This is a genomic window from Mycolicibacterium diernhoferi, assembly GCF_019456655.1.
GTDB lineage: Bacteria > Actinomycetota > Actinomycetes > Mycobacteriales > Mycobacteriaceae > Mycobacterium > Mycobacterium diernhoferi.
The window spans coordinates 5821255-5932533 of the sequence record NZ_CP080332.1; the positions used below are offsets into that span (position 1 = coordinate 5821255).

Below are 111279 nucleotides of genomic sequence, written 5' to 3' on the forward strand. Positions count from 1 at the left end.
GCGCACCGTCGTGCGTGACCGGGAACCCGACTGGGTGAACACCATCTTCCTGTCCACCCGGTTCAAGGCCTGGCGGGTGGGCGGTTACAACGAGTACCTCTACACCTTCTTCAAGTGCCTCACCGACGAACGGATCGCCTACGCCGACGGCTGGTTCGCCGAGGCGCATGACGACAGCGCGTCGACGACGCTGGACGGCTGGGAGATCCAGCGCCGCTGCCCACACCTGAAGGCCGATCTGTCCAAGTTCGGCGTGGTGGAAGGCTCCACGCTGACCTGCAACCTGCACGGCTGGCAGTGGAACCTGGAGAACGGTCGTTGCCTGACCGCCAAGGGGCATCAGCTCAGGAGCACGAGGACGTCATGACCACGGCGGTGACGTACGACGACGGGCTGATCCAGCTGGATCGCCAAGCCCTGACGTTGCGCCGTTACCACTTCCCGTCGGGAACCTCGAAAATCATTCCGCTGCAGACCATCCGGGGCTATCGCGCCGAGACCATGGGGCTGGGGTTCGACCGCTTCCGGATCTGGGGACCCTCGGATGACCCGCGCCGCTGGCTGCCACTCGATGTGTGGCGGCCGATCAAGTCCACACTGGTGGTGCTCGACGTCCCGGGCACCCGGCCCAGCCCGGCCTTCACCCCGCTGCGGGTCAAGGAATTCCTCGGCATCCTGGACACACTGCTCACCGACTAGCGCGGGCGCAGTACCGTCGCCTCCAGCAGCGCCTGCGCGCCGCGGATCGCGGACTTGCTCAGCGCTGTCGCGGTGCGCTGGAACACGTTGGGCGGCTTACACACCCGAACCTGCACCGGGTCGCCGACGCTGAGCACACCCGGGGTCGACACATCGGCGTAGACGCCCAGGAAACGGTCGGTGCGCTCGGCCAGCACCCTGGTCAGACCCTTGTCCAGCTCGATGCCGGGCTGCGGGCGGGTCGGCACGACGCAGCGGATGGTCGGGATGGCGACCTTCAACCGGGCCGAACCGATACTCAATTCATTTCCCACCCAGTCGGTTTCGGGGAATTCCCGGCCACCCTCGGGAACGTCCACCAACACGTTCGGGCGGAACCTGCGCACATCGTAGGGAACCCCGTCGACGGACAGCTGGCGCAGGCTGGCGGTGCTCAGCAGGTGGACCGGGCTGAGGTCGGCGAAAGTGCCCGGCGGCGTGGAGAACCGGGCCAGCGTGATGATGTCCCTGGTCGAGAACACCGACGTGTCGGGCAGGTCTTCGGCCGCACCGAGCCCGAAATCCGAACGAATCTGGGCGGCCCGGTAATTGGAGAGCGCTTCGGAAACCGACATCCTGTGCTGGCTGGTGTCGGCCTGCGGGGGCAGCGCCACCAGCCGCATCTCCCGGCCCACCAGCTCGGACAGGGCCGTGTGCACGGCCGGGTCGTCACTGGTCAGTTCGCGGCCGTCCGGGAAGGTCACCGCCACCGGTGGGACGTTGCCCGGGCCGGCCTGCGCAGCGGGTTCGGTGAGATAACGCGCCGAACACCCCAACAGCACCGGCACCCGACGGGCCGAGGCCGTCACGCCCTTTTCCACGTCCCGGACCGCCCACAGCCGGTCCGCGTGTACCCCGCGGCGATCGATGCGCACCTGATCCACCCGGCCGCCACCCATCGACTTGACCGGGAACCGCCAGAGTTCGCCCACCGTCGGCGTGGTCACCCGAGGCCCTAACCCGAAACCGTCTGCCGCAGTTCCGAAATCGCATCCGATGCGGTGTCGTACACCCGCACGACCGCCTCGTCACCGGGAGACAGGTAGGTGGATTCACCCAGTGCGGTGTAGCGGGTGGCGCCGATACCGATCAGGACCCGTTCCGGATGACCGGCAGCGACCATCAGTGCGCCGACGTCCTCCAGCGGTGTGTCCGGCGATCCCTTCTGGTTGTCCAGCCGCTCGGTGATCCAGTCCAGCAGCACCTCGCCGTAGTAGGAGTAACCGAGCAGCGGGCTGTCCACCCCGTACTCGCGCTGCTGCCCATCGGCACCGTGCAGGTAGCAGACCAGCCGCAGGGTGGCCGTCGGACCGTCCGGCGTCAGATCGCTGGCTTCGAAGAACTGCCGCGCAACACCTTTGGAGGCCGGGCCCCAGTTCTTCTTGTAGCTGATCTTCGGCGCTCCCGGACGCCGGATCGAGCAGTCATTGAACGCGCCGAGCGCGAACGGTTGCAGCGAGACGACCGTGTCGCCCTGCCACTTCACCTCACAGGCCAGCCCGACCTCGGGCTCGATCTGCAGATTCAGCGGAGTGTCGCTGGCCGGCAGCGTGATCGTGTCCTGGGAGAGCGGGAATTCGCCGAGGAAGGTGTCATTGCCCGGGGCATACCAGGGGAAGATGCCCTTGGGGGCCGATCCCTGGGAGGTGACATTCACGAAATCGTCTGCCTCCCCGGCCTGTTCGAGGTGACCTGCGAAGTTGCCCGCCACCCCGAAACCGAACCAGGAGCGGAGTTCGTCGAGCTCGATGTCGATCATGCTGCAACCCTACGTCAGTCGATGAACGCCAGGGCCTCATTGGCCAGCCGCTCGCGCAGCACCGCCGCGGCCGCCCGGTACTCGCGCGCCTCATCCGGGCGGCCCAGCGCGTCGGCGGCCACCGCCAGCGCCTCGTCGACGGGACCGAGCATCAGCCCGTCCACCCCGAGCCCCGCGATCTGACCGGAGTACTTGACGAGTTCGGCGGCCCGTGCCGCGGTCTCCTCGACATCACCCAGCGCCGCCGCGGCGTTCACCCGCAACACCGTGTAGGGCACCCAGAAGTACGACCGCTCGATCGGGCGGCGCTCGCGCCACAGCTGTTCGGCCTCGGCGCCGCGACCGCGGGCGATCAGCGCCAGTACCGCGGCGTCCAGCGCCGCGACGGACACCTCCCGGTAGAAGTACAGCAACTCGTCGGCCAACTGCCCCAGGTCACCCAGGCAGAACTCGCCGGTCACCCGCCCGACCATGGCCAGCTTGGCGCCGTTGGCGGCGCCGTTCTCCACCATCCGTGCGGCCAGATCGGTGTAGGCGTGCACCGCTTCGTCCAACCGGCCTGCCAGCAGATACATCCGGGCCCGGAACAGTCCGAGCATGCCCAGCAGATGTACCAGCTGGCCGGTGCCGGCCCGGGCCACCGCGAGATCGGCGTGCCGCTTGGCCGTGGCCAGATCGCTGCGCTGTCCGGCCGCCAACGACAGCAGCCAGTGCCCGACGGCCTGATAGTCGGCCTGCTCGGTGGACTCCGCGGCGCTCAACAGTTCCGCGGCCAGCGATTCGCGCTCGAAGTCGAGATCGGGGCCCAGCGCGCAGTAGGCCCGGACGTTGAGCGCGGTGCACAGCAACCGGCCGGTGGATTCCGGCCGTTCGGCGTGCGCCTGACGCGCCAGCTCCAGCAGTTCGGTACTGGCCGCCAGCGCGCCCTCCGGATCGGCGCCCTCCAACTCCACGAACAGGGCCTTGAGCAACCGGATCCGGTCGGCCACGGTGATTCCGGTCGCCGCACCGTCGGCCAGTACCCGGCGCAGCAGCGTGATCATCTGGTTGTCGGACTCGTCGTACTCGCGGTCGCGCCACACCAGCGGGGTGTCCCATGCGGTGAGCACCCGCACCGTCAGGTCGTCGCGCGACTTGCCGGTCAACAGCTGCAGGGCGCCCTTGCACTCCAGCCGCGCCGCGACCGCGTCACCCGACTGGGCGAGCGCCGCGATCAGCCCGCAGCGCGCCTCGATCTCGCGGTCCAGCGCGTCCGAGCCGCCCGCCAGTTCCAGCATCTGCAGCACCGCGCGCCACTGCCGGACGGCCTCGGCGTGCGCGCCGACCGCACCCGCCTCCTGTGCCGCGACGGTGGCGAAAAGAGCTGCGCCAGAGGCGGTCTCCTCGGTGGCGGCGGCGACGGCGTGATAGGCCAGGGTGGCTGCGTCGACGGACCTGCCCGGGGCACGCAACAGGTCGAGCACCTCGCCGTGCCACCGCGACCGGCGCAGTTTGGAGATGTCCTCGTACAGCGTGTCGCGGACCAGACCGTGGGCAAACCGCAGCCGGCGCGGTTCGGGTTCGTCGAGCAGGCCCAGCAGGACGGCCGGTTCCAGCGCGTCGAGCAGCTCGTCGGGATCGCTGCGCGCCAGTTCGGCGAGCAGGTCGACGTCGATGTCGTGACCCAGCACGGCCGCCCGGCGCAGGGCGGTGACGGTCTGGTCCGGCAGCCGGGCCAGGCGCCGGCGCATCACGTCGCGCACCCCGACCGGCACCGAGGCACGCACCGCGGCCGGTCCCTCCGCGGCGATGAGGCGGGCCAGCTCCCGGACGAACAGCGGGTTGCCGCCGGTGCGTTCGCGCAGCAGCCGCAGCACCTCGCCACTGGCCGAGGTGAGCCCACAGTCGGCGGCCAGCGCCGCGGTGGCCGCACTGTCCAGGCCGTCGAGTTCCAGGTGCGCCGCGGTGCGCACGGTCAGCGCCGCCCGGGCCACCTCCAGTTCACCGCGGTCCTCGGACGGGCGGTAGGTCCCGATGACCAGGACCCGGCAGTCGCCGATGCGGTCGGCCACCAGGCGCAGCAGCTCCAGGGTGAGGCCGTCGGTGCGGTGCAGATCGTCGAGGACCACGGCCAGCGGCCGGCGGCGGGCCACCGCGGTCAGCACATCGGTCACCGCCTGGCCCAGCCAGAACGTGCCGGGCCCGGCGGCTCCACCCTCGTGCAGCAGCGGGGCCAGCGCCTGGCGGTCGGTCACCTCGGCGGCGTGGTGGTCGGAGGCGATGAGATCACGCAGCACCTCGGTCCAGGCCCAGCCCGCCGGGGCGCCGTCGACCTCCGGGCAGCGGCCCGCCACGATGCGCCAGCCCGAGGCGCGCAGCCGGTCCGCCGCGACGCCGGCCAGGGTGGTCTTACCCGAGCCCGCCTCGCCGCCGATCCACACCACCGTGGCGCCGTCGGGGGTGTCGCTGCGCGCCGCGGCCTCGATGGCCGCGAGTTCCCCGGCACGGCCGTAGGCCGTGTGGTCCGGCCCGGTGCGCACCGCCTCCGGCACTGCCTGCTGCGGAACCGGTTGCGCCCGAGCAGGTTCCAGATGTTCGGCGTGGTGCAGGATATCGCTTTCCAGATCACGCAGGGCCCGTCCGGGTTCCAGCCCCAGCTCACCGATGAGGTGTTCCCTGATGCGCCGCAACACATCCAGCGCATCGGATTGGCGGCCCGACCGGTACAGCGCGGTGGCCAGCAGTGCGGCGGCGGACTCCCGCTCGGGGCACCCGCGCATGTGCCGCTCCAGTGCGGCCACCGCGGAGCCGTACCGGCCCAGTTCCACGAGCGCGGCGGCGCGGTACTCCACCGCCGCGAGCCGCAGTTCGGTCAGCCGGGCCACCTCCGGGGCGGCCCACAGCGCGTCACCGAACTCCGCGAACGGTTCACCCGACCACTCGGCCAGCGCCTCGTCCAGCAGAGCCAGTCGCCGTTTTGGGTCGGGATCATCATAGGCTGCAACAACTTTGGATTCGAAACGCCACGAGTCCACAGCCTCGAGTGGAAGTTTCAGGCAGTACCCGGGGGCCACGCTGACCAGGATGCGCGCCGGTGTGCCGCGGTGGCGCCCCGGCTCCAGTCCGCGGCGCAGATGCGAGACGTAGACCTGCAACGCTGCCAACGCCTTCGGGGGCGGCTCACCCTGCCACAGGTCGTCGATCAACCGGTCCACCGACACCGTGTGGCCGTGCTCCACGACCAGCCGGGCCAGCAGCGCACGCTGCAGCCGGGATCCCAGATCCACCTGCCCGGTGCCGGAGAATGCCTGCACGGCCCCCAGCACCGTCACCCGCACCGCAGCATCCCTCGACATGTGCCCGCCGCGGTGCTGGTTAGTTTCCGGGCTCCAGCACCGAGGCGCCGACGAACGGCACCAGGGCATCGGGTACCCGCACGCTGCCGTCGGGCTGCTGATGGTTCTCCAGGATCGCCACCAGCCAGCGGGTGGTGGCCAAGGTCCCGTTCAGCGTCGCGGCGATCTGTGGCTTGCCGTTCTCATCGCGGTAGCGGGTGGACAGCCGGCGGGCCTGGAACGTCGAGCAGTTCGAGGTCGACGTCAACTCCCGATAGGTGCCCTGGGTGGGCACCCAGGCCTCGCAGTCGAACTTGCGCGCCGCCGAGGAGCCCAGGTCTCCGGCGGCGACGTCGATCACCCGGTAGGGCACCTCGATGGCGGCCAACATCTCGCGCTGCCACCCGAGCAGGCGCTGATGTTCGTCCTCGGCGTCTTCGGGCTTGCAGTAGACGAAGGCCTCGACCTTGTCGAACTGGTGCACCCGGATGATGCCGCGGGTGTCCTTGCCGTAGCTGCCGGCCTCCCGGCGGAAGCAGGAGGACCAGCCCGCGTAGCGCTTCGGTCCCGCCGACAGATCGAGGATCTCGTCGCTGTGATAGCCGGCCAACGGCACCTCCGAGGTGCCGACCAGATAGAGGTCGTCATCATCGAGGTGATAGATCTCGTCGGCGTGCGAGCCCAGGAATCCGGTGCCCGCCATGACTTCCGGACGTACCAGCACCGGCGGGATCATCAGCGTGAAGCCGTTCGCGGTGGCCTTCTGCACCGCCAACTGCAGCAGTCCGAGCTGCAGCAGCGCGCCCTGTCCGGTCAGGAAGTAGAAGCGTGACCCGGAGACCTTGGCGCCGCGTTCCATGTCGATCAGGCCGAGCGCCTCGCCCAGCTCGAGGTGGTCGCGCGGATTCTCCATGGCCCGCGGCTCACCGACGGTGTCCAGCAGGGTGAAGTCCTGTTCACCGCCGGCGGGCACCCCGTCGACGATGACGTTGGAGACCGCCATGTGCGCCGCGGTGAACGCGGCCTCGGCCTCGGCCTGCTCGACTTCGGCCGCCTTGACCTCGTCGGCGAGTTCCTTGGCGCGGGCCAACAGCCCGGGACGCTCGTCCGGGGAGGCCTTGCCGACGAGCTTGCTGGCCGCCTTCTGTTCGGCCCGCAGGGTGTCGGCGGCCGAGATGGCCGCTCGGCGGGCGGCGTCGGCGTCCAGCAGAGCGTCCACCCGGCCCGGGTCCTCGCCGCGGGCGCGCTGGGAGGCGCGCACCAGATCGGGGTCGTCACGCAGCAGCTTCAGGTCGATCACGGCGGTAACCCTACTTGCGTTGCGGTCGACCAGCCTGCGCGGGCCACAACCGCATAACGTTACAAGTGCATCACTTGTCACACATCGTGACACGCCTGTCACAATGGGAGGCGATGTCGGACACACCAGATAGCCACGAACCGTTTCTGCACGAGGCCGGGACCTCGCAGAAACCGGTATCTCGTTGGCGCCGGGCACTGTCCTTGAGCCACCCGCTGAGCCCCACCCGCCGCGCGCTGTTGCTGACCGCGCTGGGCGGGCTGATGATCGCCGGTGTCATCACGGTGCTGCCCGACACCGCCGTCGGCGGTCGGCTGGCCGGGCTGAACTCCGGAACGAGCGCGCTGGGCGTGCGCACCAACAGCACCTTCGACAAGGCCAAGAGCGGCGACTGCCTGAACTGGCCGGATCGCACCCCCGACGCCGCCCAGATCGTCGACTGCACCACCGAGCACCGCTTCGAGGTCGCCGAATCCATCGACATGCGGACGTTCCCGGGGACCGAGTACGGCCCCGACGCCGCCCCGCCGTCGCCGGCGCGGATCCAGCAGATCAGCCAGGAGCAGTGCCAGAGCGCGGTGCAGCGCTACCTGGGCGACCGCTATGACCCCAACGGCCGGTTCAGCGTCAGTCTGCTGTGGTCCGGGGAGAAGACCTGGCGCCAAGCCGGGGAACGCCGGATGCTGTGCGGTCTGCAACTGCCGGGCGCCAACAATCAGCAGCAGGCGTTCCAGGGCAAGGTCGCCGATATCGACCAGTCCAAGGTCTGGCCGGCCGGCACCTGTCTGGGCATCGACCCGGCCACCAACCAGCCCACCGATATCCCGGTGGACTGCGCGGGCCCGCACTCCCTCGAGGTCACCGGCTCGGTCAACCTCGCGGAGAGGTTCCCGCAGGGCCTCCCCTCGGAGGCCGAGCAGGACACCTTCGTGAAGGAGAACTGCTCGCGGGTCACCGACGCCTACCTGGCTCCGCTGGAGCTTCGGACCACCACGCTCACCCTGGTGTACAGCACGATCGCCTTGCCGAGCTGGTCGGCGGGCAGCCACCAGGTGTCCTGCAGCATCGGCGCCACCCTCGGCAACGGCGGCTGGTCGACCCTACTGAACAGCGCCAAGGGACCGTTGATGATCAACGGGCGCCCGCCGGTGCCCCCGCCGGACATCCCCGATGAGCGGCTGAACATCCCGGCCATCCCACTGCCGCCGGTCGACACCTCGTCGCAGATCACCTACGGCCAGTCCGACAGCGGCTCCGGCAGCAGCAACAGTGGCGGCGGCGCCGGCAGCAGCAGCGGCAGCCAGCAGAGCTCGTCCAATGAGCACCTGCCCGGGCAGACCGGCCAGGCCCCGGCGTCGCAGACCCCGGCCGCCGAGGAGCCCACCGGCGGCAACACCTTCCTGAACGGTCCGCCCCCTCCCCCGCCGCCACCGCCGGCCGGCGCGCCCATGGAGGGTGTGCCCCCGGGTGTCCCGCCGCCGCCGGGCGTCGCCCCGCCGCTCGATCCTGCGGTGCCGCCCGGGCCCGCACCGGTCGAGCCCGTACCGCCGCCGCTCCCGTAGTCGCGTGCCGGTTTCGCTGAGTGCGCAGCGGTTCGACGAACTCGTCTCCGACGCGCTAGATCTGATCCCGCCCGATCTGGCCAGGGCCGCCGACAACGTCGTCTTCCTCGTGGCCGACCGTCATCCTGAGGAGCCGGACCTGCTCGGGCTCTACGAGGGCGTGGCGCTGACCGACCGTGACTGGTCCTATGCCGGGGCGCTGCCCGATGCCATCACCATCTACCGGGGCGCGCTGCTGGACATGTGCGACAGCGAGGACGAGGTGGTCGACGAGGTGGCCATCACGGTGGTGCACGAACTCGCCCATCATTTCGGGATCGACGACGAGCGGCTGCACGAACTCGGCTGGGGTTAGCCCGGGCATAGACCGGGCGTGGGAGCACCGACCTGTCGGTGCGTGGTGCCAGAATCGATCCCATGAGCGCGACATGTCGGGAATGCGATGTCGAGCACGAACATTGCCACGGGACGGTGATCCTGCACGTCGGGGAACGCCAGGAGTGCACGGAAGCGGAGTGCAGCACACCGGAAGCCGTGCACGACTACTTCATCGACTGCTACGCGGTGGGCTGCGGCTGCGCGGAGTCCTCCGAGGGTCAGCCCATCGGGCCGGCGGTGTCCAGCGTCTCCTCGTCGGTCACCGTGTCCGTGCGCGCGGCGGGCTGAGCCTCCGGGCGGAACGGCGGGGCCAGCGATCCCCAGCGCAGGCAGGTCCACCGCCCGTCGGTGATCGGGCTGAGCACCACCGATTCGGTGTTGTTGAGGTGATGGTCCAGCGCGAACGCACTGTCCACCCCGGCCAGCACCGAGGCCACCAGCCGGATCGCGGCGCCGTGGCTGACCAGCACGATGTCCCCGTGGAACCGGCGATCGTCGAGGTGGCGCAGGCGCAGCTCGGTCAGCACCGGGATCACCCGGTCCAGGACCTCGCGCCCGGTCTCCCCGCCCGGCACCGGCACGTCGAGATCGCCGAGATGCCAACTGCGGTACACCGACTCGAACGTCTTGATCGCCTCGTCGTCGTTGCGGTTCTCCAGGTCACCGACCTGCACCTCGTGGACGCCGTCGAATTCGCTGGTCGCCAGATCGAGATGGCCGGCGATCCCGGCGGCGGTCTCCCGGGCCCGGGTGGCCACCGAATGCGCCACCATCGCGATCGGGTTGGTCCAGCCGCGGGCGAATGCGCGGGCCTGCTGATGGCCGAGATCGGTCAGCGCGGCCCCGGGCGGCAGGGTGTCGAGCCGGCGCTCGACGTTGCCGTAGGACTGTCCATGCCGAACCAGCACCAGCCGCCCCGTCATGCCGACCCTCCCGTACGTCTGGCCTGCAGCCAGCGTGCCGCCTCGTCGAATTCCGGCGGCGGCGCACCGGCGGCCGCACCGGTCGGCCACGAACCCAGGTAGCGCACCTCGGCGCAGCGCCGGTGCAGCGCCTTGAGTGCCTCGCCGACCGCCTCGTCGGCGATGTGGCCGACACAGTCGAGGAAGAACTTGTAGGTGCCCAATTCCGTTCGGGTGGGCCGTGATTCGATGCGGGTGAGATCGATTCCGCGGATGGACAACTCGGTCATGGCGGCGACCAGCGCGCCGGGCTCGTTGTCGAGGCGCAGCACCACCGAGGTGCGGTCGGCGCCGGTGCGGGCCGGCGGCACCCCGGGCGCACCGACCAGGACGAACCGGGTTCGCGCATTGGCCTCGTCGACGACGCCGGCGGCCAGTTCGGCCAGGCCGTACCGCTGGGCGGCCAGCGCGGTGCTGACCCCGGCATCGGCGGCGCCGGCGGCCACGTCCTGGGCGGCGGCGGCATTGGAGTACGCCGGCACCAGGCGGGCGTCGGGCAGCTCGGCGGCCAGCCAGCTGCGCACCTGGGCGGCGGCGACCGGGAACGCGGCCACCGTCTCGATGTCGGCGGCGCGGGTGCCGGGGCGGGTGACGATGCTGAACGCCACGTCGAGGGTGTGCTCGGCGAATATCTGCAGCGCCGAGCCGCCGGCGAGGCCGTCGAGGGTGGGGATCACCGGGCCGTCGATCGAGTTCTCGATCGGCACGCACGCATAGTCGGAGTCGCGGGCCCGGATGGCCTCCAGTGCGCCGCCGGCACTGTCGTACGGCAGCGGGGTGACGTCGCGGTCGGGGCCCGCCGCGGCACCGGGCGGCAGCATGCCACCGGCGACCATCTGCAGCAATGCCGCCTCGGTGAAGGTTCCCTCGGGTCCGAGGTAGGCGATGCGGGGCACCCCACAACCCTAGTGGCTGCGCGTGCGGGCTCCGGGGTACGTGAGGGAAATCTTGCGCATCCCGTCGATGCTGTAGTTAAGTAAGGCTTACCTCATTTAATGGAAGGCGGTCAGATGACTACGACGGCACCGACGACGGCCGAGCGGATTCGCAGCGCGTGCGCCCGCGCCGGCGGCGCGATGCTGGCGGTGGAGGGTCTGGAACCCGCCGCGACGCCGGTCCACCATCTGCTCGGCGACGGCTCGTTCGCCGTCACCGTCCCGGCCGACGGGATGCTGACCGCCGCGGTGGTCTCCGCCGGTTCCGCGGGCGTGCAGGCCGTTCTGGAGATGACCGACTACGCCCCGCTACCGCTGCGCGAACCGGTGCGCTCGCTGGTCTGGATCCAGGGCCGGATGTTCCTGGTGCCCGACGGCGAGGTCGCCGGGATGCTCGACCTGATCGCCACCGAGCACCCCAATCCGTCTCTGCTGCAGGTGAACACCGGCAGCGCGGACGCGTCCGAGGGGGACACCCCCTATGCGCTGGCCCGCCTGGAGATCGAATCGGTCGTGGTGGCCGATTCCACCGGCGCCGAGTCCGTCGGCGTCGGCGCGCTGCTGGAAGCCCGGCCCGACCCGTTCTGCGGGCTGGAGTCCTGCTGGCTGCGCCACCTGGAGTCCGCGCATCGCGAGGTGGTCGAGCGGCTGGCCACCCGATTGCCCCAGAGCCTGCGCGGCGGCCGGGTCCGCCCGCTGGGACTGGACCGCTACGGCGTGCAGTTGCGGGTGGAGGACGAGTCCGGTGATCACGATGTACGGCTGCCCTTCGCCAAGCCCGTCGACGATGTGACCAGCCTCAGCCAGGCCATCCGGGTGCTTATGGGCTGCCCGTTCCTCAACGGGTTGCGCGCACGGCGAGTCTGATCCGCCCACTAACCTGGCTGCGGTGACCGCCGAGCCCGCCCACGCGCTGCCGTCCCCGCGCGCGCTGCGGATCGAGATCGTCGTCGTTCTCGCGGTCACCTTCGGCCTGAGTGCCTATGTGGCACTGCTGCGGCTCACCGAGGGGGTGCTGCTCGGGCTGGGCGGGCAGACGGTGGCGCTCAACGAGCGTCGCTCCCCGTTCGATCTGATCGACCTCGGACTCAACCTCGCCTCGGTCGTGCAGTTGATGGCCTGGGGCGCGCTCGGCCTGTACCTGTTGTGGCGCACCGGAACCGGGCCGGCCCAGGCCGGCCTCGGCCGGTTCCGCCTGCATCCCGACCTGACCGGCGGCCTCGGGTTGGCCGCGCTCATCGGCATTCCGGGCCTGGCGCTCTATGTGGCGGCGCGCCTGCTCGGGCTCAGCGCCGCGGTGGAACCGGCCGAACTCAACGACACCTGGTGGCGGATACCTGTCCTGCTTCTGGTGGCCTTCGCCAACGGCTGGGCCGAGGAGATCATCGTCGTCGCGTTCCTGCTCACGCGGCTGCGACAGCTGCACATCAGCCCGGCGGCCGCCCTGCTCATCTCGGCGCTGCTGCGCGGCTGCTACCACCTGTATCAGGGCTACAGCGCGGGCCTGGGAAACGTGGTGATGGGACTGGTGTTCGGCTATCTGTGGTTGCGGACCGGCCGGCTGTGGCCGCTGATCGTGGCGCACGGGCTGATCGACGCGGTGGCGTTCGTCGGCTACTCGCTGGCGGCCGGCGAGCTGGACTGGTTGAGCTGAGAACCGCCCGCCGAGCAGTACATTCGCAGTTGTGAACGACACCCCGCCGCAGCGTCCCGGGATGCCCCGGCGGGAACCGTCACCGGAGATCCGCCGTGATCCCCGCTACCGTCCGCCCCCGGTGTGGCCGCCCAACCCGCCGACACCCCGGCAGCCGCCACCACCCCGGTCGGCTCCGCCGCCACCACCACCCCGACAGCGCCCGGCCCCGCCGCCACCACCCCGACAGCGCCCGGCCCCGCCGCCTCCGCCCCGGCAGCCGCCGCCACGAGCTCGGCAGCGTCCGGCCGCACCGCCGCCCGCGCCCCCACCCACGGCGGCCACCAAACGACCACGGCGCGCACGCCGGTGGGGCGCGCTGCTGCTGGCCGCCTTGCTGCTCCTGGTCAGCGCGGGCGCCGCCGGTGGGGTCTGGCTGGACTCGAAGCTGCCGCGCGCGGCGGTGCTGGCCGACTACCCGGACCGGCCACCGCCGGGGCGCGGCACCACCTGGCTGCTGGTGGGATCCGACAGCAGACAGGGCCTGTCCGTCGGCGAGCAGGACGCGCTGGCCACCGGCGGCGATACCGGCAACGGCCGGACCGACACCCTGCTGCTGCTGCACATCGGTGCGCCGTTCTCCGGCACGCAACCGACCCTGGTGTCGCTGCCCCGCGACTCCTACGTTCCGATTCCCGGCTACGGCGAGGACAAGATCAACGCGGCATACGCGTTCGGCGGCGCGCCGCTGCTGGTACAGACCGTCGAACAGGCCACCGGGCTGCGGCTCGACCACTACGCGGAGATCGGGTTCGGCGGGTTCGCCGCGCTCGTCGACGCGGTCGGCGGGGTGACGATGTGCCCGGCCGAACCGATCAGCGACCCGCTGGCCGGCATCGATCTGCCCGCCGGGTGTCAGGAACTCGACGGCCGCAACGCGCTCGGCTTCGTCCGATCCCGGGCCACCGCCCGCGCCGACCTGGACCGGATGACCAATCAGCGTTCGTTCATGTCGGCGTTGCTCAAGCGCGCCACCAGCCCGTCGGTCCTGCTCAACCCGCTGCGCTGGTATCCGATGGTCGACGCCGCCACCGGCGCGGTGACCCTCGACCAGGGTGGGCACATCTGGGACCTGGCCAGGTTGGCGTGGGCCCTGCAGGACGATCCGACCGCCACCACCGTCCCGATCGCCGAGTACACCAGCAGCGACGTCGGTTCGATCGTGGTGTGGGACAGCGAAGCCGCCGGCCGGTTGTTCGGTGCCCTGGCCCACGACACCCCGGTACCGCCCGACGTGCTGAACACCGATCAGCCGTAAATGCCGAATTTCCGACGGAGAAGCATCCAGCAAACTTTTTTGACCCAATGTAAGCGCCGTCACATGGGTTAGGAATGGCTAACCTGAATAAGGGTGACCTTCGATGACATGCCGCCTGACCTGGCCTATTGTGGTGATCATGAGCGACGCCGGCACCCACGACACGAAATTCAACAACCTTCTGCGCGAGCAAATTCGTAGCGAATTCACCGCTTCGCAGCAGTACGTCGCCATCGCCGTGTATCTCGACGGATCCGATCTGCCCCGGCTGGCCGGGCACTTCTACGCACAGGCGGTCGAAGAGCGCAATCACGCCATGATGCTGGTGCAGTATCTGCTCGACCGTGACCTGGACGTCGAGATCCCGGGTATCGACGCGGTGCAGAACCAGTTCGACACCCCGGCGCAGGCACTGCGACTGGCCCTCGAGCAGGAGCGCACCGTCACCGAGCAGGTCACCCGATTGGCCAGCGTCGCCCGTGAAGAGGGCGATTACCTGGGCGAACAGTACATGCAGTGGTTCCTCAAGGAACAGGTCGAAGAGGTCGCAACGATCACCACGCTGGTGCGCATCGCCGAGCGCGCGGGTTCGAATCTGTTCCATCTCGAGGACTTCGTCGCCCGCGAGATGTCCGCCGGTGCGTCCGATCCGGTCGCCCCGAAGGCCGCCGGCGGCAATCTCTGACGTTTCCCGTCGCTTCGCTCGCCCCGAAAAGTCAGTCCCGCCCGGCTCCGGTGAGCCCGTTCTCCAGCCAGTCCTTGGTGCGGCCGGGATGGTTCGTGGCGACCCACGCCACGCCCACATCCCGGCAGTACCGGACATCCTCGTAGTGGTCGACGGTCCAGCAGTACAGCGCCCGGCCCTGCGCGGCCGCGCGATCCACCAACTCCGGATGCTCGCGCAGGGTGGCGATGGACGGGCCCACCGCGGTCGCGCCGACCGTGGTGGCGGCGCCGCCGCCGAGGAACCGCGAGGTCTCTCCCAGTAGCACGGTCGGCAGCATCGGCGCGGCACGGCGGATCCGCCAGACCGCGGCCGCCGAGAACGACATCACCACCGCCCGGGCCAGGTCCGCCGAGGCCGGGGCGGCGATGCCATACCGGTGCAGCAGGGCGAGCACCTTGCTCTCGACCAGTGCGCCGTAGCGCACCGGATGTTTGGTCTCGATGAAGATCTTGACCGGACGCCTGCAGTCCAGCACCAATCCCAACAGCGCGTCCAGCGTCAACAGCCCGGCATCGCCGGCGGCGCCGCTGTCTCGCCATCCGGCGTGCCAGGACCCGAAGTCCAGCTCACGTAGTTCGGCGAGCGTCATCTCCGACACCAGACCCGTCCCGTCCGACGTCCGGTCGACGCGGCGATCGTGCACGCACACCAGATGACCGTCGCGGGTCAGCCGGACATCGCACTCCACCCCGTCGGCGCCCTCCTGCAGGGCAAGTTCGTAGGCGGCGACGGTGTGCTCGGGCCGCTGCGCCGACGCACCTCGGTGCGCGACCACGAACGGGTGGCCCGTCGTGGCCGGTCTGCCGGTTCCAGCGCCCCCCGCGGTCATATGGCTATGCTGCCGGGTTCCGGTCCTCGGCCTCAACCGCAGCGACGGGTTCCGGCGCCGGCGGCTGTTCCGCCGACACGATCACCCAGCGCGTCGCCGGCAGGTGCACGGGCGAGCGCTCGAAGCCTTCGAACACCTTCATGACCAACAGCAGCGTCGCCAGGCCCAACAGATACGCGATGATGGTGATCACCGTGTTGTCGGCGATGCGCTGCGCGCCCGCGTAGAAGATCGTCAGGATCGTGGTGACGATGGATGCGATCGACAGCAGGTAGCTGACGAACCAGACCATCCACCAACTCATGATGCGCAGCCCGGACCGTTGCTCCGCGCGGGCCAGCTCGATCACGAACAACGGCGCCATCACCAGGTTCACCAGCGGGATGAGGCAGCCGGCCAGTAGTTCGCGTGGTGAGCGGGGATCGGGGCTGCCCAGGTGCGCGTACGCCGCCGCCCGCCGGGCGATCAGCCAGTTCGTCAGCACCAGCGCGGCCGCCACCAGGGCGAAGACCGCGAACACGCTGGCCGCCACCGGCAGCCAGGTGGCGATCGCGGCCACGACCGGGTTGAGCAGTGTGGTCCGGTTGATCAGGAGCAGGGCATACCGGATCACGTGCAGCAGCGCGGCCGCACCGAGCCCGGCCATCGCGATGAGCACGGTCGTGCGCACCGTCGCCGCCGAGGGGGCGTTGCGCTGCGCGCCGGCCTGACCGTCCTGCGCCCCGTTGTCGAACTGTTCGTACAGACCCCAGCGCGGGATGACGGTGTACCGCGGGGTGGGCCCCAGCGGTGCGCGGCGCCGCCGCGGCGGCGGCGGAGCCCCCGGCCGCACCGCGATCCACCGGTAGCCGGCAGGCGGCCGGCCCGACTGTCCACCGGCGGACGGGCGGGACGGAGCGGACGGAGCGCCGGGAGCGCCCGGAGCCAGCAGCGTGCCGCGGCAGCGCGGACACCAGACCCGCTGGCGGTCGCGCACATTCCACCGCGTCCCGCACTGGGCACAGACCTGGATCACCCGATCAGCCTACGGCGTGCTCAGACGGTGCCCGCGCGGCCGTCGTCGGTGCTCACCGGTCGCCCGGCCTGCGCCCAGGACAGCATGCCGCCGGTCACGTTGATCGGTTCGAAGCCATTGCGGGCCAGGTACTGGGCGACCCGTTGCGAGCGCCCGCCGGCATGGCAGATGACGTAGAGGGTCGCGTCCCGGTCGATCTCGTCGATGCGCGCGGGCACATCCCCCAGCGGGATGTGCTGCGCCCCGGCGACATGGCCGCGCTGCCATTCGTCAGGCTCGCGCACGTCGAGCAGGACGACCGAATCGTCAAAGGTCAGGGGCAGTTGGCCGACCTCGATCTGGGCCACATCATCGTCAGACATCGCCCACCAGTCTGCCGTCCGGGCCCGGGCAACGGAAGAACCATCGCGTCATGTCGTCCATGCTGGCATGCACGGCAGGAGACTGCACCGGATTCCCACGCGTCACAGCGCCGGTGCGACATAGCAATTTTCGGGCTATCCACAGTTTCCACAGGTTCATCCACAGGCCGCGGTACCCGGATGCCGGGGGTTTTCCTGGACTTCTGTCCAGTGCCTGTGGATAACCGGGGCTCGGCCGCAGCCACGATCAACAGCCCCAGAGTCGGGGTGAGCAAAACAGCCCCTGCGTCAGTACCGGACCGGGCGCGGGCGGACACTTCGGATCGGTTAGATTCCCTTTCCGCAGTACCCCGTGACGCCGGGCCGCGGCAGCCGATTTCGCTACCGGCGAAACAAGGTTTATGATCGGCGTCACAACAGTTCGTGTGACAGATCTCACTTGGGGGATCGCTTGATCGTGCAGGTCAGGAGCTTGTGATGGCAGCACACCCGCTCGGGTCGGGTTCAGCGGGAACGTCGGGCTGGCAGCCCTCGCACCCGTACACCAACAACCAGGTCGTCGCGCTGATCCGCGGGACCGTGATCGCGCTCGTACTGCTCGGCGTCCTCGCCGCCATCGTCCTGCTCTGATCTCCGTTCCGGTTCCGCCGATTCCCAGCGGGGCACCCGGTCCTTGCGATGCGCGCGGGGATGGACCAAGGTTGACGTCGAGCTTGTTGTCGACATGCGCGACGCCGAACTCCGCGACCCCTCACCAGGGAATCCATGACTAGGAAGGAACCCAGTGGCTGAATACACACTGCCTGAACTCGATTACGACTATGGCGCGCTGGAGCCGCACATTTCCGGGCAGATCAACGAGATCCACCACAGCAAGCACCACGCGACCTATGTGAAGGGGCTCAACGACGCCCTGGCCAAGCTGGAAGAGGCCCGCGCCAACGACGACCAGTCGGCGATCTTCCTCAACGAGAAGAACCTCGCCTTCCACCTGGGCGGGCACGTCAACCACAGCATCTGGTGGAAGAACCTGTCCCCCAACGGTGGCGACAAGCCCGAGGGTGAACTGGCCGCCGCCATCGACGACCAGTTCGGCTCGTTCGACAAGTTCCGCGCGCAGTTCACCGCGGCCGCGAACGGTCTGCAGGGCTCGGGCTGGGCGGTGCTCGGCTACGACAGCCTCGGCCAGCGCCTGCTGACCTTCCAGCTCTACGACCAGCAGGCCAACGTGCCGCTCGGCATCATCCCGCTGCTCCAGGTCGACATGTGGGAGCACGCCTTCTACCTGCAGTACAAGAACGTCAAGGCCGATTACGTGAAGGCGTTCTGGAACGTCGTCAACTGGGCCGACGTGCAGGACCGGTACGCCAAGGCCACGGCCAACACCGGCGGGCTCATCTTCGGCTGAGTCCAACAGCTTTCCGCAAGGGCCCCGCATGCTTCGGCACGCGGGGCCCTTCTGCATGCGCCGGCCCTGCACCTTCTGGCACTCGCGTCCTCTTGCGTGCTAACGCGCCCCTGGCGCATCCTGTGCACCACGACCCACAGCAGTGTCGGAAGAACCTGACGAAGCACTGTTCGGAGGCCAGATGGACACCGGATCCGGTCGGGCGGTCGAGATCGCCCCGTTCCATTCGCATGGAACCCTGAAGGGGTTCGTGGTGTCGGGTCGCTGGCCGGATTCCACCAAGGAATGGGCGCAGCTGCTCATGGTCGCCGTGCGGGTCGCATCGCTGCCCGGACTGCTGGACACCACGACGGTCTTCGGAGTGCGCGAGGAGCTGCCCGACGAGCCCGCACCCGGCACCGTGGGGCTGGTCCTGGCCGAGGGGCCGGTCATCGGTGATTCCGCCGTCCCGCCGGGATTCTTCGCCGAGCACCAGCCGCCCGCCCTGCTGATGTTGCACCCGCCCTCGGAGACCACCCCGTCGTTACCCGAATGCGCGGGGGCGGCCTCCGGGTGCGTCCTGCTGCCGGGCATCCCGCACCTCGGCCTGGAACACCGGGCCGCCTGGGTGGAGGCCGAAGCCGACGGCACCATCACCTCGATGGTGAGCCGAGTCGGCGTGGACCCGATCAGCCACCCGGACACCGCCATCCTGGCGATGCTGCTCGCCGCCTAGCCGCCGGCGGTCGCATACAGCAAACGGACGGTCAACTTTCCGTACCTATTTGTACGTTCGGCATGTGCCGAGTTCAGGGTTCGTGTTATACGCGCCGCAGCGGCCCCAGATCCGGCCGTCCCCGGCTTCGCCGGCACCATCAGCAAAGGTCACGCGGGCATTTGCTGTGCAACGCCATCCCCCCACCGATCAGCTATGGGGTTGCTGTGACAACGTGTCGAGATCTGCCGATCCCGGCAAAACAGCACGTCCGTCAGTTTCAGGTTCGCCAGCGCCCGCTCTTCCAGCACGATTGTGATGTTGACGTGCTGCTACAGGACCCTGCAATGTCCGCACAGGAGGGGTACTGTTAGTTTTCAGTGGTTTGCACTTGGTTGTGGCGCTAACAATCGCTACGATGATCAGCAAATACGAACCTATTGCAGACAGCTCGTAGGCCATGTGGAGGAAAGTTAGATGAGCAAGACGTTCGCCGCGCGACTGAACCGCCTCTTCGACACGGTTTACCCTCCTGGACGCGGCCCGCACACATCTGCCGAGGTGATCGGCGCGCTGAAGGCCGAAGGTGTCACCATGTCGGCCCCGTATCTGTCCCAGTTGCGTTCCGGCAACCGGACCAATCCGTCGGCCACGACGATGACCGCGCTGGCCAACTTCTTCCGTATCAAGCCGGCGTACTTCACCGACGACGAGTACTACGAGAAGCTGGACAAGGAACTGACCTGGCTGGCCAACATGCGGGACGAGGGCGTGCGTCGCATCGCCGCTCGCACCGTCGGCCTGTCCCCGGAGTCTCAGCAGGACCTGGCCCAGAAGGTCGATGAACTCCGTCGCCGGGAGAACCTCGACGGCTGATCCCCCACGGGGATCACCGCCGCACGGTGTCGTCGCGCGTCAGCGCGCCGGCACCGTTTTGCGTTCAGAGCCCGGCGGGCCCGGACCTGGCGTTCAGCATTGGCTCCGCGCTGCTTCGGCCGGAGCGCCCGCCGCCAAGTCGCGGAACTGTTCGGCGATGGCCAGGATCCACTCCCGGTCCGAGAACGTCGTCGGCTGACGCAACCAGTTCAGCCCCGGAAACTCCGCGTGCGCGTCGTCGTTCCGGCCCGCGAAGATCCACTCGGCGATACCCCGGGCCTGCTCGTCGGCGGGAACCGGCGGCGAATCGAGATCGGCGATGTCGGCGATGTTCAACGCCTCACTCTCGTCCTCGTCCCGCTGTCTCGAGGTGTCGGCGGTGCGCATCCGCACCCGTTCAGCCGCAATGGCCTCCAGATACAGCGAATCCGAGATCAGCGACATCTGCTCGGCGACCCGGAACAGCAGCGGCCCACGCGGACGCACCCCGATGCCGACGTCGGGATGGCGGGTGTGCAGTTCGGTCAGCAGCGGCTGGATCGTCCGCAGTTCCCGGCGTGCCCCGAACCAGTCCTCGATGCTCGGCAGCAGCGAGCCGCCCGCCACCACCAGCATCGCGCAGCCCAGCAGCGTCGCCGCCGCCCCCACGCCGAGCACATCGGTGTTCCCCACCGCCCGCAGCAGGAAAAAGGCGCTGGCCAGCACCATCAACACCATGCCGATGCTGAAGACGAACAGCGCCCGGCCGCGGCGGGTGCGGTTGGAGTGCCGCACCCCGGCCCACGCGACCAGCGTCAGCGCCAGCAGCACGTAGAGCAACGGCAGCAGCCAGGCCGAGGAGCCACCCGGGGCCAGGTTGCGCCGCATGTACTCCTCCGGCGCCATCTCCGGTTCCTTCTCGGCCCGGAAGAACGCCACCAGGGTGGCCATCGCGATGACGAACGCGACCGAGTACTGGCCGATGGCGAGTCGGCGGATGACGGCCGGTTTACGGTCCGACGCCACCGTCGTGATCATCACGCAACTGCCTGCCGCACAACCGATCAGAGCGACCTGGCTGAGCGCGACCGCCACGTTCGGCCACCCCAGCGCGGTGTCGATCAGCAGGGTCAGCGGCTGCCAGTTCAGCGCTGCGACGGTGCCCAGACTGCCCAGCGCGAGGATCATCGCGGTACTCACCAGGGATTGCTTGTTGACAAGCGCCCACCCGATTCGCAAGCCGGTCGCCAGTCCGAGCAGACCGGCGATCACCCAGATGATCAACCAAACGCCTCCCCGAGCCGCACCTGAACGATCGAGGACCGATCGGACGGTAGCCGGCCGAGACGATAGATCAGCAGGGCCGCGAAATCCTCGGCCTCCTGCTCGGCTTCCTCACCGGCGGGGCCCATGCACCCGGTCCGCTGGTTGAGCATGTAGCCGATGAGATCGGACCCGGCCAGCTCCATGCGCTCGCGGGCCGCCTCCACCACCGGCGTGCCGGCGTGCCCGAGCACCAGGTGACCGAGTTCGTGGGCCAGGGTCCGGTCCCAGGCGGGCAGACCCTTCTGGATCAGGAACACATCGTGGTCGGAGTACTGACGCCACTGCCCGCACACACCGGACGGCAGATCCGCCATCTTGATCTGGATGGGACGGCCTTGATCTTCGGCGACCGCCTCCACCAGCCGAGGCAGAGATACCTCACCCCGGCGCGGAGCGAGGTCGAGCACGGCGCTCACGGCGCGCGTCACGCGGCGACTGGCTGGCATGACATCACCACCTCCTGTCCCTTTCCTTCACATCTCACTATCCCGCGATGCCTCGTCGAGGACCACAGAAACCGGTCAACTCGAGAAACGCCCTGCGCCACCGGCCCGCATCGCATGCCCGGCCCGAGCCTGGGAGAGTTTGCTGTCACCCTCGGATCCGGCTTCTTCGGCGGGCCGCGGAGTCCGCACCGGGCCGGGTGGCCGCGAGGCGGCGGATCTGGGCTGGGTGACCGTCCGGGATGCGGTCGGCGCGCTGCGGCCGAGCCGGCCCGACGATTCCCCGGTGGCCGCACCTGCTGCACCGGATCCGGAGCCGTCGCCGCTGCCTTCGGGCTCGGCGGAGGCCACCGCGCCGGACGTGGCGCAGACGATCAGCCCTGACGAGACGAGACAGGCAGCCGCGGTGACTCGCATGCGCGAAACCACGTCGTCACCACCCCTCACGGCATCTAGCAGCGCTCCGGTAACTCGTTTCGGCAATTGTCGCATACACCCGGACAACTGTTTGCTGCCGGACGTGATGCGCATCCCGGTGAGGGCACCGCCGGTGGTCCGGGCGGTGGGGCGATAGTGTTGGTCGCATCGTGGTGCCGTGTTCACGGCGATGCGGATGAGATCACCGGGAGGCAATGCCGATGGCCCTGTTCACGCGACGCAAGAGCCGGTCGGTTCGTCGAGCCGAGGCCCGGGCGATCAAACGCGCTACCAAGACCAAGGCAAAACTCGAGGCCAAACTCGCCGCCAAGAACGATGCCCGGCGCGTCAAGGCCGACCGCAAGGCGCAGGCACACGCTCTCAAAGCTCAGCTCAAGGCGCAGCGCGACACCGATCGCGCGGCCCTGAAGGTGGCGCAGACCCAGCTCAAGGCGGTCCAGGAGGGCAAACTGCTGTCGCCGCTGAGGATTCGCCGGTCGCTGACGGTGGCCCGGATGCTCGCGCCGGTGCTCGTGCCGGTGGCCTACCGCGGCGCCATCGCCGTCCGCGGGCTGCTCGACCAGCGCCGCGCGGATCAGCTCGGTGTGCCGCTGGCCCAGCTCGGCCAGTTCTCCGGACACGGTGCCATGCTGTCCGCCCGCATCAACGGTGCCGAGCAGGCCACCCGGCGGGTCGCCGAGAAGAACCCGAAGGACGCCGAGACGAAACAGTTCGTGGCCGCCATCAATGACCGGTTGACCGATCTGTCCGCCGCCGTGACCGCCGCGGAGAACATGCCGTCGGCCCGGCGGCGTGCCGCGCACGCGGCCATCAGCGATCAGCTCGACGGCATCGACGCCGACGTGCTGGCCCGCCTCGGCCTGGGCTGAGCAATGACCACCCCGATACGGATCCTGGCTCCGCTGCTGGCGCTGTTGTTGGCGGTGCTTGCGCTGGCAGGCGCGGGCCCGGCGTCCGCGCATGCGGCCCTGATCTCCTCGGACCCGGCCGCCGACAGCTCGCTGCCCACGGCTCCGACCCAGGTCAGCGCCACGTTCAGCGAGGATCTGCAGACCGCGTTCGCGGCGATGACCGTGGTCGGCCCGGACGGCAATCTGTGGTCCACCGGTGACGTGCGGGTCGACGGTCCCATCGCCACGGTCGGTCTGCGCCCGCTCGGGCCGGCCGGCACATACACAGCCAATTACCGCGTCACCTCCGCCGATGGTCATGTCATCAGCGGGTCGTGGTCGTTCGATCTGACCGTCGCCCAGACCGGTACGCCCGGGTCCTCGGTCGTGCCGGAACCGGCACCCGCGTCGGCACCGTCCGAGGCGGCCGATGACGGGCTGCCGGTATGGCCGTTCGTGGTCGGCGCGGTGCTGCTCGTCGGCGCCGGCGTGTGGTGGAGCCGACGCCGCACGTGACCCGTACCCGACGGGCGTGCCTGGGGGCCCTCGTCGTCGCGCTGAGCACGGTGCTGGCGTGGGCCCTCGCTCGTCCCGACCTGGCCCCGGCGGCCATGCTGGCCCGCATCGCCGCCGACGGCGCCGCCGTCGTGGTCCTCGGTCTCGCGGTGGTGCCGCTGCTGGAGGATTCGCGGCACCGGGCCGAACTCGCCAGCCGCAGTGCCGTCGTACTCGTGGTCGCCGCCTGGGTGTGGCTGGCGGCCGAGTTGGTCCGCCTGGTGACGACGGCGGCCGCCACCGCCGCGGTCGCGGTGACCGATCTGAGCGTGCGCACCACCACCGAGTTCATCGTGGCGACGGCGGCGGGTCGGGCCGATCTGATCTGTGTGGCCGCCGCCGCCGTGGTGGTCGTCGTGAGCATCGCGGCGCGCACCCCGCAGGCATCCGTGGTGGTCGCCGGTGTGGCCGCGGTCGGGACGGCGGCGCGCACGCTGACCGGGCATCTGTCCGAAAGTGCGCTCGGCGGCGTCGCGGTCACCGTGCACGCACTGGCTGCCGCCCTGTGGTGTGGCGCGTTGGCGGCGCTCGTACTCCTGATCGATCACCGCGGTCAGTGGGCCAGGGTGCTGCCGCGCTTCTCGGTGCTGTCGCTGTGGTCGGTGCTGGCGTTGCTGGCGGGCGGCCTGATCAGCGGTGTCCTGATGGTGGGTTCACCCGGTGCGCTGATCGGCACCGGATACGGCCGGTTGTTGCTGGCCAAGCTGGTGGTGACCGTCGCGTTGATGGCGCTGGCCTGGCAGAACAGGTCGCGGTGGCTGCCGTCGGCGCGAGGCCACCGGAGCACCGTCGAGGTGTCCACCCGCCGCTCGGACACCGAGCTGGCGCTGATGGCGGTGGCATTGACGCTGGCGGCCGCCTTGGCGGTCACGGGTTAGCGGCACCTCCGGGACTGGCATGATGGGAAACACTGCGCAACGAACCGCAAAGGAGCAGCCCCATGGCCGACGAGCAGGACCTTCCCGAACAGAAGGCGCCCGCCGATCAGGTCCCGGCCACGCCACCGGCCGGCGAGGCCCCCGTGAAGAAGGCTCCGGCGAAGAAGGCCGCGCCCGCAAAAAAGGCTGTGCCGGCCAAGAAGGCCGCGCCGGCGAAGAAGGCGGCCGCGAAGAAGGCCGCACCCGCCAAGAAGGCCCCACCGGCAAAGGCGGCGCCGCCCAAGGCGACGCCGGTCGAGACCACCCCGGTCGAGGCAGCGTCGGTTGCCCCTGAGCCCGCCGAGCCCGTCGAGCCGACCGCGGTCGCCAGGGAAGCCGCCAGAGAGGTTGCCGCACAAGCGAAGTCAGCGGTCGCCGCGGCGGTTCCCACACCGTCGGCGCTGTCGACCACCGAGCCCGCGCAGTCCCGGTTGCCGCTGGCGGTGGCGATCGGCGTCGGACTGCTGGCGATCATCGCGGTGCTGCTGGCCCGCCGCAGTTCCGACGAGGACTGAGTTCACCCGTCACGCGGACCGGCACGGTTCTTCCCCGATGTGGTGGTCGCTAGCATCATGAGGTGAGCATCGAACCCCGCGCGACCGCTGACCTTGTCGACGAGATCTACCCCGACGTCCGCAGCTGCGATCTGCAGTTGCGCAACTTCGGCGGTACCGCGCAGTTCGCCGGGCGGATCACCACGGTGCGCTGTTTCGAGGACAACGCGCTGCTCAAGTCGATCCTGTCCACGCCGGGCGACGGCGGGGTGCTGGTGGTCGACGGCGGCGGCTCGCTGCACACCGCGCTGGTGGGCGACATCATCGCCGGTCTGGCGGCCGAGAACGGCTGGTCCGGGGTGATCGTGCACGGCGCGGTGCGTGACGCGGCCGCACTGCGGACCATCGGCGTGGGTATCAAGGCGCTGGGCACCAACCCCCGCAAGGGCACCAAGACCGGTGCGGGCGAACGTGATATCGAGGTGTCGTTCGGCGGTGTCACGTTCGTGCCCGGCGAGGTCGCCTACAGCGACGAGGACGGGATCGTGGTCATCGCCGCACCCTCCTAGCGCGAGCTGGGGGTACCTCCCGCTTGCGGGGGAACACAGAATCGCCCACTTCCCTTCGGAAGTGGGCGATTCTGTGTCTGGTGGCTAGCCGGCCGCTACCGCCGCGCGGTGCTTGGTGAACAGCAGTGCGTCCTCGTCGACCTTGCCGTGCCGGATCAGCCGCAGGTCGAAGAAGTAGTTCTGCTTGAGCTTCCAGGGCGCCTCGGAGCCGGATTTCGGCAGCGTGTCGATGGCCCGGCGGAAGTAGCCCGGAGTGAAGTCCATGAAGGGCTGCTCGTCGACCGCGTCGCCGGGATGCTGCGGCTCCACCCGGTCGTAGCCGTTGGCGTCCATGTAATTGAGGACGCGGCAGATGAACTCGGAGACCAGATCCGCCTTGAGCGTCCAGGACGCGTTGGTGTAGCCGAACGTGATGGCCATATTGGGCACCCCGGAGAGCATGAGGCCCTTGTAGGTCATGGTCTTGGTCAGGTCGATCGGTTCACCGTTGCGGGTGGCGGTCGCACCGCCGAACAGCTGCATGTTCAAACCCGTTGCGGTGATGATGATGTCGGCCGCCAACTCGGCACCCGAGGTCAGCTTGATGCCGGTTTCGGTGAAGGTCTCGATGGTGTCGGTGACCACGTCGGCCTTACCGGACCGGATGGTCTTGAAGAAATCGCCGTTGGGCGCCAAGCACACTCGCTCATCCCACGGGTCATACCGCGGACTGAAGTGCTTCTCGTAGTCGAAGCCCTCCGGGAGCTTGCGGGTCGCCATGTCGCGCAGCGCCTTCTTGAACACCTTCGGGAAGCGGCGCGCCACCTGGTACTGGCCGGTGGCCATCGCGATCGCCTTCCAGCGGTTGACCACGTGCGCAACGTTCTTGGGCAGGTACTTGTTCGCTTTGGCGGCAATGGGATCCACCAGCGGCAGCGCCCCGATGTACGTCGGGGAGCGCTGCAGCATGGTGACGTGCCCGGCGCCCTCGTTCACCAACGACGGGATGAGCGTGATCGCGGTGGCGCCCGAACCGATGACGACGATCTTCTTGCCGGCGTAGTCCAGATCCTCGGGCCAGTGCTGGGGGTGGATGACCTGACCTTTGAAGTCCGCGGCGCCGGGGAACTCGGGCGCATAGCCCTCGTCGTAGTTGTAGTAGCCACTGCACACCGACAGGAAGGATGCGGTCAGCTGCTTACGCTCACCGCCGGCCTCGATGTTGACCGTCCAGCGGTTGTCGGCGTCCGACCAGTCCACCGAGGTGACGCGGTGCCCGGTGCGGATGTGCTTGTCGATGCCGTTCTCTTGCGCGGCCTCGTTGATGTAGTTCCAGATGGACTCCCCGTCGGCGATGGCCTTGGCCGACGTCCACGGCTTGAACCGGAATCCGAGGGTGAACATGTCGGAGTCCGACCGGATGCCGGGGTATTTGAACAGGTCCCAGGTGCCGCCGATGTTCTCGCGGCGCTCCAGGATGGCGTAGCTCTTGGTCGGACAGCGGTCCTGCAGGTGCCAGGCCGTGCTGATGCCGGAGATGCCGGCGCCGACGATCACAACGTCGAGGTGTTCAGTCATGGTACCGACGGTATCAACATGGTGTTGAGTCGGTCAACGGTGTGTCGAGAAAGTCGACACGGTGTTAAGGTGAAGCCCGTGTCCATCGCCAGCACCGGCCGCGGCCGCCGGGCCGCTCGCCCCTCCGGGGATGAACGGCAGCAGGCGATCCTGGACACCGCTGCCCGACTGATCGGGCAGCGGTCCTTCGCCGACATCTCCGTCGACGATCTGGCCAAGGGCGCCGGGATCTCCCGGCCGACGTTCTACTTCTACTTCGCCTCCAAGGAAGCGGTCCTGCTGTCGCTGTTGGACCCGCTGATCAAGCGTGCGGACACCGGCTTCGACGATGCACTGGAATCCATGCCGACCGAACCTCGCGAGGCCATCCGCCGCGGCATCGAGATCTTCTTCAGTTCCTTCGGCTCGCATCCGGCCACCGCCCGCGCCGGCGCGGAGGCTGTGAACACCAGCCCGGAGTTCCGCGCCATCTGGGCCGGCCTGATGCAGAAGTGGATCAATCTGACGGCCGCCCTGATCACGGCCGAGCGGCAGCGTGGCGCGGCGCCGGTTACCCTGCCCGCCCTCGATCTGGCCACCTCGTTGAACCTCATGAACGAGCGGATGATGATGGCGGCCCTTACCGACGAGCGGCCCTCGGTCGAGCCCGATCGGGTCGTCGAGACCCTCACCCACATCTGGTTGACGAGCATCTACGGCATCAGTTCCTGAGCTGTCAGACCTCCGTGCGAACATATGTTCGTGTCCGGAGCGCGGGTTGCTGACGGGGCCCACATCCTGCACGCCGATCTCGACTCGTTCTACGCCTCGGTCGAGCAGCGTGATGACCCCTCGCTGCGCGGTCGACCGGTCATCGTCGGCGGCGGCGTTGTGCTGGCCGCGAGCTACGAGGCCAAGGCGTACGGCGTGCGCACCGCCATGAACGGTGGCCAGGCCCGGCGGCTGTGCCCCCAGGTGATCGTGGTCCCGCCCAGGATGCGGGCCTACACCGAGGCCAGCCGGGCGGTGTTCGAGGTGTTCCGGGACACCACCCCGCTCGTGGAACCGGTGTCGGTGGACGAGGCCTTTCTCGACGTCGGCGGCCTGGGCCGGGTGTCGGGGACTCCGGTCCAGATCGGCGCACGGCTACGCGAGCGGGTCCTGGTCGACGTCGGGCTGCCCATCACGGTCGGGATCGCCCGCACCAAGTTCCTCGCCAAGGTCGCCAGCCAGGAGGCCAAGCCGGACGGGCTGCTCCTGGTGCCGCCGGACCGGGAGCTGGCCTTCCTGCACCCGCTGCCGGTCCGCCGGCTCTGGGGTGTCGGCGCCACGACCGCGGAGAAGCTGCGGCTGCACGGCATTCACACGGTGGCCGACGTGGCCGAACTCAGCGAGCCTGCGCTGGGCACCATGGTCGGACCCGCCATGGGCCGGCAGCTCTTCGCGTTGGCGCACAACATCGACCGTCGCCGCGTGGTGACCGGGACGCGGCGCCGGTCGGTCGGCGCCCAGCGCGCGCTCGGCCGGTCCGGAAACACCATGTCTGATCAGGAGATCGACGCGGTGGTGGTGAATCTGGTGGACCGCATCACCCGGCGGATGCGGGCGGCGGGGCGCACCGGGCGCACGGTGGTGCTGCGGCTGCGGTTCGACGACTACGGCCGGGCCACCCGCTCGCACACGCTGCCGCGCGCCACCTCCTCGACCGAGGCGGTGCTCGCCGCGGCCCGCGAGCTGGTGGCCGCCGCCGCCCCGCTGATCGCCGAACGCGGGCTGACCCTTGTGGGTTTCGCGGTGTCCAATATCGATGCCGACGGCGCCGCCCAGCTGGAGCTGCCGTTCGCGGGCCCGGCGGATCCGATCGCGCTGGACGCCGCGGTGGACATGGTGCGGCAGCGGTTCGGCAACGCCTCGGTGACACGCGGTGTTCTGCTGGGCCGCGACCCGGGCCTGGAGATGCCGATGCTGCCGGATTGAGCCGAATCAGTGCGCCCACTCCAGCAGCCGGTCCGCCGGCCAGGTATTGATGATGCGCTCGGTCGGCACACCGGCGTCCAGCGCGCGCTGGGCCCCGTAGCCCAGGAAGTCGAGTTGGCCGGGGGCGTGGGCATCGGTGTCGATCGAGAATTCGCATCCGATCTCCAACGCCAGATTCAACAACCGGGTCGGCGGGTCGCGTCGCTCGGGACGCGAATTGATCTCCACCGCAACACCGTTGTCCCGGCAGGCGGTGAAGACCGTCTCCGCGTCGAAAGTCGATTCCGGCCGGATCCCGCGGTTGCCGGCCACCAGTCGGCCGGTGCAGTGACCCAGGATGTCGGCCTGCCCGCTGGACACCGCCCGCACCATCCGCCGGGTCATCGCCGGCGCGTCCATCTTCAGTTTGGAATGCACGCTGGCCACGACGATATCCACCCGCTCCAGCAGCTCGGGTTCCTGGTCGAGGGTTCCGTCGATCAGGATGTCGACCTCGATCCCGGTCAGGATCCGCATCGAAAACCGTTCGCGCAGTTCGTCGATCACGTCGAGCTGGTGGCGTAGCCGCTCCGGGGACAGCCCGTTGGCGACGGTCAGCCGAGGCGAATGGTCGGTCAGCGCGCAGTATTCGTGGCCCAGCTCCTGCGCGGCTTCCATCATCTCCTCGATCGGGGCCGAGCCGTCCGACCAGTTCGAATGCAGATGCAGATCGCCTTTGAGCGCGGCCCGGATCTCGCCTCCACCGAGATCGGTCGCGGCTTCTCGCAACGCCACCAGGGTTTCCGGTTCGCGGCCCGCCCAGGCCTGCTCGATGACCTTCGCGGTCTTGGGTCCGATGCCCGGGAGGGTCTGCCAGCTGTTGGTCTTGCCGACCCGCTCCCGATGTTCGGGCGTCATCGCCTCCACCACGTCGGCGGCCTTGCGGTAGGCCATCACCCGGCGGGAGTCCTCCCGGGCCCGGTCCTTGTAGTACGCGATGCGGCGCAGGGCGCGTACGGGGTCCAAAGGCTCCATGGATTCCAGTGTGCCCGGACTTCACCGCTGTTGAACCTGGTCTCGGCGCCGACGCCGGCTTCCATCTGCGGTTCACGCCGGGGATTGTGTGTTCTAGCCCACTATTATATTGTCCGATTAATTAACAGTGCGGACCGTGCCGCTGCGTCATTTCAGTCTGCCCGGCTAGCCGAGAGGATCGCCACCGACGATGGCCACCGAGGACACCACGCACAAGACGCTGTGCGCGGTCTGCCACAACTGCTGCCCGATCGAGGTCGACGTCGTCGCGGGCCGGGCGGTGAAAGTGCGCGGAAACAAAGCGAACCGGCACTATGACGGCTTCACCTGCGTCAAGGGCCGTGGCCAGCTCGAGTACCACTACTCACCGGACCGATTGCTGCAGTCGCTCAAGCGCGGCCCGGACGGCGGTTACGCACCGATCTCTTCGGCACAGGCGATGGACGAGATCGCGGCCCGGCTGCAGGGCCTGCTCGACGATCACGGGCCGCGTTCGATCTCGGCGTACTTCGGGACCCAGGCCTTCCAGTCCGCGGGCGCGTCGATGCCGGTGATCAAAGGCTTCCTGGCCGGCATCGGTACCCCGATGGTGTTCGAATCCGTCACCATCGACCAGCCCGGCAAGGCCATTGCCCCTGCACTGCACGGCATGTGGCTGGGTGGCCGCTACGGCCCCGACGAGGCCGATGTGCTGATGCTGATCGGCGCGAACCCGTTGGTCAGCATGCTGGGATTGCCGTTGGGAAATCACGGCAAATGGCTGACCCAGAAACTCGAGTCCGGCGGCCGGCTCATCGTCATCGACCCGCGCCGGACCGAAACCGCCCGTCGGGCCGAGCTTTTCCTGCAGCCGCTGCCGGGACATGACGTCGCCATCCTGGCGGCGATGATCAAGGTCATCCTCGCCGAGGACCTCATCGACAGCCAGTTTGTGGCCGACAACGTCGTCGGATTGGCCGACCTGCGCGCTGCCGTAGAGCCGTTCGACCCCGGCACAGTTGCCGCGGCGGCCGATCTGGATCCCGACGATCTCGTGACGGCGGCCCGGATGTTCGCCGGCGCGTCCCGCGGGTACATCGACGCCGGGACCGGACCCAATATGGCCCAGTCCGGGACGCTGCTGGAGTACCTGATCCTCAATCTCGGTGCGCTGTGCGGGAATCGACGCCGCGCCGGCGAGGTCGTCGCCGACCCGGTCTCGCTGTATCCGGCGCTGCCGGCGGTGGCCCAGGCGCTCCCGCCGTACCCGCCGAACGGGCTCGGGGAGGCCATGCGGGTCCGGGGCCTGAGCAACTCCGCGGCGGGGATGCCGGTGTCCGGGCTGGCCGAGGAGATCCTGACCCCCGGCGAGGGGCAGGTCCGCGCGCTGTTCAGCATCGGCGGCAACCCCATTGCCGCATGGCCGGATCAGATCCGGACGGCCGAGGCGATGTCGGCTCTCGACCTGTTGGTGCAGATAGACCCGTTCATGTCCCACACGGCCCGCTATGCCGACTACGTCATCGCCCCGCGAATGCCGCTCGAGACACCGCATGTCAGCCAGATTCTGGACTATCTGCAGGCCGCCGGGATCGGGCCGGGAGCTCCGTACGCCTACTACGGGCCGGCCGTCCTCGACGCCCCCGAGGGCAGTGATCTGCTGACCGAATGGGAGTTCTTCTACGGTCTCGCGCAGCGGATGGACGTACAGATCGACGCCCCTCACCCACTGGGGGTGGTCGGGCCCGTCCCGCTGGACATGACGCACCCACCCACCGAGGAGGAACTGCTCGACATCGTGTGCCAGGGTTCACGGATTCCGTTGGACCTGGTCCGCGGCCATCCGGACGGGGTCGAGGGCGACCTCGCCGCCGAGCCCGCCACCGTCGTCGCGCCTGCCGATCCGAACGCCCCGACCCATCTCGATGTCGCCAACCCGCAGATGCTGGTTGACCTCGCAGGCGCTGCCCACGACCTCGCGCGAGGCCACACCGCGGACATGATGTTGATCTCGCGGCGCGAAATGCACACCACCAATTCGTCTTACAACGCCATGGCTGCCCGCGGGGGACGCCGCCACAACCCGGCGTATCTGAATCCCGAGGACGCGGCCCGCCTCGGAGTGGCTCCCGACGAGCTGGTGTGCATCACCTCGCCGCGCGCCGCCGTCATCGCCATCGTGAGCCTCGACGAGTCCGTCAGACCGGGCGTGGTGTCGATGAGCCACGCCTACGGCAACGCCTTCCCCGACGTGGATACGCCCACCCAGGACGGCGCCAGCACCGCGCGGTTGGCCGATGTCACCGTCGACTTCGACCGATATTCGGGACAGCCGCGGATGAGCGCGATACCGGTCACCGTGACCCCGGCGCCGCGCTGAGCGGCAAGGAATTTCTTCCCCCCGCTGCGTCGTTGCCCAAGTGTGGACTTTGCCTTCAAAACCTCACCGCAGAACACGACCTGGTCCGACATGCTGGCCATCTGGAAGGCCGCGGACGATATCGACGTCTACCAGTCCGGCTGGACGTTCGATCACTTCTATCCGATCTTCTCCGACTCGACCGGCCCCTGCCTCGAGGGCTGGACCACGCTGACCGCACTGGCCCAGGCCACCGAGCGGCTCCGGGTCGGCGTGCTGGTGACCGGTATCCATTACCGCCACCCGGCGGTGCTGGCCAATATGGCCTCGGCGCTGGACATCATCTCGGGTGGCCGCCTGGAACTCGGCATCGGCGCCGGCTGGAACGAGGAGGAGTCCGGCGCCTACGGCATCGAGCTGGGCAGCATCAGGGAGCGTTTCGACCGCTTCGAGGAGGCCTGCGAGATCCTCAAGGGGCTGCTCAGCCAGGAGACCGTGACCTTCGACGGAAAGTTCTATCAGCTCAAGGACGCCCGCAACGAGCCCAAGGGTCCACAGCAGCCACACCCGCCGTTCTGCATCGGCGGTAGCGGCGAAAAGCGCACCCTCAAGATCACCGCCAAGTACGCCGACCACTGGAACTTCGTGGGCGGCCCGCCCGAGGAGTTCGCCCGCAAGCGCGACGTGCTGGCCGCGCACTGCGCCGACATCGGCCGGGATCCGAAGGAGATAACCCTGTCCGCGCACGTCCGATTGGGCGAGGACCGCGACTACGCGAAGGTGATCGACGAGGCGGCCGCACTCGGCGCCGAGGGCCTGGATCTGGCGATCATCTACCTGCCGCCGCCGTATGACACCGCGGTGCTGGAGCCGCTCGCCGAGGCCATCCGCGATTCCGGGCTCGCTACCGGCACCCAGAAACTGACGGTCACGAAATAATCACGATTTGGCAAACGCCTGCCGCGGGGGTCGCCAGCACTGGGCCCTCGCGGCGGACGGGCCGATCAGACGCCGTAGCGCATTAACTCGGCGGGCGTGATGAGACGTTCGCGCTTAGCTGGAAACTCGCGGCTGCGCACTGGGTGACGAAGCCACGACCAGGCGATTCGACTCATCCGGGACCGTGAATTGGGGTTGTTGTACACGGCAGAAACTCCTGCGTTCGGCGAATAGCTGCACCGTGGGGTCACTTTACCCGCACGACCCCTGCGCCACCATTAGATACCTGTGACGCGGCTAACACCACGAGGCGCGCCGACCGAAAAATCTGATGTTTCTGCCGTGACAGAAGTTGCTGATACGCCTAGCGCTGAGGTGCCGCCGTCGGCTCGATCGGACGTGGCAGCGCCGAGTGACCCATCAGGTAACGGTCCACCCCGGCGGCCGCGGCCCGGCCCTCGGCGATCGCCCACACGATCAGGGACTGCCCGCGGCCCATATCTCCGGCCACGAAAACGCCCGGGATGTTGGTCTGGAAGTCCCTGTCACGGGCGACGTTGCCGCGGTCGGTCAGTTCCACGCCCAGGTCGGTCAGCAGACCTTCCCGTTCGGGTCCGACGAAGCCCATCGCCAGGAAGACGATGTCGGCGTCCAGATCGAAATCGGACCCCTCGACCTTCTCGAACTTGCCGGCCTTCATCTCGACCTCGTGCACCTTCAGCGAGGACACCCGCCCGTCGGTGCCGACGAACTGCTCGGTGTTCACCGAGAACACCCGCTCGCCGCCCTCTTCGTGTGCCGAGGCGACCCGGAACATCAGCGGGTAGGTCGGCCAGGGGGTCGACTCGGCGCGCGTCTCCGGGGGCCGGGGCATGATCTCGAACTGGTGCACGCTGGCCGCACCCTGACGGTGCGCGGTGCCCAGGCAGTCCGCTCCGGTGTCGCCACCGCCGATGATGACGACCTTCTTGCCCTTGGCGGTGATCGGCGGCTCGCCGTCCGGGCCCGCCACGTCGTCGCCCTGCTGCAGCTTGTTGGCCCACGGCAGGTACTCCATGGCCTGATGGATGCCGTCGAGCTCGCGGCCCGGGATCGGCAGATCGCGCCAGGCGGTCGCACCGCCGGCCAGCACCACGGCGTCGAAATCTTCGTTCAGCTGCTCGACGGTGATGTCGACGCCGACGTTCACGCCGGTGCGGAACTGGGTGCCCTCGGCCTTCATCTGTTCCAGACGACGGTCGATGTGGCGCTTTTCCATCTTGAACTCGGGGATGCCGTAGCGCAGCAGGCCGCCGATGCGGTCCGCACGTTCGAACACCGTGACCGAGTGTCCGGCCCGGGTCAGCTGCTGAGCGGCGGCCAGCCCGGCCGGGCCGGAGCCGACGACGGCGACCTTCTTCATGGTGCGCACCGTCGGGACCACCGGCTTGACCCAGTCGTTGTCCCAGGCGTGGTCGATGATCTCCACCTCGACCTGCTTGATGGTCACCGCGTCCTGGTTGATACCCAGCACGCAGGCCGCCTCACACGGCGCCGGGCACAGCCGGCCGGTGAACTCCGGGAAGTTGTTGGTGGCGTGAAGGCGCTCGATCCCGTCGCGCCAACGGTCCCGGTACACCAGATCGTTCCACTCGGGAATCAGGTTCCCCAGCGGACAGCCGTTGTGGCAGAAGGGAATACCGCAGTCCATACACCGCGAGGCCTGATCCTTCAGGGTCTCGTCGGAGAACTCCTCGTAGACCTCTTTCCAGTCCTTGAGGCGCAGATCGACCGGCCGCCGGGCCGGGGTCTGCCGGGCGGTGTGCTTGAGGAAACCGTTCGGATCAGCCACGAGCGGCCGCCATGATCGCGTGGCCCACGTCTTCGCCGGCGGCTTCGGCCTCCGCGATCGCGCTCAGCACCCGCTTGTAGTCACGGGGCATCACCTTCACGAAGTGGGCCTGCTGCGCCGGCCAGTCCGCAAGAATCCGTTGACCCACTGCCGAATCCGTCGCATCAACGTGTGCCACGATCATTTCCCGCAGCCATTCGGTGTCGCCATCGTCCAAACTGTCAAGATCGACCATCTCTCCGTTCACGTTGCCCGGCAGAACGCCATCCGGGTCGTAGACAAACGCGACGCCGCCGGACATGCCCGCCGCGAAGTTGCGGCCGGTCCGGCCCAGGATCACCACCCGGCCGCCGGTCATGTACTCGCAACCGTGGTCACCGACGCCCTCGACCACCGCGTGCGCGCCGGAGTTGCGGACCGCGAACCGCTCGCCGACCACACCGCGCAGGTAGGCCTGCCCACTGGTGGCGCCGAACAGGATCACGTTGCCGCCGATGATGTTGTCTTCTGCGACATAGCCACTGGGCGCCTTGTCCGACGGCCGGACCACGATGCGGCCTCCGGAAAGCCCCTTGCCGACGTAGTCGTTGGCATCGCCGTACACCCGCAGCGTGATACCGCGCGGCACAAATGCGCCGAAGCTGTTCCCCGCCGACCCCTCAAAGGTGACGTCGATGGTGCCATCCGGAAGGCCCTGAGCACCATAGGCTTTGGTGACCTCGTGGCCCAGCATCGTTCCCACGGTGCGGTTCACGTTGGCGATCTTGGTGGTGAATCGCACCGGAGAACCGTCGTCGATGGCTTCCCGGCACTGCACGATCAACTGCTGATCCAGCGCCTTGTCCAGACCGTGGTCCTGCTGCGAACTGCAGTACAGATCCTGGTTCATGAACGCCGACTCGGGCTCGTGCAGCACCGGCGTCAGATCGAGCTTGTGCGCCTTCCAGTGTGCGGCGGCCTGGGCGGTGTCCAGCGCGCCGACCTGGCCGACCATCTCGTTGATGGTGCGGAAGCCCAACTGCGCCATGAGTTCCCGGACCTCTTCGGCGATGAACAGGAAGAAGTTCTCCACGAACTCCGGCTTGCCGTTGAAACGCTCACGCAGCACCGGATTCTGGGTGGCCACACCCACCGGGCAGGTGTCCAGGTGGCAGACCCGCATCATGATGCAACCCGAGACCACCAGCGGCGCGGTGGCGAAACCGAACTCCTCACCACCGAGCAGAGCGGCGATCACCACGTCGCGGCCGGTCTTGAGCTGACCGTCGACCTGCACCACGATGCGATCGCGCAACCCGTTGAGCAGCAGCGTCTGCTGCGTCTCGGCCAGGCCCAGCTCCCACGGGGCGCCGGCGTGCTTCTGCGAGGTCAGCGGGGTGGCGCCGGTACCGCCGTCGTGCCCGGAGATGAGCACCACGTCGGCGTGCGCCTTGGAGACGCCGGCGGCGACGGTGCCCACCCCGTTCTCGCTCACGAGTTTCACGTGGACACGAGCGGACGGGTTGGCGTTCTTCAGATCGTGGATCAGCTGAGCCAGATCCTCGATCGAGTAGATGTCGTGGTGCGGCGGCGGCGAGATCAGACCGACTCCCGGCGTGGAGTGCCGGACCTCGGCGACCCACGGGTACACCTTGTGACCCGGAAGCTGACCGCCCTCACCGGGCTTGGCGCCCTGGGCCATCTTGATCTGGATGTCGGTGCAGTTGGTCAGGTAGTGCGACGTCACACCGAAGCGGCCCGAGGCCACCTGCTTGATGGCGCTGCGGCGCCAATCGCCGTTCGCGTCGGGCTCGAAGCGGTCCACGCTCTCGCCGCCCTCACCGGAGTTGGACCGGCCTCCGAGCCGGTTCATCGCGATTGCGAGCGTCTCGTGCGCCTCGGCGGAGATGGAGCCGTAGCTCATCGCGCCGGTGGAGAACCGCTTGACGATCTCGCTGGCCGGCTCCACCTCGTCGATCGGAACCGGTTCGCGCACACCCTCTTTGAACTTCAGTAGGCCACGCAGCGAGGCCATCCGCTCACTCTGGTCGTCGACCAGCTTGGTGTACTCCTTGAACACCGAGTACTGCCCGGTGCGGGTGGAGTGCTGCAGCTTGAACACGGTGTCCGGGTTGAACAGGTGGTACTCGCCCTCACGGCGCCACTGGTACTCGCCACCCACCTCGAGCTCGCGGTGCGCCCACTCCTCGGGCCGGTCCAGGTAGGCCAGTTCGTGCCGTGCCGCGACGTCGGCGGCAATGTCGTCGAGATCGATTCCGCCTGTGGGGCAGTGCAATCCGGAGAAGTACTCGTCCAGCACACGCTGGTTGATGCCGATGGCCTGGAACAGCTGGGCGCCGGTGTAGGAGGCCAGGGTGGAGATGCCCATCTTGGACATCACCTTCAGCACGCCCTTGCCCGCGGCCTTGACGTAGTTGGCCTTGGCCTGGTCACTGGTCAGCCCGGTGATGACACCGCGGTCGATCATGTCGTCGATCGACTCGAAGGCCATGTAGGGGTTGATCGCCGCCGCGCCGAACCCACACAGCATCGCCATGTGGTGCACCTCGCGGGCGTCGCCGGATTCGACGACCAGCCCGACCTGGGTGCGGGTGCGCTCCCGAACCAGGTGGTGGTGCACGGCGGCCACCGACAACAGTGACGGGATCGGCGCGAGCCACTCGTTGGATTCGCGGTCGGACAGCACGATGATGCGCGCGCCGTTGCGGATGGCCTGCGAGACGCGTGAGCGGACGTCCTCCAGCGCGCGGCGCAGGCCCGCGCCGCCGTCGGCGACCGGGTACAGGCAGCTGACCACCGCGGCCCGCATGCCGTGCTTGTGGCCGCGGATCTCGTGGTCGGGGTCCACGTCGATGAGCTTGGACAGGTCGGCGTTGCGCAGGATCGGCTGCGGCAGCACGATCTGGCGGCACGAATTCTCGTCCGGGTTGAGCAGGTCACCCTCGGGGCCGACGGTGCCCTGCAGGCTGGTCACCACCTCTTCGCGGATGGCATCCAGCGGCGGATTGGTCACCTGCGCGAACAGCTGCTGGAAGTAGTCGTAGAGCATCCGCGGCCGATTGGAGAGCACCGCGATGGGGGTGTCGGTGCCCATCGAACCCAGCGCCTCGGCGCCGGTGCGCGCCATCGGGGCGACGAGGATGTTCAGTTCCTCGTAGGTGTAACCGAAGGCCTGCTGGCGCAGCACCACCCGGTGATGCGGCATCTTGACGTACTTGCCCGGGGGCAGCTCGTCGACGTGGAACAGTCCGGCGTCGAGCCACTCCTGGTACGGCTGGGCGGCGGCCAGCTCGGACTTGATCTCGTCGTCGGAGACGATGCGGCCCTGCGCGGTGTCCACCAGGAACATCCGGCCCGGTTGCAGCCGGATCTTCTTGACCACGGTGGCCGGATCGAGGTCGAGCACGCCGGCCTCGGATGCCATCACGACCAGGCCGTCGTTGGTGACCCAGATTCGGCCCGGACGCAGCCCGTTGCGGTCCAGTACCGCCCCGATGACGGTGCCGTCGGTGAAGCACACCGACGCCGGGCCGTCCCAGGGCTCCATCAGCGAGCCGTGGTACTGGTAGAACGCCCGCAGCGCGGGGTCCATGTTCTCGTTGCGCTCCCAGGCCTCCGGGATCATCATCAGCATCGCGTGGGCGATGCTGCGGCCACCGAGGTGCAGCAGTTCCAGGACCTCGTCGAAACGCGCGGTGTCCGACGCCCCGGGCGTACAGACCGGGAAGATCTTGTTCAGATCGTTGTGGTAGCCGAAGACGTCGGTGTGGATGAGCGCCTCGCGGGCCTTCATCCAGTTCTCGTTGCCGGTGACGGTGTTGATCTCACCGTTGTGCGCGACACGGCGGAACGGGTGCGCCAGCGGCCAGGATGGGAAGGTGTTGGTCGAGAAGCGCGAGTGCACGATGCCCAGTGCGCTCTCCAGCCGGTCATCCTGCAGGTCCAGGTAGAACGCCCGCAGCTGCGGGGTGGTCAGCATGCCCTTGTAGACGAATGTCTGACCGGAAAGACTTGGGAAGTAGACCGTTTCGCGGCCCGGCCCGTCCTGGCCCGGACCCTTGGTGCCGAGTTCGTGTTCGGCGCGCTTGCGGATCACGAAGGCACGGCGTTCCAGCTCCATGCCGGAGGCGCCGCCGATGAACACCTGGCGCAGCGTGGGCATGGCATCGCGGGCCAGCGCACCCAGCGAGGAGTCGTCATGCGGGACGTCGCGCCACCCGAGCAGCTGCAGCCCCTCGGCCTCGACGATCTTCTGCACCGCCTCACAGGCCAGATTGGCGTCCCGCGCCGACTGCGGCAGGAACGCGATACCGGTGGCGTAGCTGCCCTCGGGGGGAAGGTCGAAGCCCTCCTGTTCCGTGCAGACCGCGCGCAGGAACTTGTCCGGCACCTGCAGCAGGATGCCGGCGCCGTCACCGGTGTTCGGCTCGGCGCCCGCGGCACCGCGGTGCTCGAGGTTCAGCAGCGCAGTGATCGCCTTGTCGACGATGTCACGGCTCCGACGACCGTGGATGTCGGCCACCATGGCCACACCACAGGAGTCGTGCTCATACGCGGGGTTGTACAGCCCGTTGGGTGTTCCCATCGGCAAGCCCACCTGACCTTTACTCTCAAAGCCCCAGAGGGGCTTCATGTACTGCCGACTGTCTCCAGCGGCATACCGGCGGTCACCGGCTTGGCGATTGCGGTGCCTTCGTGCTGCACTGAACGACGGATTTGTCCCGCTCGCCACAAGTGATCAAAACGATATGACAAACACCGGGTGACGTGCCAACTTAGCCAGGCCTAAGTAGGGTGCCGCGCACGTCGGTCGGGACGGGCCGCCCCAGATCGATTCCGGACGGCAATCACGCTGGCCACGAAGGGTTTTCGGGTATTCCGCGACCCTCCGACCGCCCCGCTCGACTCGGCGGCCAAACGAGACCCTCGTCACACCCGTTTGCTATTCCTAAATTCAGGAGCTCTGAACTGGGATGATACGGAATCCGTTGTTAGCTGAAAGACTGGTCGGATTCTTAGAGATCTGACGTGGATCCGCGATTGCATACCCCTGCGGGGTAAGCCCCCGACGGGGCGGCGCGAAGCTGGTCCTCGATGACATATCCGCAGACCACCCCACCCGGCCGCTTCGGAATCGTCAACGTCGAAACCGGCCCCACGACGTTCGCCGCCAGCATGCCGGTCGACGGCATGCTGAATCCGTTCACAGGTTCGCCCTCGCTGGCGTCGCTGGCGGTGCTCGTGGACCACATCGCCGGCTTCGCCAATCACGCCCGACGGCCCGACAACCACTGGACGGTATCCAGTGAACTGGCGCTGGAATTCACCCCGGATGCCCAGTTCACCGTCGCCCAGGAGCCTGCGGAGCCGGTGCTCGCCGTCAGCCGGCCGGTGGGCGGCGCGGGCCGCACGTCACTGTCGGAGTGCACGCTGTCCCACCACGGTGTGGAGATCGGTCTCGCGACGGTGCGCACCTTCTACATCACCGCGGCCGTGCACACCCCGGGCGCGTTCGAGCACTCGACCGAGCCCGCGGAGCCGCTGCCCGACAGCCTGGCCGGGCTGCTCGCCGTCGAGGTGGCCGAGACCGCCGGGGCCGGGCCGGTGCTGCGTCAGCTGGAGAACTCGGCGGTGAACAACAGCCTGGGCGCGGTCCACGGTGGCGTGGCGGCGGCGGGTCTGGAGCTGGTGGCGTCCGCGGCGCTGAATGCCGGCCGGACGGAAACGCCGCTGGTGACCGCGTCGCTGCGGATCAACTACCTGCGCCGACTCGTCGGCGGCGGCCGGTCCCATTACACCGCCACCGCGCTGCACGCCGGCCGCAGCAGCGGTGTCGCCGAGGCCCACGGTATCGGCGACGACGGCAAGCCGGCCCTGACCGCCCGACTCACCGCCTACCGCTGAGAATGACCAGCAAACATCGCTGCCAGACAGTTATTTGACGATAGTCACCCTCGTCCGTGAAATCCGTGGAATTCTCGCCCCGTAGGTTCATTTACAGCGAAGGGCAGGGGCAATGTCCACTCGAACAATGACCACCCCCACGATGTCTCACAGACTGGCGGCCGAGTTCATCGGCACGTTCTGGCTCGTTCTCGGCGGCTGCGGCAGCGCCGTGTTCGCGGCCAAGTTCCTGGCCGATGACGGCATTTCGCTCGGCATCGGGTTTCTCGGTGTCGCACTCGCTTTCGGCCTGACCGTGCTCACCGGCGTGTATGCCTTCGGCACCATTTCCGGGGGCCATTTCAATCCCGCGGTCACCCTCGGCGCGGCGTTGGCCAAACGGGTCGAATGGGCGGCCGTGGTGCCCTACTGGATCACCCAGGTGATCGGCGGATTCGCGGCCGGCGCAGTGATTTACGTCATCGCCGGAGGTAAGGAAGGGTGGACGGCCACCGGCAACATGGCCGCCAACGGATTCGGCGACCACTCCCCCGGCGGTTACTCGATGGTCTCGGTCCTCATCACCGAGGTCGTGCTGACCTGCATCTTCCTGCTGGTGATCCTGGGCTCCACCGATAACCGGGCACCGAAGGGCTTCGCGGGCTTGTCCATCGGGTTGACCTTGACCCTGATCCACCTGATCTCGATCCCGATCTCGAATACCTCGGTCAACCCCGCCCGGTCCACCGGCGTCGCCTTCTTCAACGGCGACGGCGCACCGGGCCAGCTGTGGCTGTTCTGGGTCGCCCCGCTGGTCGGTGCCGCCATCGCCGGTGTCGCGTACCCGCTGTTGTTCGGTGTCGCAGAGGAACTCGCGGACCGTCCGGTTCGCGAGGACACTCTCGACAACTAGCGGTTACTGGCGCGCGCTGCTCGCGGCACCCTTCTCGGTGTCCTGGCCGGCGTGCGCCAGTTCCCCGCCCGAGCTCTCCAGATGCGCGCGCACGAACCACTGGAACTTCTCCAGTTCGGCGGAGTGGCCGATCAGCATGTCCTGGGAGACCAGGTCGATGTCATCGAGCCGCTGGATCACCTTGCGGGTGTCCTCGATGATGCCGGTGTACACCAGATCCACCGCCGCCAAGTGCGCCTGGACGTTGTCACGGCCGACCGAGTAGTCATCCCAGGTGCGGTCCTTGATGATCGCGCCGGGCGTGCCCTTGGGCGAACCGCCCAGCGTCGCAATCCGTTCGGCTACCTCGTCGGCGTATCCGCGAACCAGTTCCACCTGGGGATCGATCATCTCGTGAACACCGATGAAGTTCGGGCCCACCACGTTCCAGTGCACGTGCTTGAGGGTCAGATGAAGATCGTTGTAGGTGCTGAGCTGTTTCTGCAGCAACTCGGCGACTTCGGCACCTTCCTTGTCGGACAACCCGGGGATGGTGAACGCAGTCATCATGACTCCTTCGAATCGGGGGTAGGTCGTGTCTCCCAGCCAGGCATACCCCCGAAGACGGGTCCATAATCACAGCGCGCGCAGGTCGGGGATCGGCGCCCGGGGGCCGCGACGCTGCCGAACCGCCAGCCCACTGGCTTCCAACAACCGCACCGCCCGATGCCGGTGCGGCCGTATCGGTTCGAGCAGGGTCACCATCTCCGCGTCGTCGATGGGCCTGCCCAACAGGCACAGCCCGACAAGCTTGGCCAGGTGGTAGTCGCCGACCGACAGCGCATCGGGATCACCGAAGGCGCGCTGCATCGTCTCGGCGGCTGTCCACACCCCGACCCCGGGCAACGAGGTCAGACCGGCCGCCGCCTTCTCGCGATCCAGCCGCTCCAACGCGTCGGCTCGCTGGGCGCAGCCCACCACGGTGCGGGCCCGGCCCGGGTCGACGTTGGCCAGCTGGAATTCCCAGGACGGAATGCGCCGCCACACGTCGGCCGCCGGCGGCACCCGCATGCCCGACGGGGCCGGACCGGGTGCCGGGGCGCCGAACTTGGTGGTCAGCAGCCGCCACGCACGGAAGGCATCCTTGCCGTACACCCGCTGCTCCAGGATCGCGGGGATCAGGGCCTCCAGGACCCGTCCGGTCCGGCCCAGCCGCAGGTGCGGCACCCGCCGGTGGGCCGCGGCGACCGTCGGTTCCACCGGATCGAAGCCGGTCCTGTCGTCTTCGGTGCCGAGCAGGGCGCCCAGCCCATCCAGGAACTCGGCGGCCCCGGGACCCCATGCCTCACATTCCACGGTGTCGACGGCCGTCTTACGGATCCGCCCGGTCACCGCGCCGGTGCGGGTCAACGATGTCCGCCAGGTGTCCGCGCCGATCACCCGGAAGCACGGATCGCCGCTGCCCCGGCGCAGCGGTGCCAGCGTCAGGGCCGGACTCACGGGTCCGTCGAAGGTCACGGTCGCGGTCGGCACCTCACCAATCTAGGACAGCGTGATCTGTGCCTTGTCCGGGTAGAAGGCCACCGTCCCGGCGATCTCGGCCACCGCCGGGTAGGGCTGCTCGTAGGCCCACACGGCGTCCTGCACACCGGCGGCGTGGTAGTAACTCGCCTCACCCTTGTACGGGCAGTAGCTGGTCGTCTCGCTGCGGACCAGTGCCGCAGGCTGCACATCGGCCAGCGGGATGTACTGCACGGCCGGGTAGCTGGCCTCCTGCAACGTCACGGCGCGGTCCGTCTCGGCCACCACGGTGCCGTCGACGCTGACGGTGACGTGCCGGCCGGTCGGCGTCACGGTGATCGGATGCTCGGCGGTCGGCTGCAGGACGGGACGCTCGCTCATGCAGCGCACAACACCGGCCGGCTGACAGTGATTCCCGCCACGGCGGATCGTTACGATCAGCGCATGACCGAACCCGTGTCCGATTCTGTGACGATCGCCGCCGACCCTCAGACGGTGTATGCGCTGATCACCGACCTGCCGACGTTGGCCTCGCTGGCCGAGGAGGCATACGCCATGCACTGGAAGAAGGGTTCGGCCGCGACCCCCGGAGCGGTGTTCAAGGGTGAGAACCGCAACGGCTCGAAGTCCTGGGCCACCACCTGCACCGTCACCCACGCGCTGCCGGCCCAGCGATTCGCCTTCGATGTGAAGGCGGCCGTGCTGCCGATCGCGCACTGGCGTTACGACATCGCCGCGACCGACGGCGGCTGCACGGTCACCGAGTCCACCTGGGACCGCCGGCCGGGCTGGTTCAAGAAGGTCGCCGGCCTGGCCACCGGGATCAGCGACCGCGACGGCGCCAACGCCGAGCACATCCGGCTGACGTTGCAGCGCCTCAAGGAGCGCGCCGAGCGAGGCTAATGCGGTTTGCGGGTGACGATGTCGGCGACCCGGGCGATCGGGGAGGTGCTGCGCCGTCCGCCCGTCTCGTGCCGGTCGGCCAGCTTGTAGGCGAGGTAGAGACTGCGCACTCCTAGCCAGCGCAGCGGTTCGGGTTCCCAGTCGCGCGACTGATGCCCGACCCACGGCAGGTCGGTGATCGGGGTGTCCCGGGCCAGCACCAGATCGGCGAGGGTGCGGCCGGCCAGGTTCGCCGCGGTGACCCCGTGCCCGACGTAGCCGCCGGCCCAGCCCAGGCCGGTGGTGCGGTCCAGCGCGACCCCGGCCTCCCAGTCCCGCGGCACCGCCAGCACCCCGCACCAGCCGTGCGCGATCGGGATGTCGCGGACCTGCGGCAGGATCGTGTGCAGGACGTCGGTGAGCAGTCCGATGGTGCGGGCGGGCACCTGCCCGTCGCGGTCGGTGCGGGAGCCGAATCGGTAGGGCACGCTGCGGCCGCCGATGGCGATCCGGTCATCGACGGTGCGCTGGGCGTAGAAGAACCCGTGTGCGGTGTCGCCGACGGTTTCGCGTCCCTGCCAACCGATTCGGTCCCAGATCTCGGCGGGTATCGGCTCGGTGGCGATCATCGAGCTGTTCATCGGCAGCCAGCGTCGATGCAGACCGGGCAGTGCGGGCGTGAAGCCCTCGGTTGCGCGCAGCACGATCGGCGCCCGCAGCGTGCCCGACCGGGTGACCGCCTTGCCCGGCTGGATCTCGATGACCGCCGACTGCTCGTGGATGGTGACGCCGAGCCGCTCGACAGCATCGGCCAGGCCGCATGCCAGTGCGGCCGGCTGAATCCGGGCACAGTGCGGAGTGTGATAGGCCGACACCACCCCGTCGAACTGGATACGTTGCGCAGCTTCGTGTTTCGTGAGTTCGGTGACCTCGTTGCCCCAACGCCGCTCCTCGGCGACGGTGGCGGCCAGGCGCGCGGCCTGCGCGGGGTTACGGGCGATTTCCAACGTTCCACCCTTGACCGCGCCGGCGTCGATACCCTCTCGGGCGGACACCTCCATGACCTCGTCCACGGATTCGTTGAGCGCTCGCTGCCACGCCAGAACCTTCTCGCGGCCATGGGTTTTCGCCATCCGGTGGCGGTCCCCGGGAACCAGACCCGACAGCCAGCCGCCGTTGCGGCCGGAGGCGCCGAATCCGGCGAAGCGGGCTTCCAAGATGGTGATCCGCAGCGACGGGTCGGCTCGCTTGAGGTAGTACGCCGTCCACAATCCGGTATAGCCGGCGCCCACGATGCAGACGTCGGCGTCACGATCACCGGGCAGCTTCGGACGCAGCTCCGGCAGTTTGTCGAACCAGTGCGAGACCTGACCGTTGATGGTGGACACCCGGCAATTCTGTCAGGCCGGGTTGTCGGCGGTGCGGCGGATGGTTGACCCCACGTACCGATGAAAGGGGCACACCATGTGCTGGCAATGCGATCACCCGGGGGCCACCCGGCAGGACTACCTCGACGTGCTGCACGGCACTGTCGCCAAGAACGGTTGGGCGGTGCAGTATGTCGAGACGGAGCCACCGTTCGCGTACACGATAGGGCTGAGCGATGCCGGCCTGCCGGAGCTACTGGTCACCGCACTCCCGCCGGGGCAGTCCATGCGATTGCTGAACGTGGTGGCTGATTACATGGTGCGAAAGACCGAACCGGCACCCGGTGACACCATGACGTTCCCGAGTGACCCCGCTGTCGAGTTCGTCGCGGTGACCGCACCCGATGCGCACATGGGTTGGGCCGTCGCGTTTCACGGCGGGCCCATCCGTGGCCTGCAGGTCGCCTGGCGGGACGAGCACGGCCACTCGCCGTGGTGCCCGGACTTCAACCAGGGCGGTCCGCGGCAGCCCGTACTTGGGGTTCGCGAGCCGCTCGGCCCCTGAGAGATCCCTCGAGATGACCACCGCGACATCGGCTTCCGAGCGACAATCTGGTCTCAGAAGTTTCTTTGACCCATTCTGCCCCTGGTGTCACATTCTGTCCGGATTTGTCGGTGGTCGCACGTATGTTCGAACCATGAAGTCGGACGCGGTGGCCAGTCGGGAGACGGTGCAGCATGCACTCTCCGATCACGCCGCGTCCACCAAAGCCTTGCTGGATGCCGACTTCACCGTGTTCGACACCGCGGAGTTATTGGCCATCCAATCCGAGCGCGAGCGGTACGCGCGCGCGGACGCGATGATTGGGCACCGCATCCAGGCCGCGCTGATGGACCGGGCCAGCGCGCATGAGATCGGCGGGAAGTCCTGGGTGGATGTGTTGGCCACTCGGATGCGGATCAGTCGTGCCGAGGCCGCCCGCCGGGTGTCGGGTGCCGAAGTGCTTGGCCCGCGCCACGCGATCGGCGGGGAGGTGCTGGATCCGGTGCTGGCGGCGTGTGCCGCCGCGTTGGCCGACGGAGCGATCTGTGCGGGGCACATCAAGGTGGTCCGGGCGACGTTGAAGACCGCGTGCGGCCGGATGGCCGGTACCGAGTTGGCGGAGTTGGAGGTGTCGCTGGTCGCCGCGGCCAAGACCACGACCCCGGAAACCCTGGAAAAGGCCGCCGAACGGGTGCTCTACAAACTCAACCAGGACGGCCATGGCCCCGATGTGGCGCGGCATAAGCGGGGCATCACCCTGGGTGCGCAGGATGCCGACGGGCTGGTGCGGATCACCGGTTGGGTGGATGCCGAGTTGGCCGCGTATCTGGGCACCGTGCAAGAGGTGTGGGGGCGGCCCGGGGTCAACAACCCCGATGATGCTGAGCCCAAGCTGAATCCGGACCCGAACCCGCTCGAAGACGAACCCGGGCCGGCGTGCGACCCGGTAAGTGAAGAACCCGCGGGCGCCGACAGTGAAGACGACGCCGCCGATGAGGGACTCGCGGACCCAGCCAGTGAAGATCCCTTCGCCGACGCTGACACAGCAGAAGATCCCGATCCCAACCACCCAGCTGACTTCGGTGCCCTGGCCGACCTGGCCGCCGGCGATACCCGCACCGGGGCCCAACGTTTGCACGATGCCTTCAAGGCGATCCTGCGTGATGCCCTGATGGCCAAGAGCCTCGGCCAGCACAACGGGATCCCGGTCACTATCGTGGTCTCCACCACCCTGGCCGAACTCGAAGCCGGCGCCGGGATCGCGGTCACCGGGACCGGCACGCTGATGCCCATGCCGGATCTGATCCGCCTGGCCGAACAGGCGTATCACTACCTGGTGGTGTACCGAAAACACACCGCCGAACCGCTCTATCTCGGGCGCACCAAACGCCTGGCCAGCAAGGCCCAACGCCTACTGCTCTACCACCGCGACCGGGGTTGCACCCGGCCCGGCTGCACCCAAGCGGCGTGTCATTGCCAGGCCCACCACGCCGAACCCAGCTGGAACAACGGCGGACTCACCGACGCCCCCACCCTCGCCCTGGGCTGCGGCCCCGACAACCGGCTCGCCGAAATGGGCTGGACCACCAGCATCGACCACGACACCGGGCGCACCCACTGGCACCCACCCCCACTGATGGACACCGGCGGCGACACCCTCAACCACCACTTCCACCCCGAAGAATTCCTCGACCCACCCGGCGAGGACAACCCATGTCAGAACGCATAGCGGTGGTACTGCGCCATATACCGCAGCGCGGGCACCGACGACATGACCTTCGCCAGCAACCGGTATGCCGGCCCCACCCGGCCGAATTCCGGGGTGTCGAACGGCGACACCCAGGCCAACAGCCGGGTGCCGGGCACCGCCGTGCGGATGTCGTCGGGGCCGTTGATCGCCCAGTGCAGCCTGGCTCCGGACCGGCGCACCACGGTATTGGTCCACTGCGACTTGATACCCAGCGTGTTGAACGCATCGAATTGCAGTTCACCGGACGGGAATCCGTCCACCACCCGACGCAGCAGCTCCAGCCCGTCCCGTTCGGTGAGGTACATCGTCAGCCCCTCACCGAGCATCAGCGTCGGGCGGTCGGCGGGAATGTCGCGCAGCCAGTCCGCATCGGTCACCGAGGCGGCGAGCACGTGGCAGCGCTCGGCCGACGGATAGAGCCGCTTCCGCAGTTGCGCGACCTCGGGATAGTCGATGTCGTACCACTGCACCCCCGGCCCCGGCCGCAGCCGGAAGAACCGTCCATCGAGCCCGCATCCGAGATGCAGCACGACGGCCTCGGGGTGTACCGCGAGAAACTGGGCGGTCCACCGGTCGAAGTGCGCGCTGCGGGTGGTCACCGCGGGCGATCTCGCCGCGGTGATCGACGTGGCGCTCCAGTCATAGTCGATCCGCTCGGCGATCTGCCGGGCCAGCTGGTCACCCAGGATGGGTCGGGGCAGACCGGCGTCGAGCACCTTGGCGTAGAAGGTCGCCAGCATGGTCTGCGGCGCCCCGGACAGATCGACCTTGAGCCTGTCGGCCATTCCTCCAGGCTAGACCGCTCGGTCCGGGAGTTCAGCTGCTCTTCTGCGCCCGCCTGGCGTCGCGCAGGCCCATCCAGAACCGGGCGGCCTCACGAATGGAATCCTCCACCGGCGTTGGCTGCCAACCGAGTTCACGGACCGCCTTGCTGCAGTCGACGGGCGCCTCGGCCCGCATCAATCGCAGCGAGGCCAGCGACAGCCGCTCATCGGTGCGGCGCAGCCGGCCCTTGATGGTGCCGATGGTGGCCAGCAGATAGGTCAGCGGCAGCGGGATGGACCGCGCCGGCGGGGGCACACCGGCCTCCTCGGCCGCGATCCGCGCCACCTCGGCATTGCTGATCATCTTCTCCGAGATCAGATAGCGCTCACCCACGCGGCCCTTCTCCGCGGCCAGGATCAGCGCGCGGGCGGCGTCGTTCACGCCGACGGCCTCCAGTTCGATACCGCTCATCACGAACGGCAGCTTCCCGAAGGCGGCGCCGGCGATGATCGCGCCGTGCGGGGTGCGACCCCAGTCGGTGCCGCCATAGGTGGTCGATACGCACATCGCCACCGCGGGCAGCCCGCGCTCGCTGGCGTACTGCAGCACCAGCTTCTCGGCCTGCACCCGGGACCGCACGTACGGCGTCAACCCACGCTCGTCGGCGATGTCCGCCTCGGTGGCGACCTTCCCACGCTGCCGGCCGACCGTCGCGTAGCTGCTGGTGAACACGAACTTGCGCAGACCCGCGGCGATCTCGGGCCGGGACGCGATGTCCAGCACGTGGCGGGTGCCGTCCACATTGGTGCGGAACAGCGGGGACGGATCCCGCAACCAGCCCCGGGTGTCCACGACGCAGTAGTAGATGACCTCGACGCCGGTCATGGCCGCGGTCAGCACGTCCTCGTCCCAGATGTCGCCGAGGTACCGCTGCACGTCCAGATCGTCGATGCCGACGGTGTTGGCGCCCTCGCGCACCATCACCCGGACCTCGCGCCCATCTTCGACGAGCCGGCGCACCACGTGCGAGCCGAGGTAGCCGTTGGCGCCGATGACCAGGACGGGGGCGAGCGCAGCGGCGGGAGAGGGATCGGTCATCGGACGCCCATCTGCTGCATCCAGGCCGCAGCCTCGTCGGTCAGCGTGCCCAGCTCCTGCGCCTTCTTGCACCATTTCTTCGCCGCGGACAGGAACCGCAACGGGTTGTAGACGTCCTCCTGGCGGCTCCACAGCCCGTCGCCGGCGTAGGTCAGGATCGACAGGTTGGTGGCGCTGATAACCGTGCCGTCACCCGGATCGCGCATCGGGTTGTCCAGCTCGCAGATCACCCGGGAGGTCGACTCGTCGATGACCGACCACAGCGCCGGAAACGATGTCATGTGGTTTCCGGGGAAGCTCTCCATGGTCTTCCAGATCCACGGCCGGACCTGCTCGCGGCCGCGCATGGTGCCTGCGGCGTGCTCCACATAGTCGACGTCGACGGTGTACTGGTCGACCCACGGGTCCCAGTTCCGGGTGCGGGCGGCCTCGGCGACCGTCTGCTCGAACGTCGCAAAGGCATCTGTCAGCTCAACTCGGGTGAACAGCGTCACGCCACAAAATAGAACACGTTCTAGCTAGGTTTGTCGAGGGTGAAACCGGCGTCCACGACCCGCCGCTCACCGAGGGGCTCGTGCAGGGTCACCGCCACGGTCCCCGGCACCGCCAGCGCGATGCACATCCGTCCGATCGCTTCCGGCGGCACGCCACCGTGGAGATCCAGCAAGACCTCCTCGGCGGTCTCGGTCACGATGACATGCACGCCGAAGCAGTCCGCGGGCCCGGCCGTGAAGTTGACCGCCAGCCCGTCCTCGGTGCGACTCCACGATTCGACATCGGTCTGGTGCGGGTTGAGAATCATCGGATTGTCGACGAACACCGTGCGCCAGGGCTCGGCCTGCACCTCCGGGGGCTCGGCGACCGGGTCTGCCCAGGCCGACGGCGGCCCGGCTGCCAGCAGGCAGCCGACCAGGATTAAGCCGGCGTGTGCTGTGGTTACAGCTCTACGCATGGGTACCACCGTAACGGCGGAGCACAATGGGTACCGGACTTGGACGACAGCTGAAGGAGTTGACGCGCATGACTGACAACCAGAAGGCGATCCTGGCCGGCGGCTGCTTCTGGGGCATGCAGGACCTGATCCGCAAGCAGCCCGGTGTCGTCTCGACCCGGGTGGGTTACACCGGCGGGCAGAACGCGCACGCGACCTACCGCAACCACCCCGGCCACGCCGAGGCCATCGAGATCATCTTCGATCCCGCCCAGACCAGTTACCGGTCGTTGCTGGAGTTCTTCTTCCAGATCCACGACCCGACGACCAAGGACCGGCAGGGCAACGACATCGGCTCCAGTTACCGGTCGGCGATCTTCTATGTCGACGAGGACCAGAAGGCCGTCGCCCTGGACACCATCGCCGATGTCGACGCATCCGGGTTGTGGCCGGGCAAGGTGGTCACCGAGGTCGTACCGGAGGCCGACTTCTGGGAGGCCGAGCCCGAGCACCAGGACTACCTGGTGCGCTACCCGACCGGATACACCTGCCACTTCCCCCGCCCGGACTGGAAGCTGCCCAAGCGGGCCGAGGTTTAGTTCCGACGAGCCAGCACCACCCGCCCCCCGCGTTTGGGGGTGAAGGCCACTCCACGCGAGTGCACCTTCTCCCCGGGCGCGGAGGTGGTGGCGATGGTGAAGTGCCGCAACACCGTACGCAGGACGACATCCATCTCGACGTTGGCGAACACCGCACCCACGCAGCGGCGGGTGCCGCCGCCATAGGGCACCCAGGCCAGCGGTGGCCGGTTGCCGACGAACCGGTCCGGATCGAACCGCTGCGGATCGTCGAACTCCAGTACGTGCAGCTGCGACAGGCTGACGATGATCGAATACCCCTGGGGCACAATCCATTTTCCGAGCTCGAAGGTCGGCGCGTAGACATGCCTGCCGGCGAAGTCGATGACGGTGCGAGCCCGCTGGGTCTCCAGGATGACGGCTTGCCGGTACTCGTTCGCCTGGACATTCCCCGTCGCTTCGCTCGCCCCGTCTCCGTCGGCCTCGGCGACCAACTCGGCCAGCACCTCGGGATGGCGGCTGATCCGCTCGAACACCCAGGCCAGAGTGGATGCCGTGGTCTCGTGCCCGGCGGCCAACAGGGTCAGCAGTTCATCGGCGATGTCGGTGTGCGACATCGCGGTGCCGTCCTCGTAGGTGCTGCGCAGCAGCAGCGCCAGGATGTCGTCGCGGTCGGCGAGGTGCGGATCGGCGGCGACATCCTCGATCAGCCGGCCGACGACGCTGTCGTAGCGGCGCCGGTATTCGGCCAACCGGCCCCACGGGTGCCAACGTCCGTAGTCGCGCTTCGGGGTGGGCAATGTCGCGCACCGCGAGCCCAGCGTCACCCAGGGCGGGATGATCTCGCGCAACTCGTCCAGGTGCGCCCCGTCGGCCCCGAAGACCGCCCGCAGGATCGCGTTCAGGGTGATCCGCATCATCGGCTCCAGCATCGGGAACTCCTGCCCGAGCGGCCAATTCACCGATTCCCGCAGCGTCTCCTCTTCGAAGATCTTCTCGTAGTTCCTGATGCTCTTGCCGTGGAACGGCGGTGTCAGCAGCCGGCGCCGGCGCTTGTGGTCGGCCCGGTCGAGGGCGAATACCGATCCGGGACCCAGGATCCGGGACAGGTTGGGCTGGATGTTGCCGACGTCGTCGGTATTGGCCGCGAACAGTTGTTTGGCCAATTGCGGATCCGTGACGACCACCGTCGGGCCGAAGACCGGCAGTTTCAGCGTGAAGGCCTCACCGTACTTACGGGTCAGCCGCCCGACCACGCGTCGGCGGGCCAGCACGAATCCGACTGCTTGCAGGGCACCGCTGCGGGTCGGCCCGGGCGGCAACAGCCCGGCAGGGCTCTCGGGACGTTCGGCGATGGTGACTTCGTTCATGGAACGCTCTCCAGACCGGGTTGGTACTGCGCTGTACCGCAGGGGTTTGCGTTACGGTACTCCGCGGTACCGGGCTAGGCAATAGAAACTGCACCAATACAATCGGCCGGAGGGGGGAACAGCGATGGACGACGAACGGTCCTTTCGCAGCAGACTGCTCGACGGCCTGGCCGCCTCGATCGCCGAACGTGGCTACCGCACCACCACGGTCGCCGATATCGTCCGCCACGCCCACACCTCGAAACGCACGTTCTACAGCCACTTCCCGGACAAGGAGCAGTGCTTCATCGAGCTGCTGCGGGCCGATCATGAGCAGCTGCTGGCCGCGATCGGCACGGCGGTGGACCCGGACGCGGACTGGCGGGCGCAGATCCGGCAGGCCGTCATGGCCTACATCGAGCACATCAGCGCGCGACCGGAGATCACCCTCAGCTGGATCCGCGAACTGCCCGCGCTCGGCGCCCCGGTGCGTGACATCCAGCGGTCCGCGATGAGCGGTCTCACCGACCTGCTCGTCGCGCTGTCCGACAGTCCCGGCTTCCGCCGCGGCGATATCTCCCCGGTGCGCCGCGAACTCGCGGTCATCCTGCTCGGCGGGCTGCGCGAGTTGACGGCGCTGACGGTGGAGGACAGCCGCCCGGCCGAGTCGATCCTGGAACCGGCGGTGACCGCGTCCGAGGCGCTGCTCGGCGCCGAACGGCCCTAGTTCAGGATCAGGCGCGCCGATTTCACCAGGCGCAGCGCGATCTCCGGGTACGCCTCGTACCCCATCCCGGCCCACACCAGGGTGCCCGTGTAGAGCAGTTCGAGCGCCTCGATCACATCCGGATCCACCGCCGGCCCGAGCGCCGCGACCAGCCGGGCCCGGATGTCCGCGCCGATGCGCCCGCGCAGGACATCGACGTCGGGATCCTTACCCAGCAGCGCGTTGGTGACCGCCCCGGCGAACTCGGGTTCCCCGGCCACCAGCAGCGCGATCTGTTCGAGCACCTCGAGCACCCGCGTCGCGGGATCATCGGATTCGTGGGCGGCCAGCGGGGACTCGGCCAGCCGGCGCCAGAACACCTCGGCGACCAGATGTTCCTTGGAGGAGAAATAGGTGTACGCGGTGGCGGCTCCGACACCGGCCTGCGCGGCCACCCGGCGCACCGTGAGCGCCGCAAAACCCTCCCGGCCCAACAGTTCCAGCGCCGCCTTGCCGAGCCGGTCGACGGTATCGGCCTGCTTGGCGCTCAACCTGCGGCGCGTCGACTCCAGGGCCGTATCGGACACGTGTCCAGACACTACTGCACCCCCCGATCACCAGCAACGGTAGGTTTGTCAGCCATGAGCAACGCCGACACCGCCCTGCCCGCCGAGGCCGCCCGCTTGTTCGAGTTCGCCGAGCAGGTCATCGGCTTCTTGCCCGCCGACGAGGGCCGCGCGCTCTATGACGCCGCCGTGCGCTACCTGCCCGGTGGTGTCGGTGTCGAAATCGGCACCTACTGCGGTAAGTCCACGGTGTTGCTGGGCGCGGCGGCCGCGCAGGTCGGCGGCGTCATCTTCACCGTCGACCATCACCACGGTTCCGAGGAGCACCAGCCCGGGTGGGAGTATCACGACACCTCGCTGGTCGACCCGGTCACCAAGCGCTTCGACACGCTGCCGACCATGCGGCACACGCTGGACCTGGCCGGCCTGGAAGACCACGTGGTGGCGATCGTCGGCAAGTCCCCCACCGTCGCCCGGGTCTGGGCCACCCCGGTGCAGTTCCTGTTCATCGACGGCGGTCACACCGAGGAGGCGGCTCAGCGCGATTACGACGGCTGGGCCAAGTGGGTGGCACTCGGCGGCGCACTGGTGATCCACGATGTGTTCCCCGATCCGAATGACGGCGGCCAGGCACCGTTCCACATCTACCGTCGCGCAATCGATTCCGGCGACTTCACCGAGATCTCCGCGACCGGCTCGCTGCGGCTGCTGGAGCGGGTGGGCTAACGGCCCGAGGTCGCGCAGGCGCAGTCGAATTCGCCTTCCAGCCCGCGCGGCAGATCCGTGGCCCGGAAGATGCCGGCGGCGGCACTGGTCGAGGTCAGGGCGTCGGCGGCCAGGATCATCGCCGCACCGGTCCAGGTGGTGCGCTCCACCGGCCAGCGCTTGCCGTCGGAGAACACCAGTCCGGTCCAGTACGACCCGTCCGTCTCGCGCAGATGCTGCATGGCCGCGAACTGTTCCAGTGCGCGCTTGCGGTCACCGATCGCGTCGAGCGCCATCACCAGCTCACAGGTCTCCGCACCGGTCACCCAGGGCCGGTGGTCCACGCACCGGATGCCCAGTCCGTCGACCACGAAATCGTCCCAGCGCCGGTTGATCCTGGACTCGGCGGCCTCACCGCGGACCGCACCGGTGAGCACCGGGTAGTACCACTCCATGGCATGAGTGTCCTTGGCGTTGAACAGCTCCGGATGCTCGGCGATGGCGTGCCCGAGCGCTCCGACGGCCACCTCCCACTCCGGCTGCGGATCGTCGAGGTAGTTCGCCAGCGCCAGCGCGCACCGGATGCTGTGGTAGATGCTCGCGCAACCGGTCAGCAATGCCTCTTCCAGGGGTCCGGCATCGCTTCTGGCCCAGCAGATCTCACCCCCGGGAAGTTGCAGGGTCAGCACGAAGTCGATGGCCTTGGCGACCACCGGCCACATCGTCTCGGCGAAACCGCGGTCCCCGGTGATCAGCACGTGATGCCAGACGCCGGTCGCGATGTAGGCACAGAAGTTGGTGTCGCTGTTGGCATCCTCGACCACACCGTTGCGCAGCTGGATCGGCCACGAACCATCCGGGCGCTGCGCCGTGCGGCACCAGTCGAAGGCGGCCCGGGCCGGCTCCAACAGACCGGCCACCGTCAGCGCCATGGCGTTCTCGACGTGATCCCACGGGTCCGTGTGCCCACCCACCGACCACGGGATCGCGCCCGAGCTCTCCTGGGTCTCGGCGATGGACACCGCGGTCTGACGGCACTGCTCGGGCGTCAGAACACCGGGAACCCCGGGGATCTCGAGATCCGCCATGTCAGTCTGCCGGTTTTTGGAAGTACAGAGCGACACTCTTACCGATCAACGGGTTCAGCGCCGCTTCCGCCGTACGAGTCAGCCAGGGCCGGCTCATCATGTCCCACACCAACAGTTTGTGATAGGCCGTCACCGCCGGATTGTCTGGCTTGTCCACGCCGACAGCACATTTGAGCCACCAAAACGGTGCGTGCAGCGAATGCGCATGCTCGCTGTGGGCGAACCGCATACCCCGTCCCACGACCTTGTCGCGCAGTTCGTCGGCGCGGTAGATGCGGATGTGCCCGCCCTCGTTGGCGTGGTACTCGTCCGACAGCAGCCAGCACACCTTCTCGGGCAGCCAGCGCGGGACGGTGATGGCAAGCGCACCACCAGGTTTGAGGACCCGGACCAGCTCCGAGATCGCCTTGTCGTCCTCCGGGACGTGCTCCAGGATCTCCGAGGCGATGACGCAGTCGAACGTGCCATCGGCATAGGGCAACGCCAGGGCGTCCCCCTTGACCGCCTCCGCGCGGGCCGACGCCGGCGCCTCGCCCTGCTCCTTCATGGCCGTCAGGATGGCGTCCACGTCATTGAGGTCCTCGACGCTCTGGTCGAAGGCGATGACGTCGGCGCCGCGGCGGTAGGCCTCGAAGGAGTGGCGCCCCGCGCCACAGCCCACATCGATGACCGATGTCCCCGGCCCTACGCCGAGCCGGTCGAAGTCAACGGTCAGCACGCTGCGTGTCCTTTCGGGTTCGGTCGATTGCCCGCTCGTAGACGGCCACGGTCTGTGCCGCCACGGACTCCCAGCTGAATACGTCCAGGGCCCGGCGCCGGCCGGCCGCGCCGAGGCGGTGCCGTTCGGCCGGCGAGTCCAGCAGTTCGCCGAGCACATCGGTCAGCTCGTCGACATCGGCGGGCCGGACCAGGCGTGCGCATTCCTCGCTCAGCACCTCGGGCAGCGCCCCGGCCCGGCTCGCCACGATCGGCGTGCCGCTGGCCATCGCCTCCACGGCGGGCAGCGAGAATCCTTCGTAAAGCGAAGGGATACAGGCTATCTCAGCGGACGCCAGCAGCTCGGCCAGCGCCTCGTCGGTCAACCCGCTGGAGACGTTGACGATATCGGAGATGCCCAGCTCGGCGATCAGCTTCTCGGTCGGGCCGTTGGGCTCGAGCTTGGACACCAGCTGCAGATCCAGGTTGTGGTGCGTGCGCAACCGCGCCACCGCCCGCAGCAGATTGCCGACGCCCTTGAGCGGCACATCGGCACTGGCGATCGCGATGATCCGGCCGGGCACCCGCGCATCGGACGGCTGGAACAGCTCGGTGTCGACACCGAGGGGCACCACGTGCAGCTGGGCGTCGCTGACCCCGAAGTCCGCGGCGATGTCGGCGGCCGAGGTCGACGAGACGGTCAGCAGCTCCGGGATGGCACGGGCCACCTTCTTCTGTGTCTCGGCGAAGGCGTACCACCGGCGGACCAGCGGCTTGCGCCACCACTTGGCGGCGGCCACCTCGAGAACGCGGTCCCGGGTGATCGGGTGGTGCACGGTGGCGACCAGCGGCATCCCGCGCTCGGCGATCGTCAACAGGGCCGACCCCAGGCTCTGGTTGTCGTGCACCACGTCGAACTCGTCGCCGCGCTCGGCCATGATGCGCGCGACCCGCAGACAGAACGTCTTGGGTTCGGGGAAACCGGCCGACCACATGGTCGCCAGTTCGAGCAGGTCGATGCGGTCCCGGATCTCGCGCGGATGCGGGACGCGGAACGGATCGGGCTCGCGATAAAGGTCGAGGCTGGGCACCTTGGTGAGCCGCACCCGCGGGTCCAGGCCTTCGGGATAGGGCTGGCCGGAGAACACCTCGACGTCGTGGCCGAGTTCGGCCAGACCCCGGGAAAGATGCCGTACATACACACCCTGACCACCGCAATGAGTTTTGCTTCGGTACGAGAGAAGGGCTATACGCACGTCAGCTCAATCCGCTGAACTGCGGCGCAAGCATGCTGGACATGTGTCCAGACTATAGTTTGACGCGCTATCAGGCGCAATGCGTCCCCGGCCCCGGCCGACCCGGCACGACGAACGCGAAAGGCCTCCGGTAGCCCAGTCCGGTCAGCCGCGCACCGCGCACCGCCTCGACATCCACCGACCGGATTGCTCCCGATGTCGGCTCGTAACAACGTAATTCGCGCTCGCCGGCGCCGACACCGACGAACAACACCCAGTGCCGCGGGATGACGCCGCCGACCAGCATCGGCACCGGCAACCCCGATCGCAGCGCGACCATGACGTCGCTCAGTGGCTCGGTGCGGCCGCCGAGCAGGCCTCGGCACAGCCGCCAGCGGTAACCGACGAGGCTGTGCTCGTTGATCACGCCGGCCAGCCCGGCCGGCGTCATCCCCAGCCGGCGCGGCCACACCATGTTGGCGGACCGATGCACCCGCAGTTGTTCGGCGTCGAACCAGCTCGCCGCACCGGCCTCGCGCAGAGCGGTGCCGTAGTCCGGACGCAGCATCGCGGCGGCCAGCACCGCGACGGAGGGTCCGCAGCTGATCCCGTCGCGTTGCCGCAGGTGTAGACCTGGTTTGAGATTTCCGATTCTGGCAATATTACCGGCGAGTAAGAACCGCGCACAGCTCACTGGGGGTGGCAATGGCGGGCGGATCGTTCTTATCGGCGGGATCGTTGCTGGCCGAGGCCGGCAGCGAAGGTGGTGGAGCGGACCTCGATCAGATCATCGGGGTCTCGGTGGCGACCGGGATCGTCACCGCCGCGTTGTTGTGGATCGGCGTCCTGCATCGAACCCGGCGGATCACCTGGCTGGACACCCTGGCCACCAAGGTGGGTGTCCTGATGAAACGCCCGCCCTGGGTGGCACTGCCGACCCTGTTGTTCACCTCGACGATCATCTGCGCGATGTTCGGCTTCATCTGGGACGTCAGCCTGCACATCGGCAAGGGCCGCGACTCCGGACCGCTGGCCAACCCGGCCCACTACTTCATCCTCGTGGGCCTGTTCCTGCTGTTCATCGCCGGATCGCTGGCCATCATCCTGCCGTACGACAAGCCGGGCCCGGCCGCACTGCGGATCACCCGGACCTGGTACGCACCCGTCGGCGGCGTCCTGATGGCCGCGTGCGGGCTGTACGCCCTGATCGGCTTCCCACTCGACGATGTCTGGCACCGCCTCTTCGGCCAGGACGTGACGCTTTGGGGGCCGACGCATCTGATGCTGATCGGCGGTGCCGGCCTGTCCCTGATCGCGGTGCTGCTCCTCGAACACGAGGGCCGCATGGCGATGGGGCCCGGCGCCGAGGTCGCACCCCGGAAGATCCTGCGGTACTTCGCGTTCGGTGGTCTGCTCATCGGCCTGTCGGTGTTCCCCGTCGAATACGACTTCGGCGTCGAACAATTCCGGCTGGTGCTGCACCCGATGCTGGTCGCGGCCGCCGCGAGCCTGGCCCTGGTCGCGGCCCGGATCACGCTCGGCAAGGGAGCGGCACTGGCCGCGGTGGCCTTCGCCCTGCTGATCCGGGGGCTCGTCGCCATTGCGGTCGGCCCGGTGCTCGGCGCTCCCTACAGCTGGTTCGCGCTGTACCTGGGACCGGCTTTGGTGGTGGAACTTCTCGCGCTGACACCGCTTTTCAAACGGCCGGTGCTGTTCGGGGCGGTCGCCGGGGCGGGTATCGCGACGGTCGGGCTGTGGCTGGAGTCCTTCTGGGTCGACGCGGTGTTCATGTACCCGTGGCCGACCAGCATGTGGGGCGAGGCGCTGATCATGTCCGTCCCGGTCGCCGTCACCATGGGCATGTGCGGTGGCCTGCTGGCCACCGTGCTCACCGGCCGGCCCCTACCGCACCGTGCGGTGAGCGCCGGTCTGGTCGCGGCCACGGTGCTGACCGTCGGCGCCGCGATGGGCAACGGGCTGACCATCTCGGTGCCGGAGAACGCCGCCGCGCAGATCACCCTCGACGAGCTGCCCAGCCCGCAGGGCGAGCGACTGGTCAGTGCCGACATCCGGGTCACCCCGGCGGATCTGATCGGTGACGATCCCGAGTGGGTGTCCATGCTGTCCTGGCAGGGCGGCCTGGACAACGAGCGCGGACTGATCGTCGATCACCTGGAACGCGTGGGCCCCGGGCACTACCGCACCACCCGCCCCATCCCGGTGTGGGGCACCTGGAAGACGCTGATCCGGATCCAGGACGGCCGCACCATGGCCGCGGTCCCGGTGTTCCTGCCCGCCGATCCCGGCATCGGCGCCGTCGAGCTTCCCGCCGAGGAATCGATGACGCGCGATGTCACCGCGGAAATCACTGTGCTGCAACGGGAACGAAATCTGGACGTGCCGAGCTGGCTGTTCACTGCCGCCTCCCTGGTGGTGCTGGCATGCTCGCTGATCCTGATCGCGGCCTTGAGTTGGGGCGCGGGACGGATCAACGACCGGGAGATGCGCACCCGCGCCGACACCGTCGCCAGAGAGCCCGCGCAGCTCTGAGCCGATGACACCCCCACCCAGCCACCCGATGACCCTCCTCGCCGATCATTCACTGCTGCTGGCGCTGCCGGCCTTCGCACCGGCGGTGGTGGTGGCCGGGGTCGTCGCGTGGCTGGCGATCCGCGACCGGCGCAACCCCGACCCGGACAGCCCCCAGAGCCAGGACCGCGAGAGCAAGGACACCGATTGAGAACCCTGTTCGTCATCGCGGCGGCCGCCCTGCTGAGCGCCGGGTGCACCGAGACCGAGAACCCCGCGCCGCCACCGCCGGATCAGCAGACGCCGGCGCAACGGGTGGTCATCGACGTCACCATCGAGGACGGCCGGGTCACCCCCACCAACCAGCAGGTGCAGGCCGCCGTGAACCAGCCGATCGTCATCCGGGTATCCAGCGACGCGACTGACGAACTGCACGTGCACGCGACTCCGGAACACACCTTCGCGGTGAAGGCCGAACCACTGCAATCGTTTCAGTTCCAGGTCGAGGTGCCCGGCCGGGTCGATGTCGAACTGCACGATCTGCACCGAGTCGTGGCCACCATCGCGGTGCAGTGACCACCGTCCTCGCGCACGGACTCGGTGGCTCGGCCGATCTGCCCATCCCGTTCACCTACGCTGTGGTCGGCGCGGCGTGGACGCTCACCCTCACCTTCGCGGTGGTGGCATTCGCCTGGCGCACCCCGCGTTTCGACGCAGACACCCCGGGCCGCCCACTGCCGGACTGGATGGGCACGGTCATCGATGCGCCGGTCACCCGGTGGCTGGTGGCCGGCCTGGGCTTGGCGTTCACCGGTTGGGTGGCCGTGGCGGCCGCCGTCGGTCCACAGGATGGCCGCAACGCCCTGCCCGGTGTCTTCTACGTGCTGCTGTGGGTCGGGCTGGTGGCGCTGTCGCTGTTCTTCGGGCCGGTGTGGCGCGCGATCTCCCCGGTACGCACCGTTGTGCGGTTGCTGCCGATCACCCGCGGACGGTACCCGCGCCGGCTGGGTTACTGGCCCGCCGCGGCCGGCCTGTTCACCTTCGTCTGGCTGGAACTGGCCAGTCCCGACCCGGGATCGCTTACCGCGGTGAAGATCTGGCTGTCGATCTACCTGGCTGTCACGCTGGCCGGCGCCGTGCTGTGCGGAACGCGCTGGTGTGCGCACGCCGACCCGTTCGAGGTGTACAGCATGATCGCGTCGCGGTGCTCGCCGTGGCGGCGCAATCCCGACGGCCGCATCGCGATCGGTAACCCGTTCAACCACCTGCTCTCGCTTCCGGTACGCCCGGGGACGGTCACCGTGCTGGCAGTACTGCTCGGCTCCACCGCCTTCGACAGCTTCTCCGCGATGCCGGCGTGGCGCACCTTCGTCGACACCCATACCGCGGGTCCCTGGGGCGCCACCGCGCTCAAGACCGCGGGCCTGCTGTTGTTCGTGGCCACGGTGGCGCTCACCTTCTCACTGGCCGCCGTGGCCACCGGTGGCGTGGACCGCGCCGGGCGCCGTTCCCTGCCCGGGCTGATGGCGCACTCACTCATCCCGATCGTCATCGGTTACGTCTTCGCGCACTACCTCACCTATCTGGTCGAGAAGGGCCAGCAGACCGTCCACGCGCTGCTGGGATCGCCTGACGCGCAGGTGTATTACCTGTTGTCGTCACATCCGACGGTGCTGGCCTCGGCCAAGGTGGGCTTCGTGTTGCTCGGGCACGTCGCGGCGGTGGTGGCCGCGCACGACCGGGCGCTGCGGGTGCTACCCCGGGGCCACCAGATGACCGGTCAGCTGGCGATGATGCTGGTGATGGTCGGATACACGTTCACCGGGCTGTATCTGCTGTTCGGTGGTTGAGGGGACTACGGTTGAGATATGCGTGCGCTGATCGTGGTTGATGTGCAGAAGGACTTCTGCGAGGGCGGGTCCCTCGCGGTCGCCGGGGGTGCCGCCGTCGCGCGCGGCATCAGCGAGCTGCTGACCGAACACGATTACGACCACGTGGTCGCCACCATGGACTTCCACATCGACCCGGGCGAGCACTTCTCGGATACCCCGGACTACCGGGTGTCCTGGCCCCGGCACTGTGTGGTCGGCACCCCGGGGGTGGATTTCCACGAGGACTTCGACCCTGCCGCGGTGCAGTCCGTCTTCACCAAGGGCGAATTCTCCGCCGCCTACAGCGGTTTCGAGGGCACCGACGCCGACGGCACGACGCTGACCGACTGGCTGGCCCGGCGCGGTGTCCACAGCGTGGACGTCGTCGGCATCGCCACCGACTACTGCGTGCGGGCGACGGCGGTGGATGCGGTGGCGGCGGGTCTGCGCACCCGGGTGCTGCTTCCGCTGTGCGCCGGGGTGGCCGCGGAGTCCACCGCCGAGGCGCTGGCGGTGCTGCGGGCCCGCGGCGTCGAGATCACCGAGTAGGGTCCACCGGCCGGCCGGTCCAGCGCGGCGGGCGACCGGCCAGCTGCGCCCGCACCCCCTCGGCCGCGTCATCGTGCGCCATCAGATGCAGGTGGATCGCGGTCTCCCGGGCGCCGACCTCGTCACGGCCGAGGTCGAAGGAGTCCCACAGCAGCCGCTTACTGGCGGCCACCGACATCGGCGCGGTGTTGCCGGCGATGTCGCGCGCCACCGCCAGCGCCGCGGGCAGCACCTCCTCGGCGGGCAGCACTCGGCTGCCGAGGCCCATCTGCACGGCGCGGTGACCGTCGAACATCGCTCCGGTCAACAGGATCTCGGCCGCGGTCGCGATGCCGACCAGCCGCGGGAGCACCCAGTGCGAGTAGGCGTCGCCGACCACTCCGCGGCGCACCTGCACGATGCCGTACTTGGCGTCGGCGGCGAAGAACCGGATGTCGCACTGCAGCGCCAAGGTCAGCCCGAGCCCGATCGCGTGCCCGTTCACCGCGGCGATCACCGGTTTGTTCAGCGTCCACGCCGGCACCGGGAAGCCCGCGGCGCTGAACCCGTCGCCGGGTGCGGTGAAGGTCTGCTCACCGGCACCCAGGTCGGCGCCGGCGCAGAACGCGGGCGGTGCGCCGGTCAGCACGATGGCACGGACGGCGTCGTCGGTGTCGTACCGGGTCAGGGCATCGGCGAGTTCGTGGCGCATGCCGTCGCCGACGGCGTTGCGCTGTGCGGGCCGGTTCAGCGTGATGACGGCGACCCCGCCCTCGACGGTGGACAGCAGCGTTCGGTACCCGGGCACGTGGTCATCATCTCCCGGGTCATCATCCACCCGCCATATATGTCTGTAACAGAGGTATCGTGTCCGGGGTGGACACCCGCACGGATCTGGCCGGCCAACTGTTCGGCGTGGTCGGCCGTTTCCGTCGGCAACTACGACGGTCCACCGGTGGCGGATTCGACCGCACCGGGCTGACCCAGTCGCAGACCGAACTATTGCGACTCGTCGGCCGCCGCCCCGACATCTCGGTCCGCGAGGCCGCCGCCGAACTCGGCCTGGCGGCCAACACCGCCTCCACCCTGGTGTCGCGGCTGACGGCCGAGAATCTGCTGATCCGCTCAGTGGACGGCGCCGATCGGCGGGTCGGCCGGCTGCGGCTCACCGCCGCCGCGCAAGTCGTCGCCGACCGGTCCCGGCTGGCCCGCCGAGCCGCGCTGGACGGGGCGCTGCGGGCCCTAGACGACACCCAGATCGAGGATCTGGCAAAGGGTTTGGCCGTCATCGGCGAGCTGACCCGGATACTGCAGGAGGACCAGCCATGACCCAGCCACCGGCCATCGACTGCCGGGGCCTGTTCCACCGCTACGGCAAGTTCACCGCGGTCTCCGGACTCGACCTGCAGGTCGCACCGGGCGAGACCGTGGGACTGCTGGGACCGAACGGCGCCGGCAAGACGACGGTGATCCGGGTGCTGACCACCCTGACACCGGCACAGCAGGGTGAGGTACGTATCTTCGGCCTCGACTCCCGCCGGCAGACCATGGATATCCGCCACAATATCGGTTATGTGCCGCAACAACTTTCCATCGAATCGGCACTGACGGGACGCCAGAACGTCGAGCTGTTCGCCCGGCTCTACGATGTGCCGCGCCGCGAGCGGGCGGACCGGGTGGCCGGCGCGCTGGACGCCATGCAGCTCTCCGAGGTCGCCGACAACCCCGCGAGCACCTATTCCGGCGGCATGGTGCGCCGCCTCGAGCTGGCCCAGGCCCTGGTGAACCGGCCCGCGCTGCTGCTGCTGGACGAACCCACCGTCGGGCTGGATCCCATTGCCCGCGACAGCGTCTGGGAACAGGTCGACCGGATGCAGGCCGAGTTCGGCATGGCGGTCCTGCTCACCACCCACTACATGGGCGAGGCCGACGCGCTGTGCGACCGCGTGCTGCTGATGCACCACGGTGAGCTGCAGGCCGACGGCACCCCGGCCGAACTGAAGGCGGGCCTGCACGACGAGGTCGGCCCGAACGCGACGCTGGAGGACGTCTTCCGGCACTACGCCGGCTCCGATCTCGACGCGGGCGCACCCGCCGGGCTCCGCGAGGTCCGCGCCGCACGAAGGACGGCCCGCCGTGTCAGCTGAACCCAGCATCACCTTGATCCGGGCGCCGCGGGGCTGGCGCCGGCTGCCCGGCCTCGGCACCCGGATGGGCGCCTTCGCGCGCGTCGAACTGCAGAAGCTGCGCCACGACCGCACCGAGTTGTTCACCCGGATGGTGCAACCCGCGCTGTGGCTGCTGATCTTCGGCCAGACCTTCAACAATCTGAAGGTCATCGACACCGGCGACGTGCCGTACCTGGCCTTCCTGGCGCCGGGCATCATCGCCCAGTCCGCACTGTTCATCTCGATCTTCTACGGCATCCAGATCATCTGGGACCGGGACGCCGGCATCCTTGCCAAACTCATGGTGACCCCGGCCCCGCCGACCGCGCTGATCACCGGGAAGGCCTTTGCCGCGGGCATCCGGTCGGTGGTGCAGGTGATCGGGGTGGTCGCGCTGGCCTACCTGATCGGCGTGCACATGACGCTCAACCCGCTGCGCATCCTGGGCGCGATGGCGGTGGTGGTGCTCGGCTCGGCGTTCTTCGCCTGCCTGTCGATGACGCTGGCCGGGCTGGTCCGCAATCGGGACCGGTTGATGGGTATCGGTCAGGCCATCACCATGCCGCTGTTCTTCGCCTCCAACGCCCTCTACCCGGTCGAGGTGATGCCGCAGTGGCTGCGCTGGCTGTCCGCGGTCAACCCGCTCAGTTACGAGGTGAACGCGTTGCGCGGCCTGCTGATCGGCACGCCGGGCAACATCTGGCTGGACGTCACCGTGCTGGCGGTGGCCGCCGTCGCCGGGGTGCTGACCGCGGCCGCGCTGCTGCGCAGGCTGGTGCGCTGACCCCCGGGCTCGGCGATCTATACCGCCAGCAGACGGTCGATGGCGCTCAGCGGAATGGGCAACCAGGACGGCCGGTAGCGGGCCTCGTATCCCGCTTCGTAGACGGCCTTGTCCAATTCGTAGGCGCGCAGCACAGCGGACGCCTGCCGCGGGTCGATGGCGCTGCCCGCGATGTAGCCGTCACAGAAGGCCGCGCTGTTGCGCTCCGCCCAGCCCCGGGCGGCGTCCCGGTCCTGCCCCGAGGTCTGCCGTTGATGGGCGGCGTAGTCGTAGGAGCGCAGCATCCCGGCCACGTCCCGCAGCGGGGAATCCGGCCGGCGCCGCTCCTGCAGGGGCTGTCCCGGCTCACCCTCGAAATCGATCACCAGCCAGCCGGCCGCGGTGTGCAGCACCTGCCCGAGGTGCAGGTCACCGTGGATGCGTTGCTCGGTCGACGGCTCGTCGGCCAGTGCCCGGTAGCGCTGTTCGATCTCGGTCAACCGGTCACGAAGATCGGGCACCTGCACCGCGACCGCCCGCAATCGGTCGATCATGGTCTGCGCCGGGAAGGGCTTGACCCGGGTGCCCAACCGCTCGGCGAGATCCCGGTGCACCGATGCCACGGCCTGCCCGAGCCGGTGCGATTCCGCGCCGAAGTCGTCACCGGCGGGCGCCGTCGCCAGCTGCCAGCCGTCGGTGGAGTCGCGCGCGAACGTACTCACCATCCCGAGCATGTATTGCTCTGAATCCCAGTCGATTTCGTATGATCCGAGCAGCGGGGTGATGTACGGGTTACCGGCCAGCGCGCGGGTCAGCTCGATATCGGGGTTGATACCCGGGATGAGCCGGCGGAACACCTTGAGGATGCTCTGCTCGCCGAACACCACGCTGGTGTTGGACTGCTCGGCGCTCATCACGCGCACCGGGGTACCGGGCCCCAGATCCGCTCCCGGTTCGCGGCAGAACCGCACCGCGTCGATCTGCTCGGAGGCGGCCACCAGCGCCAGCAGCCGCCCGGCGGCCTGCGGATCGACCATCGCGTCGTATCCGGTGCGTCCGCCGTCCGACCCGATACGCGCCGGCTCCGCCCCGCTGTCCCAGCGCACCAGCACCTGATAGGTCTCGGCCGCGCCGTCGGTGTAGTCGACCTGCAGCACCACCAGATCCAGATCGCGGTCCAGCGCCACCACCGTCGCCGGCCGGGCCGTCGCGATCTCCCGCCCCCGACCCGAATACCAGCGTTGTGAGGGCAGCCAGCGCTCGAACGGCAGGTTCATGCTCATGATCTTTACCCGTACCCGGCGCGACGGGGTGATACACCAGACGGGTTGGGTATGGTGCCGACGTGGCTGAATTGCGTGATCACGGCGACCCCGGCGACGCCCCCACCGTCCCACCGCCGCTGACGGCCGTGACGAACCCGCAGCGCCCGTCGGCCGCCGAGGAGGCGCGCACCATCGCCGCGTCCACCAACGCGGGCACGCTGGCCACCCTGACCGCCGACGGTGACCCCTGGGCCTCGTTCGTGACCTACGGCCTGCTCGACGGCGCGCCGGTGCTGTGCGTGTCGAACATGGCCGAGCACGGACGCAACCTGGCCGGTGATCAACGCGCCAGCATCGCCATCGTGGCGCCTGACGTGCCGGATGACCCGCTGGCGTCGGGCCGGGTCACCCTGGCCGGGACCGTGGTGCGGCCAGAAGGCGACATGCTGGAGGCGGCCCGGCAGGCGCATCTGGCGGCGGTGCCGGCCGCCAGGTACTACATCGACTACAGCGATTTCGCCCTCTGGGTGCTGCAGGTCCAGCGGGTCCGCTGGGTCGGCGGGTACGGGCGGATGGATTCGACGAGTGGTGCGGAATACACCGCCGCCGCGGCCGACCCCGTCTCGCCGCACGCCGCCGGGGCGGTCGCGCACCTCAACGCCGACCACGCCGACGCACTGACCGCGATGGCGCAGAAACTGGGCGGATTTCCCGACGCCACCGCCGCGACCTGCACCGCAGCCGACCGGTACGGGCTCGATCTGCGGGTGACCACCCCCCGCGGGGTGGCCTACACCCGGGCCGGGTATCCGCAGCCGATCAACAGCATCGATGAATTACGTTCGGCGGCAGTCGAGTTGACCCAAAGGGCACGGCAGGGCTGAGCCGCTGTCCCGCCGTGCAATACGATTTCGGACTATGCAGCGCCCGGAGACCTGGCAAGCGGCTTTCGAGCTGATCCAAACGCGCGGTTACGAACACCGCGCCGAGCCGTTCAGGCTCGTCAGTGGCCAGCTCAGCCATGATTACATCGACGGCAAGTACGCCATCGACAACGGCGAGCGGCTGTCCATCGTCAGCCGCGCGGTGGCCGACCTGGCGGCCCTCAACGGCATCGAGTTCGACGCGGTCGGCGGCCTGACCATGGGTGCCGATCCGCTGGCCCACGGGGTGTCGATGGTCACCGGCGCCGCCTGGTTCTCGGTGCGCAAGGAGCAGAAGTCCCGCGGCCGTGAGCAGTGGATCGAGGGCACCCGCATCGAGCCCGGCACCCGGGTGCTGCTGGTCGACGACGTGATCAGCACCGGAGGCTCCACCCTCAAGGCGTATGAACGGGTCACCGCGGCGGGTGCCGTGGTGACCGGGGTGATCCCGATGGTGGACCGCGGCGATGTCGCCGCCGAACTGTTCGGCGGCCTCGGCGTGCCGTTCGTGGCGCTGGTGACCTACAAGGATCTGGGCATCGAACCGGTCAAGGCCGTCTGACTTCCCGGTCAGCCGACCGCCGGGGGCCAGTTGGCCTCCAGGTACTTCGTCGCGGCCTCGTTCTGGTCCACCGAGACGAACGTCGCCGCCCCGTCCACCGGGGGCAGTCCGCCGTAGACGACCCGGTCGATGCTGCCCCTGGTGACCATCGAGTCGGCCCGCACCGGCCGGGCGCCACCACTGAGGTACAGGTTCTGCCCTTCGTCGCTGTACAGGAATTCCTGCCAGAGCCGGGCCGCGGCCGGGTGCGGGGCGTCGGCGTTGATCGCCTGGAAGTAGTACCCGGCGACCGCGGCATTGTGCGGGATGATGACCTTCCAGCCCGGGACCTTCTTGGACTGCTCCACATTCAGGTAGTCCCAGTCGATGACCACCGGGGTCTGGCCGGAGGCGATGGTGGCCGGAGTGGGGTTGACCGCCAGCAGGTTGCCCGCCGCGGCGAGTCGTGAGAAGAACTCCACCCCGGGGCCGATGTCATCGGGCGACCCGCCCTGGGCGATGGATGCCATCATCACCCCGGAGAAGGCCGAACCGGCCTGCCGCGGGTCACCGTTGAGTGCGATCGCGCCGGCGAACTCGGGCTTGAGCAGGTCGTCGACACCGGCGATGGTCGGCACCTTGGCCGAGTCGTAGCCGATCGACATGTATCCGCCGTAGTCGTTGACCCACAGTCCGTCCGGATGCTTGAAGGCGTCCGAGATCTCGGCGAAGTGCTCGACCTTGTAGGGGGCGAACATCTCGGTGTTGGCCAGCGCCACCGACTGTCCCAGGTCGAAGACGTCCGGCGCGGTGCTGCGGCCCTTCTGCTGCACCGCGGCGTCGATCTCCTCCTGACTGCTCGCTCCCGGCTGCGCCGAGTTGACCTTGATGGCGTACTTCTGGCTGAACCGCTCGATGATCTCGCCGTAGTTCGCCCAGTCCGGCGGCAGCGCGATGACGTTGAGTTCGCCCTCGGCCTGGGCCGCTTCGATCAGTCCCTCCATGCCACCGAAGTCGGCGGCCGAGGTCGCGGTGCGCGCATCGGCGTCGTCGGACTCCCGCTTCTCGGCGGGGGTGCAGGCCGCCAGGCCGGTGAGCAGGGCAGCGGTGGCCAGGCCCACCATCGATCGCTTCATGGCCGAAACCTTCCGATGGACAGGAGGCCAAGCGTTCTGGCCGGTCAGTGACATCGCAGTAAACGAACCGACGCTACTACCATCGGGTTGTGTCCGAAGGTGTCGACCCACTCGAACTGTTCGCCGGCGCCCCGGTCGCCGTGCTGGCCACATGCTCGATCGACGCGGTTCCGCACCTGGTGCCGGTCGTTTTTGCGGTCGAGGGGGACACCGTCTACACCGCCGTCGACGCGAAACGTAAATCCACTCAGAAGCTGCGCCGACTGGCCAATATCGGAGCGAATCCGCGGGTCAGCCTGCTGGTGGATCACTACAGCGAGGACTGGGACCGGCTGTGGTGGGTGCGCGCAGACGGGCTGGCCACCGTGCACCACGACGGTGAGCAGATGGCCATCGGGTACGGCGTGCTGCGGGCCAAGTACCCCCAGTACCAGCGCACCGCGCTGGACGGCCCGGTGGTGGCGATCGCAGTCGGGCACTGGGCGTCCTGGCGAGCATGACGGAATCAAACCGCCGACCAGCCGGTTCCACTTCCCAGATCGAGGAGAGAGGCACCACCATGAGCAGGCACGCATTCGCCGTGCGGACCGCGGGCGCGCTGGTGGCCGGCGTGATCGGACTCGCCGCCGGCCCCGTCGGGACGGCCGCCGCAAGCCCGGCCCCGGTGGGCAACGCCCAGCAGACCATCGACGAGCTTCGGGCCCAGGGCTACCGGGTGATCGTCAGCCGGCTCAGTAACCGACCGCTGACCGAGGCGAACGTGGTCGGCGTCCGCCACGGCCAGGACTACAGCCAGAACTGGATCATCGACGACGAGGACCGCGACTACGTGTACAACGCGCTGGCCGGGCGCACCGTCTACGTCGAGGTGAACTAGTCGAGGCGAACCGGTCGAGGGGTACTAGAGCAACCCCAGCAGCTCCAGATCGGTGACGTACTTGACGATCACCTCGCGGCTCACATGCGGTATGTCCTTGTCCGGTCCGATCTTCGCGTCCTGCACCGCCGCACGGAACACGTCGGTGGGTGCCATCGCCCCGTTCACCGGGACGCCGGGAGCGGCGTAGTTGTGCAGCAACGGCAGCAGTGACGCCTGCCGTTGACGGTCCGGCAGGGCGCGCAGCGCGGTCTCGAACCGGGCCAGCCACTCGCCGTAGTCGGCGACCCGCTCGATCCGGTAACCGGCCTCGACCAGCCAGTCCACGAAGGTGTCCATCCCGATGCCGTCGTCGTACGGGTTCATCACGTGATAGGTCTCGAAACTGCGGTCCTCGAGCGCCGCCCGGGTGCCCAGCGTCGAGATGGCCTCGGCGATGAACTCCACCGGCAGCCCGTCATAGTGGCTGCGCTGCGGATTGCCCTCGGCATCAAGCTGATTGAACGAGCGCGGCGCGATGCCGGCGGCGACCAGGCTGAACATCATCCGGGTGAACATGTCCGCCACGTTCAGCTGTCCGGCGTAGCTGGTGTCGGCCAGGATCATGTCGCACCGGAACACCGAGACCGGCAGCCCGGCCAGATCGTGTGCCTCCCGCAACAGCACCTCTCCGGCCCACTTGCTGGTGCCGTACCCGTTGGCGTAGCTGTCGTCGATGACCCTGGTGGCCGAGATGTCCCGGATGTCGGCGTCCTCGACGAATCGGCCGGCTTCGATCCCCGCGCCGACACCGATCGTCGAGACGTACACGAACGGCTTGATCTTGCCGGTCAGCGCGATCCGGATCAGCTCGGCGGTGCCCAGTGCGTTGGGCCCGAACAGTTCGCTGTAGGGCAGGACGTGGTTCACCAGTGCCGCCGGGTCCACGATGAGATCCACCGTGTCGGCCAGCCGCTGCCAGACCGCGTGGTCCAGACCGAGATTCGCCTCGCCCTTGTCCCCGGCGATCACCTCCAGGTGGCCGGCGGCGAGGTCGCGGTAGTGCGCCACCAGTTTCGGGTCGCCGGTCTCGAACGTCGCGTCCAGCCGGGCGCGGGCCTCGGCATCGCTGCGGGCACGGACCAGGCAGATCACCTTGCCGCCCACCAGACTCATCCGCTCCAGCCATTCCAGCGCAAGGTAGCGCCCGAGGAAACCGGTCGCACCGGTCAGCAGCACGGTGCGGATCTCGCTCCCGGCCTTCGGAAGCGACGGTGCGGCAGCAAGAGTCGCGGGGTCGATGAACTTGTCCAGGGTGAGGTCGGCCGCGTGCACCTCGGTGGCCCCCGCCCCGTGAATCGATGCGAATGTCGGCCGTCCGGTACCGCCGGCGCGCTGGGTCTCGATGTGCTCGGCGATGGCCCGCAGATCCGATGCCGGGCTCACGATCACCGAAACCGGCACCTCGACATCGAAGATGTCGGCGAGCAGGTTCCCGAATGTCAACGCCGACAGCGAATCTCCGCCGAGGTCGGTGAAGTGTGTGTCGGGTGCGACGTCGGCGCTGGCCGCGCCCAGCAGGGCGACGGCGGCGCGGCCGACGGTGTCCAGCACCGGCGCGGTGGCCCCGGCGGCCCGCAACGCCTGCAGTTCCTGAGCCTGGCCGTCGGCAAGGTCGGTGTAGAGCTGTTCGAGTTCGGCGCCGTAGCGTTCTTTCAGCTTGGGCCAGGCCAACTTCCGGATGCCGGTCAGCAGGCCGTTCTCCAGGGAGAACGGGGTGGTCTCGATGAGGAAGTCCCGGGGCAGTTCGTAGGACTGCAGGTTCGCGGTTCGCGCGGCCTCCTGCAGGGCGGCGGCGATGTCCTGTTTGGTCGCCGCCGGATCGGTGGGCACCACCACCGCCAGCAGGTAGGGCCGGGCACTGTTGCCGTACAGGTAGATCTGGTGCACCAGCGGTGCCGTGGTGAACACCGCCTCCAGCTTGGACACGGTGACGAACTCGCCCTGCGACAGCTTCAGCACGTTGTTGCGCCGGTCGACGTAGGCGACGAGATCGGGTCCGAGTTCGGCCACGATGTCACCGGTCCGGTAGAAACCGTCCTCGTCGAAGACCTGCGCGGTGACGTCGGGACGCCGGTAGTACCCGGGGAACATCTGCTCGGACTTGACCAGCAGTTCCCCGCGCGGATGCGGCACATCGGTGCGCCGGTAGCCCAGCTCCGGCACGTCGACGAGCTTGTACTCCAGCACCGGCGGCCGGGCGATCCGACCGTCGATGAACACCGCACCGGCCTCGGTCGAGCCGTACCCCTCGAGCAGGTGCATCTCCAGCAGCGTCTCCACCCAGGCCCGCAGCTCCGGCGCGATCGGCGCGGACCCGGTCACCGCACTGACGTACCGGCCGCCGAGCAGGTTGGCCCGCATGTCCTCGAGCACATCGGCTTCGTTGCCGCCGTGGGCAATCCGGCTCTGGTACTCGTTGAACAGCATGTCCCAGATGCGCGGCACGAAGTTCAACTGGGTGGGCCGGGTCAGGGCCAGGTCCTCCAGGAACGTCGAGAGGTCGGCGCGCGCCGCGAAGTTCACGGTGCCACCGCTGGCCAGCGCGCCGTAGAGGACGCCGCGGCCCATGACGTGGCTCATCGGCATGAAGCTCAGCACGATGGAGGGCACCAGCCCCTGGCTGTCATCCCAGTGCGAGTTGGCCGCGGGCCGCCAGATGTCGGCGACCTTGCTCTGCGGGTACATCGCGCCCTTGGGTGCCCCGGTGCTGCCGGAGGTGTAGATCAGCAGCGAGAGCGGATCCGGTTCGGCCGGCACCGCGGTGGCGGCACCGGAGGCACCCCGAGCCAGCACCTCGCCGAGCGTCTCCACGGTGATCCGGCCGTCCAATCGGGCGGCGGCGGCCTGGTAGGCGGCACGCTGCGCATCGACCTCGGGGTGATAGTCGAACACCGCGAGCCGAGTCGCTCCCGAGCCGAGCGCCAGTTCCACCGCGTCGGCGAGGTAGTCGATGCCCGAGGCGATCAGGACGGGTTCGGTCTCGGTGATGATCGGGGCGAGCGCGGCCGCCGACGCGCTGGTCTGCAGCGGCACCGACACCGCCTCGAGCTGGGTCAGGGCGATGTCGACGACGGCATAGTCCACGCTGGTGAAGCCGAGGATGGCGACCCGGTCACCGGGGTGCACGGGGGCGCCGCGCCAGGCGTCGGCCAAGGCCCGCACCCGCTGGGCCAACTCGCCGTAGGTGATCGTGTCGAACCGTGGTTGCAGCGCGGCGACGGTGTGGCCGGATTCGTCGGTGACGAACTCGACCGCGCGGGCGCCCAGCGCGGGCCGGTCGGCGTAGCCGTCGAGCACGGTGCGCACGATGTCGGCGAGACGCAGACCGGGCGCGCCGGCGGCGGCGTTCACCTCCGCGCTCGGCGCGGCGGCCGCGAACTCCGGATCGGTGGCGTACAGGTGGGCCAGGCGCCGCTGCGGGCGGTCGTCGACGGTTTCCGGGGATTGGGTTTCTGGGGAGTTTGTTTCGGGGAACACGGGCGATCCTTCGGGACGTTCTTCGAGCTCTATCGCTATCTGTGGCCGGGGACCTCAACGTCCGCACCGACCGCCAGATACAACGTTAACAAAACTAAAGATATGCCCGGCTGTCCGTGACCTGACGATTTCCTGTGTGAAATGCCCAGTTCAGGGGGTACGCGCTTGCGCTTCGAGCTCTTCCTCGTAGGCGCCCTCATCACGCCCGAGGGCGATGGTGGCGGCCGTCATGGCCACCACCGCGGCGGTCAGCACGACCGCCTCCCACCCGTTCGCCGTCAGCGTCTCGCCCAGGATGAAGACACCGAGCAGCACGGCGGCGATCGGTTCGACGACCAACATGGTCGGCACCGAGGTCTGCAGCGACCCGGCATGGAACGCCGATTGCTGCAGCAGGGTGGCCAGCACGCCGAGCAGCACCAGCGCGTAGGGCAGCGGGGTCGCCAGCACCTGGGCGGCCGGGTTCTTGTCCAGTTCCTGCATCAGGATCTTGGTCAGCACCGCGACCAGACCGAACATCAGCCCCACCGCGACGGCCAGCGGCACCGCGCGTTGCCAGCCGGAGCGGCGCACCGCGAGCAGCACGCATCCGATCACCACCACCGAGCACACCGCCACCACCGCCACGATGGTGCGTACCGGCGCGACCCGCTCGGTGACCCGGGGGTGCGCAAGCAACACGAAGATCGCCAGCGAGACGGTCAGCAACACCGCCCACAACCACGCCCCACCGGAGACCCGCCGGTGCGCGAGCCGGGCACTGAGCGGGAGGGCGAACAGCAGCGCCGACACCAGCAGCGGCTGCACGACGATCAGCGATCCGTTGTCCAGGGCCAGCGCCTGGAAGACGAAGCCGGCGACCGCGGCCGCGGTGCCCGCCCACCAGAGCGGACGGCGCAGCAGGGTCGCCACCATGACGACGCTGATGCCGTGTTCCTCCGGCACATCCAGCGTCGCCCGTTGGCGCACCACGATGCCGATGGCCATGAAAATGGCTGCGCACAGGGCGAACACGACAACGAGGAGCTGGTCGATCACCGTCGGCTCCCGCTCGTCACGCCACCACCTTAGGGGCTCAGCACCTCCAGCGCCTGCGCGGTCTGCAGGTCCTCGTAGGCCGCGCTGTAGCGCTGCGCGAGGGCCAGCGCGATGTCCGGGCGCTGCCACAACTCGCCGGCGCTGGCGGTGGCCAGCCAGGTCATCAGACCGTGCGCCACCGAGGCGCGGTAACGCAGCCAGATCTCCTCGGCCGACGGCAATTCCTCGGGAGGCAGCCCCAACGCGTCCCGGTACTCCCCCAGCAGGTCGCGCTCGGCTGCCCGGCGGTCCTCGGTGGTCAGCGCACCCTGCAGGAAGTAGCCCAGGTCCAGTGCGAAGTGCCCGTGCCGGGCGACCTGCCAGTCCAGGAAGCCCACATCGCCGTCCGGGAGCAGGTAGGTGTTGCCGATGTGCGGATCCCCGTGCAGCAGGGTCTGCGGCGCACCCGGGGCGGTCAGCGTCGCGATGAACGGTTTCCAGATGCCTTCGACCAGGTGCTCGATGCCCAGCGCCTGCACCGACGGCGGCGCATCGTCACCGAGGCGTTCCAGCGCGGCGGGCAACGGGGCCCACTGCATACCGTCCCAGGCCACGAACGGCTCCAGCCATTCCAGGCCGGGTCGGGCCACCCGGTGCCCCCAGAACTCGCCGTGCAACCGGGCCAGCCCGCGCACTCCGTTGGCCGCCTGCTCGACGGACAACGGCCGGGTGGCGTCTCGCGGGTCCGCGTCCCGTGCGGTGAGATCCTCCATCACCAGCAGGAAATCTTCGTCGGCCTCGTCGATCGGGGCCGCGTACACCAGCGGATGTTCCAGCGGCAGCGCCACATCGGAGGTGAACAGCCGAGGTTCGTGCAGCAGACCGCTGGTCATCTTGATCAGGGCCTTGTGATCGGGGTCGACGGCCTTGACGAACACCGTCTCGGGACCGCGGCCCGCCGAGTAGGTCAACGCCAGCCGGGCCCGCCGGTTGGTGCCGTCATCGCGCATGGCGACCGTCACCGTGTCCACCACCGCGCCGGGGATCTCCCGGTCCAGCGCGGCGGTCATCCACTCGGGGGTGACGTCCTCCCAGGTTTTGGGGACCGACAGACCGGTGGTCACGACACGATGAGCGGCATCGATTCCCAGCCGCGCACGGTCGAGGTCGGTGACAACACCGCGTTGTCCAGGTCGGTGTCCCACTCCGGGAACCGCTTGAGCAGTTCCTCCAGTGCGATGCGGCCCTCCAGGCGGGCCAGCGCCGAACCCAGGCAGAAGTGCGTGCCGACGCTGAACGCCAGGTGCTGACGTTGTTCGCGATGGATGTCGAAAACCTCACCGTCGGGCGGGAATTGGCGGCTGTCGCGGACTGCGGCGCCGATCAGCATCATCATCACCGAGCCCTCGGGCACGGTCTGGCCGTAGTACTCGACGTCGCGGGTGACGTAGCGCGCCACGTGCGGGGCCGGCGGCTCGAAGCGCAGCAGCTCCTCGACGGCCTGCGGGATCAGCCCGGGGTTCCCGACCAGCTGACGGCGCTGGTCGGGATGTTCGGCGAGCACCTTGGCCGCCCAACCGATGAGCCGGGTGGTGGTCTCGTTACCGGCACCGGCCACCACGTTGATGTAGATCAGCAGCTCTTCGCGGGTGAGCTTGCGGGTGACGCCGTGCTCATCGGTGAACTCGACGTTGAGCAGGTCGGTCATGATGTCGTCGGACGGGTTGTCCTTGCGCCAGTCGATGTAGGCCTCGAAGATCGACCCGTCCACCAGGCCCTCCTCGGCGGCCTTCATCGGCTTGCCCGCCTCGGTGCGCATCTGCGCGTTGGCGTGGTCGCGGATCTTCTCCTGATCCTCCTCCGGGATACCGAGCAGGGCGCTGATCACCTGCATCGGCATGACGGCGCCGAAATCACCGATGACGTCGAAGCGTCCGGAACCGACCAGCGGGTCCAGGGCGCGGGCGCAGAACTCCCGGATCTTGGGCTCCAGCGCGTTGATCTTGCGCGGGGTGAACATCCTCGACAGCAGTTTGCGGTGCGCGGTGTGGATCGGCGGATCCTCGAAAATCAATGCCCCGGAGGGGATCTCGATGTTGGCCTTGATGAGTTCGATGATCGCCCCGCGGGCCGAACTGAAGGTCTCGTGGTCGATGAGCGCCTTGTTGACGTCGGAGAACCGGCTCAGGGCGTAGAAGTCGAATTCCTCGTTGTAGTAGAGCGGCGCCTCCTCCCGCAGCCGAGCGAACGCCGGATACGGGTCGGCGTTGATCTCGACGTTGTACGGGTCGAAATAGACGTCGCCGACGGCGGTGCCGTCAGTCTGTTCTGGGCTTGCGTCGACCGTCACTGCTGCCACCTCTCACACCACGATGCACTTACTCGCGTAAGTTACGCGGCTCACAGGGCGCAGGGCAAGCTCGGATGTTTACAGGTCGACAACAATCTGTCGCGTCAGGTGGATGCCCGCTGGATCAGATGCGCCACGTTCTCGCTGCTGGGTTCCTGTCCGGCGGGATACCCGAGTGCGGCCATCATCGCCGCCACCGACACCTCGACGATCGTCTTCGCGTCCAGTCCCACCGAGGTCAGCGGCGGGCCACTGACCGCACCGAGCGGAATCGCGTCCACCCCCATCACCGCGAGATCCTGCGGGCAGCGCAGCCCGGCCTCCCGGATGCCGTGCAACACCACCAGCGCGGTCTCATCGCTCTGCGCACACACCGCCGTCACCCCGGCATCCGCCCAGCCGCGCACCACATCGGCGGCGTCGGATCCGTCGGCGGCGACGGTCCCGGTGACGATCTCGGGCAGATCGCCCGCCGCCACCTGCAGGCCGGACAGCCAGTAGTCCCCCAGCGGGCGCAGCACCTCATCGCCGGCGTAGGCGAAGGCGAGCCGACGGTGCCCCCGGGCGACCAGGTGCTCGACCCGCATCCGGCCGATCGTCAGATGCAGTTCACCCATCGCGCGCAACTGGGCGCTGCCCAGGTGGATCTGCGGCACACCCGCGGCCGTGACCGCCTCCAGTGCCGCACCGCCGAGCGGGAACACACTGGTCACCGCGATCGGGTTCAGATCGGCCACCGCGTCGACCACGTTGCGGCCGTCGTCGGTCTCGAACTGCAGCGACAACACCACGCCGTGGCGGGCCAGTTCGGTGGTCAGCCGGCTGCCGACCTCGAGCAGCAGTTCGCCCAGCGAGATCCGCGGGACGATGTAGAGCACCACCCCGCTGCCGCCGCGGGCCAGATTGCGGGCGGCCAGGTTCGGCCGGTAGCCCAGCGCTTTGGCGGCCTCCTGCACCGCAGCGCGGGTCTGCGCCGAGATCGTCTGGCCCTTGACGTCGTTGAGCACATAGCTGACGGTCGCCGGGGAGACATTGGCCAGCCGCGCCACATCGGCTTTCGTCGGCCTCGCCGACTTGACCGGACGAGCCGATCTGGACTGCGCCATCAGGCCATCATCGCAGGCTTGGCTCGCCCCGGTCCGCGATTACGGTCGCCGCCAGCGGTTTACCCGCCGATTCCCGCAGGGTCAGCACCGTGCCCAGGGACAGCACCGCGGCGATCACCAGATAGAACGCTGCGGCCCGCGGGTTACCGGTCTCGGCCGTCAGCCAGGTCACCACGTACGGGGTGGTGCCGCCGAACACCGCGACGCAGACGTTGTAGCCGACTGCGAAGCCGCTGTAGCGAACCCGGGTCGCGAACAGTTCGACGCCCGCGGTGACGGCGGTGGAGATGTAGATCGATTCGATCGCCGCCAGCAGGCAGTGCGCGACGATCGCGGCGACCAGCGACCCGGAGGTCAGCAGCAGGAACAGCGGATAGCTCAGCACCGCGAAGGCGACCGCCCCGGCGATCAGCATCGGCCGGCGCCCGATCCGGTCCGACAGCGCGGCGAACGGCAGGGTCAGCACGAGTGCGACCAGGCTGGCCAGCGTGATCGAGAGGAAGGATGCGGTCTTGGAGAACTCAAGGGTCTTGATCAGGTAGGTCGGCAGGAAGGTGAACACCACGTAGTAGCCGACGTTGAAGATCAGGAACAGCCCGATGACCTGGAGGATGGGCTGCCACGAGGTGGTCAGGGCCTCTCGCAGCGGCCGCTCGGCGACGTGCGCGGCACTCTTCAGATCGGTGAACTCCGGAGTGTCGTCCAGGCGCAGCCGGATGTAGAGCCCAACCAGCCCGAGCGGCGCGGCGAGCAGGAACGGGATGCGCCAGCCGTAGCTGTCCATCGCGTCGGCGGCCAGCCCGGCCTGCAGCAGCGTGACGGTGATCGAGCCGAGCAGGAAGCCCAGCACGCCCGACCACACCATGAAGGTGACCACGAATCCGCGCCGGCGGTCGGTGGCGTACTCGGCCAGGTACACCGCGCCGCCGCCGTACTCGCCGCCCGCCGAGAAGCCCTGCACGCAGCGCAGCACCAGCAGCAGCAACGGCGCCGCGACCCCGATGGCCGAGTACGTCGGCAGCAGGCCGATGAGCAGCGTCGCCGCCGACATCAGCAGGATCACCAGGGCCAGCACCTTCTGCCGGCCGATCCGGTCACCGAGCGGGCCGAAGACGAACCCGCCGAGCGGCCGCATGAAGAACGCTGCCGCGAAGATCGCGAACGTGTTCAGCAGTGCGGCCGTCTCGTTGTCCGACGGGAAGAAGTTGGCCGCGATGTAGGTGGCCAGGAACCCGTAGATGGCGAAGTCGAACCACTCCACCGCATTGCCGATGGACGCGCCGATGACGGCCTTACGGACTGCTGCGGATTCAGGGCGAGCAGCGCGACGGGGGGAGGGTCCAGCGGCAGGCGGCATGCCGACCTAGGGTAGTGAATTCCCCGGCGCCATAGCGGGTTTGAGCGGTTCGCTTAGCCCGACGGGTTCAGTCGGTCTTCTGCTCCGCGTCGTCGTCGGCCTTCTTGTCGACCACCCGCGTCTTGTACAGGCTCGCGGCGGTGGTGATGACCAGGGTGACGATGATGACCCCGAGGCTGGCCAGGGTCGGGATCGTCGGCACGTGCACCGGCTCACCGCCGTTGATGAACGGCAGCTCGTTCTCGTGCAGGGCGTGCAGCACCAGCTTGATGCCGATGAAGCCGAGGATGAAGGACAGCCCCTGGGACAGGTAGACCAGCCGCTTGAGCAGGTCGCCGAGCAGGAAGTAGAGCTGGCGCAGCCCCATCAGGGCGAACACATTGGCGGTGAAGACCAGGTAGGGCTCCTGGGTGAGCCCGTAGATCGCGGGGATGGAGTCCAGGGCGAACAGCAGGTCGGTGGTGCCGAGCGCGACGATCACCAGGAACATCGGCGTCATGACGCGCTTGGAGCCCTCTTTGACGGTGAGCTTCAGGCCGTGCCACTTGTCGGTGGTGTTCAGGTAGTTGCGGGCGAACCGGACGACGCTGTTCTCGCCGTCGTCCTCGTGGTCGGTGTCCTTGGCCAGCTTCCAGGCGGTGTAGATCAGGAACGCGCCGAAAATGTAGAACACCCAGGAGAACTGGTTGATGGCGACCGCACCGAGTGCGATGAAGATGCCGCGGAAGATGAGCGCCAGGATGATGCCGACGAGCAGGGCCTGCTGCTGGTAGATCCGGGGCACCTTGAAGCTGGCCATGATGATCAAGAAGATGAACAGGTTGTCCACCGACAGGCTGTACTCGGTGAGCCAGCCGGCGAAGAACTCGACACCGTACTGGTGGCCGTGGAACATCCAGGTCCAGATTCCGAACGCGATCGCCAGGCCGACGTAGAACGTCAGCGCGATGGATGTCTCTCGGGTGGACGGTTCGTGGGGACGCCGGCCGAGGACCACGATGTCCACGAGCAGCACGCCCAGGGTGACAGCGAGGGTGATGCCCCACTCGAGTGCGGACACATTCATATGATCGGAGCCTCCGGTCGTCGATCAACGGCCGAGGTCTCTTCCGCCCGCTGGACGTGACGCGGGCCTGCAGCACCGGTCGTCCGATGACGGACGACGTGATGACGACACCGCAGCGTTGGGAGTACTCCCCTCGGCGCTGATTCTGTCAGACGATCACATCCCCTGCTAATCGGTGGGTTAAACAGCAACGCCGGAGCTATCCGTCCGCGCCGTCGCCGTCACTGCGCTCCGTGGTGGAGGCGAACGGGTTCAGGATGAACGGGTTCCCCTCGTCCAGGGTCGGCTCGGTGGTCGTCCTCGTGGTGTCGGATGTGGTGTCGGTCGTCGTATCCGAGGTGGTGTCGGATGTCGTCTCGGATGTGGTCTCCGATGTCGTGGTTTCCGACGTCGTCGTGGTGGTCGTCGTGGTGGTCGAGGTGGTCGTGGTCGTGGTGGTCGTGGTCGTCGTCGGCGATGTGGTCGTCCGGGAGGTGGTGGTCTTGGACGAGCCCGTGGTCGACGGGGAGTAATCGGTGTAGTACTGCGGGCCGTAGTTGGGCTCCACCGAGTTCCGCGAGGTCTGCACCACCGCGACGATCAGCACGAGGATCACGACCACCCCGGCGACACCGGCGGTGACGACGGCCCAGGACTCCTCGTACCACGGAATCAGGGCCGGATTCGGGTCCGGCTCATCACGCTGGTCGTCGTCTGCCACAGGCGCTGATGGTAACGAGCTTTCAGCCGGCCACGACCGAATCTCCCCGGACGGTGATCGCCGCCGGTGCCAGCGGTGCGCGGGCCGGGCCGGAGATCACCGCCCCGTCCAGGCCGAAGGTGCTGTGGTGGCACGGGCAGATCACCTCGGCCCCGTCCACCTTGGAGACCGCGCACCCGGCGTGCAGGCAGACCGCCGAGAATCCGGCGAACTCCCCGGCCCGGGGCTGGGTCACCACGATGCCGTCCACGATGAGCGCGGACCCGACCGGCACCTCGGCGGTGTCGGCCAGCACCCCGTCCTCGCGCACCGGGCGGGCGGGCTGCTCCTGCCCTCGTGTGCAGGCCACCAGCGCGCCCGTCCCCACCGCGACGCCGGCGCAGACGAGGGCCTGTCGGCGCGCGATCACCGCGGGCTCGGGATTCATCGCATCATTGTGCCCGCTCATGCCTGCAGCCGGCCCGCGGACAAGGTGGTGCCGGTCTCCTGTTCGGCGAACTGGACCACCCGCGCGGCCGTCGCGTAATCACAGGCGAGTGCGGACCGCCCGATCAGCACCGGTCCGCCACGCAGCCCGAACCGTCCTTGCACACCGACATAACTGCCGGGCGGGATCGGCTCGGTGATGCAGTACAGCGTGGTGGCCGCGCCCGCGGCGGCGTCGTTGGCCGCCACCGAGGCGACCAGCTTGACGCCCCGCTGCACCAGGCCCAGCAGCTGCCCGCCCGAGACGTTCGGAAGGTTGGAGTCGACCCAGCCGGGGTGGGTGAGGTGGCTGATCACCGGTGACCGGTCGGCCCGCAGTCGGCGGTCCAGTTCCAGCCCCCACAACATGACCGCCAGCTTCGACCGGGCGTAGGCGCCCATCACCGTCCACTTGTGCGTGCGCAGATGCATGTCGTCCAGTCGCAGCGTGGCCGAGGCGTGGGCCTGTGAACCGACGTTGATGATCTGCGAGCGCACCCGGTCCAGCAGCAGGTTGGTCAGGGCGAACGGGCCGAGCAGGTTGGTGCCGATCGTCGCCTCGAAACCGTCGACGGTGTCCACCCGATGCTGGGTGAGCGCACCGGCGTTGTTGATCAGGATGTCGACGCCGTCGATGCCGTGCTCGTCGAGCAACCCGGGAAAGGCCCGCACCGACGACAGGTCGGCGAGGTCCAGGCGCGCCACCGTGGTGTGGCCGCCGATCTCGGCCGCGCGCTGCGCCCCGAGTTCGGTGTTGCGCACCGCCATCACCACATGCGCGCCGGCGCGGGTCAGCGCCGCGGCCGTCGCCAGCCCGACACCGTTGGTCGCACCGGTCACGATGACGGTCAGGTCACTCAGATCGCCGAGTCGGGCTGGGGTCCACGGGGAGGTCATAGCCCCCAGGCTAACGAGATGCCGACGGCATACTGGCGCTGCGACAGGCTTCGATCCCGCCGTATGCTGTGGTCGAAATCTTCCACGGTGTGGCGAGGGGAGCGACAGCTGATGGTGACCCCCTCGCGCTGGCGACATGGCGGCGACCACTACGAGTGGCTGACCGCCTATCTGGCCGCCCGGGATCTGCAGGTCATCACCTGTCGTGTCGTCGCCGCCATCGCCGCCGGTCTGGCCGCGATCGTCATCTTCCAGCGGGCGGCCACCACCGATCTGATCGGAACGCAGCAGACCGTGGTCGCCGTCATGGTCGCGCTGTGCTGCGGCGCGATAGCGCTGCTCTGGCTGAGGTCGGACTGGCCCGCCCGTTGGCAGTCCCAGTTGTGCCTGGTCCTGGGCACCGTGCTGATCATGGGGGTCTGCACATCGGATCCCGATCCGGTGCTGGGCCTGCTGGGCACCACCGCGTTCACCGTGACCACCGCCTACGCGGTCTTCTTCCACTCCCGATCCTGGCTGATCCTGGTCTGGACCGCGCAGGCCGCGACACTGGTCATCCTGGCCTGGCGGCTGGTGGCCATCGACTACGCACTGGCATTGTCCAGCGTCGGGTTCGTGGCGGTGATGAACGTGGTGGTGGCCTTCGCCTGCGAGTTGGTGCTGCGGATCATCGGCTCGGAGAAACCGCACGGTGAGATCGAACCGCTGACCGGCCTGCCGAACCGGCAGACGTTCTACGACAACGTGGCCACCCTGATCGGATCCCGCAGCCGGCGCGACGACCGCTACCTCATCCTCATCGTGGTCAACCTGGACAGCTTCTCCCTGCTGACCGCCATGTCCGGCAAGGCCGGCGGGAACAAGGCGCGGGTGGCCATCGGGCAGCGGTTGCGCGAGACCGTGCGCGGCGATGCGGTGATCGGGCATTTCAGCGAGGCCGAGTATCTGGTCGCCGACGTGTTCACCACCCCGGATCCCACCCCGCTGGCCGAACGCATCCTGGGCACCATCAAGTCCTCGCCGTTCAAACTGACCGCGAGCCTGGGCGTGGTGAGCACCCCGCTGCAGCCGTTGACCGGGCAGGGATCGCACGATGTGCTCGACGAGTTGGTGACCATCGGGACCAACGCCATGTACGAGGCCCGCAAGTCCGGCGGGAACCAGATGCGCCTGCTGCTCTCGCCGGTGCTGGCCACCGTCGAGGACGCCGAACCCGACGATCAACCGGGCGTCGACCGATCGGCCTAGACCTCGTGCTCAGACCGTGCTGAGCAGCCGGCTGCGGAACAGCTCGAGGACCTGATCGAGGGCGGCCCGGGTGGGTTGGCCGGGTTCATCGACGAGGTGTTCGGTCAGCACCGAGTGCGGCGGCATCGCCCCGTCCGGGTTGGCCGTGCTCGCGCTCAGTTCCACGGCGATGAAGGCGTCCCCGAGTTGTTCGCGCAGGAACTCGAACCGTTCGGCCGGCACGAATTTGTCGGAGTCGAAGCGCAATCCGAGCACGGTCAACCCGCGGGCGCACCGGCCCTTCACGATCTCCAGGTCCTCCGGCGAGATGTCGATCGAACGCTTCTGCGCCGCGGTCAGTGCGGCCGGCATCGACGGCTGGGACAGCACGGGCGCCAGCAGCACGTCGTCGGTGGCCATCGCCAGTGCGTAGCCGCCGGTGAAGCACATTCCGACCGCCCCGACACCGGGTCCCCCGCAGCGCTCGTGTTCATAGCGGGCCAGCGCCCGCAGCCAGCCCACGACCGGGGAGGTGCGACCGGTGGCCAGCGTGACGAACTCCTTGCTCACACAGGCCGGGATCATCGCACTGGCCAGGGTGCGCACGGTGGCGAGCCCGCCGGCGTTGGGATCCCGGCCCGGCACCCCGAACAGGTGCGGGAGCACCGCAGTGCACCCGATGCCGGCGACCTGGCGCGCGAATGCCAGCACCTTCGGTGTGATGCCGGGCATCTCGGCGATCACGATGACCGCCGGGCCGCTGCCGCGGCGGTACACCGCGCGGGTCTTGCCCTCGTGGCAGAACTCGGTCCGTTCGAAATCGGACAGATCGTCATCCGACATGGCAGCGCTCCTCCAGCGGTCCGGTGATCAACATCATCGGCCACAGCACGGTGATTGCGCCGAACGACGCGAGATCGGCACCGGCCGGGATCCGAGTCTGCAGTTGGGTCTCCAATGCGCGCATATCGTCGGGATGGGCGATGGTGAACACCAGACCGATGACGATGTAGGGCACCGACAGCCACATCAGGAATTCGATCATCGCCTCCACCGGGACGGGCCGGCTGAGAAACCGGCTCATAAGCCACAGAAGCGGTAGGCCAACAACAGTGGCCAGGCCAGCACCGAGCCGAGGAACGGGCCCGACTGGGTGAAGGCCCAGACCAGACCGATGATCAGGTACGGAATGGCAAGCAGGAACGCAAGTCCTATCCATTCCGCGATGGCCATCTCGTAGCGCAGGATTCGGCGCATTCCAGGACAGTACCGCGACAGTGCCGCGCGCACTCACACCTTCGGGATGTCGATTCCGTTCCGGCCCTGTGCATCCAACACCATGAGTGCGACGTGCAGCGAGGTCATCGATTCGCCGTCGTCGAGATCCACGCCCAGTGCGGCCCGCACGGCGGCCAACCGCTTGTAGAGCACCGGCCTGCTGATGTGCAGCCGGGACGCCACGGCCGCCTTGTTGCCGGCCAGCTTCAGGTACTCGCGCAGCAGGTCGATATGCGCCGGATCTCCCGCCAGCAGCGCCCGCAATTCGGTCTCGGCGAAGGTCTGCACCCGTGGGTCGTCCCGCAGCAGCGAGACCAGCCCGCGCAGCCGGACGTCGGCGGCGCGGTAGAAGGGCCGCGGCGAATCCTGGGCCTTGGCCGAATCCTGCAGCGCCAGTGCGACCTCGGCGATGTGGGAGGCCTCGCCGAGACCGGTGACCGCGTCGACCACCCCGTCCACCGCGGGCCCCACCGCCAACACCGCGCCCGCGGTGCCGTCCACCCGGGCGATCTCCGCACGCAGCGCGGTGCCCAGAGCGGCCAGCGCCTCCTCGGCCGGTCGGGTGACCCCGAGCGCCAGCACGCCACCCACTTCCCCGTCGCGGCGCAGCGCACAGAGCCCGGTATGCCCGGAGGCGTTGACCGTGTGTAACACGGTGTCCACCAGCAAGACGTTCTGTCGTTGCGCGGCAACGGGATCCGCCGCCGAGAGCGGACGGCGCACCCGCACCACCACCGGTGTGTAGTGCGCGGCCGAGCGCAGGCCCAGCGCGTGTGCGCGGGCCGCGGCCTCCCGTTCGTCGGCGATCCGCCCGCGCAGCACATCGTCGATGAGCCCGCTCTGGGCCTGGTGGTGCATGCCGGTGCGGTCACGTTCGATCATCCGGTTCAGCGCCAACGCCACCGCGGCGCGTTCCAGCACCATCTGGGTGCGGTCGGGATCGGGCGAGGGCACCGGAACGATCAGCCGCCCCCACTGTTCGGAGCGCGGGCCGACCGCGGTGACCGCCCACTGCTCCGCGGTGGCACGCAGCCGGGAACGCCGCTCCCAGTCGCGCAACAGATCCGCGGACCGCCCGCGCAGTGACACCGCCAGGGCGCGGTGGGTCAGGTCCTCCAGCACCACGGGTTCGTCCAGGATCCCCGCGGCCGCCTCGACGATGCCCGCCGTGGACAGGCGCTTGAGGCTCAGCTCGGTGAAGGTCTGGTGCACCCGGCGGTCGAACTCCACCCGTTCGTACTGGTCGGCGACGATCATCCGGTGCACGGCCTCGGTCACCTCGACGAAGCGCACCTGCCGGCGCAACGCCACCAGCGCCAGCTCGCACTCGGCGGCGATATCGCCCAGCCCCGCGGGCAGCGGTGTCGCGCCCACCTCGACGACCACCCCGATGACCCCGGCATCGGCCATCCGGCGCAGATAGGTCTGCGGTGAATCACGAAGAGCGGCACCGGTTGTCAGCACCAGCTCACCGCCTTGCACCAGCGCCGACAGGTCTGGTACATCACTGACGTGGACCCAGCGGATGGGTTCGTCGAAGCGGTGCTTGCTGAGCACCTCGGGATCGCCGGCCCGGATCACCGGGAGCGCGATCACCTCGGCCACAGTCAGCTGCACATACACAGTGTATGCATACGCCCCATAATCGAGACATTCTGTCGCCCTCGGGAGGGGTGAGGGGCCCCCAGACTGAGTACACCCCGACAGAAAGTGAGCTCATCGCGATGCAGGCCACCGTTCAGCACTGGTGCAACGGCACGTTCTTCGAAGGCACCTCCAGCGCCACCGCGCCGGTGACCAACCCGGCGACCGGCCAGGTGACCGGACAGGTCGCCCTGGGCAGCGCCGCCGACGCCCAGGCCGTGATCGACGCCGCCGCGGCCGCGTTCCCCGCGTGGCGCGACGCGTCGCTGGCCAAACGCACTCAGGTGCTGTTCCGTTTCCGGGAACTGCTCAACGAGCGCAAGGGCGAGCTGGCCGAGATCATCACCAGCGAGCACGGCAAGGTCGTCTCCGACGCCCTCGGCGAGGTCGGCCGCGGCCAGGAAGTCGTCGAATTCGCCTGCGGTATCCCGCATCTGCTCAAGGGCGGCTTCACCGAGAACGCCTCCACCAAGGTCGACGTCTACTCGATCCGCCAGCCCCTGGGCCCGGTCGCGATCATCTCCCCATTCAACTTCCCCGCCATGGTGCCGATGTGGTTCTTCCCGGTCGCCATCGCCGCCGGTAACACCGTGGTGCTCAAGCCCTCGGAGAAGGACCCGTCCGCCTCGCTGTGGCTGGCCGCACTGTGGAAGGAAGCCGGCCTGCCCGACGGTGTGTTCAACGTCCTGCAGGGCGACAAGACCGTCGTCGACGAGCTGCTCACCAACCCCAAGATCAAGAGTGTGTCCTTCGTCGGATCCACCCCGATCGCCCAGTACGTGTACGCCACCGGCACCGCCGCCGGCAAGCGCGTCCAGGCTCTCGGCGGCGCCAAGAACCACGCCGTGATCCTGCCCGACGCCGACCTGGACCTGGCCGCCGATGCCATGGTCAACGCCGGATTCGGCTCCGCCGGTGAGCGCTGCATGGCGATTTCCGCCTGCGTCGCGGTCGGCCCGATCGCCGACGATCTGGTCGCCAAGATCACCGAACGCACCGTGGGCCTCAAGACCGGTGACGGCACCAAGGACTCCGACATGGGCCCGCTGGTCACCAAGGCGCACCGCGACAAGGTGGCCTCCTACATCGACGCCGGCGAAGCCGACGGCGCCAAGGTCGTCGTCGACGGCCGCAACGTGGTCGCCGATGGTGGTGCCGACGGTTTCTGGTTGGGCCCCACCCTGCTCGACAACGTGACCCCGGCGATGAGCGTCTACACCGACGAGATCTTCGGCCCCGTGCTCTCGGTACTGCGCGTCGAAACCTACGACGAAGCCCTGGAGTTGATCAACACCAACCCCTACGGCAACGGCACCGCCATCTTCACCAACGACGGCGGCGCGGCCCGGCGCTTCCAGAACGAGGTCGAGGTCGGCATGGTCGGCATCAACGTGCCGATCCCGGTCCCGATGGCCTACTACAGCTTCGGCGGCTGGAAGGCCTCCCTGTTCGGCGACAGCCACGCCCACGGCATGGACGGAGTGAACTTCTTCACCCGCCAGAAGGCCATCACCAGCCGCTGGCTCGATCCGTCGCACGGCGGCATCGACCTCGGCTTCCCCGGGAACAAGTGAGAGACTGAGCGACATGACTGTGATTGAAGAGTCGACCTTGCTGCCCAACGGATTGACCGTTGACGCGGCCCGCGCCGAATCGGCCCGCGCCTACGAACTGGACCGCGCGCACGTGTTCCATTCCTGGTCCGCGCAGGCCGAGATCACCCCGATGACGATCTCGGCGGCCCAGGGCTCCTACCTGTGGGACGGCGAGGGCAACCGGCTGCTGGACTTCTCCAGCCAGCTGGTCAACACCAACATCGGGCACCAGCACCCGAAAGTTGTTGCCGCCATTGCCGAACAGGCCGCCAAGCTGTGCACGGTGGCCCCGCAGCACGCCAACGCGGCACGCTCGGAGGCGGCCCGGCTGATCGCCGAGCGCACCCCCGGTGAACTGAACAAGATCTTCTTCACCAACGGTGGCGCCGACGCGGTCGAGCACGCGGTGCGGATGGCCCGGCTGCACACCGGCCGCTACAAGGTGCTGTCCCGGTACCGCGCCTACCACGGCGGCACCGACACCGCGATCAACCTGACCGGTGACCCGCGCCGCTGGCCCAATGACCGCGGCAATGCCGGGGTGGTGCACTTCAACGGGCCGTTCCTGTACCGCTCGTCGTTCTACGCCGAGACCGAGGAGCAGGAATCCCAGCGCGCGCTGGAGTACCTGGAGAAGCTGATCCAGATGGAGGGCCCGTCCACCATCGCCGCGATCATCCTGGAGTCCATCCCGGGCACCGCGGGCATCATGATCCCGCCGCCCGGATATATGGCCGGTGTGCGCGAGATCTGCACCCGCTACGGCATCGTGTTCATCGCCGACGAGGTGATGTCGGGCTTCGGTCGCAGCGGAAAGTGGTTCTCCATCAACCACTTCGACGTGACCCCGGACCTGATGACGTTCGCCAAGGGCGTCAACTCCGGGTACGTGCCGCTCGGCGGTGTCGCGATCAACCCGGAGATCGCGGAGACCTTCGCGCACCGCGCCTACCCCGGTGGGCTGACCTACTCGGGCCACCCGCTGGCCACCGCCGCCGCCATCGCGACCATCAACGCGATGGAGGACGAGGGCATGGTCGACAACGCCGCCACGGTGGGCACCGAGGTCATCGGCCCCGGTCTGGCCGCACTGGCCGACAAACACCCCAGCATCGGTGAGGTGCGCGGTGCGGGCGTGTTCTGGGCGGTCGAGCTGGTCAAGGATCGCGCGACCCGGGAGCCGCTGGCCGCCTACGGCGGGTCCAGCCCGGCGATGAACGCGGTCGTCGCGGCGTGCAAGGCCGGTGGCCTGCTCCCGTTCGCGAACTTCAACCGCATCCACGTGGTGCCGCCGTGCAACGTGTCCGCCGACGAGGTGCGTGAGGGTCTGGCGATCCTGGACGCCGCGCTGGACGTGGCCGACGCCGCGCTGTAGTCAGTTCAGCAGCAGGGACGACAGACGGTCCCGCGCCTCCTCCGGGATCGGCGCGGGACCGTTGTCGTCCAGCACCACCAGCACGGTGTCACAGACGCTGACACAGGTGTCCCCGACGAACAGCGCGGTCGACACGGTGAACGAGGTCCGCCCGAGCCGGCCGATGCCCAGACCGGTCTCGACGGTCGCCGGCCAGAACACCTCCGCAAGGAAGTGCACCGCATTGTTCGCCGTCACCAGCCGCACGCTGCGCACCGCCGGCTGATACACCCCCGGGAACGTCTCCTGGTTGAACTCGGCACGCGCATTCTCGTGCATCGATTCCAGGGCGAGGTTGTTCACGTGCCCGTTGGCGTCCACATCGGCGTACCGGGCGATGGCGCGCCCGGTCAGCGGGTACAGCGCCTTGGCCAGTCGAGCGGGGTGCGGACGACCGATCACCGGGACCAGATCAACATCAAGCTGCGTCATAACCGCGCCAGTACACCACGCCGTAGGCTGACCAGGATGGTCGACCTACACCCCGGAATCGCCGCGCTGGCCCCGCTGCTGGGCACCTGGTCCGGCACCGGCGCCGGTGAATACCCCACCATCGAACCGTTCGGATACACCGAGACCGTCACCTTCGGTCACGTCGGTAAACCGTTCCTGGCCTATGCACAACGAACGAAGGCCACCGATGACGGCCGGCCGCTGCACGCCGAAACCGGTTATGTCCGCGTCCCCGAGCCGGGCCGGGTGGAATGGATGCTGGCGCACCCCACCGGCATCGTCGAGATCCTGGAGGGCACGCTGAGCACCGACGGGGTGCTGAGAATGGAGCTGCGCTCCACCATCGCGCGGTCCGCCTCTGCCAAGGAGGTCACCGCGCTGACCCGGACCTTCACCGTGGACGGCGACGAGTTGAGCTACACCGTGCAGATGGCCGCGGTCGGCCAACCGCTGCAGCATCATCTGGCCGCCACCCTGCGACGGGAACCGTCCTGAGCACCGACGGCCGCATCCGGGTGCCCGCCGACCTCGAATCGGTGACCTCCCGCGGCGCCGAGGACCACTCCGACATCGATCCCGCTGCCGTCGAACGGATCTGGGCCGCCGCGCGGTACTGGTATTCGGCCGGGATGCAGCCGGCCATCCAGGTATGCCTGCGCCGCAACGGCACAGTGATCCTGGACCGTGCGATCGGGCACGCCTGGGGCAACGGTCCGGACGACCCGGTGGACGCCGAAAAGGTTCCGGTCAGCACCGAAACCCCGTTCTGTGTGTACTCGGCGGCCAAGGCGATCACCACCACCGTCACCCACATGCTGGTCGAGCGCGGCGCCTTCTCGCTGGAGGACCGGGTGTGCGACTACCTGCCCGGCTACACCAGCCACGGCAAGGACCGCACCACCATCCGGCACGTGGTCACCCACAGCGCCGGGATCCCGTTCGCCACCGGTCCGCAACCGGATCTCAAGCGGATGGACGACAGCGACTACGCGCGCGAGATGCTGGGCCGGATGAAGCCGGTGTACCGCCCGGGCCGGGTGCACATCTACCACGGGGTGACCTGGGGGCCGCTGATGCGCGAGATCATCTCCGCGGCGACCGGACGCAGTATCCGCGACATCCTGGCCGAGGAGATCCTCGCCCCGCTCGGGTTCCGCTGGACGAACTACGGGGTCGCGCCCGCCGATGTGCCCAAGGTCGCGCCCAGTCACGTCACCGGCAAACCGCTGCCCGCGCCGATCGCCAGGGCGTTCAAGCTCGCCGTCGGCGGCACCCCGCAGCAGATCATCCCGTTCTCCAACACGCCGGAATTCCTGACCGGGGTCATCCCGTCGTCGAACACCGTGTCCAACGCCCACGAGCTGTCGCGCTTCGCCGAGATCCTGTGCCGCGGAGGCGAACTCGACGGGGTGCGGATCATGTCGCCGGATACCCTGCGGGCCGCCACCACCGAGGCGCGCCGGCTGCGGCCGGACCTGGCGGTCGGCATGATGCCGATGCGCTGGGGCACCGGATACATGCTCGGCGCCAAGCGGTTCGGACCGTTCGGTAAGGATGCCGAGGGTGCCTTCGGGCATACCGGGCTGACCGATATCGCGGTGTGGGCGGACCCGCAGCGCGCACTGTCGGTGGCGGTGGTCAGCAGCGGGAAACCCAGCGGGCACCCCGAGGCCAAGCGCTACCCGGCGCTGTTGAGCCGGATCAACGCCGAGATACCGCGGGTCTAGGCCCGCGAGGCCGCGCGCACCAGCAGCCGCAGCAGCACCTGGCCGATGCCCGCGAGCGGGATCTTCACCGGCGCGAACGAGGCGGTCGAGGAGATCGTGTACTCGATCCGGGTGCCGGTGCCGGCCTCGCTGAGCCGGACCTCACCGGCGTAGCCGGGGAACGGCGTGCCCGAAAGAGCCTTGTACCCGAACACATGCGGCGCCTCGAAGGTGGTCACCTCCTCGACGATGTCCGGCCCGGGACCCGGCGTGCTGATCCGGCGGACCGCGCCCAGGCCGTTGGGCTCCGGAGTCCCGGGCCTGCCGAGGCTGACGGTCAGACCCGGCGCCCAGCCGGCCATGCCGACGTGATCGGTCAGGACGGCCCACACCTTGTCGATCGGGGCGCTGACGGTGGCGTTCGCGGTGACATGCATGCGCCCATCTTGCCCACCGGTTGGTAGACCCGGATACGTGACGGCGATCACTCCTGCTTATGGTGGCCTGATGAGCACCGTCACCGATGCGGACCGGGTCGCGGACCTGGCGCGGCAGGTCGTGGCCGACCACGATCCGAAGAAGGTACCGATCCCCGAGTTTCTGACGGCCAGTTATGACGCCGGCCTGGCCTGGGTGCATTTCCCGGAGGGACTGGGCGGGCTCGGGGTATCCCGCGGCCTGCAGGCCGTCGCGGACGGCATCCTGCAGGGCGCCGGCGGGCCGATGCCGCTGGGGCTCAACCCGATGGGGTACGGAATGGCCGCACCGACGGTGCGCGAGCACGCGCAGTCCGAGGAACTCAAGAAGTTCTGGCTGCGCCCGCTGGCCAGCACCGAGGACATCTGGTGTCAGCTGTTCTCCGAGCCCGGCGCGGGTTCGGACCTGGCCGGGCTGGCCACCTCGGCGGTCCGCGACGGCGATGACTGGGTGATCAACGGGCAGAAGGTGTGGACCAGCCTGGCTCACCGGGCGCGCTGGGGTCTGCTGCTGGCCCGCACGAATCCCGATGTGGCCAAGCACAAGGGGCTCACCTACTTCGTACTCGACATGCACGCGCCCGGGGTGCAGACCCGGCCGCTGCGCCAGCTCACCGGACAGGCCGAGTTCAACGAGGTCTACATCACCGACGCCCGCATCCCCGACGCCCACCGCCTCGGTGAGGTCGGCAACGGCTGGGGCGTGGCGATGACGACGCTGATGAACGAGCGCAGCGCGCTCGGCGGCAGCGGCAGCCGGCGCGGGGCCGGCACCATCGCCGAGGCGGTGGACCTGTGGGCGTCGCGGCCCGATCTGCAGACCCCGGTGCTGCGGGACCGGCTGACCCAGCTGTGGTTGCGCTCGGAGGCGCAGCGGCTCACCGCGCAGCGGTCCCGGGCGTCGGCGACCGTCGGCGGGCCGGGCCCGGAGGGGTCGATCGGCAAGCTGGTCGGCGCCGAACTCAATCAGCACATCTACACGTGGTGCATGGATCTGCTCGGGCCCGAAGGCGTGCTGTACCACGGGTATGACCTCAACCGTGACGACGACGGCGACTGGCGGGGTCCCATCCAGCAGCGGTTCCTGCGCAGCAAGGCCAACACCATCGAAGGCGGTACCTCGGAAGTGATGCGCAACATCCTGGCCGAGCGGATCCTGGGGCTGCCCGGGGATCTGCGGGCCGACGCCGGTATGCCGTGGAAGGAGATCCCGCGTGGCTGAGAAGTTTACGGATCAGCCCGAGAATGTGGCTGAGTTCGAGTTCTCGCCGGAACAGGCCCAATTGCGGGACGCCGTGCGCAAATTCAGCGCCGAGCACTTCGGTGAGGCCGAGGCGCGCGTGCAGATGGAGTCCGAGCCGCGCTTCGACCGCAAGGTCTGGCAGCGGCTGGGCGCCGAACTCGGCGTGCTGGGCCTGTCGGTCCCCGAGTCCGACGGTGGTGTCGGCGGCACACTGGTCGATCAGGGGATCGCGGTCGAGGAACTCGGTGCGGCGCTGGCGACCGGGCCGTTGTTCGGCACGGTGTACCTGGCCATCCCGGCGCTGGTCGCCGCGTCGGGCGGCACGGTGCGCGACGAGCTGTTGGGCGCCCTGGTGGAGGGCACCCGCACCGCGGCATTCGCCGTACCCGATCGCGCCGGGGCCTTCGATCCGGCCGCCGTCACGGTGACCGGCACCGATGCGCTGACGGGCACCGTCGAACGGGTGGTGGACGCCGATGATGCCGACGAATTGCTGGTTGCCGCAACGGGTCCCGACGGGGTCGGACTGTACGCAGTGGACGCGAGCAGCACGGCGGTGCAGCGCACCCCGCTGGTCACCCTGGACCTGACCCGCCCGCAGGCCACCGTGGAACTCGCCGGCGCCCCGGCTCGCCTGATCGCCGGACCGGACGAGGCCACCCGGGTGATCGAGCACGCACTGCAGGTCGGCTCGACGCTGCTGGCCGCCGAACAGGTCGGCGCCGCAGCGCACCTGCTGAACCTGTCGGTCGAGTACGCGAAGTCACGGCTGCAGTTCGGCCGGCCCATCGGCTCCTTCCAGGCGGTCAAGCACCGACTGGCCGAGGGCATGGTGGATCTGGAGCACGCCCGTTCGGCCACGTATCACGCGGTGTGGGCGCTCACCGACGGGTCCGACGATCCGGCGCTGGCTGCGAGCATCGCGCAGTCGCTGGCCTCGGCGGCGTTCTCCCGGATCGCCGCCGACACCATCCAGGTGCACGGCGGGATCGGATTCACCTGGGAGCATCAGGCGCATCTGTTCCTGAAGCGGGCGACCACCGACGCCGCCCTGCTGGGCAGCGCCGAAGCGCACCGTGACCGGGTGGCTGCGCTGGTGCTCGACACCGCGACGGCCGACCGGCCGCCGCGGGTGGCCACCGGTGTCTAGTGCTGCGCCCACCACTGGGTGACCAGCGCCGCGTACTCCGCGGGCCGCTCCTCCCAGACGAAATGCCCGGCGCCGTCGACCAGATCGGCCCGGCCGGCCGGTAACCGGTCGGCCAGATAGGTCGCGTTGACCGGCGGGACCACCGGATCCGAGCGGCCGGCGACCACCCGCACCGGGGTGTCGATGGTGGGCAGCAGGTCGCCCAGCAGCGGTAGCCAGTGCCGGTAGCTCTGCGCGTACGGGATGGTCTCGGCGAACCGGTCGCCGGCATAGGCGGCGAGATAGTCGGCGCGGATGGCCGGCGGCGGGGTGTAGCCGGCGATGGTGGACAGCGCCGCTTCGACGATGGCCTCGCCGCCGATGTCGCGGAAGGGCTGCAGATCGGTGGCGAACACCCAGTCATACAGCGGACCGGCGACGTCGATCGGCACCGCGGCCCCACCGGAACCCACCACCACCGAGGCGATCCGGTCGGGGGCGGCGGCCGCGGCGAACAGTGCCGCCGAGGTGCCGATGTCCGGGCCGACGAGGTGCGGGCGGCGCATCCCGAAGGCGTCGGCGACGTGGATGACGAACTCCCCCAGCGCCTTCGGGTTGAGCAGGTCGGCTCGGCGTTCGGATTGCCCGAAGCCGGGCGGGTCGAACGCCACCAGATGTGCCTGCCCTGCCAGCGTCGGCCACACCTGCTCGAACGCGTAGACCGATTCCGGCCACGGGCTGACCAGGATCGCGTCTCTGTCCGCGGGACCGCTCTCGGCGTACCGGATGCGTACCCCGTCTATCGTGGTGAACTGCGGTGCGATGCCGGTGGCGTGTGTGGTCATCACCCGACTGTGCGCCGTGCCGGGTGCCCCGGCATCATGGCCAGCGGCCAATCGCGGTACCGGCTAGCGGTACCCACCCGTCAGGCGATCGCGCCGGAGCCCTTCAGCTCCTCGATGCGGTCCCAGTCCAGGCCGAGTTCCATCAGGAGGAGCTCGGTGTGCTCGGAGGCCTGCGGCGCCCGGGTGGTCTGTAGCGGTTCGTGATTGAACTGCACCGGCCCGCGCACCACCTTGAACGGTTTGCCGTCGGATCCTTCGACCTCGGTGACCATGTCGTTGGCCAGCGCCTGTTCGTCGGTGCCCAGGTCGATCAGGCTCTGGAACGGGGCCCACTGCCCCTTCATGGTCTTGAGGTGCCGGCGCCAGTAGTCGAACGGCTTGCTGCGGATCGCGTCGGCGATCAATTCGACTGCGGCCGGGGCATTCTCGATCAGCGGCAGGACGTCGCTGAAGCGCGGGTCGTCGGCCAGCTCGGGTAGCCCGAGATGCTCGAAGGCGTCCCGGATGTAGCCGGTGGGGCTGACGATGCACAGGTTGATGGTGCCGCCGTCAGAGGTCAGGTAGTTGCCGAGGAACGGGTTGACCGACGGGCTCGCCGACTCCGGCATCAGCGAGCGCATCGTCTCGCCGGACTCCATGCCCTGGGTGACGCTGGCCCCGGCCGCCCACCACGCGGTGCTCAGCAGGGAGACGTCGAGTTCGACGGCCTCGCCGGTGCGCTCCCGGTGGAACAGCGCCGCCGAGATACCGCCGGCGATGTTCATCCCGCCGATGGAGTCACCGAACGCCGGAATCCCTTGGGACAGGGCGCCGCCGATCTCCTCCGGGGTGAGCGCGTGGCCGACACCGCTGCGGGTCCAGAAGGCGGTGCCGTCGAAGCCGCCGGTGTCGCGCTCGGGTCCCTTGTCCCCGTAGGCGCTGCCGCGGGCGTAGATGATGTTCGGGTTGACCGCCCGGATGTGTTCGAGGTCGAACTTGTTCTTCTGCCGCTGCGCCGGCATGTAGTTGGTCAGGAACACGTCGGCGGTCTTGGCGATCTCGTAGAGCACCTCCTGCCCTCCGGGTGTGGAGACGTCGATTCCGACGCTGCGCTTACCGCGGTTGGGGTGCTCGATCAGCGGGTGCCGGTCCGGGTCCATCTGGAAGCCACCCATGTTGATGAAGCCGCGCTGGGTGTCACCGCGCACCGGGTGCTCGACCTTGATGACGTCGGCGCCCCAGTCCGCGAGGATCGCCCCGGCGGCCGGGACGAAGGTGAACTGTGCGACCTCCAGGACGCGCACGCCCTGCATGACCTTGCTCATACCGGCGACCGTACCGTAACTACGACGGTAAAACGGGTGGATGAGTGCGGTGGGTTCTCGGTGTTGCAACGGTCATGACAATCGGAATCATCACCGGATCGATTCGGGACGGACGCGCGGGCGCCGACGTCGGACGCTGGGTGGCCGAGCACGCCGCGCGGCACACCGACACCCGGTTCGAGATCCTCGACCTCAAGACCTTCGACGTACCGCTGCTGACCGCTGCCGTGCCACCTGCGATGGCGGACCGGCAGTACGACTCCGACAGGTGCGCCGCTGGGGCCAAGCCGTCGACGCGTGTGACGGTTTCATCTTCGTCACCCCCGAGTACAACCACGGAGTACCCGGTGCCTTCAAGAACGCCGTCGACAGCCTGGGACCGGAGTGGTTCGGCAAGACCGTCGGATTCGTGTCCTACGGCGCCGACGGCGGCGTGCGCGCGGTGGAGCAGTGGCGCCAGATCGTGGCGAACATGCAGATGTTCGATGTGCGTGCGCAGGTGGCGCTGTCGCTGTTCAGCGAGTTCGGCCCCGGCGGATTCACTCCGGCCGGCCGCCGGCCGGGTGAGCTCTCGGTGCTGCTCGATCAGCTGATCACCCTGACCGAACTCCACGGTAGATCCCGCGTCTGACGATCCAGGGCTGCAGCACCTTCCGCACCGACCAGGCCGGTAACCGGAACACCTGACCCGACGGCGCGAACACCTCCAGGCCGTCGGGCTGCGCTCCCAGCACCGAACCCCACCGGGCCTTGGGTGGTGTGTAGTCACGCAGCGGTTTGCCCGCCGCATGGGCGCGGATATTGCGGGCGAGCAGACCGTCGGCGCGGCTGCGGGCCGAGGCGCGGAGCGGATCGGTGGCCGCGACGTCACCGATCGCGAACACCTCCGGATGCCCGGGAACCTGCAGTTGCGCTGTGACACGGACGAATCCGCCGTCATCGAGCAGCTCGGCGGGCAACCATCCGGTGTTGGGGCGCACCCGCCCGACGGCCCAGATCACCGCGTCGGCGTGTACTGCGGGCTGGCCCGTCGACCAGTGCACCGGATCGCCGGTGATCTCGTCGTGCGTCTCCGGCAGCACCGCCCGGTGCCCGGGGTGCAACCCCACCCCGTGCGCCCGCAGCCGACCCTCGATGCGGCGCCAGACCCGCCGATGGTGTTGCGGCAGAGCGTGGTCCCCGGGGTAGTACAGCCCGACGGCGGCGCCGGGCAGGGCCGCGGCGAGGTTGCCCGCGGCACTCACCGCTGCCGCCCCTCCCCCGATCACCGCGATGGTTTCCGCGGCTGCCAGCCGGCGGTGCACCGCGTGCAGGTCCGCGTCGATGTCGGCTGCGGTCTGCCAGTGCGGACGGCGCCAGAACCCGTTGCTCACCCCGGTGGAGATCACCAGGATGTCGTAGGGCTCGTGGCGCACACTGTCGGCGGCCTCGACGCGGACCGTCCGGTCGGCCAGGTCCAGCCCGGCCAGGGTGCCGTGCACCGTGCGCACCCGGTCCAGCCCGCGGAACCGCTCGAACCCGGTCCAGTAGTCGCGGGCCCACTCCTGCGGGCGGGCGATCCGCACGCCGAGTTCCTGGCCACTGAGCAGACCGGGCTTGGCCGATATGCCGGTCACCTCGAAGTGCCGGGCCAACTTGATGGCGGTCAGCACCCCGGTATCGCCGAGACCGGCGATCAGCACACGCTGCATGGCTCCACTCTGCCAGCCCCGGTAACTCTCGCGGTTGCCTTTTCAGTAGCCCGGCTCAGCCGGGCGGTGGTCCAGCAGGCCCCACTGGTCGGCCGGCGCTAACCGATCGCGGCGATCGCCTTGTAGATGCGCTGCTCGCTGACCGGGCGCGGGGTGCCCAGCTGCTGGGCCCACAGGCTGACCCGCAGTTCCTCGATCTGCCAGCCGATGTCGGCCACGTCGGCCCCGGCGGCGCGGGCCGGCGTCAGGCCGCGCACCAGATCCTCGTAGGCGTCCTCGACCGCGTGCACCCGATCCATCCGCTCCCGGTCCGCGCCGAGCCCGTGCGGCAGTCGTTCCAGCCGCCGCCCGATGGCCATCAGATAGCGGGTCAGATCGGCCAGCCGGCTCACCCCGGTGACGGTGACGAATCCCTTGGGCAGCAGCCGATCCAGCTGCGACCTGATGTCGGCGATCGCGTCGGCCTGGGCGGCGGGCGGTCGGTCCGGGATGGCCACCTGCGCCTCGTGCGCAGCGGCCAGCACCTTGGCCACCCGGCCGGCGATATCGCGGGTCGTGGCCGGCAGCGACTTGCCCAGCTGCACCGCCAGTGCATCGAATTCTTTTTTCGTCCACACGGTTTCGCGGATCAGCGCATCCACGGCGGCGTCGGCGCAGTCCTCCAGCAGCGCGGTCAGGCTGCCGTCCGGGTTGGCGTTCAGCGTCAGCCTGACCCGCATGTCCAGGCCCCGCTCCACCGCCTTCACCGGCGAGGGCACCGACAGTCGCAGCAGCCGGCGCAGCCCGGGCTTCATGGTCGCCGTCTGTTCTGCCTTGCTGGCGAAGACCGCCACGTCCACCCCGGCGCCGGCGTCCACGAACGCCGGGAAGCCGCGCACCAGGTGCCCACCGCTGAGTTGCTCTACGGTGCGCGGCAGTTCGGCGAGATCGTCGGGCCAGGTTCGCAGGCCGGTGCGTTCCCACTCCCCGGCCACCGCCTTGGCGACGGCGTTGCGCACCGGAGCGGCCAGCCGATCCTGCAGCCCGGCAAGGTCTTTGCCGCGGGCCACCTCGGTACCGTCGGCGGTCTCGACCGCGAACGTCACCCGCAGATGCTCGGGCACCTTGCTCAGGTCGAACGCCTCGATCGGCACCACCACCCCGCTGCGTCGGCGGAGTTCTCGCGCCATCTCCGACAGCAGGGACCCGGCGCCCGGATTCAGGTCGTCGAGAATGGCCCGCGCGGTGTCCGGTGCGGGTACGAAGTTGCGGCGCAGGTCCTTGGGCAGCGACTTGATCAGCGCGGTCACCAGCTCCTCCCGCAATGCCGGTACCTGCCAGGCGAATCCGTCACCGCCGATGCGGGTCAGCACCTCGACCGGGACGTGCACCGTGACACCGTCATCGGCTGCGCCCGGCTCGAACCGGTAGGTCATCGGCAGCGCGAGGTCCTCGGTGCGCCAGGCGTCGGGATGCTCGTCGACGTCGTCGGAGCGCAACAACTCGGCGCGGGTGAATGTCAGCAGGTCCGGTGTCTTGTGCCGCTGCTTCTTCCACCAGGAATCGAAGTGCCGGCCCGAGACCACCTGCGCCGGGATCCGCGCGTCATACAGCGCGAAGAGTTCGTCGTCACCGATCACCAGGTCCCGCCGACGGGCCCGCTCCTCCATCTCCTCCAACTCCGCGCGCAGCCGGGCGTTGTCCCGGAAGAAGTGGTGCCGGGTCTGCCAGTCACCCTCGACCAGGGCGTGCCGGATGAACAGGTCCCGGGCCACCTCCGGGTCGATCTGCCCATAGCCGACGGCCCGGCGCGGCACCAGCGGCAGGCCGTAGAGGGTGACCCGCTCGAACGCCATCACCGCGCCGCGCTGCGCGTTCCAGTGCGGTTCGCTGTAGGTGCGGGCCACCAGATGCCCGGCCACCCGCTCGATGGACTCCGGGTCGATGCGCGCCGCGGTGCGGCCGAACAGTCGGCTGGTCTCCACCAGGTCGGCCACCACGATCCAGCGCGGCGGCCGCTTGGTCAGCACCGAACCCGGGGCGAGCACGAACTTGGTGTTGCGCGCGCCGGTGTACTCCCGGGAGTCGCGCCCCTTCATGTCCTCACGTAACCCGATGTGCGACAACAGGCCCGCGGCCAGTGCGGCGTGCACCCGGGCCGGGTCGGCGGATTCGTCGCCCTCCCGGATGCCCAGATCACCGGCGATGCTGCGCAGCTGCCCGACCAGGTCCTGCCACTCCCGGATCCGCAGGTAGTGCAGGAACTCCTCGCGGCACATCCGCCGGAAGGCGCTGCCGGAGCGTTCTTTTCGCTGTTCGCGCAGGTAGGTCCACAGGTTCAGGTAGGACACGAAGTCGGAGTTCTCGTCGGCGAAGCGGGCGTGCTTCTGCCGGGCGGCGTCCTCCTTGTCGACGGGGCGCTCCCGCGGGTCCGGGATGGACAGCGCGGCGGCCAGCACCAGCACCTCGCGCACGCAGTTCTCGTCCTCGGCGGCCAGGATCATCCGCCCGATCCGTGGGTCCAGGGGCAGCCGGGCCAGCCGCCGCCCGACGTCGGTGAGCGCGCCGGCGAAGTCGAAGGCACCGAGTTCCTGCAGCAGCTGCACACCGTCGCGGATGCTGCGCGCGTCCGGCGGATCCAGGAACCCGAACTCGCTGATATCACCGAGTTTCAGCGCCGCCATCTGCAGGATCACCGCGGCCAGGTTGGTGCGCAGGATCTCCGGATCGGTGTAGCGGGGCCGGGATTCGAAGTCCTCCTCGGAGTACAGCCGGATGCAGACACCCGGCGCGGTGCGCCCGGACCGTCCGGCGCGCTGGGCGGCCGAGGCCTGTGAGATCGGCTCGATGGGCAGCCGCTGCACCTTGGTGCGCCGGCTGTACCGGGAGATCCGCGCGGTACCCGGATCCACCACGTACCGGATACCGGGAACGGTGAGCGAGGTCTCGGCGACGTTGGTGGCCAACACGATTCGCCGTCGATGCCGACTGGGCGTGAACACCTTCTGCTGCTCGGCGGTGGCCAGCCGCGCGTACAGCGGCAGCACCTCGGTGCCCTGGTCGACGAGCCCGCGCAGCGCGTCGGCGGTGTCGCGGATCTCGCGCTCCCCGGACAGGAACACCAGCACGTCGCCGGGCGGTTCGGCTTCCAGTTCGGCGATGGCATCGACGATCGCCTCGGTCGGATCGCGCAGTTCGGTGCGCACGATCTCGTGGTCCGGATCGTCGGGGTCCTCCGAGTCCTCCGCTGCGACAGGCACTTCCAGCGGCCGGTACCGGATCTCCACCGGGTAGGTACGCCCGGACACCTCCACGATCGGTGCAGCCACCCCGTCGACGCCGAAGTGTGCGGCGAACCGCTCCGGTTCGATGGTGGCCGAGGTGACGATCACCTTCAGATCGGGCCGGCGCGGCAGCAGCTCGCGCAGATAGCCGAGCAGGAAATCGATGTTGAGGCTGCGTTCGTGCGCCTCGTCGAGGATCAGGGTGTCATAGCGCAGCAGCCGGCGGTCCCGCTGTATCTCGGCGAGCAGGATGCCGTCGGTCATCAGCTTGATCAGGGTGGAGTCGCTGGCCTGATCGGTGAACCGGACGGTGTAGCCGACCGTCGACCCCAGCGGGGTGCCCAGTTCGTCGGCGATGCGCTGGGCCACCGTGCGGGCCGCCAACCGGCGGGGCTGGGTGTGCCCGATGGTGCCGCGGATACCGCGGCCCAGTTCCAGGCAGATCTTGGGCAGCTGGGTGGTCTTACCGGAGCCGGTGGCCCCGGCGACCACCACCACCTGGTGGTTGGTGATCGCGTCGGCGAGTTCGGCCCGGCTGTCGGTGACCGGCAGGTCCGGGTAGCTGATCTGCGGGACCGCCGCCTGCCGGGTGAGCACCAACGCCTCGGCGGCGGTGATCTGCTCGGCGATCCGGTCCAGTTGGCCGGGCCCGGCCTGCTTGAGGCGGCGGCCCAGCCGGGACGCGTCGCGGTAGGTCAGACCGTCCAACCGGTTACGCAGCGCACGGATGGAGGGATCGGACACTCACACGAGGATAGGCGGTTGACCATCCGCCCCGCGCAGGTGCACGCTCGAGGTCTCGACGCCCATGGAGGTATCCATGTCTGATCTGTTGGAGACCGATTACTTCGGCGCGATGCTGCGTGACTGCCTTCCGGCGGGCACACTCCTGCCGCGGACGGATTTCCCGAGGCTGCTCACCGACGATGTCCGATTGCACGTGCTGGCCGGCCGGGTCGCCGCCGCGGAATGGGCCCGGGCCGAGACGCATGCCGCGGTGGCCGTCACCGTCACCCATGTCGTCGCGACCGAGCACGGGCTGCTGGTGGCGGCCACGGTGAGCACCCCGACCGGGCGGCGTCATTACCTGGCCACCCCGCACAGTCTGTTCGACGAGATCGCCGACCGGATGCACGACGCGGCGCTGCCGGCCGGGTGCGTGGCAGCGGACTGCCGGCTCGACCACGACCTCACCTCGATGTGGCAGTTCGAGGCGGCGCTGCGCAGGATGCTCGCGGACTATCCGGTGCTCGAGTTGGAGTTGTCCGGCGCCCAGTAGTCGAGCATCTCGGCGAACGTGTCGAACGCCGGTTTGGACGGGCCGTAGGCGGCCTCGAAGTGCACGCTGAGCGGGAAGCCCAGCGAGCCCACCCCGTCGATGACCCGCTTGTACAGGTCGAGCATCTCCTTGCGCTTCTCATTAGGTTCCAGGGTCGCCAGCCGGCCGACGAACTCCTGCTCGGCGGCGACGGCCGCATTGCCCGGATCCTGGATCAGCCAGTTGATCAGTCCGATCTTGGACTCCAGCTTCGGCACGAACCCGAAGGACAGCAGGATCTCCGGGCGGTGCTCGGTGGTCCGGGCGAACTCGGTGAGGAACCCGACGATGGCATCCGAGTACAGCAGCTGGGTCATCCCATAAGTGGCGCCCTGGTCCAGCTTGAACCGGAACCGGCCCTGCTCACCCTCGCGGGTCGGGATCAGGATGACGCCGCGGTTCGGTACCAGCGTCGCGAAGGTCGACAGCGCGTCGGTGGGGGCGACGCCACCGCCCTCGCCGTCCTTGAGCGTGCGGGGCACCCCGACGAAGGCGATGCCGTCGAAGTCGGCCGCGTTGAGTTCGGTCAGCCGGCTGCGCAATGCGGACTCGTCCAGGAACGAGGTGACCTGGGTGCACAGGCCGCGGGAGTCGGGCAGCTCGGGCCGGATCAGCGACCAGTACTCCAGCACGTCCATCTTGGGCTTCATCTCGACGGGACGGTCATCGTCCTCGTCGATCATCCCGGGGATCATGATGTGGCCGATGGCGACACCCGTCTCCTGCGACAACGCGCGGACCTTGACCGCCTCCTCGACGGCATACCGGGCACCCCGTTCCACGTTCGGTGGGACGAGTTCCAGCGCGACGGTGTTCAGCGGCACGAACGACACCCTAACGACCCCGTGCTGACCCGGGGCACCCCGTGGTAAACCTCCGGCATGGCCGAACGCGTCACCTTCCCCAGCGCCACCGGTCCCAGCCTGGCCGGGATCATCGATCCACCGGAGGGTCCGGCGCGGGGCTGGGGGGTGTTCTCGCACGGCTTCACCCTGGGCAAGGACTCCCCCGCCGCGGCCCGCATCTGCAAGCAGCTGGCCGCGGACGGGATCGGCATGCTGCGGTTCGACGCGCTCGGCCTGGGCGGGTCAGAGGGCGACTGGGGCGACGGATCGTTCACCTGCAAGGTGAACGACGTGATCCGCGCCTGCCGGTTCATGGCCGACCGGGGCACCCCGGCTGACCTGCTGGTCGGACACTCCTGGGGCGGATCCGCGGCGATCGCCGCGGCCCGGGACTGTCCCGGGGTGCGGGCGGTGGTCACCGTGGGCGCGCCGTTCGACCCGACCCATGTCGAGCATCAGTACGACGCCTGTCTGGAACAGGTCTTCGCCGAGGGCAGCGGCCAGTGGATGGTCGGCGGCAGGACGCTGACGCTCAAACGGGCGTTCGTCAAGGATGTGCGCCGGGCCCGGCTGGAGGACAAGATCGCCGGCCTCAAGCTCCCGCTGCTGATCCTGCACTCGCCGACCGACAACACCGTCGGCATCGGGAATGCGAGTGACATATTCAACACCGCCCGCCATCCCCGCAGCTTCGTCTCGCTGGAGGGATCCGAGCATCTGCTCACCGGTCCGGGACAGGCCCGGCGGGCCGGCCGCATCATCGGCGCCTGGGCGGACACTTATCTGGGCACCGAACCGCTGGTGCAGGGTCACACCTGGCCGCGCTGATCGCGGATGACCCGGACGGCCGGCGCGGTCGACGCCGGGAGCAGCCCCCGCCCGTCGGCCGGGGTGTGCAGGTCCACCACCACGCCGTCGGCGAACCGGTAGGGCTGGGCGGCGATCAGGCCGACGAGTTGCCTTCGTAGCCGCGACATCTCGGCGCGGACGGTGACCGCCCGCGAGCCGTCACCGTACAGGTCGGCGGCCAGCTCGGTCGCACTGCGGCCGCCGCGATGGACGGCCAGCACCAGCAGGATCTCGGCGTGCCGCGGTGAGATGTCGCGCCGCCACGACCCCGACGGTCCCATCATCGCCAGCATCGGCGCACTCTGATTGCGCAGGTCCAGGGTGACCTGCGAGGTCCGCTCGGCAGCATCGGCGCCTGCCCCGTCCGCGGTCTCCTCGAGAGGGCGCACCAGCCACCCACCCGACAGCGGCTCCAGTTCACACGCACCGAGCGCCGGGATGAACACCCGTCCAGATTCGGCGTTGTGCGGCAACAGAATCCGATTGTGCGGGGGCAGTCGGTCGACTGCGGCCACCCACCCGTCCGGGTCCACCGCCAGGGCGGGTGCACCGATCCGGGCCAACATCGGGGCGGCGACCGCGCGCAACCGGTTCAGGGTGCGTTCGTGCACCTCCCGCAGCCGGGATTCGGCCAGCCGCGCCACCAGGTCCACCAGCGCGACCGTGGTGGGGTGCACGGTCGCGGCCGGTCCGGAGACATCGACGGCACCGATCACATGCCCGGTGCGCGGGTCCCGGATCGGCGCCCCGGCGCAGGTCCAGGTGTGGTGGCTGCGCAGGAAATGTTCGGCAGAGAACACCTGCACCGCCCGCCGGGAGACCAGCGCGGTGCCGATGGCGTTGGTGCCCACCGCGGGCTCGCCCCAGTCGGCGCCCTCCACGAAGCCCAGCCGATCGGCCTTGGACAGCACCCGCGGGGTGCCCGAACGCCACAGCACCCGGCCGCGGGCATCGGCCACCACCAGGATGTTGCTGCCATCGGCGATCACCGATTCCAGCCCGCGCGAGATGTCGGCCAGTACCGCCATCAGTCCCGAGGACTCGCGTAGCACATCCAGTCCACTGCGGTCGACCTCGGGCGGGTCGTGATGCTCGGGGTCAATCCCACTGTCCAGCAACCTGTTCCAGGATTCAGCTATGACCTGGCGCGGCTTCGCCGGCCCACGCCCACCGGCCATGGTCGCGTCGTACACCTCGGAGAGCAGCATGGCGTACTGTCGCGGGTCGTCACCGATCGCGACCGCGGGCTCGGGGATCGAGGGGCCGGGCATCGTCCCGATTGTGCTCCCCGTCACAGGGAGTGTCACGCGCGGGTCACCGGCAGACCATCCCTCCGCCCCCAGCCGATACCGCGGCCGGCGCCGGTCACCAGGGCCACCTTGCCGCGCAGCGGGGCGGGGATCGTGCGGGTCCCTGTGGCTGTCATACCGACATGCCCATGTGAGCTGGCGCACAACCGTGAGGGTTGCAGGGGGTTGCAGCCCTTGTGCGCCGATCCCGGTCTGCTGTGTGCTGGCTCACATGACTCAGACCGCTGACTTCCCCGTTGCCCCCTCGACCGCCACCCGGTCACCGCAGGAGCGGGTGGACGCCTGGCTGTCCGGCTTCGAGACGGCCCTGGCCACCCGCGATATCGAGCGGGCCACCGGCATGTTCGCCGCGGACAGCTTCTGGCGCGACCTGGTGTCGTTCACCTGGAACCTCAAGACTCTCGAGGGCCGCGCAGCCATCGGGGACATGCTGGAGAACCGGCTCGCCGGCACCGATCCCTCCGGGTTCCGAACCCGCGAGACCCCCACCGATGACGGTGACGGCGTCGTCTCGGCGTTCATCGAATTCGAGACCGCGGCGGGTCGCGGCGACGGCCACCTCCGCTTGAAAGGAAGCGATGACGGAGCGGACACCGCCTGGACGCTGCTGACCACCCTGCAGGAACTCAAGGGACATGAGGAGGCCAAGGGCGCCACCCGGGTGCTCGGCGCGGTACACGGCTCCGATCCCGACACCCGGTCCTGGGCGGAGCGCAGGCTCGACGAGGAGCTCGCACTGGGCCACTCCGAGCAGCCCTACACCCTGGTGATCGGCGGCGGGCAGGGCGGCATCGCGCTGGGCGCCCGGCTCCGGCAACTGGGTGTGCCCGCGATCGTGGTGGACAAGCACGAGCGCCCCGGCGATCAGTGGCGCAAGCGCTACAAGTCACTGTGCCTGCACGACCCGGTCTGGTACGACCACCTGCCGTATCTGCCCTTCCCGCCGAACTGGCCGGTGTTCGCCCCGAAGGACAAGATCGGGGACTGGCTGGAGTTCTACACCAAGGTGATGGAGGTCCCGTACTGGTCCAAGACCACCTGCCTGTCCGCGACCTTCGACGAGGCCGAACAGCGGTGGACGGTCGAGGTGGACCGCGACGGCGAGCGTCTCACCCTCCATCCGACGCAGCTGGTGCTGGCCACCGGCATGTCCGGCAAGCCGAACGTGCCGGCCTTCCCCGGCCAGGACGAGTTCACCGGTGAACAGCACCATTCCAGCCACCACCCCGGGCCCGACCAGTACGTCGGCAAGCGGGTCGTGGTCATCGGCGCCAACAACTCCGCGCACGACATCTGCAAGGCCCTGGTCGAGAACGACATCGACGTGACGATGGTGCAGCGGTCGTCCACCCACATCGTGAAGTCCGATTCACTGATGGACCTGGGTCTGGGGGACCTGTATTCGGAGCGGGCGCTGGCCGCCGGGATGACGACGGAGAAGGCAGATCTGACGTTCGCCTCGCTGCCGTACCGGATCATGCACCAGTTCCAGATCCCCATCTACAACGCGATCCGCGAGCGGGACAAGGACTTCTACGAGCGACTGGAGGCGGCCGGTTTCGACCTGGACTTCGGCGATGACGATTCCGGCTTGTTCATGAAGTATCTGCGGCGCGGGTCGGGCTACTACATCGATGTCGGCGCATGCGATCTGGTCGCCGACGGCAGCATCAAGCTCGCGCACGGCAATGTGTCCCACCTGACCACGAATTCCGTTGTGCTGGACGACGGTACCGAGCTACCCGCCGACGTGGTGGTGTACGCCACCGGGTTCGGTTCGATGAACGGCTGGGCCGCCGACCTGATGGGCCAGGAGGTCGCCGACCGGGTGGGCAAGGTGTGGGGTCTGGGCAGCGACACCACCAAGGACCCGGGACCGTGGGAGGGCGAACAGCGCAACATGTGGAAGCCCACCCAGCAGCCCAACCTGTGGTTCCACGGCGGCAATCTTCACCAGTCCCGGCACTATTCGCTGTACCTGGCCCTGCAGCTCAAGGCGCGCTACGAAGGGCTGCCGACCCCGGTGTACGGGCTGCAGGAGGTGCACCACCTCAGCTAGGGTGCCGGGTCACCACACCCAGACCGACATGTCGTCGGGCGGGTAGTTCATGCAGACCTTGGTGGATGCCGCCACGACGCCTTTGTTGTTGAAGAAGATCTTGGCCCAGTTTGGCCAGTTCCAGGACAGCTGTTCGTAGAAGGCGTTGGTGGCGGTGTCCTCGGAGTACTGGCGGCGGCCGGCGTAGTCCATGGCGAAGAACCAGTGGATGCGGTCCTGGACGGCGCGGTGTACCTCCGGTGACTTGTTGTTGTAGTCGATCATGTAGCGCTCGTAGTAGACCGGGTTGGTGTCGCGGGTGGCGGCCAGGATCTGCTCGGCGGTGCACGGGGTGTGCAGGATCTTGTTGGGGATGGGGTAGTTGTCGGTGGCGTCGGCCGATGCGGTCGCCGGCGCCAGCGTCAGGGCAGCGGCCGCAGCCAGAGTCGCCAGGCTGTACTTCTTGAACGTCTTGAGTGTCATGGCTTTTCCCTTCGGTCCCACTGTGCGGTGAGCAGAACGCGCTTGTCGGGGCAGTAGTAGTTCATCGCAGCGCCCAGGAACTGCCAGGCCTGTTCGGTGCTGCTGCCGCGCTGCAGCTGATCGGAGACGAATTTCGCCGAGTCGCGGGCGTTGAGGTCCACCCCGCGGTCGAGGCGTTTGCAGGCGATCTTGCCGATCCAGGCGTTGTAGTCCTTCTGCCCGTAGATGCCGTAGCTCTGCAGTTCCTTGGCGAAGGCGGTGTCCGGGTCGGCCTGCGCCGGCGCGGCCAGGGCCACCGCCGCAACCGAGGCGACCCCGGCGGTCAGCACCGCCAACTTGGTTCTCAACACTCAGACCCCTTGCTTCGTTTCCTGTTTGGGCCAGTCCACCGGCACCGGGCGCTCACGCACCCGTTGCGGCCACCAGAACCACTTACCCATCAGCGCGGCGATCGACGGCGTCATGAACGCCCGGATCACCAGGGTGTCGAACAGCAGGCCCAGACCGATGGTGGTGCCCACCTGGCCGATCACGGTCAGTTCACTGACCGCCATCGACATCATGGTGAACGCGAACACCAGACCCGCGGCCGTCACGACCTGCCCACTGCCGCCCATGGCCCGGATGATGCCGGTGTTCAGGCCCGCGTGGATCTCTTCCTTCAACCGGGCGACCAGCAGCAGGTTGTAGTCCGCCCCGACGGCCAACAGGATGATCACGGCCATCGGAAGCACCATCCAGTGCAACGGAATTCCGATCAGGTGCTGCCAGACCAGTACCGAGAGCCCAAACGCCGAACCCAGCGAGACCACCACCGTGCCGACGATCACCGCGGCGGCCACGATGCTGCGGGTGATGATCAGCATGATGATGAAGATCAGCCCGATGGACGCGATCCCGGCGATGATCAGATCCCAGTTCGCGCCGTCCTGCATGTCCTTGAAGGTCGCCGCGGTGCCACCGAGATAGATCTTCGAGCCCTCCAGCGGGGTGCCCTTGATGGCCTCCTTCGCGGCGAGCTTGATCGAGTCGATGCGCTTGATGCCCTCCGCGCTCAACGGATCTCCGTCATGGCTGATGATGAAGCGCACCGCGTGCCCGTCGGGGGACAGGAAGTTCTTCATGCCGCGCTTGAAGTCTTCGTTCTGGAAGGTTTCCGGCGGCAGATAGAAGGAGTCGTCGTTCTGCGCGGCGTCGAAGGCCTCACCCATGGCCGACGAATTGTCCTGCATCGCCGACATCTGATCCTGTATGCCCTTCTGGGTCTGATACATGGTCAGCATGTAGGTGCGCATGTTCTTCATCGTCGCGATCATCGACGGCATCAGCGCGACCATCTGCGGCATCAACGCATCGAGGCGCTCCATGTCCGGGATGATGTCCTCGATGCCGTCGGTCATCACGTCGATGCCGTCGAGGGTGTCGAAGATCGAGCGCAGCGCCCAGCAGCCGGGAATGTTGAAGCAGTGCGGTTCCCAGTAGAAGTAGTTGCGCATCGGCCGGAAGAAATCGTCGAAATTCGAGATGTTGTCCCGCAATTCGGCGATGTCGAGCGTCATGTCCTTCATCTTGCCGACCATCGAATGCGTGACGGCGGCCATCTGCACGGTGATGGCGCTCATCTTTTCCATGTTGGTGATGGTCGTCAGCATGTCGTCGGCCTGCTTGAGCATGTTGGCCATCATGTCCTGCTGGTACTTCTCGTTCATTTTCTGCGTGGTGCCCTGCATGCTGATCTGGAACGGGATCGAGGTGTGCTCGATCGGGGTTCCCTGCGGGCGGGTGATGGCCTGCACCCGGCCGACGCCCTCGGTGCGGAAGATCGCCTTGGCGATCTTGTCGATCACCAGGAAGTCCGCCGAGTTACGCAGATCGTGATCGCTTTCCACCAGCAGCAGTTCCGGGTTCATCCGGGCCTGCGAGAAGTGCCGGTCGGCCGCCGCGTAACCCTCGTTCGCGGGCAGGTCGGACGGCAGGTACGCGCGGTCGTTGTAGTTGGTCTGGTAGCCCGGCAATGCCAGCAGGCCGACCATGGTGACCGCGATGGTGCTGACCAGGATGGGACCGGGCCAGCGCACCACGGCCGCGCCGATCTTGCGCCACCCGCGGGTGCGCATTGCCCGCTTGGGCTCCAGCAGGTTGCCGAAACGGGTGGCCACGGTGATGATCGCGGCCCCCATGGTGAGGGCCACCAGCACCACGACGGTCATACCCACGGCCAGCGGGATGCCCAGCGTCACGAAGTACGGCATGTTCGTGAAGTGCAGGCAGAAGGTGGCGCCGGCGATGGTCAGGCCCGAGCCGAGCACCACATGGGCGGTGCCGTGGAACATGGTGTAGTACGCCGATTCCCGGTCCTCACCGGCGGACCTGGCCTCCTGATATCGGCCCAGCAGGAAGATGGCGTAGTCGGTGGACGCCGCGATCGCCAGCGTGACCAACAGACTGGTGGCGAACGTCGAGAGGCCGATGATCTCG

General features: G+C 68.7%; 112 protein-coding genes and 1 pseudogene (2 of these 113 cut by a window edge). 54 read left to right on the forward strand and 59 right to left on the reverse strand.

The genetic code is table 11. The annotated features are described in order from the left end of the window. Both K0O62_RS27700 and K0O62_RS27705 read left to right on the forward strand, forming a co-directional pair. On the forward strand, positions 1 to 367 hold the 3' portion of the coding sequence (locus K0O62_RS27700; RefSeq protein WP_073857325.1) for an MBL fold metallo-hydrolase. 1193 nt of this gene lie to the left of the window's left edge; 367 of the gene's 1560 nt are visible here — the last part of the coding sequence; its start codon lies beyond the left edge, outside the window; its stop codon occupies positions 365 to 367. After that, positions 364 to 699: a hypothetical protein gene (locus K0O62_RS27705; RefSeq protein WP_073857326.1), complete on the forward strand. Its 336-nt coding sequence runs from the start codon at positions 364 to 366 to the stop codon at positions 697 to 699. The genes K0O62_RS27700 and K0O62_RS27705 overlap by 4 nt, the downstream gene beginning before the upstream one ends. Here the strand turns inward: K0O62_RS27705 and K0O62_RS27710 are convergent. From K0O62_RS27710 to serS, 4 genes are read right to left on the reverse strand one after another with little or no spacing between them, the layout of a single operon-like run. Further along, on the reverse strand, positions 696 to 1685 hold the full coding sequence (locus K0O62_RS27710) for an MOSC domain-containing protein (protein WP_234800164.1): 990 nt from the start codon (positions 1683 to 1685) through the stop codon (positions 696 to 698). The two genes, K0O62_RS27705 and K0O62_RS27710, sit on opposite strands and share 4 nt — an antisense overlap. Before the next feature lie 8 nt (positions 1686 to 1693). Next, a complete protein-coding gene (locus K0O62_RS27715; RefSeq protein WP_073857328.1) occupies positions 1694 to 2497 on the reverse strand; it encodes a DUF5718 family protein in 804 nt (267 codons plus the stop codon). Between the two features lie 14 nt (positions 2498 to 2511). Further along, a complete protein-coding gene (locus tag K0O62_RS27720) occupies positions 2512 to 5832 on the reverse strand; it encodes an ATP-binding protein (protein ID WP_073857329.1) in 3321 nt (1106 codons plus the stop codon). A gap of 19 nt (positions 5833 to 5851) precedes the next feature. After that, a complete protein-coding gene (serS, locus tag K0O62_RS27725; RefSeq protein ID WP_073857330.1) occupies positions 5852 to 7111 on the reverse strand; it encodes a serine--tRNA ligase in 1260 nt (419 codons plus the stop codon). 113 nt (positions 7112 to 7224) lie between these two features. Here serS and K0O62_RS27730 point away from each other — a divergent pair, with 113 nt between their 5' ends. From K0O62_RS27730 to K0O62_RS27740, 3 genes are all read left to right on the forward strand, one after another. Beyond that, a complete protein-coding gene (locus K0O62_RS27730) occupies positions 7225 to 8673 on the forward strand; it encodes a septum formation family protein (RefSeq protein WP_073857331.1) in 1449 nt (482 codons plus the stop codon). Between the two features lie 16 nt (positions 8674 to 8689). Further along, complete coding sequence (locus K0O62_RS27735) at positions 8690 to 9028, forward strand: metallopeptidase family protein (protein ID WP_276035543.1); 339 nt, start codon at positions 8690 to 8692, stop codon at positions 9026 to 9028. A 62-nt stretch (positions 9029 to 9090) separates the two neighbouring features. Further along, complete coding sequence (locus tag K0O62_RS27740; RefSeq protein WP_073857333.1) at positions 9091 to 9339, forward strand: hypothetical protein; 249 nt, start codon at positions 9091 to 9093, stop codon at positions 9337 to 9339. Here K0O62_RS27740 and K0O62_RS27745 read toward each other — a convergent pair. Together K0O62_RS27745 and pheA are read right to left on the reverse strand one after the other, a co-directional pair. Beyond that, a complete protein-coding gene (locus K0O62_RS27745; RefSeq protein ID WP_073857334.1) occupies positions 9270 to 9974 on the reverse strand; it encodes a histidine phosphatase family protein in 705 nt (234 codons plus the stop codon). The genes K0O62_RS27740 and K0O62_RS27745 overlap by 70 nt on opposite strands. Further along, positions 9971 to 10909, reverse strand: coding sequence for a prephenate dehydratase (pheA, locus tag K0O62_RS27750; RefSeq protein WP_073857335.1), 939 nt, complete (start codon positions 10907 to 10909; stop codon positions 9971 to 9973). The genes K0O62_RS27745 and pheA overlap by 4 nt, the downstream gene beginning before the upstream one ends. A 114-nt stretch (positions 10910 to 11023) precedes the next feature. Here pheA and K0O62_RS27755 point away from each other — a divergent pair, with 114 nt between their 5' ends. The 4 genes from K0O62_RS27755 (at position 11024) to K0O62_RS27770 (ending at position 14584) form a co-directional block, all read left to right on the forward strand. Continuing rightward, entirely contained in the window at positions 11024 to 11815 is a 792-nt protein-coding gene (locus K0O62_RS27755; protein WP_073857382.1) for a DUF2470 domain-containing protein, read from the forward strand. 22 nt (positions 11816 to 11837) lie between these two features. After that, positions 11838 to 12602 (forward strand): CPBP family intramembrane glutamic endopeptidase, encoded by a 765-nt coding sequence (locus K0O62_RS27760; protein WP_073857336.1) that lies wholly within the window; start codon positions 11838 to 11840, stop codon positions 12600 to 12602. A 61-nt stretch (positions 12603 to 12663) separates the two neighbouring features. Then, positions 12664 to 13899: an LCP family protein gene (locus K0O62_RS27765; protein ID WP_109789069.1), complete on the forward strand. Its 1236-nt coding sequence runs from the start codon at positions 12664 to 12666 to the stop codon at positions 13897 to 13899. A gap of 139 nt (positions 13900 to 14038) precedes the next feature. After that, positions 14039 to 14584 carry a ferritin gene (locus K0O62_RS27770; RefSeq protein WP_073857384.1) on the forward strand — a complete coding sequence of 182 codons (546 nt, stop codon included), beginning with the start codon at positions 14039 to 14041 and terminating at the stop codon, positions 14582 to 14584. A gap of 31 nt (positions 14585 to 14615) precedes the next feature. Here the strand turns inward: K0O62_RS27770 and K0O62_RS27775 are convergent, their stop codons facing one another. From K0O62_RS27775 to K0O62_RS27785, 3 genes are read right to left on the reverse strand one after another with little or no spacing between them, the layout of a single operon-like run. Beyond that, positions 14616 to 15455, reverse strand: coding sequence for a glycerophosphodiester phosphodiesterase (locus tag K0O62_RS27775; protein WP_073857337.1), 840 nt, complete (start codon positions 15453 to 15455; stop codon positions 14616 to 14618). Positions 15456 to 15459: 4 nt separating this feature from the next. Continuing rightward, entirely contained in the window at positions 15460 to 16470 is a 1011-nt protein-coding gene (locus K0O62_RS27780; protein WP_073857338.1) for a DUF4328 domain-containing protein, read from the reverse strand. Between the two features lie 20 nt (positions 16471 to 16490). Next, a complete protein-coding gene (locus K0O62_RS27785; RefSeq protein WP_073857339.1) occupies positions 16491 to 16832 on the reverse strand; it encodes a rhodanese-like domain-containing protein in 342 nt (113 codons plus the stop codon). A gap of 477 nt (positions 16833 to 17309) precedes the next feature. Here K0O62_RS27785 and K0O62_RS27790 point away from each other — a divergent pair, with 477 nt between their 5' ends. The 4 genes from K0O62_RS27790 to K0O62_RS27805 all read left to right on the forward strand — a co-directional run bounded on the left by K0O62_RS27790 (position 17310) and on the right by K0O62_RS27805 (position 19810). Then, positions 17310 to 17462, forward strand: a complete 153-nt coding sequence (locus K0O62_RS27790) for a hypothetical protein (protein ID WP_097934192.1) — start codon at positions 17310 to 17312, stop codon at positions 17460 to 17462. A 154-nt stretch (positions 17463 to 17616) separates the two neighbouring features. Next, positions 17617 to 18240 carry a superoxide dismutase gene (locus K0O62_RS27795; protein ID WP_073857340.1) on the forward strand — a complete coding sequence of 208 codons (624 nt, stop codon included), beginning with the start codon at positions 17617 to 17619 and terminating at the stop codon, positions 18238 to 18240. Positions 18241 to 18421: 181 nt separating this feature from the next. Then, complete coding sequence (locus tag K0O62_RS27800; protein WP_073857341.1) at positions 18422 to 18955, forward strand: peptidase; 534 nt, start codon at positions 18422 to 18424, stop codon at positions 18953 to 18955. A gap of 456 nt (positions 18956 to 19411) precedes the next feature. Next, positions 19412 to 19810 (forward strand): helix-turn-helix transcriptional regulator, encoded by a 399-nt coding sequence (locus tag K0O62_RS27805; RefSeq protein WP_030137603.1) that lies wholly within the window; start codon positions 19412 to 19414, stop codon positions 19808 to 19810. 93 nt (positions 19811 to 19903) lie between these two features. Here K0O62_RS27805 and K0O62_RS27810 read toward each other — a convergent pair whose 3' ends face one another. From K0O62_RS27810 to K0O62_RS27820, 3 genes are all read right to left on the reverse strand, one after another. Next, on the reverse strand, positions 19904 to 21073 hold the full coding sequence (locus K0O62_RS27810) for a hypothetical protein (RefSeq protein ID WP_073857342.1): 1170 nt from the start codon (positions 21071 to 21073) through the stop codon (positions 19904 to 19906). Beyond that, positions 21070 to 21561 (reverse strand): ImmA/IrrE family metallo-endopeptidase, encoded by a 492-nt coding sequence (locus tag K0O62_RS27815; protein ID WP_073857343.1) that lies wholly within the window; start codon positions 21559 to 21561, stop codon positions 21070 to 21072. Before K0O62_RS27815 ends, K0O62_RS27810 begins: the two co-directional genes overlap by 4 nt. Before the next feature lie 75 nt (positions 21562 to 21636). Further along, complete coding sequence (locus K0O62_RS27820) at positions 21637 to 21975, reverse strand: hypothetical protein (RefSeq protein WP_131817416.1); 339 nt, start codon at positions 21973 to 21975, stop codon at positions 21637 to 21639. A 221-nt stretch (positions 21976 to 22196) separates the two neighbouring features. On the opposite strand from K0O62_RS27820, the gene K0O62_RS27825 reads away from it, so the two are divergent. From K0O62_RS27825 to rraA, 5 genes are all read left to right on the forward strand, one after another. Next, complete coding sequence (locus K0O62_RS27825; protein ID WP_073857385.1) at positions 22197 to 22865, forward strand: DUF6474 family protein; 669 nt, start codon at positions 22197 to 22199, stop codon at positions 22863 to 22865. A gap of 3 nt (positions 22866 to 22868) precedes the next feature. Beyond that, complete coding sequence (locus K0O62_RS27830; protein ID WP_073857344.1) at positions 22869 to 23402, forward strand: copper resistance CopC family protein; 534 nt, start codon at positions 22869 to 22871, stop codon at positions 23400 to 23402. Next, positions 23399 to 24319, forward strand: coding sequence for a CopD family protein (locus tag K0O62_RS27835; protein WP_073857386.1), 921 nt, complete (start codon positions 23399 to 23401; stop codon positions 24317 to 24319). Before K0O62_RS27830 ends, K0O62_RS27835 begins: the two co-directional genes overlap by 4 nt. 62 nt (positions 24320 to 24381) lie before the next feature. Next, positions 24382 to 24873, forward strand: coding sequence for a hypothetical protein (locus tag K0O62_RS28940; protein WP_073857345.1), 492 nt, complete (start codon positions 24382 to 24384; stop codon positions 24871 to 24873). A 62-nt stretch (positions 24874 to 24935) separates the two neighbouring features. Next, positions 24936 to 25421 (forward strand): ribonuclease E activity regulator RraA, encoded by a 486-nt coding sequence (gene rraA, locus K0O62_RS27845; RefSeq protein ID WP_073857346.1) that lies wholly within the window; start codon positions 24936 to 24938, stop codon positions 25419 to 25421. A gap of 84 nt (positions 25422 to 25505) precedes the next feature. Here rraA and K0O62_RS27850 read toward each other — a convergent pair whose 3' ends face one another. Continuing rightward, entirely contained in the window at positions 25506 to 26978 is a 1473-nt protein-coding gene (locus tag K0O62_RS27850; RefSeq protein ID WP_073857347.1) for a flavin-containing monooxygenase, read from the reverse strand. A 78-nt stretch (positions 26979 to 27056) separates the two neighbouring features. Between K0O62_RS27850 and K0O62_RS27855 the strand changes: the two genes are divergently transcribed. Together K0O62_RS27855 and dinB are read left to right on the forward strand one after the other, a co-directional pair. Next, entirely contained in the window at positions 27057 to 27689 is a 633-nt protein-coding gene (locus K0O62_RS27855) for a TetR/AcrR family transcriptional regulator (RefSeq protein ID WP_073857348.1), read from the forward strand. Positions 27690 to 27713: 24 nt separating this feature from the next. Beyond that, positions 27714 to 28934 (forward strand): DNA polymerase IV, encoded by a 1221-nt coding sequence (gene dinB / locus K0O62_RS27860; RefSeq protein WP_073857349.1) that lies wholly within the window; start codon positions 27714 to 27716, stop codon positions 28932 to 28934. Positions 28935 to 28940: 6 nt separating this feature from the next. On the opposite strand, the gene K0O62_RS27865 is transcribed toward dinB, so the two are convergent. Further along, positions 28941 to 29939 carry a PHP domain-containing protein gene (locus K0O62_RS27865; protein WP_073857387.1) on the reverse strand — a complete coding sequence of 333 codons (999 nt, stop codon included), beginning with the start codon at positions 29937 to 29939 and terminating at the stop codon, positions 28941 to 28943. A 199-nt stretch (positions 29940 to 30138) separates the two neighbouring features. Between K0O62_RS27865 and K0O62_RS27870 the strand changes: the two genes are divergently transcribed. After that, complete coding sequence (locus tag K0O62_RS27870) at positions 30139 to 32307, forward strand: molybdopterin-containing oxidoreductase family protein (RefSeq protein WP_073857350.1); 2169 nt, start codon at positions 30139 to 30141, stop codon at positions 32305 to 32307. A gap of 42 nt (positions 32308 to 32349) precedes the next feature. Then, positions 32350 to 33225, forward strand: coding sequence for an LLM class F420-dependent oxidoreductase (locus K0O62_RS27875; RefSeq protein WP_073857351.1), 876 nt, complete (start codon positions 32350 to 32352; stop codon positions 33223 to 33225). A gap of 364 nt (positions 33226 to 33589) precedes the next feature. Here the strand turns inward: K0O62_RS27875 and K0O62_RS27880 are convergent, their stop codons facing one another. Both K0O62_RS27880 and gltB read right to left on the reverse strand, forming a co-directional pair. Beyond that, positions 33590 to 35056: a glutamate synthase subunit beta gene (locus K0O62_RS27880; RefSeq protein ID WP_073857352.1), complete on the reverse strand. Its 1467-nt coding sequence runs from the start codon at positions 35054 to 35056 to the stop codon at positions 33590 to 33592. Further along, positions 35049 to 39641: a glutamate synthase large subunit gene (gene gltB, locus K0O62_RS27885; RefSeq protein WP_073857353.1), complete on the reverse strand. Its 4593-nt coding sequence runs from the start codon at positions 39639 to 39641 to the stop codon at positions 35049 to 35051. Before gltB ends, K0O62_RS27880 begins: the two co-directional genes overlap by 8 nt. Positions 39642 to 40150: 509 nt before the next feature. On the opposite strand from gltB, the gene K0O62_RS27890 reads away from it, so the two are divergent. Together K0O62_RS27890 and aqpZ are read left to right on the forward strand one after the other, a co-directional pair. Further along, the gene (locus K0O62_RS27890; RefSeq protein ID WP_073857354.1) at positions 40151 to 40960 is read left to right on the forward strand and encodes a PaaI family thioesterase; all 810 of its coding nucleotides are present in this window, start codon (positions 40151 to 40153) and stop codon (positions 40958 to 40960) included. A 127-nt stretch (positions 40961 to 41087) separates the two neighbouring features. Then, positions 41088 to 41852 (forward strand): aquaporin Z, encoded by a 765-nt coding sequence (gene aqpZ / locus K0O62_RS27895; RefSeq protein ID WP_073857355.1) that lies wholly within the window; start codon positions 41088 to 41090, stop codon positions 41850 to 41852. 3 nt (positions 41853 to 41855) lie between these two features. On the opposite strand, the gene K0O62_RS27900 is transcribed toward aqpZ, so the two are convergent. From K0O62_RS27900 to K0O62_RS27910, 3 genes are all read right to left on the reverse strand, one after another. Beyond that, positions 41856 to 42398 (reverse strand): Dps family protein, encoded by a 543-nt coding sequence (locus K0O62_RS27900; protein ID WP_073857388.1) that lies wholly within the window; start codon positions 42396 to 42398, stop codon positions 41856 to 41858. Between the two features lie 69 nt (positions 42399 to 42467). Further along, positions 42468 to 43364: a DNA-3-methyladenine glycosylase family protein gene (locus tag K0O62_RS27905; RefSeq protein WP_073857356.1), complete on the reverse strand. Its 897-nt coding sequence runs from the start codon at positions 43362 to 43364 to the stop codon at positions 42468 to 42470. A gap of 9 nt (positions 43365 to 43373) precedes the next feature. After that, positions 43374 to 43733: a DUF427 domain-containing protein gene (locus tag K0O62_RS27910; RefSeq protein ID WP_073857357.1), complete on the reverse strand. Its 360-nt coding sequence runs from the start codon at positions 43731 to 43733 to the stop codon at positions 43374 to 43376. Positions 43734 to 43796: 63 nt separating this feature from the next. Here K0O62_RS27910 and K0O62_RS27915 point away from each other — a divergent pair, with 63 nt between their 5' ends. Then, entirely contained in the window at positions 43797 to 44255 is a 459-nt protein-coding gene (locus K0O62_RS27915; protein ID WP_073857358.1) for an SRPBCC family protein, read from the forward strand. Here K0O62_RS27915 and K0O62_RS27920 read toward each other — a convergent pair. Next, positions 44252 to 45622 (reverse strand): NAD(P)/FAD-dependent oxidoreductase, encoded by a 1371-nt coding sequence (locus K0O62_RS27920; protein WP_073857359.1) that lies wholly within the window; start codon positions 45620 to 45622, stop codon positions 44252 to 44254. The genes K0O62_RS27915 and K0O62_RS27920 overlap by 4 nt on opposite strands. A gap of 76 nt (positions 45623 to 45698) precedes the next feature. On the opposite strand from K0O62_RS27920, the gene K0O62_RS27925 reads away from it, so the two are divergent. Next, positions 45699 to 46166, forward strand: a complete 468-nt coding sequence (locus K0O62_RS27925) for a DUF4262 domain-containing protein (protein WP_073857360.1) — start codon at positions 45699 to 45701, stop codon at positions 46164 to 46166. A gap of 133 nt (positions 46167 to 46299) precedes the next feature. Continuing rightward, entirely contained in the window at positions 46300 to 47874 is a 1575-nt protein-coding gene (locus tag K0O62_RS27930; RefSeq protein WP_220045482.1) for an HNH endonuclease signature motif containing protein, read from the forward strand. Here the strand turns inward: K0O62_RS27930 and K0O62_RS27935 are convergent. From K0O62_RS27935 to K0O62_RS27950, 4 genes are read right to left on the reverse strand one after another with little or no spacing between them, the layout of a single operon-like run. Beyond that, entirely contained in the window at positions 47862 to 48680 is an 819-nt protein-coding gene (locus K0O62_RS27935; protein WP_073859562.1) for a class I SAM-dependent methyltransferase, read from the reverse strand. The genes K0O62_RS27930 and K0O62_RS27935 overlap by 13 nt on opposite strands. 31 nt (positions 48681 to 48711) lie before the next feature. Then, positions 48712 to 49758, reverse strand: a complete 1047-nt coding sequence (locus tag K0O62_RS27940; RefSeq protein ID WP_073859561.1) for an NAD-dependent epimerase/dehydratase family protein — start codon at positions 49756 to 49758, stop codon at positions 48712 to 48714. Beyond that, a complete protein-coding gene (locus K0O62_RS27945; RefSeq protein ID WP_073859560.1) occupies positions 49755 to 50252 on the reverse strand; it encodes a nuclear transport factor 2-like protein in 498 nt (165 codons plus the stop codon). The genes K0O62_RS27940 and K0O62_RS27945 overlap by 4 nt, the downstream gene beginning before the upstream one ends. Positions 50253 to 50272: 20 nt before the next feature. Next, positions 50273 to 50710 (reverse strand): hypothetical protein, encoded by a 438-nt coding sequence (locus K0O62_RS27950; protein ID WP_073859559.1) that lies wholly within the window; start codon positions 50708 to 50710, stop codon positions 50273 to 50275. 68 nt (positions 50711 to 50778) lie between these two features. Between K0O62_RS27950 and msrA the strand changes: the two genes are divergently transcribed. Next, positions 50779 to 51288 (forward strand): peptide-methionine (S)-S-oxide reductase MsrA, encoded by a 510-nt coding sequence (msrA, locus tag K0O62_RS27955; protein ID WP_073859558.1) that lies wholly within the window; start codon positions 50779 to 50781, stop codon positions 51286 to 51288. On the opposite strand, the gene K0O62_RS27960 is transcribed toward msrA, so the two are convergent. After that, the gene (locus K0O62_RS27960; protein ID WP_073859557.1) at positions 51285 to 52637 is read right to left on the reverse strand and encodes a cytochrome P450; all 1353 of its coding nucleotides are present in this window, start codon (positions 52635 to 52637) and stop codon (positions 51285 to 51287) included. The genes msrA and K0O62_RS27960 overlap by 4 nt on opposite strands. 124 nt (positions 52638 to 52761) lie before the next feature. Between K0O62_RS27960 and K0O62_RS27965 the strand changes: the two genes are divergently transcribed. Beyond that, a complete protein-coding gene (locus tag K0O62_RS27965) occupies positions 52762 to 53343 on the forward strand; it encodes a TetR/AcrR family transcriptional regulator (RefSeq protein WP_073859556.1) in 582 nt (193 codons plus the stop codon). On the opposite strand, the gene K0O62_RS27970 is transcribed toward K0O62_RS27965, so the two are convergent. After that, entirely contained in the window at positions 53340 to 53909 is a 570-nt protein-coding gene (locus K0O62_RS27970; protein WP_073859555.1) for a TetR/AcrR family transcriptional regulator, read from the reverse strand. The two genes, K0O62_RS27965 and K0O62_RS27970, sit on opposite strands and share 4 nt — an antisense overlap. Before the next feature lie 54 nt (positions 53910 to 53963). Between K0O62_RS27970 and K0O62_RS27975 the strand changes: the two genes are divergently transcribed. After that, positions 53964 to 54614, forward strand: coding sequence for a class I SAM-dependent methyltransferase (locus tag K0O62_RS27975; RefSeq protein WP_220045483.1), 651 nt, complete (start codon positions 53964 to 53966; stop codon positions 54612 to 54614). On the opposite strand, the gene mmpH is transcribed toward K0O62_RS27975, so the two are convergent. From mmpH to K0O62_RS27995, 4 genes are all read right to left on the reverse strand, one after another. Then, positions 54611 to 55681 (reverse strand): MMP endo-(1,4)-3-O-methyl-alpha-D-mannosidase, encoded by a 1071-nt coding sequence (gene mmpH / locus K0O62_RS27980; protein WP_073859553.1) that lies wholly within the window; start codon positions 55679 to 55681, stop codon positions 54611 to 54613. The genes K0O62_RS27975 and mmpH overlap by 4 nt on opposite strands. Before the next feature lies 1 nt (position 55682). After that, on the reverse strand, positions 55683 to 56399 hold the full coding sequence (locus K0O62_RS27985; RefSeq protein WP_073859574.1) for a class I SAM-dependent methyltransferase: 717 nt from the start codon (positions 56397 to 56399) through the stop codon (positions 55683 to 55685). Further along, positions 56386 to 57633 (reverse strand): MMP alpha-(1->4)-mannosyltransferase, encoded by a 1248-nt coding sequence (manT, locus tag K0O62_RS27990; RefSeq protein ID WP_073859552.1) that lies wholly within the window; start codon positions 57631 to 57633, stop codon positions 56386 to 56388. The genes K0O62_RS27985 and manT overlap by 14 nt, the downstream gene beginning before the upstream one ends. A 70-nt stretch (positions 57634 to 57703) precedes the next feature. Beyond that, positions 57704 to 58195, reverse strand: coding sequence for a hypothetical protein (locus tag K0O62_RS27995; RefSeq protein WP_234800308.1), 492 nt, complete (start codon positions 58193 to 58195; stop codon positions 57704 to 57706). Positions 58196 to 58317: 122 nt separating this feature from the next. Here K0O62_RS27995 and K0O62_RS28000 point away from each other — a divergent pair, with 122 nt between their 5' ends. Genes K0O62_RS28000 through K0O62_RS28020 form a run of 5 tightly spaced genes read left to right on the forward strand, consistent with a single transcriptional unit; the run spans position 58318 to position 62561 of the window. Next, entirely contained in the window at positions 58318 to 60162 is a 1845-nt protein-coding gene (locus tag K0O62_RS28000; protein WP_073859551.1) for a hypothetical protein, read from the forward strand. A gap of 28 nt (positions 60163 to 60190) precedes the next feature. Beyond that, entirely contained in the window at positions 60191 to 60352 is a 162-nt protein-coding gene (locus K0O62_RS28005; protein ID WP_097934070.1) for a hypothetical protein, read from the forward strand. Next, positions 60349 to 60717, forward strand: a complete 369-nt coding sequence (locus tag K0O62_RS28010) for a putative periplasmic lipoprotein (RefSeq protein ID WP_073859550.1) — start codon at positions 60349 to 60351, stop codon at positions 60715 to 60717. Before K0O62_RS28005 ends, K0O62_RS28010 begins: the two co-directional genes overlap by 4 nt. Next, positions 60714 to 61991 (forward strand): hypothetical protein, encoded by a 1278-nt coding sequence (locus K0O62_RS28015; protein ID WP_073859549.1) that lies wholly within the window; start codon positions 60714 to 60716, stop codon positions 61989 to 61991. Before K0O62_RS28010 ends, K0O62_RS28015 begins: the two co-directional genes overlap by 4 nt. An 18-nt stretch (positions 61992 to 62009) precedes the next feature. After that, on the forward strand, positions 62010 to 62561 hold the full coding sequence (locus tag K0O62_RS28020) for an isochorismatase family protein (protein WP_073859548.1): 552 nt from the start codon (positions 62010 to 62012) through the stop codon (positions 62559 to 62561). Here K0O62_RS28020 and K0O62_RS28025 read toward each other — a convergent pair. After that, positions 62551 to 63348 carry an enoyl-CoA hydratase/isomerase family protein gene (locus K0O62_RS28025; RefSeq protein ID WP_083603739.1) on the reverse strand — a complete coding sequence of 266 codons (798 nt, stop codon included), beginning with the start codon at positions 63346 to 63348 and terminating at the stop codon, positions 62551 to 62553. The genes K0O62_RS28020 and K0O62_RS28025 overlap by 11 nt on opposite strands. Positions 63349 to 63407: 59 nt before the next feature. On the opposite strand from K0O62_RS28025, the gene K0O62_RS28030 reads away from it, so the two are divergent. The 3 genes from K0O62_RS28030 to K0O62_RS28040 all read left to right on the forward strand — a co-directional run bounded on the left by K0O62_RS28030 (position 63408) and on the right by K0O62_RS28040 (position 65492). Next, the gene (locus K0O62_RS28030; RefSeq protein WP_073859547.1) at positions 63408 to 63869 is read left to right on the forward strand and encodes a MarR family winged helix-turn-helix transcriptional regulator; all 462 of its coding nucleotides are present in this window, start codon (positions 63408 to 63410) and stop codon (positions 63867 to 63869) included. Further along, positions 63866 to 64687: an ATP-binding cassette domain-containing protein gene (locus K0O62_RS28035; RefSeq protein WP_073859546.1), complete on the forward strand. Its 822-nt coding sequence runs from the start codon at positions 63866 to 63868 to the stop codon at positions 64685 to 64687. Before K0O62_RS28030 ends, K0O62_RS28035 begins: the two co-directional genes overlap by 4 nt. A 64-nt stretch (positions 64688 to 64751) precedes the next feature. After that, entirely contained in the window at positions 64752 to 65492 is a 741-nt protein-coding gene (locus K0O62_RS28040; protein ID WP_234800310.1) for an ABC transporter permease, read from the forward strand. A 17-nt stretch (positions 65493 to 65509) separates the two neighbouring features. Here K0O62_RS28040 and K0O62_RS28045 read toward each other — a convergent pair whose 3' ends face one another. Continuing rightward, entirely contained in the window at positions 65510 to 66748 is a 1239-nt protein-coding gene (locus K0O62_RS28045) for a maltokinase N-terminal cap-like domain-containing protein (RefSeq protein ID WP_073859571.1), read from the reverse strand. Positions 66749 to 66816: 68 nt separating this feature from the next. On the opposite strand from K0O62_RS28045, the gene K0O62_RS28050 reads away from it, so the two are divergent. Further along, on the forward strand, positions 66817 to 67620 hold the full coding sequence (locus tag K0O62_RS28050) for a HugZ family pyridoxamine 5'-phosphate oxidase (protein ID WP_073859544.1): 804 nt from the start codon (positions 66817 to 66819) through the stop codon (positions 67618 to 67620). Between the two features lie 34 nt (positions 67621 to 67654). Then, positions 67655 to 68221: an orotate phosphoribosyltransferase gene (locus K0O62_RS28055; protein WP_073859543.1), complete on the forward strand. Its 567-nt coding sequence runs from the start codon at positions 67655 to 67657 to the stop codon at positions 68219 to 68221. 8 nt (positions 68222 to 68229) lie between these two features. Here the strand turns inward: K0O62_RS28055 and K0O62_RS28060 are convergent, their stop codons facing one another. Then, positions 68230 to 69336 carry an ABC transporter substrate-binding protein gene (locus tag K0O62_RS28060; protein ID WP_073859542.1) on the reverse strand — a complete coding sequence of 369 codons (1107 nt, stop codon included), beginning with the start codon at positions 69334 to 69336 and terminating at the stop codon, positions 68230 to 68232. 89 nt (positions 69337 to 69425) lie between these two features. Here K0O62_RS28060 and K0O62_RS28065 point away from each other — a divergent pair, with 89 nt between their 5' ends. Then, positions 69426 to 69836, forward strand: coding sequence for a TIGR03668 family PPOX class F420-dependent oxidoreductase (locus tag K0O62_RS28065; protein WP_073859541.1), 411 nt, complete (start codon positions 69426 to 69428; stop codon positions 69834 to 69836). 59 nt (positions 69837 to 69895) lie between these two features. Continuing rightward, positions 69896 to 70213, forward strand: a complete 318-nt coding sequence (locus K0O62_RS28070; RefSeq protein ID WP_073859540.1) for a hypothetical protein — start codon at positions 69896 to 69898, stop codon at positions 70211 to 70213. A gap of 24 nt (positions 70214 to 70237) precedes the next feature. Here the strand turns inward: K0O62_RS28070 and car are convergent, their stop codons facing one another. The 10 genes from car to K0O62_RS28120 form a co-directional block, all read right to left on the reverse strand. Beyond that, on the reverse strand, positions 70238 to 73732 hold the full coding sequence (gene car / locus K0O62_RS28075) for a carboxylic acid reductase (RefSeq protein ID WP_073859539.1): 3495 nt from the start codon (positions 73730 to 73732) through the stop codon (positions 70238 to 70240). Between the two features lie 150 nt (positions 73733 to 73882). Further along, positions 73883 to 74770, reverse strand: coding sequence for a DMT family transporter (locus K0O62_RS28080; protein ID WP_073859538.1), 888 nt, complete (start codon positions 74768 to 74770; stop codon positions 73883 to 73885). 29 nt (positions 74771 to 74799) lie between these two features. Then, positions 74800 to 75819: a phosphotransferase gene (locus K0O62_RS28085; protein WP_073859570.1), complete on the reverse strand. Its 1020-nt coding sequence runs from the start codon at positions 75817 to 75819 to the stop codon at positions 74800 to 74802. Positions 75820 to 75869: 50 nt separating this feature from the next. After that, positions 75870 to 77099: a cytochrome P450 gene (locus K0O62_RS28090; RefSeq protein WP_073859537.1), complete on the reverse strand. Its 1230-nt coding sequence runs from the start codon at positions 77097 to 77099 to the stop codon at positions 75870 to 75872. A gap of 104 nt (positions 77100 to 77203) precedes the next feature. Next, the gene (locus K0O62_RS28095; protein WP_073859536.1) at positions 77204 to 78205 is read right to left on the reverse strand and encodes a LacI family DNA-binding transcriptional regulator; all 1002 of its coding nucleotides are present in this window, start codon (positions 78203 to 78205) and stop codon (positions 77204 to 77206) included. Between the two features lie 7 nt (positions 78206 to 78212). Continuing rightward, a complete protein-coding gene (locus K0O62_RS28100; RefSeq protein ID WP_073859535.1) occupies positions 78213 to 79562 on the reverse strand; it encodes an MFS transporter in 1350 nt (449 codons plus the stop codon). Between the two features lie 67 nt (positions 79563 to 79629). Beyond that, positions 79630 to 80628 carry a TerC family protein gene (locus K0O62_RS28105; RefSeq protein WP_073859534.1) on the reverse strand — a complete coding sequence of 333 codons (999 nt, stop codon included), beginning with the start codon at positions 80626 to 80628 and terminating at the stop codon, positions 79630 to 79632. Between the two features lie 199 nt (positions 80629 to 80827). Further along, positions 80828 to 81328, reverse strand: coding sequence for a hypothetical protein (locus K0O62_RS28110; RefSeq protein ID WP_073859533.1), 501 nt, complete (start codon positions 81326 to 81328; stop codon positions 80828 to 80830). Positions 81329 to 81350: 22 nt separating this feature from the next. Then, entirely contained in the window at positions 81351 to 81776 is a 426-nt protein-coding gene (locus tag K0O62_RS28115) for a Rieske (2Fe-2S) protein (protein WP_234800307.1), read from the reverse strand. Next, positions 81773 to 82690 (reverse strand): SDR family NAD(P)-dependent oxidoreductase, encoded by a 918-nt coding sequence (locus tag K0O62_RS28120; protein ID WP_073859532.1) that lies wholly within the window; start codon positions 82688 to 82690, stop codon positions 81773 to 81775. Before K0O62_RS28120 ends, K0O62_RS28115 begins: the two co-directional genes overlap by 4 nt. A 111-nt stretch (positions 82691 to 82801) precedes the next feature. Here K0O62_RS28120 and K0O62_RS28125 point away from each other — a divergent pair, with 111 nt between their 5' ends. Further along, on the forward strand, positions 82802 to 83938 hold the full coding sequence (locus tag K0O62_RS28125; protein WP_073859531.1) for a GGDEF domain-containing protein: 1137 nt from the start codon (positions 82802 to 82804) through the stop codon (positions 83936 to 83938). 9 nt (positions 83939 to 83947) lie between these two features. On the opposite strand, the gene K0O62_RS28130 is transcribed toward K0O62_RS28125, so the two are convergent. The 4 genes from K0O62_RS28130 to K0O62_RS28145 are packed head-to-tail and all read right to left on the reverse strand — an operon-like array spanning position 83948 to position 86812. Further along, complete coding sequence (locus K0O62_RS28130; protein ID WP_073859530.1) at positions 83948 to 84760, reverse strand: dienelactone hydrolase family protein; 813 nt, start codon at positions 84758 to 84760, stop codon at positions 83948 to 83950. After that, on the reverse strand, positions 84750 to 85001 hold the full coding sequence (locus tag K0O62_RS28135; RefSeq protein ID WP_073859529.1) for a hypothetical protein: 252 nt from the start codon (positions 84999 to 85001) through the stop codon (positions 84750 to 84752). Before K0O62_RS28135 ends, K0O62_RS28130 begins: the two co-directional genes overlap by 11 nt. Beyond that, complete coding sequence (locus K0O62_RS28140) at positions 84998 to 85174, reverse strand: hypothetical protein (protein WP_165637064.1); 177 nt, start codon at positions 85172 to 85174, stop codon at positions 84998 to 85000. Before K0O62_RS28140 ends, K0O62_RS28135 begins: the two co-directional genes overlap by 4 nt. Before the next feature lie 33 nt (positions 85175 to 85207). Further along, a complete protein-coding gene (locus K0O62_RS28145) occupies positions 85208 to 86812 on the reverse strand; it encodes a PucR family transcriptional regulator (RefSeq protein WP_073859568.1) in 1605 nt (534 codons plus the stop codon). 107 nt (positions 86813 to 86919) lie between these two features. Here K0O62_RS28145 and K0O62_RS28150 point away from each other — a divergent pair, with 107 nt between their 5' ends. Next, positions 86920 to 88413, forward strand: coding sequence for a CoA-acylating methylmalonate-semialdehyde dehydrogenase (locus K0O62_RS28150; RefSeq protein WP_073859527.1), 1494 nt, complete (start codon positions 86920 to 86922; stop codon positions 88411 to 88413). Between the two features lie 13 nt (positions 88414 to 88426). Next, a complete protein-coding gene (locus tag K0O62_RS28155; RefSeq protein WP_073859526.1) occupies positions 88427 to 89809 on the forward strand; it encodes an aspartate aminotransferase family protein in 1383 nt (460 codons plus the stop codon). Here K0O62_RS28155 and K0O62_RS28160 read toward each other — a convergent pair whose 3' ends face one another. Beyond that, a complete protein-coding gene (locus K0O62_RS28160) occupies positions 89810 to 90280 on the reverse strand; it encodes an acyl-CoA thioesterase (protein ID WP_073859525.1) in 471 nt (156 codons plus the stop codon). Between the two features lie 36 nt (positions 90281 to 90316). Here K0O62_RS28160 and K0O62_RS28165 point away from each other — a divergent pair, with 36 nt between their 5' ends. Next, positions 90317 to 90796, forward strand: coding sequence for a peroxynitrite isomerase (locus K0O62_RS28165; RefSeq protein ID WP_073859524.1), 480 nt, complete (start codon positions 90317 to 90319; stop codon positions 90794 to 90796). Continuing rightward, positions 90793 to 92028 (forward strand): lipase LipE, encoded by a 1236-nt coding sequence (gene lipE, locus K0O62_RS28170; protein WP_073859567.1) that lies wholly within the window; start codon positions 90793 to 90795, stop codon positions 92026 to 92028. Before K0O62_RS28165 ends, lipE begins: the two co-directional genes overlap by 4 nt. Here lipE and K0O62_RS28175 read toward each other — a convergent pair. Then, on the reverse strand, positions 92025 to 92444 hold the full coding sequence (locus K0O62_RS28175) for an SRPBCC family protein (RefSeq protein ID WP_073859523.1): 420 nt from the start codon (positions 92442 to 92444) through the stop codon (positions 92025 to 92027). The genes lipE and K0O62_RS28175 overlap by 4 nt on opposite strands. A gap of 70 nt (positions 92445 to 92514) precedes the next feature. Here K0O62_RS28175 and K0O62_RS28180 point away from each other — a divergent pair, with 70 nt between their 5' ends. Then, positions 92515 to 93705, forward strand: coding sequence for an acyl-CoA dehydrogenase family protein (locus tag K0O62_RS28180; protein ID WP_073859522.1), 1191 nt, complete (start codon positions 92515 to 92517; stop codon positions 93703 to 93705). Then, positions 93698 to 94876, forward strand: a complete 1179-nt coding sequence (locus K0O62_RS28185) for an acyl-CoA dehydrogenase family protein (protein WP_079244239.1) — start codon at positions 93698 to 93700, stop codon at positions 94874 to 94876. The genes K0O62_RS28180 and K0O62_RS28185 overlap by 8 nt, the downstream gene beginning before the upstream one ends. Here the strand turns inward: K0O62_RS28185 and K0O62_RS28190 are convergent. Both K0O62_RS28190 and K0O62_RS28195 read right to left on the reverse strand, forming a co-directional pair. Beyond that, positions 94873 to 95700, reverse strand: coding sequence for an alpha/beta fold hydrolase (locus tag K0O62_RS28190; protein WP_073859521.1), 828 nt, complete (start codon positions 95698 to 95700; stop codon positions 94873 to 94875). The genes K0O62_RS28185 and K0O62_RS28190 overlap by 4 nt on opposite strands. Before the next feature lie 80 nt (positions 95701 to 95780). Next, positions 95781 to 97004, reverse strand: coding sequence for a CaiB/BaiF CoA transferase family protein (locus K0O62_RS28195; RefSeq protein WP_097934080.1), 1224 nt, complete (start codon positions 97002 to 97004; stop codon positions 95781 to 95783). Positions 97005 to 97078: 74 nt separating this feature from the next. Here K0O62_RS28195 and K0O62_RS29065 point away from each other — a divergent pair. Beyond that, positions 97079 to 97132: pseudogene (locus K0O62_RS29065) on the forward strand (hypothetical protein); the annotation flags it as partial. An 8-nt stretch (positions 97133 to 97140) separates the two neighbouring features. Next, positions 97141 to 97635, forward strand: a complete 495-nt coding sequence (locus tag K0O62_RS28200; RefSeq protein WP_324617852.1) for an NADPH-dependent FMN reductase — start codon at positions 97141 to 97143, stop codon at positions 97633 to 97635. On the opposite strand, the gene K0O62_RS28205 is transcribed toward K0O62_RS28200, so the two are convergent. Next, complete coding sequence (locus K0O62_RS28205; RefSeq protein ID WP_073859519.1) at positions 97598 to 98695, reverse strand: FAD-dependent oxidoreductase; 1098 nt, start codon at positions 98693 to 98695, stop codon at positions 97598 to 97600. The genes K0O62_RS28200 and K0O62_RS28205 overlap by 38 nt on opposite strands. A gap of 98 nt (positions 98696 to 98793) precedes the next feature. Continuing rightward, positions 98794 to 102702: an ATP-dependent RNA helicase HrpA gene (gene hrpA / locus K0O62_RS28210; protein ID WP_073859518.1), complete on the reverse strand. Its 3909-nt coding sequence runs from the start codon at positions 102700 to 102702 to the stop codon at positions 98794 to 98796. A 76-nt stretch (positions 102703 to 102778) separates the two neighbouring features. Here hrpA and K0O62_RS28215 point away from each other — a divergent pair, with 76 nt between their 5' ends. Beyond that, on the forward strand, positions 102779 to 103237 hold the full coding sequence (locus K0O62_RS28215) for a glucose-6-phosphate dehydrogenase (protein ID WP_131817477.1): 459 nt from the start codon (positions 102779 to 102781) through the stop codon (positions 103235 to 103237). Here the strand turns inward: K0O62_RS28215 and K0O62_RS28220 are convergent. Continuing rightward, positions 103198 to 104100 carry a mycobacterial-type methylenetetrahydrofolate reductase gene (locus tag K0O62_RS28220; RefSeq protein ID WP_073859564.1) on the reverse strand — a complete coding sequence of 301 codons (903 nt, stop codon included), beginning with the start codon at positions 104098 to 104100 and terminating at the stop codon, positions 103198 to 103200. The genes K0O62_RS28215 and K0O62_RS28220 overlap by 40 nt on opposite strands. 57 nt (positions 104101 to 104157) lie before the next feature. Here K0O62_RS28220 and K0O62_RS28225 point away from each other — a divergent pair, with 57 nt between their 5' ends. Beyond that, on the forward strand, positions 104158 to 104949 hold the full coding sequence (locus K0O62_RS28225; RefSeq protein WP_073859516.1) for an alpha/beta hydrolase family protein: 792 nt from the start codon (positions 104158 to 104160) through the stop codon (positions 104947 to 104949). Here K0O62_RS28225 and K0O62_RS28230 read toward each other — a convergent pair. Both K0O62_RS28230 and K0O62_RS28945 read right to left on the reverse strand, forming a co-directional pair. After that, positions 104931 to 106241 (reverse strand): GAF domain-containing protein, encoded by a 1311-nt coding sequence (locus K0O62_RS28230; RefSeq protein WP_073859515.1) that lies wholly within the window; start codon positions 106239 to 106241, stop codon positions 104931 to 104933. The genes K0O62_RS28225 and K0O62_RS28230 overlap by 19 nt on opposite strands. 32 nt (positions 106242 to 106273) lie before the next feature. After that, entirely contained in the window at positions 106274 to 106396 is a 123-nt protein-coding gene (locus K0O62_RS28945) for a hypothetical protein (RefSeq protein WP_264002099.1), read from the reverse strand. A gap of 95 nt (positions 106397 to 106491) precedes the next feature. Here K0O62_RS28945 and K0O62_RS28240 point away from each other — a divergent pair, with 95 nt between their 5' ends. Continuing rightward, complete coding sequence (locus K0O62_RS28240) at positions 106492 to 108339, forward strand: NAD(P)/FAD-dependent oxidoreductase (protein ID WP_073859514.1); 1848 nt, start codon at positions 106492 to 106494, stop codon at positions 108337 to 108339. A 9-nt stretch (positions 108340 to 108348) separates the two neighbouring features. Here K0O62_RS28240 and K0O62_RS28245 read toward each other — a convergent pair whose 3' ends face one another. The 3 genes in view from K0O62_RS28245 to K0O62_RS28255 are tightly spaced (each overlapping or abutting the next) and all read right to left on the reverse strand, a layout consistent with a single transcriptional unit that may run on beyond the window. Then, entirely contained in the window at positions 108349 to 108801 is a 453-nt protein-coding gene (locus K0O62_RS28245; RefSeq protein WP_073859513.1) for a DUF5078 domain-containing protein, read from the reverse strand. Next, positions 108798 to 109151, reverse strand: coding sequence for a DUF732 domain-containing protein (locus K0O62_RS28250; protein ID WP_234800306.1), 354 nt, complete (start codon positions 109149 to 109151; stop codon positions 108798 to 108800). Before K0O62_RS28250 ends, K0O62_RS28245 begins: the two co-directional genes overlap by 4 nt. After that, positions 109152 to 111279, reverse strand: partial view of an MMPL/RND family transporter gene (locus tag K0O62_RS28255; RefSeq protein ID WP_220045484.1) — the 3' portion only. 752 nt of this gene lie beyond the right edge of the window; only the last 2128 of its 2880 coding nucleotides appear in the window; the start codon falls outside the window, past its right edge; its stop codon occupies positions 109152 to 109154.

What these genes read in the sequence shown, in the direction of transcription:
- dinB (WP_073857349.1), top strand. Translation starts at nt 27,714, where the DNA reads ATGTTCGTGTCCGGAGCGCGGGTTGCTGACGGGGCCCACATCCTGCAC.
- K0O62_RS28165 (WP_073859524.1), top strand. Translation starts at nt 90,317, where the DNA reads ATGGTCGACCTACACCCCGGAATCGCCGCGCTGGCCCCGCTGCTGGGC.
- K0O62_RS28230 (WP_073859515.1), bottom strand. Translation starts at nt 106,241, where the DNA reads ATGCCCGGCCCCTCGATCCCCGAGCCCGCGGTCGCGATCGGTGACGAC.
- K0O62_RS27705 (WP_073857326.1), top strand. Translation starts at nt 364, where the DNA reads ATGACCACGGCGGTGACGTACGACGACGGGCTGATCCAGCTGGATCGC.
- K0O62_RS28005 (WP_097934070.1), top strand. Translation starts at nt 60,191, where the DNA reads ATGACCCTCCTCGCCGATCATTCACTGCTGCTGGCGCTGCCGGCCTTC.
- K0O62_RS27930 (WP_220045482.1), top strand. Translation starts at nt 46,300, where the DNA reads ATGAAGTCGGACGCGGTGGCCAGTCGGGAGACGGTGCAGCATGCACTC.
- K0O62_RS27925 (WP_073857360.1), top strand. Translation starts at nt 45,699, where the DNA reads ATGTGCTGGCAATGCGATCACCCGGGGGCCACCCGGCAGGACTACCTC.
- K0O62_RS27740 (WP_073857333.1), top strand. Translation starts at nt 9,091, where the DNA reads ATGAGCGCGACATGTCGGGAATGCGATGTCGAGCACGAACATTGCCAC.
- K0O62_RS27790 (WP_097934192.1), top strand. Translation starts at nt 17,310, where the DNA reads ATGGCAGCACACCCGCTCGGGTCGGGTTCAGCGGGAACGTCGGGCTGG.
- K0O62_RS28100 (WP_073859535.1), bottom strand. Translation starts at nt 79,562, where the DNA reads ATGCCGCCTGCCGCTGGACCCTCCCCCCGTCGCGCTGCTCGCCCTGAA.
- K0O62_RS27890 (WP_073857354.1), top strand. Translation starts at nt 40,151, where the DNA reads ATGACATATCCGCAGACCACCCCACCCGGCCGCTTCGGAATCGTCAAC.
- K0O62_RS28105 (WP_073859534.1), bottom strand. Translation starts at nt 80,628, where the DNA reads ATGAATGTGTCCGCACTCGAGTGGGGCATCACCCTCGCTGTCACCCTG.
- K0O62_RS27915 (WP_073857358.1), top strand. Translation starts at nt 43,797, where the DNA reads ATGACCGAACCCGTGTCCGATTCTGTGACGATCGCCGCCGACCCTCAG.
- K0O62_RS28115 (WP_234800307.1), bottom strand. Translation starts at nt 81,776, where the DNA reads ATGAGCGGGCACAATGATGCGATGAATCCCGAGCCCGCGGTGATCGCG.
- K0O62_RS27715 (WP_073857328.1), bottom strand. Translation starts at nt 2,497, where the DNA reads ATGATCGACATCGAGCTCGACGAACTCCGCTCCTGGTTCGGTTTCGGG.
- K0O62_RS27745 (WP_073857334.1), bottom strand. Translation starts at nt 9,974, where the DNA reads ATGACGGGGCGGCTGGTGCTGGTTCGGCATGGACAGTCCTACGGCAAC.
- K0O62_RS28240 (WP_073859514.1), top strand. Translation starts at nt 106,492, where the DNA reads ATGACTCAGACCGCTGACTTCCCCGTTGCCCCCTCGACCGCCACCCGG.
- K0O62_RS27765 (WP_109789069.1), top strand. Translation starts at nt 12,664, where the DNA reads ATGCCCCGGCGGGAACCGTCACCGGAGATCCGCCGTGATCCCCGCTAC.
- K0O62_RS27775 (WP_073857337.1), bottom strand. Translation starts at nt 15,455, where the DNA reads ATGACCGCGGGGGGCGCTGGAACCGGCAGACCGGCCACGACGGGCCAC.
- K0O62_RS27870 (WP_073857350.1), top strand. Translation starts at nt 30,139, where the DNA reads ATGGCCACCGAGGACACCACGCACAAGACGCTGTGCGCGGTCTGCCAC.
- K0O62_RS28225 (WP_073859516.1), top strand. Translation starts at nt 104,158, where the DNA reads ATGGCCGAACGCGTCACCTTCCCCAGCGCCACCGGTCCCAGCCTGGCC.
- K0O62_RS27800 (WP_073857341.1), top strand. Translation starts at nt 18,422, where the DNA reads ATGGACACCGGATCCGGTCGGGCGGTCGAGATCGCCCCGTTCCATTCG.
- K0O62_RS27755 (WP_073857382.1), top strand. Translation starts at nt 11,024, where the DNA reads ATGACTACGACGGCACCGACGACGGCCGAGCGGATTCGCAGCGCGTGC.
- K0O62_RS28000 (WP_073859551.1), top strand. Translation starts at nt 58,318, where the DNA reads ATGGCGGGCGGATCGTTCTTATCGGCGGGATCGTTGCTGGCCGAGGCC.
- K0O62_RS28945 (WP_264002099.1), bottom strand. Translation starts at nt 106,396, where the DNA reads ATGACAGCCACAGGGACCCGCACGATCCCCGCCCCGCTGCGCGGCAAG.
- K0O62_RS28180 (WP_073859522.1), top strand. Translation starts at nt 92,515, where the DNA reads ATGAGCACCGTCACCGATGCGGACCGGGTCGCGGACCTGGCGCGGCAG.
- K0O62_RS27935 (WP_073859562.1), bottom strand. Translation starts at nt 48,680, where the DNA reads ATGGCCGACAGGCTCAAGGTCGATCTGTCCGGGGCGCCGCAGACCATG.
- K0O62_RS27900 (WP_073857388.1), bottom strand. Translation starts at nt 42,398, where the DNA reads ATGACTGCGTTCACCATCCCCGGGTTGTCCGACAAGGAAGGTGCCGAA.
- K0O62_RS28035 (WP_073859546.1), top strand. Translation starts at nt 63,866, where the DNA reads ATGACCCAGCCACCGGCCATCGACTGCCGGGGCCTGTTCCACCGCTAC.
- K0O62_RS27805 (WP_030137603.1), top strand. Translation starts at nt 19,412, where the DNA reads ATGAGCAAGACGTTCGCCGCGCGACTGAACCGCCTCTTCGACACGGTT.
- K0O62_RS27815 (WP_073857343.1), bottom strand. Translation starts at nt 21,561, where the DNA reads ATGCCAGCCAGTCGCCGCGTGACGCGCGCCGTGAGCGCCGTGCTCGAC.
- K0O62_RS27820 (WP_131817416.1), bottom strand. Translation starts at nt 21,975, where the DNA reads ATGCGAGTCACCGCGGCTGCCTGTCTCGTCTCGTCAGGGCTGATCGTC.
- K0O62_RS28940 (WP_073857345.1), top strand. Translation starts at nt 24,382, where the DNA reads ATGGCCGACGAGCAGGACCTTCCCGAACAGAAGGCGCCCGCCGATCAG.
- K0O62_RS27910 (WP_073857357.1), bottom strand. Translation starts at nt 43,733, where the DNA reads ATGAGCGAGCGTCCCGTCCTGCAGCCGACCGCCGAGCATCCGATCACC.
- K0O62_RS28205 (WP_073859519.1), bottom strand. Translation starts at nt 98,695, where the DNA reads ATGCAGCGTGTGCTGATCGCCGGTCTCGGCGATACCGGGGTGCTGACC.
- K0O62_RS28155 (WP_073859526.1), top strand. Translation starts at nt 88,427, where the DNA reads ATGACTGTGATTGAAGAGTCGACCTTGCTGCCCAACGGATTGACCGTT.
- K0O62_RS28060 (WP_073859542.1), bottom strand. Translation starts at nt 69,336, where the DNA reads ATGAAGCGATCGATGGTGGGCCTGGCCACCGCTGCCCTGCTCACCGGC.
- K0O62_RS28135 (WP_073859529.1), bottom strand. Translation starts at nt 85,001, where the DNA reads ATGAGCCGGTTTCTCAGCCGGCCCGTCCCGGTGGAGGCGATGATCGAA.
- K0O62_RS27975 (WP_220045483.1), top strand. Translation starts at nt 53,964, where the DNA reads ATGAGCAACGCCGACACCGCCCTGCCCGCCGAGGCCGCCCGCTTGTTC.
- K0O62_RS28195 (WP_097934080.1), bottom strand. Translation starts at nt 97,004, where the DNA reads ATGAGCAAGGTCATGCAGGGCGTGCGCGTCCTGGAGGTCGCACAGTTC.
- msrA (WP_073859558.1), top strand. Translation starts at nt 50,779, where the DNA reads ATGACTGACAACCAGAAGGCGATCCTGGCCGGCGGCTGCTTCTGGGGC.
- K0O62_RS27965 (WP_073859556.1), top strand. Translation starts at nt 52,762, where the DNA reads ATGGACGACGAACGGTCCTTTCGCAGCAGACTGCTCGACGGCCTGGCC.
- K0O62_RS27850 (WP_073857347.1), bottom strand. Translation starts at nt 26,978, where the DNA reads ATGACTGAACACCTCGACGTTGTGATCGTCGGCGCCGGCATCTCCGGC.
- aqpZ (WP_073857355.1), top strand. Translation starts at nt 41,088, where the DNA reads ATGACCACCCCCACGATGTCTCACAGACTGGCGGCCGAGTTCATCGGC.
- K0O62_RS28095 (WP_073859536.1), bottom strand. Translation starts at nt 78,205, where the DNA reads ATGGCGCAGTCCAGATCGGCTCGTCCGGTCAAGTCGGCGAGGCCGACG.
- K0O62_RS27960 (WP_073859557.1), bottom strand. Translation starts at nt 52,637, where the DNA reads ATGAACGAAGTCACCATCGCCGAACGTCCCGAGAGCCCTGCCGGGCTG.
- K0O62_RS28125 (WP_073859531.1), top strand. Translation starts at nt 82,802, where the DNA reads ATGGTGACCCCCTCGCGCTGGCGACATGGCGGCGACCACTACGAGTGG.
- K0O62_RS28175 (WP_073859523.1), bottom strand. Translation starts at nt 92,444, where the DNA reads ATGCATGTCACCGCGAACGCCACCGTCAGCGCCCCGATCGACAAGGTG.
- K0O62_RS28190 (WP_073859521.1), bottom strand. Translation starts at nt 95,700, where the DNA reads ATGACCACACACGCCACCGGCATCGCACCGCAGTTCACCACGATAGAC.
- K0O62_RS28130 (WP_073859530.1), bottom strand. Translation starts at nt 84,760, where the DNA reads ATGTCGGATGACGATCTGTCCGATTTCGAACGGACCGAGTTCTGCCAC.
- K0O62_RS28245 (WP_073859513.1), bottom strand. Translation starts at nt 108,801, where the DNA reads ATGACACTCAAGACGTTCAAGAAGTACAGCCTGGCGACTCTGGCTGCG.
- K0O62_RS28045 (WP_073859571.1), bottom strand. Translation starts at nt 66,748, where the DNA reads ATGAACCTGCCGTTCGAGCGCTGGCTGCCCTCACAACGCTGGTATTCG.
- K0O62_RS28215 (WP_131817477.1), top strand. Translation starts at nt 102,779, where the DNA reads ATGTCTGATCTGTTGGAGACCGATTACTTCGGCGCGATGCTGCGTGAC.
- K0O62_RS27940 (WP_073859561.1), bottom strand. Translation starts at nt 49,758, where the DNA reads ATGACCGATCCCTCTCCCGCCGCTGCGCTCGCCCCCGTCCTGGTCATC.
- K0O62_RS27720 (WP_073857329.1), bottom strand. Translation starts at nt 5,832, where the DNA reads ATGTCGAGGGATGCTGCGGTGCGGGTGACGGTGCTGGGGGCCGTGCAG.
- K0O62_RS28040 (WP_234800310.1), top strand. Translation starts at nt 64,752, where the DNA reads ATGGGCGCCTTCGCGCGCGTCGAACTGCAGAAGCTGCGCCACGACCGC.
- K0O62_RS28140 (WP_165637064.1), bottom strand. Translation starts at nt 85,174, where the DNA reads ATGCGCCGAATCCTGCGCTACGAGATGGCCATCGCGGAATGGATAGGA.
- K0O62_RS27785 (WP_073857339.1), bottom strand. Translation starts at nt 16,832, where the DNA reads ATGTCTGACGATGATGTGGCCCAGATCGAGGTCGGCCAACTGCCCCTG.
- K0O62_RS28020 (WP_073859548.1), top strand. Translation starts at nt 62,010, where the DNA reads ATGCGTGCGCTGATCGTGGTTGATGTGCAGAAGGACTTCTGCGAGGGC.
- K0O62_RS28085 (WP_073859570.1), bottom strand. Translation starts at nt 75,819, where the DNA reads ATGACCGCCGCGCTGGACCGGGAGATCCCCGGCGCGGTGGTGGACACG.
- K0O62_RS27950 (WP_073859559.1), bottom strand. Translation starts at nt 50,710, where the DNA reads ATGCGTAGAGCTGTAACCACAGCACACGCCGGCTTAATCCTGGTCGGC.
- K0O62_RS28150 (WP_073859527.1), top strand. Translation starts at nt 86,920, where the DNA reads ATGCAGGCCACCGTTCAGCACTGGTGCAACGGCACGTTCTTCGAAGGC.
- K0O62_RS28055 (WP_073859543.1), top strand. Translation starts at nt 67,655, where the DNA reads ATGCAGCGCCCGGAGACCTGGCAAGCGGCTTTCGAGCTGATCCAAACG.
- K0O62_RS27770 (WP_073857384.1), top strand. Translation starts at nt 14,039, where the DNA reads ATGAGCGACGCCGGCACCCACGACACGAAATTCAACAACCTTCTGCGC.
- K0O62_RS28160 (WP_073859525.1), bottom strand. Translation starts at nt 90,280, where the DNA reads ATGACGCAGCTTGATGTTGATCTGGTCCCGGTGATCGGTCGTCCGCAC.
- K0O62_RS27730 (WP_073857331.1), top strand. Translation starts at nt 7,225, where the DNA reads ATGTCGGACACACCAGATAGCCACGAACCGTTTCTGCACGAGGCCGGG.
- gltB (WP_073857353.1), bottom strand. Translation starts at nt 39,641, where the DNA reads ATGGGAACACCCAACGGGCTGTACAACCCCGCGTATGAGCACGACTCC.
- K0O62_RS27830 (WP_073857344.1), top strand. Translation starts at nt 22,869, where the DNA reads ATGACCACCCCGATACGGATCCTGGCTCCGCTGCTGGCGCTGTTGTTG.
- mmpH (WP_073859553.1), bottom strand. Translation starts at nt 55,681, where the DNA reads ATGGCGGATCTCGAGATCCCCGGGGTTCCCGGTGTTCTGACGCCCGAG.
- K0O62_RS27825 (WP_073857385.1), top strand. Translation starts at nt 22,197, where the DNA reads ATGGCCCTGTTCACGCGACGCAAGAGCCGGTCGGTTCGTCGAGCCGAG.
- K0O62_RS28070 (WP_073859540.1), top strand. Translation starts at nt 69,896, where the DNA reads ATGAGCAGGCACGCATTCGCCGTGCGGACCGCGGGCGCGCTGGTGGCC.
- K0O62_RS28120 (WP_073859532.1), bottom strand. Translation starts at nt 82,690, where the DNA reads ATGACCTCCCCGTGGACCCCAGCCCGACTCGGCGATCTGAGTGACCTG.